At 70.7% G+C, this 113,859-nt stretch carries 103 protein-coding genes, 1 tRNA gene and 1 riboswitch (2 of these 105 only partly in view); of the genes, 44 read left to right on the top strand and 60 right to left on the bottom strand.

The window, feature by feature from the left end; translation table 11 throughout:
• The 3 genes from ACFY7C_RS26340 to ACFY7C_RS26330 all read left to right on the top strand — a co-directional run.
• Positions 1-547 carry the 3' portion of a hypothetical protein gene (locus tag ACFY7C_RS26340; RefSeq protein WP_389654911.1) on the top strand. 107 nt of this gene lie to the left of the window's left edge, so only the last 547 of its 654 coding nucleotides appear in the window; its start codon lies beyond the left edge, outside the window; its stop codon occupies positions 545-547.
• A gap of 5 nt (positions 548-552) precedes the next feature.
• Complete coding sequence (locus ACFY7C_RS26335) at positions 553-756, top strand: hypothetical protein (protein WP_389654909.1); 204 nt, start codon at positions 553-555, stop codon at positions 754-756.
• 116 nt (positions 757-872) lie between these two features.
• Entirely contained in the window at positions 873-1,994 is a 1,122-nt protein-coding gene (locus ACFY7C_RS26330; RefSeq protein ID WP_389654907.1) for a tyrosine-type recombinase/integrase, read from the top strand.
• A 55-nt stretch (positions 1,995-2,049) separates the two neighbouring features.
• On the opposite strand, the gene ACFY7C_RS26325 is transcribed toward ACFY7C_RS26330, so the two are convergent.
• From ACFY7C_RS26325 to dnaA, 9 genes are all read right to left on the bottom strand, one after another.
• Positions 2,050-2,126 (bottom strand) — tRNA-Ile (locus ACFY7C_RS26325).
• A gap of 109 nt (positions 2,127-2,235) precedes the next feature.
• Entirely contained in the window at positions 2,236-2,820 is a 585-nt protein-coding gene (locus tag ACFY7C_RS26320) for a DUF3566 domain-containing protein (RefSeq protein WP_389654905.1), read from the bottom strand.
• Between the two features lie 96 nt (positions 2,821-2,916).
• Positions 2,917-5,508 carry a DNA gyrase subunit A gene (gene gyrA, locus ACFY7C_RS26315; protein ID WP_389654903.1) on the bottom strand — a complete coding sequence of 864 codons (2,592 nt, stop codon included), beginning with the start codon at positions 5,506-5,508 and terminating at the stop codon, positions 2,917-2,919.
• A 41-nt stretch (positions 5,509-5,549) separates the two neighbouring features.
• Positions 5,550-7,580: a DNA topoisomerase (ATP-hydrolyzing) subunit B gene (gyrB, locus tag ACFY7C_RS26310; RefSeq protein WP_389654901.1), complete on the bottom strand. Its 2,031-nt coding sequence runs from the start codon at positions 7,578-7,580 to the stop codon at positions 5,550-5,552.
• A gap of 361 nt (positions 7,581-7,941) precedes the next feature.
• On the bottom strand, positions 7,942-8,502 hold the full coding sequence (locus tag ACFY7C_RS26305; protein ID WP_389655653.1) for a DUF721 domain-containing protein: 561 nt from the start codon (positions 8,500-8,502) through the stop codon (positions 7,942-7,944).
• Positions 8,503-8,507: 5 nt separating this feature from the next.
• Positions 8,508-9,638 carry a DNA replication/repair protein RecF gene (gene recF, locus ACFY7C_RS26300; protein ID WP_389654899.1) on the bottom strand — a complete coding sequence of 377 codons (1,131 nt, stop codon included), beginning with the start codon at positions 9,636-9,638 and terminating at the stop codon, positions 8,508-8,510.
• Positions 9,639-9,695: 57 nt separating this feature from the next.
• A complete protein-coding gene (gene gnd / locus ACFY7C_RS26295) occupies positions 9,696-10,574 on the bottom strand; it encodes a phosphogluconate dehydrogenase (NAD(+)-dependent, decarboxylating) (protein ID WP_389654897.1) in 879 nt (292 codons plus the stop codon).
• Positions 10,575-10,650: 76 nt separating this feature from the next.
• Entirely contained in the window at positions 10,651-11,781 is a 1,131-nt protein-coding gene (gene dnaN, locus ACFY7C_RS26290; protein WP_356694636.1) for a DNA polymerase III subunit beta, read from the bottom strand.
• A gap of 808 nt (positions 11,782-12,589) precedes the next feature.
• Positions 12,590-14,413, bottom strand: coding sequence for a chromosomal replication initiator protein DnaA (dnaA, locus tag ACFY7C_RS26285; RefSeq protein WP_389654894.1), 1,824 nt, complete (start codon positions 14,411-14,413; stop codon positions 12,590-12,592).
• A 381-nt stretch (positions 14,414-14,794) separates the two neighbouring features.
• Between dnaA and rpmH the strand changes: the two genes are divergently transcribed.
• The 9 genes from rpmH (at position 14,795) to ACFY7C_RS26240 (ending at position 21,595) form a co-directional block, all read left to right on the top strand.
• Complete coding sequence (gene rpmH, locus ACFY7C_RS26280; RefSeq protein WP_125638610.1) at positions 14,795-14,932, top strand: 50S ribosomal protein L34; 138 nt, start codon at positions 14,795-14,797, stop codon at positions 14,930-14,932.
• Positions 14,933-14,951: 19 nt separating this feature from the next.
• The gene (gene rnpA, locus ACFY7C_RS26275) at positions 14,952-15,323 is read left to right on the top strand and encodes a ribonuclease P protein component (RefSeq protein ID WP_389654892.1); all 372 of its coding nucleotides are present in this window, start codon (positions 14,952-14,954) and stop codon (positions 15,321-15,323) included.
• On the top strand, positions 15,320-15,646 hold the full coding sequence (yidD, locus tag ACFY7C_RS26270; RefSeq protein ID WP_352076788.1) for a membrane protein insertion efficiency factor YidD: 327 nt from the start codon (positions 15,320-15,322) through the stop codon (positions 15,644-15,646). The genes rnpA and yidD overlap by 4 nt, the downstream gene beginning before the upstream one ends.
• 3 nt (positions 15,647-15,649) lie before the next feature.
• Entirely contained in the window at positions 15,650-16,969 is a 1,320-nt protein-coding gene (gene yidC / locus ACFY7C_RS26265) for a membrane protein insertase YidC (protein ID WP_389654890.1), read from the top strand.
• Positions 16,970-16,998: 29 nt separating this feature from the next.
• Positions 16,999-17,508, top strand: coding sequence for a protein jag (locus ACFY7C_RS26260; RefSeq protein WP_389654888.1), 510 nt, complete (start codon positions 16,999-17,001; stop codon positions 17,506-17,508).
• Between the two features lie 118 nt (positions 17,509-17,626).
• Positions 17,627-18,343: a 16S rRNA (guanine(527)-N(7))-methyltransferase RsmG gene (gene rsmG / locus ACFY7C_RS26255; RefSeq protein WP_389654886.1), complete on the top strand. Its 717-nt coding sequence runs from the start codon at positions 17,627-17,629 to the stop codon at positions 18,341-18,343.
• Between the two features lie 270 nt (positions 18,344-18,613).
• On the top strand, positions 18,614-19,702 hold the full coding sequence (locus ACFY7C_RS26250) for a ParA family protein (RefSeq protein WP_389654884.1): 1,089 nt from the start codon (positions 18,614-18,616) through the stop codon (positions 19,700-19,702).
• Entirely contained in the window at positions 19,699-20,808 is a 1,110-nt protein-coding gene (locus ACFY7C_RS26245; protein WP_389654882.1) for a ParB/RepB/Spo0J family partition protein, read from the top strand. The genes ACFY7C_RS26250 and ACFY7C_RS26245 overlap by 4 nt, the downstream gene beginning before the upstream one ends.
• 169 nt (positions 20,809-20,977) lie before the next feature.
• Positions 20,978-21,595, top strand: coding sequence for a GNAT family N-acetyltransferase (locus ACFY7C_RS26240; RefSeq protein WP_389654880.1), 618 nt, complete (start codon positions 20,978-20,980; stop codon positions 21,593-21,595).
• A gap of 90 nt (positions 21,596-21,685) precedes the next feature.
• On the opposite strand, the gene trxA is transcribed toward ACFY7C_RS26240, so the two are convergent.
• The 7 genes from trxA to ACFY7C_RS26205 form a co-directional block, all read right to left on the bottom strand.
• Complete coding sequence (gene trxA / locus ACFY7C_RS26235; RefSeq protein ID WP_389654878.1) at positions 21,686-22,021, bottom strand: thioredoxin; 336 nt, start codon at positions 22,019-22,021, stop codon at positions 21,686-21,688.
• Between the two features lie 48 nt (positions 22,022-22,069).
• Positions 22,070-23,035 (bottom strand): thioredoxin-disulfide reductase, encoded by a 966-nt coding sequence (trxB, locus tag ACFY7C_RS26230; protein ID WP_389654875.1) that lies wholly within the window; start codon positions 23,033-23,035, stop codon positions 22,070-22,072.
• Positions 23,036-23,164: 129 nt separating this feature from the next.
• Positions 23,165-24,070, bottom strand: coding sequence for a hypothetical protein (locus tag ACFY7C_RS26225; protein WP_389654873.1), 906 nt, complete (start codon positions 24,068-24,070; stop codon positions 23,165-23,167).
• The gene (sigM, locus tag ACFY7C_RS26220; RefSeq protein ID WP_389654871.1) at positions 24,067-24,771 is read right to left on the bottom strand and encodes an RNA polymerase sigma factor SigM; all 705 of its coding nucleotides are present in this window, start codon (positions 24,769-24,771) and stop codon (positions 24,067-24,069) included. Before sigM ends, ACFY7C_RS26225 begins: the two co-directional genes overlap by 4 nt.
• Positions 24,772-24,799: 28 nt before the next feature.
• A complete protein-coding gene (locus tag ACFY7C_RS26215; protein ID WP_389654869.1) occupies positions 24,800-26,509 on the bottom strand; it encodes a serine/threonine protein kinase in 1,710 nt (569 codons plus the stop codon).
• Between the two features lie 129 nt (positions 26,510-26,638).
• On the bottom strand, positions 26,639-28,852 hold the full coding sequence (murJ, locus tag ACFY7C_RS26210; protein WP_389654867.1) for a murein biosynthesis integral membrane protein MurJ: 2,214 nt from the start codon (positions 28,850-28,852) through the stop codon (positions 26,639-26,641).
• Positions 28,853-28,897: 45 nt separating this feature from the next.
• Entirely contained in the window at positions 28,898-31,276 is a 2,379-nt protein-coding gene (locus ACFY7C_RS26205; RefSeq protein WP_389654865.1) for a DUF6049 family protein, read from the bottom strand.
• A gap of 172 nt (positions 31,277-31,448) precedes the next feature.
• On the opposite strand from ACFY7C_RS26205, the gene ACFY7C_RS26200 reads away from it, so the two are divergent.
• A complete protein-coding gene (locus ACFY7C_RS26200) occupies positions 31,449-32,918 on the top strand; it encodes a CCA tRNA nucleotidyltransferase (RefSeq protein ID WP_389654863.1) in 1,470 nt (489 codons plus the stop codon).
• Positions 32,919-32,999: 81 nt separating this feature from the next.
• Here the strand turns inward: ACFY7C_RS26200 and ACFY7C_RS26195 are convergent, their stop codons facing one another.
• The 3 genes from ACFY7C_RS26195 to ACFY7C_RS26185 form a co-directional block, all read right to left on the bottom strand.
• Positions 33,000-34,259: an MFS transporter gene (locus ACFY7C_RS26195; protein WP_389654861.1), complete on the bottom strand. Its 1,260-nt coding sequence runs from the start codon at positions 34,257-34,259 to the stop codon at positions 33,000-33,002.
• 81 nt (positions 34,260-34,340) lie between these two features.
• Positions 34,341-35,423, bottom strand: a complete 1,083-nt coding sequence (locus ACFY7C_RS26190) for an inositol-3-phosphate synthase (RefSeq protein WP_389654859.1) — start codon at positions 35,421-35,423, stop codon at positions 34,341-34,343.
• A gap of 49 nt (positions 35,424-35,472) precedes the next feature.
• Positions 35,473-36,162, bottom strand: a complete 690-nt coding sequence (locus tag ACFY7C_RS26185; RefSeq protein ID WP_389654857.1) for a helix-turn-helix transcriptional regulator — start codon at positions 36,160-36,162, stop codon at positions 35,473-35,475.
• 409 nt (positions 36,163-36,571) lie between these two features.
• Between ACFY7C_RS26185 and ACFY7C_RS26180 the strand changes: the two genes are divergently transcribed.
• Both ACFY7C_RS26180 and ACFY7C_RS26175 read left to right on the top strand, forming a co-directional pair.
• Positions 36,572-39,292, top strand: a complete 2,721-nt coding sequence (locus tag ACFY7C_RS26180) for a transglycosylase domain-containing protein (protein WP_389654855.1) — start codon at positions 36,572-36,574, stop codon at positions 39,290-39,292.
• 113 nt (positions 39,293-39,405) lie between these two features.
• On the top strand, positions 39,406-40,884 hold the full coding sequence (locus ACFY7C_RS26175; RefSeq protein WP_389654853.1) for a glycosyltransferase family 87 protein: 1,479 nt from the start codon (positions 39,406-39,408) through the stop codon (positions 40,882-40,884).
• 117 nt (positions 40,885-41,001) lie between these two features.
• Here ACFY7C_RS26175 and ACFY7C_RS26170 read toward each other — a convergent pair whose 3' ends face one another.
• The 3 genes from ACFY7C_RS26170 to ACFY7C_RS26160 form a co-directional block, all read right to left on the bottom strand.
• Positions 41,002-42,033 (bottom strand): alanine racemase, encoded by a 1,032-nt coding sequence (locus tag ACFY7C_RS26170; protein ID WP_389654851.1) that lies wholly within the window; start codon positions 42,031-42,033, stop codon positions 41,002-41,004.
• Positions 42,034-42,109: 76 nt separating this feature from the next.
• A complete protein-coding gene (locus ACFY7C_RS26165) occupies positions 42,110-43,228 on the bottom strand; it encodes a lipid II:glycine glycyltransferase FemX (protein ID WP_389654849.1) in 1,119 nt (372 codons plus the stop codon).
• A gap of 129 nt (positions 43,229-43,357) precedes the next feature.
• Positions 43,358-43,675, bottom strand: coding sequence for a hypothetical protein (locus ACFY7C_RS26160; protein WP_389654847.1), 318 nt, complete (start codon positions 43,673-43,675; stop codon positions 43,358-43,360).
• Positions 43,676-43,961: 286 nt separating this feature from the next.
• Here ACFY7C_RS26160 and rpsF point away from each other — a divergent pair, with 286 nt between their 5' ends.
• From rpsF to rplI, 4 genes are all read left to right on the top strand, one after another.
• On the top strand, positions 43,962-44,252 hold the full coding sequence (rpsF, locus tag ACFY7C_RS26155; protein ID WP_004950685.1) for a 30S ribosomal protein S6: 291 nt from the start codon (positions 43,962-43,964) through the stop codon (positions 44,250-44,252).
• Positions 44,253-44,325: 73 nt separating this feature from the next.
• A complete protein-coding gene (locus tag ACFY7C_RS26150; protein WP_389654845.1) occupies positions 44,326-44,904 on the top strand; it encodes a single-stranded DNA-binding protein in 579 nt (192 codons plus the stop codon).
• Between the two features lie 58 nt (positions 44,905-44,962).
• Positions 44,963-45,199 (top strand): 30S ribosomal protein S18, encoded by a 237-nt coding sequence (gene rpsR, locus ACFY7C_RS26145; RefSeq protein WP_128983236.1) that lies wholly within the window; start codon positions 44,963-44,965, stop codon positions 45,197-45,199.
• An 18-nt stretch (positions 45,200-45,217) separates the two neighbouring features.
• Positions 45,218-45,664 (top strand): 50S ribosomal protein L9, encoded by a 447-nt coding sequence (rplI, locus tag ACFY7C_RS26140; protein WP_345486874.1) that lies wholly within the window; start codon positions 45,218-45,220, stop codon positions 45,662-45,664.
• A 106-nt stretch (positions 45,665-45,770) separates the two neighbouring features.
• Here the strand turns inward: rplI and ACFY7C_RS26135 are convergent, their stop codons facing one another.
• Positions 45,771-47,108 (bottom strand): MATE family efflux transporter, encoded by a 1,338-nt coding sequence (locus ACFY7C_RS26135; RefSeq protein ID WP_389654842.1) that lies wholly within the window; start codon positions 47,106-47,108, stop codon positions 45,771-45,773.
• Between the two features lie 424 nt (positions 47,109-47,532).
• On the opposite strand from ACFY7C_RS26135, the gene dnaB reads away from it, so the two are divergent.
• Complete coding sequence (gene dnaB, locus ACFY7C_RS26130) at positions 47,533-49,014, top strand: replicative DNA helicase (RefSeq protein WP_389654840.1); 1,482 nt, start codon at positions 47,533-47,535, stop codon at positions 49,012-49,014.
• Between the two features lie 167 nt (positions 49,015-49,181).
• On the opposite strand, the gene ACFY7C_RS26125 is transcribed toward dnaB, so the two are convergent.
• On the bottom strand, positions 49,182-49,622 hold the full coding sequence (locus tag ACFY7C_RS26125; RefSeq protein WP_389654838.1) for a pyridoxamine 5'-phosphate oxidase family protein: 441 nt from the start codon (positions 49,620-49,622) through the stop codon (positions 49,182-49,184).
• A 233-nt stretch (positions 49,623-49,855) separates the two neighbouring features.
• On the opposite strand from ACFY7C_RS26125, the gene ACFY7C_RS26120 reads away from it, so the two are divergent.
• The 3 genes from ACFY7C_RS26120 (at position 49,856) to ACFY7C_RS26110 (ending at position 52,972) form a co-directional block, all read left to right on the top strand.
• A complete protein-coding gene (locus ACFY7C_RS26120) occupies positions 49,856-50,326 on the top strand; it encodes a DIP1984 family protein (RefSeq protein WP_389654836.1) in 471 nt (156 codons plus the stop codon).
• Positions 50,327-50,645: 319 nt separating this feature from the next.
• Positions 50,646-51,572 carry an RNA polymerase sigma-70 factor gene (locus ACFY7C_RS26115; RefSeq protein ID WP_389654834.1) on the top strand — a complete coding sequence of 309 codons (927 nt, stop codon included), beginning with the start codon at positions 50,646-50,648 and terminating at the stop codon, positions 51,570-51,572.
• Between the two features lie 17 nt (positions 51,573-51,589).
• Positions 51,590-52,972, top strand: coding sequence for a serine hydrolase domain-containing protein (locus tag ACFY7C_RS26110; protein ID WP_389654832.1), 1,383 nt, complete (start codon positions 51,590-51,592; stop codon positions 52,970-52,972).
• 113 nt (positions 52,973-53,085) lie between these two features.
• On the opposite strand, the gene ACFY7C_RS26105 is transcribed toward ACFY7C_RS26110, so the two are convergent.
• The 4 genes from ACFY7C_RS26105 to ACFY7C_RS26090 all read right to left on the bottom strand — a co-directional run bounded on the left by ACFY7C_RS26105 (position 53,086) and on the right by ACFY7C_RS26090 (position 55,581).
• The gene (locus ACFY7C_RS26105) at positions 53,086-53,538 is read right to left on the bottom strand and encodes a GNAT family N-acetyltransferase (RefSeq protein ID WP_389654830.1); all 453 of its coding nucleotides are present in this window, start codon (positions 53,536-53,538) and stop codon (positions 53,086-53,088) included.
• Between the two features lie 30 nt (positions 53,539-53,568).
• Positions 53,569-54,027 carry a MarR family winged helix-turn-helix transcriptional regulator gene (locus ACFY7C_RS26100; RefSeq protein ID WP_389654828.1) on the bottom strand — a complete coding sequence of 153 codons (459 nt, stop codon included), beginning with the start codon at positions 54,025-54,027 and terminating at the stop codon, positions 53,569-53,571.
• Between the two features lie 115 nt (positions 54,028-54,142).
• The gene (locus ACFY7C_RS26095) at positions 54,143-55,006 is read right to left on the bottom strand and encodes a GNAT family N-acetyltransferase (RefSeq protein WP_389654826.1); all 864 of its coding nucleotides are present in this window, start codon (positions 55,004-55,006) and stop codon (positions 54,143-54,145) included.
• Positions 55,007-55,011: 5 nt separating this feature from the next.
• Complete coding sequence (locus ACFY7C_RS26090) at positions 55,012-55,581, bottom strand: DUF2269 domain-containing protein (protein WP_389654824.1); 570 nt, start codon at positions 55,579-55,581, stop codon at positions 55,012-55,014.
• A gap of 77 nt (positions 55,582-55,658) precedes the next feature.
• Between ACFY7C_RS26090 and ACFY7C_RS26085 the strand changes: the two genes are divergently transcribed.
• Positions 55,659-56,312 carry an HAD family hydrolase gene (locus ACFY7C_RS26085; RefSeq protein ID WP_389654822.1) on the top strand — a complete coding sequence of 218 codons (654 nt, stop codon included), beginning with the start codon at positions 55,659-55,661 and terminating at the stop codon, positions 56,310-56,312.
• 103 nt (positions 56,313-56,415) lie between these two features.
• Positions 56,416-57,657, top strand: coding sequence for a globin domain-containing protein (locus tag ACFY7C_RS26080; RefSeq protein WP_389654820.1), 1,242 nt, complete (start codon positions 56,416-56,418; stop codon positions 57,655-57,657).
• An 18-nt stretch (positions 57,658-57,675) separates the two neighbouring features.
• Here ACFY7C_RS26080 and ACFY7C_RS26075 read toward each other — a convergent pair whose 3' ends face one another.
• The 5 genes from ACFY7C_RS26075 to ACFY7C_RS26055 form a co-directional block, all read right to left on the bottom strand.
• On the bottom strand, positions 57,676-58,155 hold the full coding sequence (locus tag ACFY7C_RS26075; protein WP_389654818.1) for an NUDIX domain-containing protein: 480 nt from the start codon (positions 58,153-58,155) through the stop codon (positions 57,676-57,678).
• A gap of 52 nt (positions 58,156-58,207) precedes the next feature.
• Positions 58,208-59,104 (bottom strand): LysR family transcriptional regulator, encoded by an 897-nt coding sequence (locus ACFY7C_RS26070; RefSeq protein WP_389654816.1) that lies wholly within the window; start codon positions 59,102-59,104, stop codon positions 58,208-58,210.
• Positions 59,105-59,331: 227 nt separating this feature from the next.
• Positions 59,332-60,513: a cystathionine gamma-lyase gene (locus tag ACFY7C_RS26065; RefSeq protein WP_389654814.1), complete on the bottom strand. Its 1,182-nt coding sequence runs from the start codon at positions 60,511-60,513 to the stop codon at positions 59,332-59,334.
• Positions 60,510-61,025 carry a low molecular weight protein-tyrosine-phosphatase gene (locus tag ACFY7C_RS26060; protein WP_389654812.1) on the bottom strand — a complete coding sequence of 172 codons (516 nt, stop codon included), beginning with the start codon at positions 61,023-61,025 and terminating at the stop codon, positions 60,510-60,512. The genes ACFY7C_RS26065 and ACFY7C_RS26060 overlap by 4 nt, the downstream gene beginning before the upstream one ends.
• A gap of 9 nt (positions 61,026-61,034) precedes the next feature.
• Positions 61,035-61,412 (bottom strand): phage holin family protein, encoded by a 378-nt coding sequence (locus ACFY7C_RS26055; RefSeq protein ID WP_389654810.1) that lies wholly within the window; start codon positions 61,410-61,412, stop codon positions 61,035-61,037.
• Between the two features lie 51 nt (positions 61,413-61,463).
• Here ACFY7C_RS26055 and ACFY7C_RS26050 point away from each other — a divergent pair, with 51 nt between their 5' ends.
• From ACFY7C_RS26050 to ACFY7C_RS26035, 4 genes are all read left to right on the top strand, one after another.
• Positions 61,464-61,781, top strand: coding sequence for a cupin domain-containing protein (locus ACFY7C_RS26050; RefSeq protein WP_389654808.1), 318 nt, complete (start codon positions 61,464-61,466; stop codon positions 61,779-61,781).
• A 168-nt stretch (positions 61,782-61,949) separates the two neighbouring features.
• Positions 61,950-62,168, top strand: a complete 219-nt coding sequence (locus ACFY7C_RS26045; RefSeq protein WP_389654806.1) for a DUF5326 family protein — start codon at positions 61,950-61,952, stop codon at positions 62,166-62,168.
• Positions 62,169-62,455: 287 nt separating this feature from the next.
• Positions 62,456-63,226, top strand: coding sequence for an IclR family transcriptional regulator (locus ACFY7C_RS26040; RefSeq protein WP_389654804.1), 771 nt, complete (start codon positions 62,456-62,458; stop codon positions 63,224-63,226).
• A 137-nt stretch (positions 63,227-63,363) separates the two neighbouring features.
• Positions 63,364-63,798, top strand: a complete 435-nt coding sequence (locus tag ACFY7C_RS26035; protein ID WP_389654802.1) for an SsgA family sporulation/cell division regulator — start codon at positions 63,364-63,366, stop codon at positions 63,796-63,798.
• A 76-nt stretch (positions 63,799-63,874) separates the two neighbouring features.
• Here ACFY7C_RS26035 and ACFY7C_RS26030 read toward each other — a convergent pair whose 3' ends face one another.
• The gene (locus ACFY7C_RS26030; protein ID WP_389654800.1) at positions 63,875-65,272 is read right to left on the bottom strand and encodes a YibE/F family protein; all 1,398 of its coding nucleotides are present in this window, start codon (positions 65,270-65,272) and stop codon (positions 63,875-63,877) included.
• A 72-nt stretch (positions 65,273-65,344) separates the two neighbouring features.
• Positions 65,345-65,460: riboswitch (TPP riboswitch) on the top strand.
• Between ACFY7C_RS26030 and thiC the strand changes: the two genes are divergently transcribed.
• Positions 65,454-67,253 (top strand): phosphomethylpyrimidine synthase ThiC, encoded by a 1,800-nt coding sequence (gene thiC, locus ACFY7C_RS26025; protein ID WP_389654798.1) that lies wholly within the window; start codon positions 65,454-65,456, stop codon positions 67,251-67,253. It overlaps the preceding riboswitch by 7 nt.
• A 106-nt stretch (positions 67,254-67,359) precedes the next feature.
• On the opposite strand, the gene ACFY7C_RS26020 is transcribed toward thiC, so the two are convergent.
• The 3 genes from ACFY7C_RS26020 to ACFY7C_RS26010 form a co-directional block, all read right to left on the bottom strand.
• On the bottom strand, positions 67,360-68,148 hold the full coding sequence (locus ACFY7C_RS26020) for a hypothetical protein (protein ID WP_389654796.1): 789 nt from the start codon (positions 68,146-68,148) through the stop codon (positions 67,360-67,362).
• 161 nt (positions 68,149-68,309) lie between these two features.
• Complete coding sequence (locus tag ACFY7C_RS26015) at positions 68,310-69,503, bottom strand: metallophosphoesterase (RefSeq protein ID WP_389654794.1); 1,194 nt, start codon at positions 69,501-69,503, stop codon at positions 68,310-68,312.
• 333 nt (positions 69,504-69,836) lie between these two features.
• Positions 69,837-70,943: a LacI family DNA-binding transcriptional regulator gene (locus ACFY7C_RS26010; RefSeq protein ID WP_046908646.1), complete on the bottom strand. Its 1,107-nt coding sequence runs from the start codon at positions 70,941-70,943 to the stop codon at positions 69,837-69,839.
• 379 nt (positions 70,944-71,322) lie between these two features.
• Between ACFY7C_RS26010 and hisC the strand changes: the two genes are divergently transcribed.
• Positions 71,323-72,420 (top strand): histidinol-phosphate transaminase, encoded by a 1,098-nt coding sequence (hisC, locus tag ACFY7C_RS26005; protein WP_389654792.1) that lies wholly within the window; start codon positions 71,323-71,325, stop codon positions 72,418-72,420.
• Between the two features lie 41 nt (positions 72,421-72,461).
• On the opposite strand, the gene ACFY7C_RS26000 is transcribed toward hisC, so the two are convergent.
• Positions 72,462-72,839: a cyclophilin-like fold protein gene (locus tag ACFY7C_RS26000; RefSeq protein ID WP_389654790.1), complete on the bottom strand. Its 378-nt coding sequence runs from the start codon at positions 72,837-72,839 to the stop codon at positions 72,462-72,464.
• A 200-nt stretch (positions 72,840-73,039) separates the two neighbouring features.
• Between ACFY7C_RS26000 and ACFY7C_RS25995 the strand changes: the two genes are divergently transcribed.
• From ACFY7C_RS25995 to ACFY7C_RS25980, 4 genes are read left to right on the top strand one after another with little or no spacing between them, the layout of a single operon-like run.
• Positions 73,040-74,554 (top strand): cytochrome ubiquinol oxidase subunit I, encoded by a 1,515-nt coding sequence (locus tag ACFY7C_RS25995; RefSeq protein WP_389654788.1) that lies wholly within the window; start codon positions 73,040-73,042, stop codon positions 74,552-74,554.
• A gap of 18 nt (positions 74,555-74,572) precedes the next feature.
• Entirely contained in the window at positions 74,573-75,574 is a 1,002-nt protein-coding gene (gene cydB / locus ACFY7C_RS25990) for a cytochrome d ubiquinol oxidase subunit II (protein ID WP_389654786.1), read from the top strand.
• A 38-nt stretch (positions 75,575-75,612) separates the two neighbouring features.
• The gene (cydD, locus tag ACFY7C_RS25985) at positions 75,613-79,356 is read left to right on the top strand and encodes a thiol reductant ABC exporter subunit CydD (protein ID WP_389654784.1); all 3,744 of its coding nucleotides are present in this window, start codon (positions 75,613-75,615) and stop codon (positions 79,354-79,356) included.
• Between the two features lie 20 nt (positions 79,357-79,376).
• Positions 79,377-81,107: a GAF domain-containing protein gene (locus ACFY7C_RS25980; RefSeq protein WP_389654782.1), complete on the top strand. Its 1,731-nt coding sequence runs from the start codon at positions 79,377-79,379 to the stop codon at positions 81,105-81,107.
• Between the two features lie 20 nt (positions 81,108-81,127).
• On the opposite strand, the gene ACFY7C_RS25975 is transcribed toward ACFY7C_RS25980, so the two are convergent.
• The 7 genes from ACFY7C_RS25975 to ACFY7C_RS25945 form a co-directional block, all read right to left on the bottom strand.
• On the bottom strand, positions 81,128-81,979 hold the full coding sequence (locus tag ACFY7C_RS25975) for a Cof-type HAD-IIB family hydrolase (protein ID WP_389654780.1): 852 nt from the start codon (positions 81,977-81,979) through the stop codon (positions 81,128-81,130).
• Between the two features lie 176 nt (positions 81,980-82,155).
• Positions 82,156-83,058 carry an LLM class flavin-dependent oxidoreductase gene (locus ACFY7C_RS25970; protein WP_389654778.1) on the bottom strand — a complete coding sequence of 301 codons (903 nt, stop codon included), beginning with the start codon at positions 83,056-83,058 and terminating at the stop codon, positions 82,156-82,158.
• A 22-nt stretch (positions 83,059-83,080) separates the two neighbouring features.
• Positions 83,081-83,539, bottom strand: a complete 459-nt coding sequence (locus tag ACFY7C_RS25965) for a hypothetical protein (protein WP_389654776.1) — start codon at positions 83,537-83,539, stop codon at positions 83,081-83,083.
• A 15-nt stretch (positions 83,540-83,554) separates the two neighbouring features.
• Positions 83,555-84,097 (bottom strand): RNA 2'-phosphotransferase, encoded by a 543-nt coding sequence (locus ACFY7C_RS25960; RefSeq protein ID WP_389654774.1) that lies wholly within the window; start codon positions 84,095-84,097, stop codon positions 83,555-83,557.
• Positions 84,098-84,186: 89 nt separating this feature from the next.
• Positions 84,187-85,134, bottom strand: coding sequence for a MerR family transcriptional regulator (locus tag ACFY7C_RS25955; protein ID WP_389654772.1), 948 nt, complete (start codon positions 85,132-85,134; stop codon positions 84,187-84,189).
• A 103-nt stretch (positions 85,135-85,237) separates the two neighbouring features.
• Positions 85,238-87,016 (bottom strand): SDR family oxidoreductase, encoded by a 1,779-nt coding sequence (locus tag ACFY7C_RS25950; protein WP_389655652.1) that lies wholly within the window; start codon positions 87,014-87,016, stop codon positions 85,238-85,240.
• A 2-nt stretch (positions 87,017-87,018) separates the two neighbouring features.
• Positions 87,019-87,867 (bottom strand): M24 family metallopeptidase, encoded by an 849-nt coding sequence (locus tag ACFY7C_RS25945; RefSeq protein WP_389654770.1) that lies wholly within the window; start codon positions 87,865-87,867, stop codon positions 87,019-87,021.
• Positions 87,868-88,092: 225 nt separating this feature from the next.
• On the opposite strand from ACFY7C_RS25945, the gene ACFY7C_RS25940 reads away from it, so the two are divergent.
• From ACFY7C_RS25940 to ACFY7C_RS25925, 4 genes are read left to right on the top strand one after another with little or no spacing between them, the layout of a single operon-like run.
• Positions 88,093-89,055 (top strand): ABC transporter ATP-binding protein, encoded by a 963-nt coding sequence (locus tag ACFY7C_RS25940; RefSeq protein ID WP_389655650.1) that lies wholly within the window; start codon positions 88,093-88,095, stop codon positions 89,053-89,055.
• A complete protein-coding gene (locus tag ACFY7C_RS25935; RefSeq protein WP_389654768.1) occupies positions 89,052-89,948 on the top strand; it encodes an ABC transporter permease in 897 nt (298 codons plus the stop codon). The genes ACFY7C_RS25940 and ACFY7C_RS25935 overlap by 4 nt, the downstream gene beginning before the upstream one ends.
• Positions 89,945-90,856 carry an ABC transporter ATP-binding protein gene (locus tag ACFY7C_RS25930; protein WP_389654766.1) on the top strand — a complete coding sequence of 304 codons (912 nt, stop codon included), beginning with the start codon at positions 89,945-89,947 and terminating at the stop codon, positions 90,854-90,856. The genes ACFY7C_RS25935 and ACFY7C_RS25930 overlap by 4 nt, the downstream gene beginning before the upstream one ends.
• Positions 90,857-90,870: 14 nt before the next feature.
• Positions 90,871-91,590 (top strand): ABC transporter permease, encoded by a 720-nt coding sequence (locus tag ACFY7C_RS25925; protein ID WP_389654764.1) that lies wholly within the window; start codon positions 90,871-90,873, stop codon positions 91,588-91,590.
• A 34-nt stretch (positions 91,591-91,624) separates the two neighbouring features.
• Here the strand turns inward: ACFY7C_RS25925 and ACFY7C_RS25920 are convergent, their stop codons facing one another.
• Entirely contained in the window at positions 91,625-92,875 is a 1,251-nt protein-coding gene (locus tag ACFY7C_RS25920) for a CynX/NimT family MFS transporter (RefSeq protein ID WP_389655648.1), read from the bottom strand.
• Between the two features lie 71 nt (positions 92,876-92,946).
• Positions 92,947-93,651: a FadR/GntR family transcriptional regulator gene (locus ACFY7C_RS25915; protein ID WP_389654762.1), complete on the bottom strand. Its 705-nt coding sequence runs from the start codon at positions 93,649-93,651 to the stop codon at positions 92,947-92,949.
• Positions 93,652-93,790: 139 nt separating this feature from the next.
• On the opposite strand from ACFY7C_RS25915, the gene lpdA reads away from it, so the two are divergent.
• Both lpdA and ACFY7C_RS25905 read left to right on the top strand, forming a co-directional pair.
• Positions 93,791-95,194 carry a dihydrolipoyl dehydrogenase gene (lpdA, locus tag ACFY7C_RS25910; RefSeq protein WP_389654760.1) on the top strand — a complete coding sequence of 468 codons (1,404 nt, stop codon included), beginning with the start codon at positions 93,791-93,793 and terminating at the stop codon, positions 95,192-95,194.
• 22 nt (positions 95,195-95,216) lie between these two features.
• Entirely contained in the window at positions 95,217-95,882 is a 666-nt protein-coding gene (locus ACFY7C_RS25905) for a rhomboid-like protein (RefSeq protein ID WP_389654758.1), read from the top strand.
• Between the two features lie 84 nt (positions 95,883-95,966).
• Here the strand turns inward: ACFY7C_RS25905 and ACFY7C_RS25900 are convergent, their stop codons facing one another.
• The 9 genes from ACFY7C_RS25900 to ACFY7C_RS25860 form a co-directional block, all read right to left on the bottom strand.
• Positions 95,967-96,773 carry an HAD family hydrolase gene (locus ACFY7C_RS25900; protein ID WP_389654756.1) on the bottom strand — a complete coding sequence of 269 codons (807 nt, stop codon included), beginning with the start codon at positions 96,771-96,773 and terminating at the stop codon, positions 95,967-95,969.
• A complete protein-coding gene (serS, locus tag ACFY7C_RS25895; RefSeq protein ID WP_389654754.1) occupies positions 96,770-98,059 on the bottom strand; it encodes a serine--tRNA ligase in 1,290 nt (429 codons plus the stop codon). Before serS ends, ACFY7C_RS25900 begins: the two co-directional genes overlap by 4 nt.
• 325 nt (positions 98,060-98,384) lie before the next feature.
• Positions 98,385-99,320, bottom strand: coding sequence for a prephenate dehydratase (pheA, locus tag ACFY7C_RS25890; RefSeq protein WP_389654752.1), 936 nt, complete (start codon positions 99,318-99,320; stop codon positions 98,385-98,387).
• A gap of 40 nt (positions 99,321-99,360) precedes the next feature.
• Positions 99,361-100,653 carry an iron uptake transporter deferrochelatase/peroxidase subunit gene (gene efeB, locus ACFY7C_RS25885; RefSeq protein WP_389654750.1) on the bottom strand — a complete coding sequence of 431 codons (1,293 nt, stop codon included), beginning with the start codon at positions 100,651-100,653 and terminating at the stop codon, positions 99,361-99,363.
• Positions 100,654-100,657: 4 nt separating this feature from the next.
• Positions 100,658-102,646 (bottom strand): copper resistance protein CopC, encoded by a 1,989-nt coding sequence (locus ACFY7C_RS25880; protein ID WP_389654748.1) that lies wholly within the window; start codon positions 102,644-102,646, stop codon positions 100,658-100,660.
• Positions 102,647-102,672: 26 nt separating this feature from the next.
• Positions 102,673-103,149, bottom strand: a complete 477-nt coding sequence (locus ACFY7C_RS25875; protein ID WP_389654746.1) for a copper chaperone PCu(A)C — start codon at positions 103,147-103,149, stop codon at positions 102,673-102,675.
• Positions 103,146-103,889, bottom strand: a complete 744-nt coding sequence (locus ACFY7C_RS25870) for an SCO family protein (protein ID WP_389654744.1) — start codon at positions 103,887-103,889, stop codon at positions 103,146-103,148. Before ACFY7C_RS25870 ends, ACFY7C_RS25875 begins: the two co-directional genes overlap by 4 nt.
• A 31-nt stretch (positions 103,890-103,920) precedes the next feature.
• The gene (locus ACFY7C_RS25865; protein WP_389654742.1) at positions 103,921-104,700 is read right to left on the bottom strand and encodes a YcnI family protein; all 780 of its coding nucleotides are present in this window, start codon (positions 104,698-104,700) and stop codon (positions 103,921-103,923) included.
• Between the two features lie 153 nt (positions 104,701-104,853).
• Positions 104,854-105,705, bottom strand: coding sequence for a hypothetical protein (locus ACFY7C_RS25860; protein ID WP_389654740.1), 852 nt, complete (start codon positions 105,703-105,705; stop codon positions 104,854-104,856).
• 218 nt (positions 105,706-105,923) lie between these two features.
• Here ACFY7C_RS25860 and ACFY7C_RS25855 point away from each other — a divergent pair, with 218 nt between their 5' ends.
• Complete coding sequence (locus ACFY7C_RS25855; RefSeq protein ID WP_389654738.1) at positions 105,924-106,379, top strand: ATP-binding protein; 456 nt, start codon at positions 105,924-105,926, stop codon at positions 106,377-106,379.
• A gap of 98 nt (positions 106,380-106,477) precedes the next feature.
• On the opposite strand, the gene ACFY7C_RS25850 is transcribed toward ACFY7C_RS25855, so the two are convergent.
• Together ACFY7C_RS25850 and ACFY7C_RS25845 are read right to left on the bottom strand one after the other, a co-directional pair.
• Complete coding sequence (locus tag ACFY7C_RS25850) at positions 106,478-107,950, bottom strand: aminopeptidase P family protein (RefSeq protein ID WP_389654736.1); 1,473 nt, start codon at positions 107,948-107,950, stop codon at positions 106,478-106,480.
• A gap of 263 nt (positions 107,951-108,213) precedes the next feature.
• Positions 108,214-109,620: a PP2C family protein-serine/threonine phosphatase gene (locus ACFY7C_RS25845; protein WP_389654734.1), complete on the bottom strand. Its 1,407-nt coding sequence runs from the start codon at positions 109,618-109,620 to the stop codon at positions 108,214-108,216.
• Positions 109,621-110,759: 1,139 nt separating this feature from the next.
• Between ACFY7C_RS25845 and ACFY7C_RS25840 the strand changes: the two genes are divergently transcribed.
• Both ACFY7C_RS25840 and ACFY7C_RS25835 read left to right on the top strand, forming a co-directional pair.
• Positions 110,760-111,326: a bifunctional DNA primase/polymerase gene (locus tag ACFY7C_RS25840; RefSeq protein WP_389655646.1), complete on the top strand. Its 567-nt coding sequence runs from the start codon at positions 110,760-110,762 to the stop codon at positions 111,324-111,326.
• A 549-nt stretch (positions 111,327-111,875) separates the two neighbouring features.
• A complete protein-coding gene (locus tag ACFY7C_RS25835; protein WP_389654732.1) occupies positions 111,876-112,247 on the top strand; it encodes a hypothetical protein in 372 nt (123 codons plus the stop codon).
• Positions 112,248-112,477: 230 nt separating this feature from the next.
• Here ACFY7C_RS25835 and ACFY7C_RS25830 read toward each other — a convergent pair whose 3' ends face one another.
• Positions 112,478-113,464, bottom strand: coding sequence for a DUF5926 family protein (locus tag ACFY7C_RS25830; protein ID WP_389654730.1), 987 nt, complete (start codon positions 113,462-113,464; stop codon positions 112,478-112,480).
• 162 nt (positions 113,465-113,626) lie between these two features.
• Positions 113,627-113,859, bottom strand: partial view of an ATP-binding protein gene (locus ACFY7C_RS25825; protein ID WP_389654728.1) — the end only. It continues 373 nt past the right edge of the window; 233 of the gene's 606 nt are visible here — the last part of the coding sequence; the start codon falls outside the window, past its right edge — the gene reads right to left on this strand; its stop codon occupies positions 113,627-113,629.

Below are 113,859 nucleotides of genomic sequence, written 5' to 3'. Positions count from 1 at the left end.
GACAGCGCTGGTGACCGCCGCGCCGCTGCTAATGCAGGACCACCCGAGGATCTGCGCGCGGACCTGCCTCGTCATCGGGCTGGGCCTGCTCGCCTGGGCGCTGATCGGCGCCGTCATCGGCATGTTCCTCTTCGTGCCGGCGGCTCTGCTGCTAGTGATCGCGCCCTTCGTGGACCCCGGCAACCGGCCGGATCCCTGGTTCTCGGCAATCACACCCGTCGTCGCCGCAGCGGCCTTCACCCTCATCGCCCTCCCGCCCGGCCAGGGCCACGACCCGGAGAACGAACCGCCGCCTTCCTTCCGCGCCGCCCTGGACTCCACGGACCGTTTCCGCGACCGGCAGTTCAACCAACGCAAGGAACGGCTGTGGGACTACGGCGCCACCCGGGTGGAGGTCTACGAGTACGCCGGACAGCTGATCCTCGATGTAGGCATGCCGGAGACCTTCACCGGCGGCCGGACCGAGGGTGACCTCAGGGACGAGATCGCCGATCTCCCCGGAGTCGTCGACGTCCGCCGCTGCACCTACCACACCTGCGCCGGGTGATACCGATGACCACGGACCACCGCGACTGGCACGACGACAGCGCCTACACGGACGCAGTGCAGCGCGCCGAACGGGCGACCCGCTTCGGGTGGACGGCGATCACCGCGACGACCGCTACGCTCGGCTGCGCGCTGATCGCCGCCATCGCCCTCTGCGCCGGCGCGGTTCTCGCGGGCATCTACCTGTGGATGACCGGGCTGACGGGCTAGGCCACAGCTCGCCCAGCTCCCATCCCGTCTGCCGTCGACCCACACGTACGTGGAGCGGGCGCGGGTCCTGGCGTCCAGGTGGAGCGCGCCACTGTACGAACGACCTGGACGCCAGGTTGGCCAAGCGTCGCCCCAACGGTGGGGGCGCCGCCTACGTCACCAACACGGACGGCCACCGCGTCCGCAAGTTCGTGTACGGGGCGACGTACGACGAAGCCGCCGAGAAGCTGGGCAAGCTCCAGGACCAGGAGCGCAACGGCGTCCCCGTGCCGTCCCGCTCCTGGACCCTTGGTGAGTGGCTGGCCTATTGGCTTGAGCACATCGTGGAGCCGGAGCGCGAGCACAATACGTACGCCAAGTACGAGTCCAAGGTTCGGCTCTACCTGGCGCCGCACTTGGGCAAGAAGCCGTTGGTCAAGCTCACGCCTGCCCAGATCCGGACCTTCATGGCCACGTTGAAGCGTGAGAAGGTCGGCGCCGCCACTCGCTTCGAGGTGCTGCGTATCCTCCGGAACGCGCTCAACCGCGCCATCCGTGAAGAACTGCTGACGCGGAACGTCGCGCTGCTCGTGGACATGCCCAAGGTCAGCAAGGCCAAGGCCAAGCCGTGGAACGCCCGGGAGGCAATCACCTTCCTGCGGTCGGCTCGGGCTCACCGCTTCTACGCGGCCTGCGTCCTGGTTCTTGCCCTCGGCCTCCGGCGGAGCGAGCTCCTGGGCCTGCGCTGGCAGGACATCGACTTCGAGAATCGGCAGTCCACCCCGGTCAAGCAGGTGCAGCGCGAGACGGGCAAGGGCCTGGTCCTCAAGGACCTCAAGACGGAGTCCTCACAGGCCGTCCTGCCGCTGCCCGAGTTCTGCGCTCGCGCTCTGGAGGAACGTCGGGAGCTGCAAGAGCTGGAGCGGAAGATCGTGGGTGACAACTGGCACCAGGAGCCGGATCACGACGTGATCTTCTCGTCGGAGCGTGGTGGCCTGACGGACCCCGTGGGCTTCTCCCGGACCTTCGATCGGCTCGTCTCCCGCGCCGGTGTCCGCCGGATCACGGTCCGCCTCGCCCGGCACACCTGCGGCACCCTGCTCGCGTTCCTGAAGGTGCACCCCAAGGTCGCTCAGGCGATCCTCCGCCACAGTCAGATCAGCATGACGATGGATGTCTATACACACATTGTGGGCGACGGTGAGCGGGAGGCCGTGGCCCTGCTCGCCGAGCTCTTGGAAGACCCGCTGATCGGCTGATGTCAGCCGTAGATGTCAAAGACCCCCAGTCGGTATCGACTGGGGGTCTTTTCGCTGGTGGGGCTAACAGGATTTGAACCTGTGGCCTCATCCTTATCAGGGATGCGCTCTAACCAACTGAGCTATAGCCCCGCCGCGCTTTGCGGTGTGTGTCCCGCGCGCTGACTCCTGAAGATTAGCGCACGTGGGGGCCAGTCCCAAAATCGGTTCCGGGACGGGCCCCGAGCCGGCACATCGCAGGTCACTCGTCCTCGGCGAGGGTGAGCTCCACACCGCCCACGAAACCGGCCGACAGGTTGTAGATGAACGCGCCCAGCGTGGCCAGGGCGGTCATCAGGACCACGTCGATCACCGCGATGACCGAGGTGAACATCAGCACCCGCGGCAGCGACAGGAAGGACTGCAGGTCGAAGCCGTTGGACTCGTTGGAGCCGGTGGCCTCGCTGATCGTGCCGCCGACGGTCGAGAAGACGCCCATGGCGTCCATGACCATCCACAGCACCGCCGCGGCCACCACCGTGCAGATGCCGAGCGCGATGGAGAGCAGGAAGCTCACCTTCATCACCGACCACGGATCGGCCTTGGCGACCCGCAGCCGCGCCTTGCGCGTACGCGGGGTGGTGCGCGCGCCGGTGCGCGGCTTGCGCGTGGCGGCGGCGCCCTGGCCGCCGGCGGGCACGCCCTGGGCGGGAGTGCCCTGCGCCGGGGCGCCGTAGGCCTGCGGCGGGTGGTAGGGCCCGCTCTGCGGCTGGGTCCCCCCGCGCTCGCCGGGCAGCGGCCCGTTGTACGTCTCGTACGAGGGCCTCTGCCCCCGAGTGTCCGTCACCGTAACCCCCTGGGAGTCCGTGGCGGAGCCACGGGCACCGCTCGATCCTTCGGACCGGCCGTCGGCCGAACCGGCGCCCGTGGCTCCACTCACGCTCTACTCCTCGTGCTCCCCGGTCGCGGGCTCCGTGCCCTCGACCGCCTCGGCCGTCTCCACAACCTCATCGGCGTCGACCGCGTCCTCGATCTCGTCCTCGCCGCCGGCCTCGGCGTTGCGGGCGATGCCGACGACGGCGTCGCGCTTGCCCAGGTTGATCAGCTGGACGCCCATGGTGTCACGGCCGGTCTCCCTGACTTCGTTGACTCGCGTACGAATCACACCACCGGACAGCGTGATGGCGAGGATCTCGTCGGTCTCCTCGACCACCAGCGCGCCCACGAGCGAGCCGCGGTCCTCCACGATCTTGGCGGCCTTGATGCCGAGGCCGCCACGACCCTGGACGCGGTACTCGTCGACCGCGGTGCGCTTGGCGTAGCCACCGTCGGTCGCGGTGAACACGAACGTACCGGGCCGGACGACATTCATCGAGAGCAGCTGGTCGTCCTCGCGGAAACTCATCCCCTTGACGCCGGAGGTCGCGCGTCCCATCGGGCGAAGCGCGTCGTCCGAGGCGGTGAAGCGGATCGACTGGGCCTTCCGGCTGATGAGCAGCAGGTCGTCCTCGGCCGACACCAGCTCCGCGCCGATCAGCTCGTCGTCGCTGCCGTCCTCCCGCTCCCGCAGGTTGATGGCGATGACACCGCCCGAGCGCGGGGAGTCGTAGTCCTTCAGCGCGGTCTTCTTCACCAGACCGGCCTTGGTGGCGAGCACCAGGTACGGCGCGGCCGCGTAGTCGCGGATCGCGAGGATCTGGGCGATCTGCTCGTCCGGCTGGAAGGCCAGCAGGTTGGCCACGTGCTGGCCGCGGGCGTCCCGGCCGGCGTCCGGCAGCTCGTACGCCTTGGCGCGGTAGACCCGGCCCTTGTTGGTGAAGAAGAGCAGCCAGTTGTGCGTGGTGGTGACGAAGAAGTGGTCGACGATGTCGTCCTGCTTCAGCTTCGTGCCGCGCACGCCCTTGCCGCCGCGCTTCTGCGAGCGGTAGTCCTCGGTCTTCGTACGCTTCACATAGCCGCCACGCGTGATCGTGACGACGATGTCCTCCTCGGCGATCAGGTCCTCGATGGACATGTCGCCGTCGAAGGGCACGAGCTGGCTGCGGCGGTCGTCACCGAACTTGTCGACCAGCGCCGCGAGCTCCTGGCTGACGATCGCCCGCTGCTTCTCGGGCGAGGCCAGGATCGCGTTGTACTCGTTGATCTTCGCCTGGAGCTCGTCGTGCTCGGCGACGATCTTCTGGCGCTCCAGGGCGGCGAGCCGGCGCAGCTGCATCTCGAGGATGGCGTTGGCCTGGATCTCGTCGATCTCGAGGAGGCCCATCAGGCCCTCGCGGGCGACGTCGACCGTGTCGCTGCGCCGGATGAGGGCGATGACCTCGTCGATCGCGTCGAGCGCCTTGAGCAGACCGCGCAGGATGTGGGCGCGCTCCTCGGCCTTGCGCAGCCGGAACTTCGTCCGGCGCACGATGACCTCGATCTGGTGCGTCACCCAGTGGCGGATGAACGCGTCGATCGACAGGGTGCGCGGCACGCCGTCGACCAGCGCCAGCATGTTGGCGCCGAAGTTCGTCTGGAGGTCGGTGTGCTTGTACAGGTTGTTGAGGACGACCTTGGCGACCGCGTCCCGCTTGAGCACGATGACCAGGCGCTGGCCGGTGCGCGAGGAGGTCTCGTCGCGGACGTCGGCGATGCCGCCGATCTTGCCGTCCTTCACCAGGTCGGCGATCTTCTGCGCGAGGTTGTCCGGGTTGACCTGGTAGGGCAGCTCGGTGACCACCAGGCACTGGCGGTTCTGGATCTCCTCGACCTCGACGACCGCGCGCATGGTGATGGAGCCGCGACCGGTGCGGTACGCCTCCTCGATGCCCTTGCGGCCGACGACGAGCGCGCCGGTGGGGAAGTCGGGGCCCTTGATGCGCTCGATGAGCGCGTCGAGCAGCTCCTCGTGGGTGGCCTGCGGGTGCTCCAGGTACCACTGGGCGCCGGCGGCGACCTCGCGCAGGTTGTGCGGCGGGATGTTGGTCGCCATGCCGACCGCGATGCCGGCGGATCCGTTGATCAGCAGGTTCGGGAAGCGGGACGGCAGGACGGTCGGCTCCTGGGAGCGGCCGTCGTAGTTGTCCGTGAAGTCGACGGTCTCCTCGTCGATGTCGCGGACCATCTCCATCGACAGCGGCGCCATCTTGCACTCGGTGTAGCGCATGGCCGCGGCCGGGTCGTTGCCCGGGGAGCCGAAGTTGCCGTTGGAGTCGACCAGCGGCATCCGCATCGCCCAGGGCTGGGCGAGGCGGACGAGTGCGTCGTAGATCGAGGTGTCGCCGTGCGGATGGTAGTTGCCCATCACGTCGCCGACGACGCGGGCGCACTTGTAGAAGCCCTTCTCGGGCCGGTAGCCGCCGTCGTACATCGCGTACAGCACGCGGCGGTGCACCGGCTTGAGGCCGTCACGGACGTCGGGCAGTGCGCGCGACACGATGACGGACATCGCGTAGTCGAGGTACGAGCGCTGCATCTCGGTCTCGAGCCCGACGGGCTCGATGCGCAGCTGCTGGTCCTCTTCTTCGGTCGTGGCGGGAGTGATTTCGTCGGCCATTGCTGGTCGTCAGTCCTTTCGTACGGTCAGCTGAGACCGACTCAGATGTCGAGGAAACGAACGTCCTTGGCGTTGCGCTGGATGAACGAGCGCCGCGCCTCGACGTCCTCGCCCATCAGCACCGAGAACAGGTCGTCGGCCTGCGCCGCGTCGTCCAGGGTGACCTGGCCGAGCACGCGGTGCTCGACGTCCATGGTGGTGACGCGCAGCTCCTCGGCGTTCATCTCGCCGAGACCCTTGAAGCGCTGGATCGAGTCTTCCCTGATCCGCTTGCCGTTCTGCTTGCCCAGCTCGACCAGCGCGTCGCGCTCACGGTCGGAGTAGGCGTACTCGAAGTCGTCCCGGCCCCACTTGATCTTGTAGAGCGGCGGGCGGGAGAGGTAGACGTGCCCGGCCTCGACCAGCGGCCGCATGAAGCGGAAGAGGAAGGTCAGCAGCAGGGTGTTGATGTGCTGGCCGTCGACGTCGGCGTCCGCCATCAGGATGATCTTGTGATAGCGGAGCTTCTCGATGTCGAAGTCCTCGTGCACACCGGTGCCGAAGGCGGAGATCAGCGCCTGGACCTCGGTGTTCTGGAGGATCTTGTCGATACGGGCCTTCTCGACGTTCAGGATCTTGCCGCGGATCGGCAGGATGGCCTGGTACATCGGGTTGCGGCCGGACTTGGCCGAGCCGCCGGCGGAGTCACCCTCGACGATGAAGATCTCGCACTTGGTGGGGTCGTTCGACTGGCAGTCGGAGAGCTTGCCCGGCAGGGACGCCGACTCCAGGAGACCCTTGCGGCGGGTCAGGTCACGGGCCTTGCGGGCGGCCACGCGCGCGGTGGCGGCGGTGATGCCCTTGCGGATGATGTCCGCGGCCTCGTTGGGGTTGCGGTCGAACCAGTCGGTCAGGTTCTCGAAGACGACCTTCTGGACGAAGGTCTTCGCCTCGGTGTTGCCGAGCTTGGTCTTGGTCTGGCCCTCGAACTGCGGCTCGCCGATCTTGACCGAGATGATCGCGGTCAGACCCTCGCGGATGTCGTCGCCCGTGAGGTTGTCGTCCTTCTCGCGGAGCAGCTTCTTCTCGCGCGCGTACTTGTTGACGAGCGTCGTCAGCGCGGCGCGGAAGCCCTCCTCGTGCGTACCGCCCTCATGGGTGTGGATCGTGTTCGCGAACGAGTACACGCCCTCGCTGTACGACGAGTTCCACTGCATCGCGATCTCGACCGAGAGCATGCGCTCCTTGTCCTCGGCCTCGACGTCGATGACGGTGGGGTGGATCAGGTCGCCCTTGCGCGAGTTGAGGTACTTCACGAAGTCGACGATGCCGCCCTCGTAGTGGTACTTCACCGTGCGCGCGGCCGGCTCGGCGGCGGCCTCGGCGTCCGGGTCGTCGGCGCCGACGGTGGCCTTCGCGGACTCGCGCTCGTCGGTGAGCGTGATCGTCAGGCCCTTGTTGAGGAAGGCCATCTCCTGGAAGCGGCGCGAGAGCGTCTCGAATGAGTACTCGGTCGTCTCGAAGATGTCCGGGTCGGACCAGAAGGTGACCGAGGTGCCGGTCTCGTCGGTCGCCTCGTGCTTCGCGAGGGGCGCGGTCGGGGCGCCCATCTTGTAGTCCTGCGTCCAGCGGTGGCCGTCGGTCTTGATCTCCACCGAGACCTTGGTGGAGAGGGCGTTGACGACGGAGACGCCGACGCCGTGCAGACCGCCGGAGACCGCGTAGCCGCCGCCGCCGAACTTGCCGCCCGCGTGGAGGACCGTCAGCACGACCTCGACGGCCGGCTTGCCCTCGGACTCGACGATGCCGACGGGGATGCCGCGGCCGTTGTCGACGACGCGGACGCCGCCGTCGGCCAGGATCGTCACGTCGATGGTGTCCGCGTGACCGGCCAGGGCTTCGTCGACCGAGTTGTCGACGACCTCCTGCACCATGTGGTGCAGGCCGCGCTCTCCGGTCGAGCCGATGTACATGCCGGGGCGCTTGCGCACGGCATCCAGACCCTCGAGTACCTGGATGTTGCTGGCGGTGTACTGGTTGTTCTCGTTGGGGTTGCCGGAATCGGCCACGAAGCGCCCTTTCTGGCACAGCACAAGCCGTTCTCCGGGCATACGGGAGCGGCTGCGTCGTTCGACATGTTCCGCAGGGTGGCGGGATTGTCTCCCAGTCTACCGGTACCACTGACACTCATGGGGGTTTGCCGGTACCTGAATGCTCATGTGCCGCCCTCGACGGGCGCGAGACGACTCCCCATATCCGGGGAGGGGCCCCAGAGGCCCCTGACGGCCACCTAGCGCTTCGAGCGGTGACGGCGAGTGGAGGCCGGCGGCGCGGACTCGAGCAGCCCGCGTTGTGGGCATACGTTCCGCGGGGGCGGAAGGGGTGGGCACAACGCCCACGCGCACGGCGCCCTCTGCCCGGACCCGCGCCACGACGGCGGCGTCCCGGCCCCGGCTACCCGTAGGTGTCGCCCGGCCCCGTCGACCCCGGCGCCCGCAGCGGCCCGTACCCCCGCCGGGGCCCGCCCGGCCCCAGGACCTTGATCATCCGGACCGTGCCCTGCCCCAGGTCCTCGTTCAGGCGCGCGACCAGGCGGGGCGCGAGCAGCCGCAGCTGCGTCGCCCACGCCGTGGAGTCGCACTGCACCGTGAGCACCCGCTCCTCCGGGTCCTCGTCGTACTTCAGCGGTACGCAGTGCTTGGCGAGGTCCTCGCCGACGATCTGCGGCCAGCGCCCCATGACCCCGCCGACCGCCGCCGGCGTCTCCCAGCCCCGCTCGGTGATCAGCCGGTTGATCGCGGCGCCGAGCGCCATCGGGTCGCGCCCGTCGGCGCGCGCGCCGGAGCGCAGTCCGCCACCGCGCCGGGCCTGCTTCTTCTGCTGGGCCGCCGCACCCCGCGCCTTGGCCTGCTCCTTGGCGGCGCGCAGGGCCACCCGGGCCAGGTCGACGCCGGAGGGCTCCGGTGCCGCCGCCGAAGTTTTGTCCACAGGCTGTGGGGAAGTTTCGCCGCTCATACCCGTCATGCCCGCGCCGGCCTCTCCACCGTGCCGCCGGCCACCACGTACCGCGTGCCCGCGAGCACCCCCGGTACGTCGTCGTCGACCGCCGCCGTGACGAGGACCTGCTCGCCCGGCGCCACCAGCTCCGCGAGCCGCTCGCGCCGGCGCGCGTCCAGCTCGGCGAAGACGTCGTCGAGGACGAGCACCGGCTCGTTCCCCTCGGCGCGCAGCAGGTCGTACGAGGCGAGCCGCAGCGCCAGGGCGTACGACCAGGACTCGCCGTGACTCGCGTAGCCCTTGGCCGGCAGGTCGCCGAGCTTGAGGAGCAGGTCGTCACGGTGCGGCCCGACCAGCGTGACGCCCCGCTCGATCTCCTGCTTGCGTACGTCGGCGAGCGCGGCGATCAGCTGTCCGTACAGCTCCTCGCGGCTGTGCCCGGAGCCGGGCGCGGACGGCTTGTACTCCAGCTGGACCGGCCCGCCGCCGGGGGCCAGCTGCTCGTACGCCTTGTCGGCGAGCGGCCGGAGCGTGCCGATGAGGTCCAGTCGCTGGGCCAGCAGCTCGGCGCCGGCCCGGGCCAGGTGCTGGTCCCAGACGTCGAGCGTGGACAGGTCCATGCCGCGGCCGCCGTGCCGCCGGGCCATGGCCGCGGACTTCAGGAGCGTGTTGCGCTGCTTGAGCACCCGCTCGTAGTCCGAGCGCACGCCCGCCATGCGCGGCGCGCGCGCCGTGATCAGTTCGTCGAGGAAGCGCCGGCGCTCGCCGGGGTCGCCCTTGATGAGCGCCAGGTCCTCCGGCGCGAACAGCACGGTCCGCACGATCCCCAGCACATCACGTGGCCTGACCTGCGAGGACCTGTTGATACGGGCGCGGTTGGCGCGGCCGGGGTTGAGTTCGAGCTCGACCAGCTGGGAGCGCTCGCCCTGGGTGACGGCCGCGCGGATGATCGCCCGCTCCGCGCCCATGCGCACCAGCGGGGCGTCGGAGGCGACGCGGTGGCTGCCGAGGGTGGCGAGATAGCCGACCGCCTCGACGAGATTCGTCTTGCCCTGGCCGTTCGCCCCCACGAACGCGGTGACGCCCGGATCGAGCGGGACCTCGACCCGGGCGTAGGAGCGGAAGTCGGCCAGCGACAGATGCGTGACATGCATGGTGGGCGCCGACCTTCCCCCGGCGGGCTGTGCACCGCCGGGTGCACAGCCTGTGGATTACTTCTTCGTCTCGACCGCGTGACCGCCGAACTGGTTGCGCAGCGCGGCGATCATCTTCATCTGCGGCGAGTCGTCCTGACGCGACGCGAACCGCGCGAACAGCGACGCGGTGATCGCCGGCAGCGGTACGGCGTTGTCGATGGCGGCCTCGACGGTCCACCGGCCCTCGCCGGAGTCCGACGCGTAGCCGCGCAGCCCGTCCAGGTGCTCGTCCTCGTCGAGGGCATTGACCGCGAGGTCGAGCAGCCACGAGCGGATGACGGTGCCCTCCTGCCAGGAGCGGAAGACCTCGCGGACGTCGGTGACGGAGTCGACCTTCTCCAGGAGCTCCCAGCCCTCGGCGTAGGCCTGCATCATCGCGTACTCGATGCCGTTGTGGACCATCTTCGCGAAGTGGCCGGCGCCGACCTTGCCCGCGTGTACGGCGCCGTGGGGGCCCTCGGGCTTGAGCGCGTCGAAGATCGGCTGGACGCGGGCCACGTTCTCGGCGTCGCCGCCGTACATCAGCGCGTAGCCGTTCTCCAGGCCCCAGACGCCGCCGGAGACACCGCAGTCGACGAAGCCGATGCCCTTGGCGGCGAGCTCCTCGGCGTGCTTCTCGTCGTCGGTCCAGCGGGAGTTTCCGCCGTCCACGACGATGTCGCCGGGGGAGAGCAGGTTCGCCAGCTCGTCGATGGTGGACTGGGTCGCGGCACCGGCCGGGACCATCACCCACACGACGCGCGGACCCTTGAGCTTGCCCACAAGCTCTTCGAGGCTGTGGACATCGGCGAGGTCCGGGTTGCGGTCGTATCCGATGACGGTGTGGCCTGCGCGGCGGATGCGCTCGCGCATGTTGCCGCCCATCTTGCCGAGACCGACGAGACCGAGCTCCATCAGAGATTCCTTAAGCGTCGTGTGCGGTTTACCCGGGTCCGAGCCTACGCCCGCACCCGGGTGCACACCTGTGGGGTCAGCCGCTCAGTCGTACCGGCATGATCAGGTACTTGTAGGCCTCGTCGGCCTCCGCGTCGACCGCCGGCCTGCCGCTCAGGAGCGCGGGCTTGGTGGAGGTCGTGAAGGACAGCTGGGCCACCGGGGAGTCGATCGCGCTCAGGCCGTCCAGGAGGAAGGTCGGGTTGAAGGCGATCGAGATGTCGTCGCCGTCCAGCTGCGCGTCGACCCGCTCCACAGCCTGTGCGTCGTCGCTGGAACCGGCCTCCAGGATGAGCACGCCCTGCTCGAAGCTGAGCCGGACCGGGGTGTTGCGCTCGGCCACCAGGGCCACGCGCTTGACGGCCTCGACGAAGGGCGCGGTCTCGATCACCGCGATCGAGTTGAACTCGGTGGGGAAGAGCGTCCGGTACTTCGGCAGGTCGCCCTCGAGCAGCCGGGTGGTGGTGCGGCGGCCCGCGCCCTCGAAACCGATCAGGCCCTCGCCCTTGCCGGAGCCGGACAGCGCCAGGGTGACGGTGTCGCCGCTGGTGAGCGCCTTGGCCGTGTCCAGGAGCGTCTTGGCGGGCACCAGGGCGACGGCGGAGGCGTCCGGGGACTCCGGCTTCCACAGGAACTCGCGGACGGCGAAGCGGTAGCGGTCGGTGGAGGCCAGGGTGACGGTGTCGCCCTCGATCTCGATGCGCACACCGGTGAGGACGGGCAGCGTGTCGTCACGGCCGGCGGCGATGGCCACCTGGGCGGCGGCGGCCGCGAAGACCTCGCCGGGGACGGTGCCGGTCGCGGTGGGCATCTCGGGCAGCGCCGGGTACTCCTCCACGGGCAGCGTGTGGAGGGTGAAGCGGGAGGAGCCGCAGACCACGGTCGCCCGCACACCGTCGGTGGAGATCTCCACCGGGCGGTTGGGGAGGGCGCGGCAGATGTCGGCGAGCAGGCGGCCGGAGACCAGGACCGTGCCGTCCTCCTCGACCTCGGCCTCGACCGAGACCCGGGCCGAGACCTCGTAGTCGAAGCTGGAGAAGCTCAGCGCGCCGTCCTCGGCCTTCAGCAGAAGGCCCGCGAGCACGGGCGCCGGCGGACGGGCCGGAAGGCTGCGGGCCACCCACGCCACCGCCTCCGCGAGTACATCGCGCTCCACCCGGATCTTCACCGGAACCGCCTCCTGCTTGTTGCTGGCTCTTCGTCGACTGCGGGAACCAGTCTGACGTACGCCACCCACACTCGGTGCGGCTCGGGGTCAAGTCGAGACAAGAGCTCGCCGACGCTCCGGCGTCGAGTTGTGCACAGGTCCCACTTCGAAGCGGATTCCGGGCTAACTATGAGTGGGAGTAGTAGTAGGGCCTGTGGAAACCGTGGATAACGTCATCCGCGCAGGTCAGACCCAGTTTTTTGTCCACCGCCCCTGTGCATGGCACCGGTGGACAACCGGGGTGTTCTGTGGACACACGAAAGTTCTACACACCCGATTCACAGGCCATGGGGAGTTCTCCCCAGTGCTGTCCCCAGCTTTCCCCACGTTCCCCACAGCCCAAACGTCTCCCTTGGTGTGACCGCTTTCACTCGGCCCAGTGAGCCCGGGCGTTTCGTTGCCGAACAGTGGACAGCGGTGTGGAGAAGCTGTGGGCAACCGCCGCTTGCCTGTGGGCGGCCAGTGGACAACCGAGCGGGGGCCCTGTGGACGGATCTTTTGTCCACAGGCTGTGGAGATCGTTTGCCAACAATTCCACACCCCTCTGACCTGCCGTGATGGCGTGTCACCAGGCCTGCCTGTGGATGCGATCCGGATAACTCGGCAGTCCCCACCCTGTGGACGGGAGATCATCCCCCAATCTGTGGAGAACCTGCCACCGGAACGGAGTAATCGAACAGCGGCTGCGGCGGCACCGGGGGCCGGGAACGCCGAAGGGCGCTCCAGGAGGTGTCCCGGAGCGCCCTCGGAGGGTCGCGGACGGCGTTCGTCAGCCGTTCTTGATGCGGTTGGTCAGCTCGGTGACCTGGTTGTAGATGGAGCGCCGCTCCGCCATCAGGGCCCGGATCTTGCGGTCCGCGTGCATGACGGTGGTGTGGTCGCGGCCGCCGAACTGCGCGCCGATCTTCGGCAGCGACAGGTCGGTGAGCTCCCGGCACAGGTACATGGCGATCTGCCGGGCGGTGACCAGGACGCGGCTGCGCGAGGAGCCGCACAGGTCCTCCACCGTCAGACCGAAGTAGTCGGCCGTCGACGCCATGATCGCGCCGGCGGTGATCTCCGGCGCCGAGTCCTCGCCGCCCGGGATCAGGTCCTTGAGGACGATCTCGGTCAGTCCGAGGTCCACCGGCTGCCGGTTGAGGCTCGCGAAGGCGGTCACCCGGATCAGCGCGCCCTCCAGCTCACGGATGTTCCGCGAGATCCGGGAGGCGATGAACTCCAGTACCTCCGGCGGGGCGTTCAGCTGCTCCTGTACGGCCTTCTTGCGGAGGATCGCGATGCGCGTCTCCAGCTCGGGAGGCTGCACATCGGTGGTCAGACCCCACTCGAAGCGGTTGCGGAGCCGGTCCTCCAGGGTCACCAGCTGCCGGGGCGGCCGGTCCGAGGAGAGCACGATCTGCTTGTTGGCGTTGTGGAGCGTGTTGAAGGTGTGGAAGAACTCCTCCTGCGTCGACTCCTTGCTCGCGAGGAACTGGATGTCGTCGACCAGGAGGATGTCCACATCGCGGTAGCGCTTGCGGAAGGCGTCGCCCTTGCCGTCGCGGATCGAGTTGATGAACTCGTTGGTGAACTCCTCCGAGCTCACGTACCGCACCCGGGTGCCCGGGTAGAGGCTCCGCGCGTAGTGCCCGATGGCGTGCAGCAGATGGGTCTTGCCGAGTCCCGACTCCCCATAGATGAAGAGCGGGTTGTACGCCTTCGCCGGCGCCTCGGCGACCGCGACGGCGGCCGCGTGGGCGAAGCGGTTCGAGGAACCGATGACGAAGGTGTCGAAGAGGTACCGCGGGTTCAGCCGGGCGTGCTGCTCGCCGGGCGCGCCGGAGCCGGCGCCCTGCCCGGAGGAGGAACCGCCCATGCCCGGTGCTCCGCCGACTCCGGGACGCGGCCCGTGGCCGACGCCATGGCCGCCGTGGCCCGGACCGCCGTGACCCTGGCCGCCGTGGCCGGAAGCGCCGGGGCCGCCGGAGCCCTCCGGCTCGGGAAGATCGGCACGCTCGGGTCGCTGCTGCTCGTACGGAGAGCGCTCGTCGTACCGCGGCTGCTGGGGCTGCTGCGGGCGGGCCGTCGCGTACGGATCACGCTCCTGGAAGCCGCCGAGCCGCTGCTGCTGCCAGGTGATCTCCTCCTGGGCGCGCGGCCAGACGCCCGGGTCGGGGCGCTGCTGCTGGTACTCGGGGTAGGCGGGGCGGGCGGTCGGCAGACCGTCGTCCGGCGTCGGACGCCCGTAGTCGTCGTACTTCTCGTACGGCTTCTCGTAGCCGTCGTACTTCCCGTACGGCTGCTGCGCGGGCCGGGCCTGGGGCGCGGGCGGGGACGGCTCGCCGACGGAGTCGTCCACGGTGATCGCGATCCGGATCGGCCGGCCGCAGGCCCGGCTGAGCGCCTCGCTGATCAGGGGGGCGAGCCGGCCTTCGAGGACCTGCTTGCCGTACTCGTTGGGGACCGCGAGCAGCGCGGTGTCGGCCACCAGTGCGAGTGGCTGGCAGCGCTCGATCCACTGCTTGTCCTTGGGCTCGATGCCCTGGCCTTCGCCGAGGAGCTGTTCCAGCACGCGCGGCCACACTGCGGCAAGATCGGCAGGTACGTCAGCCACGGGGCACGCTTCCTCGCAGGTCCCACGAATGTGTGGTTCTCGGGACGATGGGTCGAAGTCCGTAAGGACAGGTAAGGACAGAACGGAAAAGATTGCGGAGTCCAGCCACGGTAGTCGTGGCGGCTGACGTGGTTCAAGTTGTTGTCCACAGCCTGTGCACAATGGAGGGCGGCAACGGGCCGGTTTGACCGGATGGCGTAGCCGCGCGTACCGTAACCAGGTCGAGTTGTCGATGGCTGCTGCCGCCTGCCTCCGATGGGCAAAGATCACCATAGGTGATCACGAAGCGGTGCACTCGGGCGTATTGCGAGCTACTCGTGGGCGCACGGTGACAGCCAGGCGATGTCCCGCCACCACCCGAATCATTTCTGGAGCCCCCGAGTGAGCAAGCGCACCTTCCAGCCGAACAACCGTCGTCGCGCGAAGACCCACGGCTTCCGCCTGCGCATGCGTACCCGTGCCGGCCGTGCCATCCTGGCCGCCCGCCGTGGCAAGGGTCGCGCCCGCCTGTCCGCCTGATCCGCGTACAGGTCATGACGTGCTGCCTACCGAGAATCGGCTGAGGCGGCGCGAGGACTTCGCGACCGCGGTACGCAGAGGACGCCGGGCCGGACGCCCGCTCCTCGTCGTCCATCTACGCAGCGGTGCAACGGACCCGCACGCGCCTGGGGAGAGCGCTCCCCCGACGCGTGCGGGTTTCGTCGTGAGCAAGGCCGTAGGCGGCGCGGTCGTCCGCAACCAGGTGAAGCGTCGTCTGCGCCATCTTGTGCGCGAGCGGCTCACCGAGCTGCCCCCCGGTAGCCTGGTGGTCGTACGGGCGTTGCCCGGAGCCGGTGACGCCGACCACGCACAGCTGGCCCGAGACCTGGATGCCGCTCTCCAGCGGTTGCTGGGAGGGGGCACGCGATGAAGTACCCGCTGCTGGCTCTCATCAAGTTGTACCAGTGGACGATCAGCCCTCTTCTGGGCCCCGTCTGCCGGTACTACCCGTCGTGTTCCCACTACGGATTCACGGCCATCGACCGGCATGGCGCGATCAAGGGCACGGCCCTGACCGCCTGGCGCATCCTGCGGTGCAATCCGTGGTCGCCCGGCGGCGTGGACCACGTTCCCGCGCGCAAGCGGCCGCGCTGGCACGAGATGCTCAGGAACGCGCTGCGCGGTGACAAGGGCGGGATCTCCGCCGAGACGAGTCCGGCCGCAGAGACCTCGCCCAATGCTCAAGGAGCCTGATTAGTGGACACGATTGCCAGTCTGTTCGCGTTCATCACCACGCCCGTCTCATGGGTGATCGTCCAGTTCCACAAGCTGTACGGGGCGATCTTCGGCCCTGACACGGGCTGGGCCTGGGGCCTGTCGATCGTGTCCCTCGTGGTGCTGATCCGCATCTGCCTGATCCCGCTCTTCGTGAAGCAGATCAAGGCGACCCGGAACATGCAGGCGCTCCAGCCGAAGATGAAGGCGATCCAGGAGCGCTACAAGAGCGACAAGCAGCGTCAGTCCGAAGAGATGATGAAGCTGTACAAGGAGACGGGCACCAACCCGCTCTCCTCGTGCCTTCCCATCCTGGCGCAGTCGCCGTTCTTCTTCGCGCTGTACCACGTGCTGAGCAAGATCGCCGAGGGCGAGCGGATCGGCGCCCTGAACCAGCAGCTCGTCGACAGCGCGCGTGAGGCGCACATCTTCGGCGCCCCGATCGCGGCGAAGTTCATGGACTCGCCGGACAAGGTCGAGGCCCTCAACGCCTCGCTGACCGATGTCCGCATTGTCACCGCCGTCATGATCATCCTGATGTCGGCCTCGCAGTTCTTCACCCAGCGCCAGCTGATGATGAAGAACGTCGACCTCACCGTGAAGACCCCGTACATGCAGCAGCAGAAGATGCTCATGTACATCTTCCCGGTGATCTTCGCCGTCATGGGCATCAACTTCCCCGTCGGTGTCCTCGTCTACTGGCTGACCACCAACGTGTGGACCATGGGCCAGCAGATGTACGTGATCAACCAGAACCCGACGCCGGGCAGCAAGGCCCAGGACGCCTACCTGCAGCGCCTGCTCAAGAGCGTCACCCACCACGGTGAGGTCCGTGGCCGTGGCCGCAAGAGGGTCGTCAAGGCCATCGTCGCCAAGGGTTCGGACCGCAACGAGAACGAGCGCCGCTTCTTCGCGGGCCTGGCCAAGGCCGGCTTCGCCGCCCAGGCCGACGGCACCGTGATCAAGAGCGACACCCTCTCCGTCGAGGCGGAGGGCGGTGCCGGCACCCGGCGTCAGCAGCCCAAGCGTCAGACCAAGGCCCAGCGCCAGGCCGCGGCCGCCCAGCAGGCGAAGGAGGCCGACGACTCGGCTTCGACCGCCGAGGACCAGGCCGAGGGCAAGGCGGCTCCGTCGCTGGAGAAGGAGCCGAAGTCGTCGGCGAAGGGCACCAAGGCCGGTGCCCAGGACGCGGTGGACAAGCCGGCGCGGCCGAGCCGGGCCAACTCCGGTGGCGCCCGTCAGGGCAAGTCCGGCCAGCGCAAGGGCCAGCAGCGGCCCAAGCACCCCTCCTCCAAGAAGTAAGCCTCCACGAAGCAAGAAGGAGTCCATCCGTGACGGAAGGCACCACCTCCGCCGCCGAGGGTGGCGACACCCTGACCCGCCTGGAGCAGGAGGGTGAGATCGCGGCCGACTACCTCGAGGGCCTGCTCGACATCGCCGATCTCGACGGTGACATCGACATGGACGTCGAGGCGGACCGGGCGTCGGTCTCGATCATCAGCGACTCCGGCAGCCGCGACCTGCAGAAGCTCGTCGGCCGCGACGGAGAGGTGCTGGAGGCCCTTCAGGAGCTGACCCGGCTCGCCGTGCACCGCGAGACCGGCGACCGCAGCCGACTGATGCTCGACATCGCGGGCTTCCGGGCTCAGAAGCGGTCCGAGCTCGCCCAGCTGGGTGCCAAGGCCGCGGACGAGGTCAAGTCCTCCGGCCAGCCGGTCAAGCTGGACCCGATGACCCCGTTCGAGCGGAAGGTCGTGCACGACGCGGTCGCCGCCGCCGGTCTGCGCAGCGAGTCCGAGGGCGAGGAGCCGCAGCGCTTCGTCGTCGTGCTTCCTGCCTGAGCCCTCTCGTAGCGTCGGCCCCGTCTGTTCGCAGGCGGGGCCGAATTTTGTCAGCCTGATAGTCAGCGACCACAGTGCGCTCGCGCGGTACGCGTGCGGTACGGAAGGACGGTTCCCCGTGACGGAGGCAGCGGAGCTTCCCCAGGCGCCGGAGCAGGCGCGGACAGTGTTCGGCGAGTACTTCCCGGAGGCGGTCCGGTACGCGGAGCTCCTGGCGGACGCAGGGGTCAAGCGGGGCCTCATCGGCCCGCGAGAGGTCCCCCGGCTGTGGGAGCGCCATCTCCTGAACTGCGCCGTGCTCTCCGAGGTCGTCCCGGAGGGCGTCACCGTCTGCGATGTCGGCTCCGGCGCCGGCCTGCCCGGAATCCCGCTGGCCTTGGTCCGCCGTGATCTGAAGATCACGCTCCTGGAGCCCCTGCTCCGACGTACGACCTTCCTTCAGGAAGCCGTCGAGCTGCTCGGCCTCGACCATGTGACCGTGGTCCGCGGCCGGGCCGAGGAGATGATGGGCAAGCTTCCGTCGGTGCACGTCGTCACCGCGCGGGCCGTGGCGCCCCTCGACCGGCTGGCCGGCTGGGGCGTCCCGCTGCTCCGCCCCTATGGCGAGATGCTCGCGCTCAAGGGCGACGCGGCGGAGGAGGAGATCGTCGGCGCCCGTGCCGCGCTCTCCAAGCTCGGTGTGGTGGAGGCCTCCGTGCTGCACGTGGGTGAAGGAGTCGTCGACCCGCTGACCACCGTGGTCCGGGTCGAGGTCGGTGAGAGCCCCGGTGGTGTGAGGTTCGCCGCAAAGCGCGCCAAGGCGGCCCGGCCCAGCCGGCCCCGTCGGCGCCGCTGAGCCTTTTCCGTTCCGTACCCGCTGATCCGTACAAGCTGCGATACGTACATATTTCGGAGTGTCGAGCGGTCCCGGCCCTGCGGCGCGTGCATCGTGTTTCACGTGAAACGTCGCTCACTGCTGCAGGGGATCATCAGCCGCGGCCGCGCGGCCGCCACGCCCTGGGACCGCAAGCCTCTGGCGAAACCCCCCGTGAGGGTTAAGGGGTTGTCCACAGAGGTGGATTCATCCACAGAACCACGGGCCTCGCTGGTTCACGACCCCGAAAGCATGGCAGGCTCTGTGCATCGCGAGCCTGAAGCCGAGGAGAGTGAATCCTTGCGGTCCGACGCCAACATCGCGGGACCGATGACCGATCCGGTCCCCGGTCCCCGAACCGAATCGGTAGGGGCGGATGTTTCACGTGAAACACCGCCTCCGATGGACGACACCCCCATCGGTCGTGCAGCCCAGCTGGCCGCGGAAGCCCTGAGTCGCGCCGGTGAGGGGCTTCCCCGACCCGCGCAGACCCGGGTGATGGTGGTCGCCAACCAGAAGGGCGGCGTGGGCAAGACGACCACGACGGTCAACCTCGCCGCCTCGCTCGCGCTGCACGGCGCCCGGGTCCTGGTCGTCGACCTGGACCCGCAGGGCAACGCCTCCACGGCGCTGGGCATCGACCACCACGCCGAGGTCCCCTCGATCTACGACGTTCTCGTGGACAGCCGCCCGCTGTCCGAGGTCGTCCAGCCCGTCCGGGATGTCGAGGGCCTCTTCTGTGCCCCGGCCACGATCGATCTCGCCGGTGCGGAGATCGAGCTGGTGTCCCTGGTGGCGCGGGAGAGCCGACTGCAGCGAGCGATTCAGGCGTACGAGCAGCCGCTCGACTACATCCTGATCGACTGCCCGCCCTCCCTCGGACTGCTGACGGTCAACGCCCTCGTGGCCGGGGCCGAGGTGCTGATCCCCATCCAGTGCGAGTACTACGCGCTGGAGGGCCTCGGCCAGCTGCTGCGGAACGTCGACCTGGTGCGGGGGCACCTCAACCCCGCCCTGCACGTCTCGACGATCCTCCTCACCATGTACGACGGCCGTACGAGGCTCGCCTCGCAGGTTGCCGACGAGGTGCGCAGCCACTTCGGCGAGGAGGTCCTGAGGACCAGCATCCCCCGGTCGGTGCGTATCTCCGAGGCCCCGAGCTACGGACAGACCGTGCTCACCTACGATCCGGGCTCCAGCGGTGCCCTGTCGTATCTCGAAGCGGCGCGCGAGATCGCCCTGCGCGGTGTCGATGTGCACTATGACGCCACCCAGGCCCATGGGGGACACCCGTATCCGGGCCACCAGAACAGCCAGCGAATGTCGGAGGGGATCCAGTGAGCGAGCGACGTAGGGGTTTGGGGCGTGGGCTCGGTGCGCTGATCCCCGCTGCTCCCCAGGAGCGACAGGTGCCGGCCGTCGGGGTGGGCTCCGCCCCGGCCGCGACCTCCCCCGGTGCCATCCCCGCGCTGGGTTCGGACCGGGGTGTGGCCGCGGCCAAGCTGGCGACCCTTCCGGCCAGCCCGCAGTCCCCGGACTCGGTGGTGCCGGTGGCCGAGGCCGAACCGCTGCCCGAGTCTCCGGCCGGGGCGCATTTCGCCGAGCTGCCGCTGGACTCCATCACGCCGAACCCGCGTCAGCCGCGTGAGGTGTTCGACGAGGACGCCCTGGCCGAGCTGATCACCTCCATCAAGGAGGTCGGTCTGCTCCAGCCGGTCGTGGTCCGGCAGCTGGGTCCCGAGCGCTACGAGCTCATCATGGGCGAGCGCCGCTGGCGGGCGTGCCGTGAGGCCGGTCTGGAGCGGATCCCGGCGATCGTCCGGGCCACCGAGGACGAGAAGCTGCTGCTTGACGCCCTCCTGGAGAACCTCCACCGGGCCCAGCTGAACCCGCTGGAAGAGGCCGCCGCCTACGACCAGCTCCTCAAGGACTTCAACTGCACCCACGACCAGCTGGCGGACCGGATCGGACGCTCGCGTCCCCAGGTCTCCAACACGCTGCGTCTGCTGCGGCTCTCCCCGCCGGTGCAGCGCAGGGTCGCCGCCGGTGTCCTCTCGGCCGGTCACGCCCGTGCGCTGCTGTCCGTGGAGGACGCGGAGACACAGGACAAGCTGGCCTACCGGATCGTCGCCGAGGGCCTGTCGGTGCGGGCCGTCGAGGAGATCGTCGCGGTGATGGGCTCGGAGCCCTCGTCCCCGGTCAAGCCCAAGGGCCCGCGCGCGGGCACCCGGGTCTCCCCGGCTCTACGTGATCTGGCGACCCGGCTCTCGGACCGCTTCGAGACCCGGGTGAAGGTCGACCTGGGCCAGAAGAAGGGCAAGATCACCGTCGAGTTCGCCTCGATGGAGGATCTGGAGCGAATCCTGGCGACGCTGGCCCCGGGTGAGGGCCGTGTCCTGGACCAGGGGGCCTCCGAGCAGGATCCCGAGGAGAGTCCCGAGGGCTGAGCCCTCTGTTTCGGCTCCAGAGCTTCGGCTCCAGGGCGGGGCGTGTTCCGGCATCCACCGGGACACGCCCCGCCCTTTGCCTGTCCGCGGTATCGCCCTGTTCCGCTCGTCGTTACGATTCTGGGAGGCGTATTCGTACAGCGATGGCCGAGGGAAGCGAGGAACAGCTGTGGGGCGTCGGCTCGTACCGCTCACGCTGGACAACCTTCCGGATCTCCCCAAGCGATGTCGTTCCTGTGTCTTCTGGGAACTCGATCCGGTGAGTGGAGAGGCCGCTGTGAAGGCCGGCCGCCCGGAGCTGGAGAAGGAGGCCTGGATCTCCGCGGTGCTGCTCGAATGGGGGTCCTGCGGCCGGGTGGTCTATGTCGACGAGGTCCCCGTCGGGTACGTGCTCTACGCGCCGCCGGCGTATGTGCCCCGTTCCACCGCCTTTCCCACCAGCCCGGTCGCTGCGGATGCCGCGCAGCTGATGACGGCGTGGATCATGCCCGGTTACCAGGGACAGGGACTCGGCCGGACCATGGTGCAGACCGTGGCCAAGGATCTGCTGAGGCGGGGGTTCAGGGCGATCGAGGCCTTCGGCGATGCCCGCTGGAAGGAGCCGGCCTGTGTGCTCCCCGCCGACCATCTACTTGCCGTGGGCTTCAAGACGGTCCGACACCACCCGACCTTCCCGCGGCTCAGGCTGGAACTGAGGACGACGCTCTCCTGGAAGGAGGATGTCGAGATGGCCCTCGACCGGCTCCTCGGTGCGGTGCAGAAGGAGCCCGCTCTGCGGCCCCTCTGACGGATGCCGACGGCGCCCGGACGGACGACAGCGGCCCGCCCCCTCGGAAGGGGGCGGGCCGCCGATGTTTCACGTGAAACAGCGAGAGCGTCAGGCCTTCGTCTCGACGAAGTCCGCGAGGTCGCGCAGGATCGCGGCCTTCGGCTTGGCGCCGACGATCGTCTTCACGACCTCGCCGTCCTTGTAGACGTTCAGCGTCGGGATGGACATCACGCCGTACTTGGCGGCGGTGGCCGGGTTCTCGTCGATGTTGAGCTTCACGATCGTGATCTCGTCGTGCTCGGCGGCGATGGCCTCGAGCGACGGAGCGATCATGCGGCACGGGCCGCACCACTCGGCCCAGAAGTCCACCAGGACGGGCTTGCTGCTCTTGAGGACCTTCTCCTCGAAGTCAGCGTCGGTAACGGTGATAGTGGCGCCGGCCACGGCGGCCTCCTTCATTCGCGGGGTGTGGGGCGGGGGAGCTTAGGGGGGTCAGACCGCAGGGGTCTCGGCGAGCTTCTCGCTGTCGACGAGCGCGGCCAGGAAGCGCTCGGCGTCGAGCGCGGCCGAGCAGCCGGTGCCGGCGGCCGTGATCGCCTGACGGTAGGTGTGGTCGACGACGTCACCGGCGGCGAAGACGCCCGGGATGTTGGTGCGCGTCGAGGGGGCGTCGACCTTCAGGTAGCCCTCCTCGTCCAGCTCCAGCTGGCCCTTGAAGAGCTCGGTGCGCGGGTCGTGGCCCACGGCGATGAAGAGACCCGTCACCGGGAGCTCGCTGGTCTCGCCCGTCTTGGTGTTGCGCAGGGTCAGGCCCGCGAGCTTCTGCTCGCCGTGGATCTCGGCGACCTCGCTGTCCCAGGCGAACTTGATCTTCGGGTCGGCGAAGGCACGCTCCTGCATCGCCTTGGAGGCGCGCAGTGAGTCGCGGCGGTGGACGATCGTGACCGACTTGGCGAAGCGCGAGAGGAAGGTGGCCTCCTCCATCGCGGTGTCGCCGCCGCCGACGACGGCGATGTCGTGCTCCTTGAAGAAGAACCCGTCGCAGGTGGCGCACCAGGAGACACCGCGGCCGGAGAGGGCGTCCTCGTGCGGCAGGCCGAGCTTGCGGTGCTGGGAGCCCGTGGTGACGATGACGGCCTTGGCGCGGTGCACGGTGCCGGCGGTGTCCGTGACGGTCTTGATCTCACCCGTGAGGTCCACGGCGACGATGTCGTCCGGAACCAGCTCGGCGCCGAAGCGCTCCGCCTGGGCACGCATGTTGTCCATCAGGTCCGGGCCCATGATGCCGTCACGGAAGCCGGGGAAGTTCTCCACCTCGGTCGTGTTCATCAGGGCGCCACCGGCGGTGACCGCACCCTCGAACACGAGCGGCTTCAGCGACGCACGGGCCGTGTAGAGCGCCGCGGTGTAACCCGCGGGCCCGGAGCCGATGATGATCACGTTACGGACGTCGCTCACGGGTTTTTTCCTCGTCTCTGCAGACTGCCTACTGCCTACGGGGGCGGTCGGATCGGTCACTGTCACCCCACCCAACCGATCCTACGGGGCGGGCATTCCCGAACCCGCCGCCCGCCACGGGGCGAGACGTCAGGAGCGGGGAACGGATTCCTGCGTCAGCACCTCGGCCGTGCCGTTCCCGGCGCCCGAGGCACAGGAGGCGTCGAGCACGTACGCCTGGACCCGGGAGCTGTCCGTGGTGTCCGGCAGGACGACGAGATAGGCGGCCGTCCCCTGGTAGTCGCCCTGCTGGAAGGCGATGACGGCGTCGGTGCGCCCGGTCCCGGCCTTGACGCACTCGGGCAGGGTCGCGGGCAGGGTCCGCTTGTCGCCGGCTCCCCCGCCCTCGGCGGAGAGCGACGCGGGCGGCGCACTGCGGTCCTCGGGCGCCTTGAAGGTGCCGTTCTGCCGCAGGAGGTCCTGCACCGTGGACTCGACCGGCGCACCGTCGAACTGCGCCGCGTCCGCGGCGGCGACATCGGACTTCCGGTCGGCGGCCGAGTCGGCGCCGCCGAGGTTCAGGGCACCCGACTGGACGAAGAACAGACCCAGCCCGAGGGCGGCGGCGCCGAAGGCCGCGCCGACGGCGGCGACCCGGCGGCGCGACCTCCGGGAGCGGCCGGGGCCGGTGGCGGCCGCAGGACGCCCTGCGGGCCGGGCGGCGGTCGGCGTGGGTGCGGGAGTGCGGCTGCGGGATGTTTCACGTGAAACGTGGGGCTCGGCGGCCGGTGCCGGCGCCGTGGCGTTCAGGAGGGCTTCGGCGGCGAGGGCGGCATCGATGCGACCGGCGATCTCGGCGGGCATCCGGGGCGGCCCGGGGAGGGTGCCAAGGAGGCCCCGGATCTCCTCGAGCGAGGTCCGTACGTCCGCGCAGAGGAGGCAGCCGTCGAGGTGCCGGCGCACGGCCGCGCTGCGGGCGGGCGGGAGCAGCCCTTCGGTGAGGTCGGAGATCTCCGAGACGTCCGGGTGCTGAGTCGTGTCGGCCGTGGAAGTCACGCGCGCCCACCTCCGCCCTTCACAGCCGCTGGATTGCCCGGTCCGGTATCCGTCGGTCCCGGTACCGGTGGGACGGATGCCCCCGGCGTCCGGTTCCTTCCCCGGTCGAGCCCTTCGTTACCCACCGTGTCGCCGCGCAGATGAGTGAGCATCGGCAGCAGCTTGGCCCGTCCGCGCGCACAGCGACTCTTCACGGTCCCGGTGGGGACATCGAGGATACGAGCGGCCTCGGCCACCGGGTATCCCTGCATGTCGACGAGGACGAGGGCCGAGCGCTGCTCGGTGGGAAGCGTGGCGAGGGCGGCCAGGAGCTGGCGGTGGAGGTCCTGGCGTTCGGCCGGTGCCTCGGCGGACTCGTGCGGTTCGAGGAGCTGCTCGAACCGGGCGGTGTCGTCGACCGGCGAGGTCCGGCGCGAGGCGGTCTTGCGGGCCCGGTCGAGGCAGGCGTTCACCGTGATCCGGTGCAGCCAGGTCGTGACGGCCGACTGGCCGCGGAAGGTGTGGGCGGCCCGGAAGGCCGACACGAGGGCGTCCTGGACGGCGTCAGCGGCCTCCTCGCGGTCTCCGAGCGTCCGCAGGGCCACCGCCCACAGCCGGTCCCGGTGGCGGCGCACGAGCTCACCGAAGGCATGCGGATCGCCGGCCACATGGCAGGCCAGCAGTTCCTGGTCGCTGCGCTCGTCGCGTATGGCGTCGTCCAACGGTGAGCCCCTCCCCCCGGGTGTGGCGTCAGCTGGTGATCTTGATGTCCGAGATCTCGCCCCGGTAACCGCCACCGCCGTTCGGCAGGTCGGTCAGCCAGACGAGAACGTAGCGCGTCTTCACCGGTTTGGTGGGCTGGAGGGCCACCTGTGTGCCGTTCCCGCCGGCCTGGGTGGCGTAGCCGTCGGGCTGGTCGGGATGCGAGGAGGCGTTCTCGGGCGCCGTGCGCAGCTGGACCGAGGTCGGGCCCTGGAAGGTGACCTCCACCTTGGCGACCTGCTGGACCGTGCCGAGGTCGAGCACGATGCCCACGCCGGACTTGAGGTTGCCGAACTTCGAGTACCCGTCGTACCGCATGGTCTTCCATGTGGTGCTCGGGTCGCCGTCGTAGGCGTTCTTTATCTGATCCGGGTTCTCCGCGCCGTCGCCGAGCGGGTCGAAGTCGTGCGCGTCGACGATCGCGACCGGCTTCCCGATGGCCGCCGGCTCGTTCTGGTCGTCGTTCTTCGGCTCCGGGTTGGTCTGCTGCGGCTCGGCTCCCGTGCTCTGGTCCAGGAGCCGGTCCGCGATCTGCCAGCTGCCCAGGCCCAGGGCGGCGATCAGGAGGGCCGACACGGCCCACTTCAGCGCCTTGCCGGTACGGCTCTGCAGCGGCGGCGGCGGGACCGCCACGGGCTGCGTCACCGCCGGATGCGCCTGGGGACGGCCGTAGGTGCCCTGCTGGTAGGTGGTGCGCTGGTACTCGGGCGGGGCGGGGAGGGGGAACTCCGGCTCCGGCGGGCGGATGCGGGGCATCGCCGCGACGGCCTTGGCCAGCTCGTCCGGTGTGGTGCAGGGCGGCTCCTGGCGCGAGGCGGTGGCCCCGTCGTTCGCCAGGGCACGCATGGCGATCTCGGACAGACCGCGGTGGACGCCCGCCCGTACCTGGTCCGGGGGGAGCAGCCCGACACCCTTGGGGAGGCCGGAGAGGCCGTACGCGTCGTTCTCGTACGGCCAGCGCTGGGTGAGTGCCGCGTACAGCAGGGCGCCGATCGCCTCGGTGTCCGTGCGCTGCGGTCGCTCGACGCTGATGCCGCGCAGGGCGGCGTTCACGGCGAGGCCGCGGATGCGGTACTGGCCGGTGGAGCTGCGCAGTACGGCGCTCGGGGTGAGCCGGAGGTGGGAGAGGCCCTCGCGGTGGGCGGCGGCCATCGCCTGGGAGACCTGGCTGACGAGCTGGTAGGCGTCGTGCGGTTCCATCGGTCCGGCCGCGAGGAGCGCGGTCAGCTCGGTGGAGTCGGGCAGCCACTCGTGGACCACGTAGACGAGGTCGTTCTCCTCGACCGCGTCGAGGACCTGCACGAACCGGGGGTCGCCGAGGAGCGCCGCGGAGCGCGCGGCGGCGAGCACGGAGCGGGCCCGGCTGTGGTCGGCGGGCAGGATGTGCACGCCCACGGCCCGGCGCAGTTTCTCGTCGACGGCACGCCAGCTGCTGAATCCGTCCAGTCGGGTGACGCACTCCTCCAGCCGGTAGCGCCTCGCCAGCTTGTGGCCGCTGTGCAGCTCCGGTGCCGTGAGGGACGGCTGTTCGCCGCTCTGTCGTTCGACCGCCTTGTTCTCCGTGGCCTCGGCGGACGTGCCCGCCTTCTTCTGCGCTTTCGCCACCCCGTCGGTCGCGGCCTTGTCCGCCTTGGCGGTCAGCGGGTCTTCGCCGCTGTTGTCGGCCACGTCGACGGCAGCCGTGCTACGTTCCGCCACCGTCGTTCCTGCCTCCCCATCCGTTGCGCCACATCCAACAGCCATGCCAATTGTGCCCACAGTCCGGCGCTCTGCACGACACGCGTCGTCGGGCGATGGTTGTGCGAACCCCGCCCGCCCGTCCCGCGGCTAGCGTCCGAGCCGCCCGCGGACCATACCGACCATGGAGTTGAGCTCCGCGATCCGCATGCGCTTGGCCGCGACGAAGAAGACGCCGAGCAGCACCACGGAACCGGCGAACAGGGCGACGAGCGAGCCGAGGGCGTCCTCGCCGAGCACCTTCAGGAGGCCGAAGCCGGCGGCTCCGGCGACGATCGCGGCGGGCAGCGAGGCCAGGCACAGCCGGGCGTAGGTGCGCATCACGTGGGCGCCGTCCAGGTCGCCGCCGAGCCGGTTGCGCAGCCGGCGCCAGGCGACGCCGACACCGACCGCGTAGGCGAGACCGTAGGAGGCGGCCATGCCGACGACGGCCCACTGGGCGGGCAGCAGCACGTAACAGGCGGCCGAGGCGGCGGCGTTGACGGCGGCGACGATGACGGTGTTGTAGAAGGGCGTCCGGGTGTCCTCGTAGGCGTAGAAGCCGCGCAGGACGACGTACTGGACGGAGTAGGGGATCAGGCCGAGGCCGAAGGCCATGAGGATGAAGCCCATGCCCCGGGCGGCCTCGACGCCGCTGGAGGCGTAGAGCAGGGTGCACATCGGGACGCCGAGCGCCAGGAAGGCGAACGAGACCGGGACGATGGCCACGGCCGAGTTGCGCAGGCCCTGCGAGATGTCGTCGCGGACGGCGCCCGGGTCGTCGTCGTGAGCGGCACGGGAGATGCGCGGCAGCAGGGCGGCCATGACCGAGACGGTGATGATGGCCTGCGGCATGCCCCAGATCAACTGGGCGTTGGAGTACGCGAGGAAGCCGGCGCCGTTCTTGCCGGACTCCTCGCCGGCCGCGGTGGCCAGCTGGGTGACGACCAGGACGCCGGCCTGGTTGGCGAGGACGAAGAGCACGGTCCACTTCGCCAACTTGACCGTCCTGCCGAGACCGTGGCCCTTCCAGTCGAAACGGGGGCGGAAGCGGAAGCCGGCCTCGCGCAGGTACGGGATCATCGCCAGGGCCTGGACGACCAGACCGAGCAGGGTGCCGATGCCGAGCAGGCGGATGCCCTCGTCGGGGATGGTCTGGACGCCCATGTGGGACTCGGCGGAGGTGCCGTAGACCCAGATGAACAGACCGAACGTGGCGATCATGACGATGTTGTTGAGGACCGGGGTCCACATCATCGCGCCGAACCTGCCGCGGGCGTTGAGGATCTGACCCATCACCACGTGCACACCCATGAAGAAGATCGTGGGCAGGCAGTAGCGGGCGAAGGTGACGGCGACGCTGTTGGCCGCCGCGTCGTCGGCGATGGTGTTCGACATCAGCCGGATCAGCAGCGGGGCCGCGAACACGGCGATGGCGACGATGGCGCCGAGCGCGACCATGACGAGGGTGAGCAGGCGGTTGGCGTAGGCCTCGCCGCCGTCCTCGTCGTTCTTCATCGAGCGGACCAGCTGCGGCACGAAGACCGAGTTGAGGCCGCCGCCGACGGTGAGGATGTAGATCATCGTCGGCAGGGTGTAGGCGACGGTGAAGGTGTCACCGAGCAGTGCGGCGCCGAGGGCGCCGGTGATCACCAGGCTGCGGACGAAGCCGGTGAGGCGGGAGACGAGGGTGCCGGCCGCCATCACGGCGCTCGACTTGAGCAGCCCGGAGGCACGGCCGGCCTTCTTCGGGGCGGGCGCGGGCATGGGATTCGGCTCCGGTGACGGCGGAGGTACCTGTCCGGAGCCCTGCTGGTCCCGGTACAGGTGGGCGAAGGCGTCGGGCTCCGGCTCCTCCTCCCCCGCCCGGGTCACCAGGTCGTCGACGCCGGTGAACTGGACCGTGCGGGCGTCGTCGCCGTACGGCAGGTGGCGGGAGGGCCCGTCGGGCTCGGGGGCGGGAGTCTGGGCCCAGACGCGGGGGTCCGGCGCGTGCTGGGGCACGGCGGGCTGCTGGTAGAGCGGCTGCGGGTCGGCGTAGGTGCCGGGTGGGGGCGGCGGGTGCGCGGCGCGGTCGTAGAGCGCCTCGCCGACCGGGTCCTGGGCGGACAGGTCGCGTGCCTGGTAGGGGTCGTGGCTGTAGGCGTCCTGGACGTAGGGGTCCTGGGCGTACGGGTTCGGCTGGTCCGGTGCGTACGGGTCCGGGGCGCCCTGCTGAGGCGGCGGCACCGGCGTGTGGCCGGTTGCCGGGGCCGCGGGCGTTCCACCGGACGGCGCGGTGCCGCCCGCGCCTTCGCCGCGGTCACCGTCGTACGGCGCGTTCATGGTTACCCCACCTCATCGTCCCCGGCCGACCGGCCACGACATCGCTCAACGGTCCACTTTCTCACCCGGGCCCGACGGGTCGCCGCTTTCGGGCCCGGTGTCCGGTGTCGGGTCACTCGGCTGCTCGGGTTCGGCCCCGTCGGAGGACGCTTCATCCACCGCCTCGGGTTCCGCCTCTGTCTCCGGCCCGGTCTCCGCCTCGGTCTCCGTCTCCTCCTCGGCTTCCGCTTCGGCTTCCGCTTCCGTGTTCCGGGCGGCGGCGCGCTTGCGCTGGCTGTACATCCGGATGCCGGCGAGGACGAGCAACAGCACACCGCCGGCGATCACGAGCATCACCGTGGGGGTGATCTCCGAGACCTTCACGGTGAAGGTCATCGGCTTGCCGTAGGGCGTGCCGTCCGCCGTGTAGAGCTGGGCCGTCATCGGCACCTGTCCGTTTGCGTTGGCCGTGGCGGTGAACTTCACCGACTGGCTGTGCCCGCCGTCGATCTTCACCGGCAGTTCGGAGACGGCCTCGCCGCCGTTCAGCTTCAGACGGTTCTTGTTGCCGGAGACCAGCCGCAGCACCAGGCCGTCCACACCCTGGAGCAGCTTGTTCTGCACGGTCACGGGAATGGTCGCGCTGCGGCCGGAGAGCAGGAGGTCCGACTTGTCGATCAGCTGCACTTCCGCCGTGAGGCTCCGCAGATAGGTGAGGACCTCGTTGCGGTAGAGGGCGGCCGAGGGGGCCTGACCGCGCCACGAGGCCGACATCTCGCGGCTGATCGCGTTGGTGAAGGGCGGCACCACACGGTCCGGAGCGGTCAGGATCACCTTGAAGTCGTCCAGCTCGTCGCGGGTCGTCTTCATCTGGTCGAAGGCGTCGGTGCCCAGCTCCTGTGCGCGCAGCTTCTTCGGGTACGCGCGGCTGCTCGGCACTCGCTTCGACGCGTCCGGGTCCGCCTTGACGGTGGTGACGGCGGCCATCAGGTCCAGCGGTTCGGTCCAGCGCTGGGCGGACAGGCCGTGCAACGCCGCCGCCATGCTCTGGGCCTGCGAGGTGGTCGGCATGCGCTGCGGGGCGACCACGACACTGCGCTGGTCCTCGGGCAGCTCCAGGGTGATCGCCAGGGACTGGGCGAGGAACTCCTGCACTGCCAGGGTGGAGTCCTCGGCCCTGATCATGTCGCCCTGGAAGGTCTTCGACAGGGTGGCGTCGGTGACGACCGCCGTCGTGCCGCCGCCGATGGGGCGGGCCGAGGTCGGTGTGTACGACAGGTCGTCGCGGAAGCTGTCGCTGCGGGCGATCACGTTGCGCGCGCCCGCGGAGGTGGCGACGGCCATGATCGACGGGTCGACGGCGCCGTCGACGGGCCAGGAGAAGTCGGTGGACGGCTTCACATGGAGGATCGTCTCGACGGTGGTCGAGGCCAGCGCGGTCGCCTGCTGGAGGTGGCTGAGGGAGCCGGGCACCTCCTTGCCGTGGTGGGCGAGGGAGGCCAGGTCGGGGTCGGCGAAGGGCAGCGCGACGACCTTGCGGCCCTGCACGGCCTTCTCCAGGGCGTTCAGCCACTGCTCGGCGACGACCTGGTTCCTGCCGGGGACCTCGGTCGTGCCGCTCTTGACCGTGTAGGGCTCGGTCATGGCGTTGACACTGGCCAGCAGGTCGGGATCGATCACCCAGGTGACCGGCAGGTCCTTGCCGAGCGCGACCATCTCGTGGAGCCGGCCGCCCGGGGCGAGCTCGGCGGCGAGCTCGTCGTTCTCGAAGACCGGGGTCTGCTGCACGTTCGCGCCGGTCTCGGCGGAGACGTGGGCGGTGGAGATCAGCGGCCAGAGGTAGGTGAGCTGGGTCTTCTTCTCGGCGGCCTCGGGCTGGTACGGCAGGAAGGTCCGCTCGATGCCGAGCACCCGGTCGTAGGACCGGCTTCCGGTCCGGCCCGTGAGGGAGACGCCCAGCTGGTAGACGCCGGCGTCGTCCAGCTCCAGCTTGGACACCGGTACGGAGAGCGTGAAGTCCCGGCTGAGTCCGGCGCCCAGCGAGGGAATCTTGACGGTGTAGGAACCGCCGAGCGGAGCCGGGTCCCGGCCGTCCCGATAGCCACCGCGACCGGACACGTCGTCGATCTCACTGCGGCTGGTCATCCGGGGGCCGACCCGGAGGTCGACCGTGGCGTCGGTCACGGCCTGCTTGCTCTCGTTGGTGACCGTGCCCGTGATGGTGAGGGTGTCGCTCTCGACAGGGGCGCTCGGCGCCATGGTGTCGACCGACACATCGACGGGCCCGGCGCCGTCGGAGGGCTCGGCGGCCGCCGCCGTGGAGGCAGGCACGCCCTGGAGGAGTCCGGCCAGCAGCGGGGCCGCGACGGCGAGGGAGGCCGTGCGCCGCAGCCAGCGGCGGGCAGGTGAGGGCACGGTCCCCTGGATAGCTGCCGCCTCGGCCACGCGTCGCCCGTCCTCGTCGTTGTCTGTGATGTCAGTGGTGTCGGTGGTTCCCGGTTGCTGTGTCCACGCATGGTAACGAGGCACGCGGCGGCCAAGTGCCGGGGACTGCTCCAGCCGATGCCGCGGAAAACGAGGACGTCGCGGTGAGCCGGGGCACGTACCCTTTTCTGTTGTGCCGAACGCCAACGAAGACACCCCGACTGCACTGAGCCAGGTGCAACGCCGCGCGGTCAGCGAACTGCTGCGCGTGTCCCCCGTCGCCGACGATCTCGCCCGCCGTTTCAAGGAGGCCGGGTTCAGCCTCGCGCTGGTCGGCGGCTCGGTGCGGGACGCCCTCCTCGGCCGTCTCGGCAACGACCTGGACTTCACGACCGACGCCCGCCCCGAGGACGTGCTGAAGATCGTGCGTCCCTGGGCCGACGCGGTCTGGGAGGTCGGGATCGCCTTCGGCACCGTCGGCTGCCAGAAGGAAGCGCGCGTCGGAGACGCGGTTCAGCACTTCCAGGTCGAGGTCACCACCTACCGCTCCGAGGCGTACGACCGCACCTCCCGCAAGCCCGAGGTGTCCTACGGCGACTCCATCGAGGAGGACCTGGTCCGGCGCGACTTCACCGTCAACGCCATGGCCGTGGCGCTTCCGGAGAAGGAGTTCATCGACCCGCACGGTGGTCTCGAGGACCTCGCCGAGCGAGTGCTGCGCACCCCCGGCACCCCCGAGGAGTCCTTCTCGGACGACCCGCTGCGGATGATGCGCGCCGCGCGCTTCGCCGCGCAGCTGGACTTCGAGGTGGCCCCCGAGGTCGTCACCGCCATGCGGGAGATGTCCGGACGGCTGGAGATCGTCTCCGCCGAGCGCATCCGTGAGGAGTTCAACAAGCTGGTCCTCTCGGCGAACCCTCGCAAGGGCCTCGGCCTCCTCGTCGACACGGGCCTCGCCGACCATGTGCTCCCCGAGCTTCCGGCCCTGCGGCTGGAGAGCGACGAGCACCACCGGCACAAGGACGTCTACGAGCACTCGCTCACCGTGCTCGACCAGGCCATCGCCCTGGAGGAGGGCGGCCCGGACCTGGTGCTGCGTCTCGCGGCCCTGCTCCACGACATCGGCAAGCCGCGCACCCGCCGCTTCGAGAAGGACGGGCGGGTGTCCTTCCACCACCACGAGGTGGTCGGCGCGAAGATGACCAAGAAGCGCATGACCGCGCTCAAGTACTCCAACGAGATGATCAAGGACGTCTCTCGCCTCGTGGAGCTTCACCTCCGCTTCCACGGTTACGGCGCGGGCGAGTGGACCGACTCGGCCGTCCGTCGCTATGTGCGGGACGCGGGACCGCTGCTCACCCGGCTCCACAAGCTCACCCGCTCCGACTGCACCACGCGCAACAAGCGCAAGGCCGCGGCCCTCTCGCGGACGTACGACAGCCTGGAGGAGCGCATCGCGCAGCTCCAGGAGCAGGAGGAGCTGGACGCGATCCGTCCCGACCTGGACGGCAACCAGATCCAGGAGATCCTGGGGATCCGTCCCGGGCCGGACGTGGGCCGTGCGTACAAGTTCCTGCTGGAGCTGCGGCTGGAGAACGGGCCGATGGGGCACGATGCTGCGGTGGCAGCGCTCCAGGAGTGGTGGGCGACCCAGAGCGACTGACGCGGGCTGCTTCACGGTCGATGTTTCACGTGAAACATCGACCGTGGAACACCGGGCAGGGGTGATGTTTCACGTGAAACATCACCCCTTTCTGTTGGCGCTGACCAGGCCGAGGGCGACGACGGCATAGAGCCCTCCCACCAGTGCCACGATGGCCGGAGAACGGCCGTCCGGCGGGAGCATCAGGGCGGCGACCCCGGCCGCACCGACGAAGGCGACGTTGAACAGCACGTCGTAGAGAGAGAAGACCCGCCCGCGGTAGGAGTCGTCCACCGAGGTCTGGACGACGGTGTCCGCGGCGATCTTCGCGCCCTGGGTGGTCATGCCGAGCACGAAGGCGGCCACGAGGAAGGGGGTGCGGGCGAAGGTCAGGCCCAGGGCGGGGGCCAGCACGGCGGCGACACCCGCGCACACGGTCATCCAGCCGAAGGGCCCGAGCCTGCCGATCGTCCACGGGGAGATCACCGCCGAGGCGAAGAAACCGGCTCCGGATGCGGCGACGGCCATCCCGAGGACGGCAAGCCCCTCCGATTCCGTGGTGCTCCAGGCGTACCGGCTGAGCATCAGCACCGTGACGAACAGGGCGCCGTAGCAGAAGCGCATGGCCGACACCGCGGCCAGAGCGCGAGCGGCCGGGCGCCGCTCGGACAGGTGCCGCAGCCCGCCGGCCAGTCCTCGCGCGGTGGAGGACAGCGCGGTGAGGATGCCGGGCTGGATCACTTCCCGGTCCGGCCCGAGGAGCTCACGGGACATGCGGAGCGAGGCCAGACCGGAGCAGAGATAGAGGACGGCGCCCAGGAGGACGACGACGGCGTCGGAGTCGCCGACGGCGAGGCGTGCTCCGAAGGCGAGCCCGCCGCCGGCCGTCGCGGCGAGGGTGCCGGCGGTCGGCGAGAGGGAGTTGGCGACGACCAGCCGCTCGTCGTCGACCACGCGGGGCAGCGCGGCGGAAAGGCCGGCCAGGACGAAGCGGTTGACGGCCGTGACCGAGAGGGCGGAGGCGTAGAAGAGCCAGTCGGGTACGGCGGCCAGGATGAGCACCGCGGTGCCGGCTGCCAGGAGGGCGCGCAGCAGGTTGCCGTAGAAGAAGACCTGACGCCGCCGCCAGCGGTCGAGCAGGACACCGGCGAACGGGCCCACGAAGGAGTACGGGAGCAGCAGGACCGCCATGGCGGCGGCGATGGCTGCCGCGCTGGTCTCCTTCTCGGGGGAGAAGACGACGTACGTGGCGAGGGCGACCTGGTAGACGCCGTCGGCGCACTGGGAGAGCAGGCGCACGGCGAGCAGACGGCGGAAGTTGCGCAGGCGCAGGAGGACGCGCAGATCACGCACGACGGGCATGGCAGCAAGACTCACATATGACGAGGGTCCCCGGGCAGTGCCGCCCGGGGACCCTTCTCATCGATCCGCTCGACCTTCAGGTCAGCGCTCGACCTCGCCCTTGATGAACTTCTCCACGTTCTCGAAGGCCTCGTCGTCGAAGTACTGCACCGGCGGGGACTTCATGAAGTACGAGCTGGCGGAGAGGATGGGGCCGCCGATGCCGCGGTCCTTGGCGATCTTCGCGGCGCGCAGGGCGTCGATGATGACACCCGCGGAGTTCGGGGAGTCCCACACCTCGAGCTTGTACTCCAGGTTCAGCGGGACGTCACCGAAGGCGCGGCCCTCGAGGCGGACGTACGCCCACTTGCGGTCGTCCAGCCAGGCCACGTAGTCCGAGGGGCCGATGTGGACGTTCTTCTCGCCGAGGTCCCGGTCGGGGATCTGGGAGGTGACGGCCTGCGTCTTGGAGATCTTCTTGGACTCCAGGCGCTCGCGCTCGAGCATGTTCTTGAAGTCCATGTTGCCGCCGACGTTCAGCTGCATGGTGCGCTCCAGGCGGACACCGCGGTCCTCGAAGAGCTTGGCCATGACGCGGTGCGTGATGGTGGCACCCACCTGGGACTTGATGTCGTCGCCGACGATCGGGACACCGGCCTCGGTGAACTTGTCCGCCCACTCCTTGGTGCCGGCGATGAAGACCGGGAGGGCGTTGACGAAGGCGACCTTGGCGTCGATGGCGCACTGCGCGTAGAACTTCGCCGCGTCCTCGGAACCCACGGGCAGGTAGCAGACGAGAACGTCGACCTGCTTGTCCTTGAGGATCTGGACGACGTCGACCGGGGCCTCGGCGGACTCCTCGATGGTCTGGCGGTAGTACTTGCCCAGACCGTCGAAGGTGTGGCCGCGCTGGACCGTGACGCCCGTGTTCGGGACGTCGCAGATCTTGATGGTGTTGTTCTCGCTGGCGCCGATGGCGTCCGCGAGGTCGAGGCCCACCTTCTTCGCGTCCACGTCGAACGCGGCCACGAACTCGACGTCACCGACGTGGTAGTCGCCGAACTGCACGTGCATCAGGCCGGGCACCTTGGTCGCCGGGTCGGCGTCCTTGTAGTACTCGACGCCTTGCACCAGCGAGGCGGCGCAGTTGCCCACGCCGACGATGGCTACGCGAACCGAACCCATTTCCGGTTGCTCCCTGTGTGATCGTGGAAGCCCTGCGAGGAGCAGGGTTTCACTTGGCGGTGTCGTCGGACGGATCCGGCCGGGTACTGCCCCCGTGCCGGGGCAGGCCGCCCGTTTCTCCAGATTCTCTGTTCTGCTGAGCGGTGCCCTCGGGGGCGTCGGGGCCGGATCGCTGATCCCGCCCCGCCCGCTCGCTCTCGATGAGCTCGTTCAGCCAGCGCACTTCGCGCTCCACGGACTCCATTCCGTGGCGCTGCAGCTCAAGCGTGTAGTCGTCGAGGCGCTCGCGCGTACGGACCAGAGAGGCGCGCATCTTCTCCAGGCGCTCCTCCAGTCGGCTGCGACGGCCCTCCAGCACCCGCATCCGCACCTCGCGCTCGGTCTGGCCGAAGAAGGCGAAGCGGGCGGCGAAGTGCTCGTCCTCCCAGGCGTCCGGACCGGTGTGGGAGAGGAGCTCCTCGAAGTGCTCCTTACCTTCGGCCGTCAATCGGTAGACGATCTTGGCTCGGCGTCCCGCGAGTGAAGCCGCCACGGCCTCCTCGGGGGCGCTGCCCGGCTCCTCGATCAACCAGCCGTTGGCGACCAGCGTCTTGAGGCAGGGGTAGAGGGTCCCGTAGCTGAAGGCCCGGAAGATCCCCAGCGAGGTGTTGAGCCGCTTGCGCAGCTCGTACCCGTGCATCGGGGCCTCGCGGAGCAGGCCGAGTACGGCGAACTCGAGGATTCCTGAGCGCCTGCTCATCCGCCTCCTCCTCCGCTCTCGGGACTGGTCTCTCGGACCACACGCGAAAAACTCGATATGACGAGCCGATGTGCCGTACTGATGTATCGACTCGATACATCCTGACGATAGAACGGGCCCTCGGTTGCGACAAGTGGGACTCGGGTGACCGGCGTCACATCGTCAATTCACAGCAATCGACTTGCCGGATTTGGGGTGAAGTTCGGCCCTAGGCGGGTTTTGGCCGTGCGTAGTCTGTGCGGCATGCAGACCACCGGGAACCACGCGATGCCGCAGAGCGTCAGTGAAGCGGGTGACCGGCTGCGGCACGGTGGGGCTTTGTCCGAGGTCCGACCGTGTGCATTTCGGGGGGACCGGAACTCAACTGCCGCTTCCAGGCGTACGCGCCTGCCCGAGGAGTAGTCGTTCGATGAGCGAGCATCGTCGCAAAATGCCGCAGCAGCCGCCGAGTGGCGGTCGTGCTGCGGCACGGCGCGCCGCCCAGCAGCCGATGGGCCGCAGGTCGGCCCCGGGCCACGAGGTCCCCACGGGGTCCCCGTCGGCCTCGTACGGACCGCCCTCTTCCTATGGGGAGGAGCAGCGCCCCTATGGAGGGCGCGCCGAGGCGCGGCGTGCTGCCCAGCGGGGCGGGCGCAGGCGCGCCCCCGAGGCCGGCGGCCCGGGCGGGCCGGGCGGTGGACGGCGCGGCGGGGGCGGCGGTCACGGCGGCCCCGGGCGGGGTCGGGGCGGCGGTCGCCCGCCGGGCAAGAAGAAGATCATCGACTACCCGCGGCACGGCAAATACGGCTGGCGTCGCTGGGTGCCCTCGTGGAAGCTGACGACGGGCCTCTTCCTGGCGTTCTGCGGTGGCCTCATGGGCGCGGCGACGATCGCGTACGCCATGGTCGGCATTCCGAACGAGGCCCTCAGCGCCAAGCAGCAGAACAACGTCTTCTACTGGTCCGACAAGACCGTGATGGCCGCGACCGGCGGTGAGGTCAACCGCCAGATCGTCGGTTACGCGCAGATCCCGAAGTCCATGCAGAACGCGGTGATCTCGGCCGAGAACAAGACCTTCTGGGACGACTCCGGCATCGACCCCATGGGTATCGGCCGCGCCGTGTGGAACATGGCCAAGGGCGGCGAGACCCAGGGTGGCTCGACCATCACCCAGCAGTACGTGAAGAACAACCGCCTGGACGACCAGTCTCAGACGCTGACCCGCAAGGTGAAGGAACTCTTCATCTCCATGCGCGTCGGCAACGAGATGGACAAGCCCGACATCATGGCGGGCTACCTCAACACCGCGTACTACGGTCGCGGCGCCTACGGCATCCAGGCCGCGGCCCGCACGTACTTCAACAAGAACGCCCAAGAGCTCGATCCCAGCGAGTCCGCCTTCCTCGCCTCGCTGCTCAAGGGCGCGACGTACTACGACCCCGCCGGCAACACGGACATCGACCCCGATGCCACTCCGCAGGCGAACACCGAGCGCGTGCACAAGCGCTGGTCGTGGATCCTCGACGAGATGGTCAAGGACGGTCACCTGTCGTCCTCGGAGCGGGCGAAGTACACCACCTTCCCCAAGGTGAAGGCGCGCACCCAGGGCCCGCAGCTCGGCGGCCAGATCGGCTACCTGGTGCGGACCGCGCAGTCGAGCATCCTCAACAACGACGAGCTGGGCATCAGCGAGCAGGACCTGGCCCGCGGCGGCTACGAGATCTACACCACCTTCGACAAGAAGAAGGTGAAGGCGCTCGAGACCTCGATCAAGAAGATCTACGACGAGCACATCGACCCGGAGAAGCGCCCCAAGACCGACACCCACGTCCAGTTCGGCGGTGCCTCGGTGAACCCGGAGACGGGCGCGATCGTGGCGATCTACGGCGGCACCGACGCCACCAAGCACTTCACCAACAACGCGGACGAGACCGGTGCCCAGGTCGGTTCGACGTTCAAGCCCTTCGTGCTGGCCGCGGCGATGCGCGACGGCGTGCGCAACCCGAGGCTGGGGCCGGTGCAGAGCGCCTCGTCGCGGACGCTCGTCGACCCGGACAAGAGCTACTACAACGCCCAGAACAAGCTGAAGATCAAGAACTACGACGGCACGATCTGGCGCGACGAGACCGGCAAGGAATGGCTCCAGGTCAACGACGACGACGCGAGCTACAAGAACATCAACCTCCGCACGGCCATGATGAAGTCCGCGAACTCGCCGTACGTACAGCTCGGCATGGACGTCGGCATCGACCAGGTGCGCCAGGCGGCCGTCGACGCCGGTCTGCGCGAGGGCTCGCTCGTCAAGGCCAACGTGCCCTCCTTCTCCCTCGGCATCTCCAGCCCGAGCGCGATCCGCATGGCCGGCGCCTACGCGACCTTCGCCAACAACGGTGAGCGCAACGACGTCTACTCGGTGGAGCGGGTCCTGAAGCAGGGCCAGGAGAAGTACAAGCACGAGGCCAAGCCCAAGCGGGTCTTCTCCACGGCGGTCGCCAGCAACATCACCGACGTCCTGAAGGACGTCGTCAAGGGCGGCACCGGCAAGAAGGCCGCGCTCGACGACCGTGAGGCGGCCGGCAAGACGGGTACCACCGACGGCAACAACTCGGCCTGGTTCGTGGGCTACACCCCGCAGCTGTCCACCGCGATCGACATGTACCGCTTCGACGACGACGCCACCAACACGAAGCGCAAGTTCGAGTCCATGTTCGGCACCGGTGCCCAGCCGAAGATCCACGGTTCGTCGTTCCCGTCGCAGATCTGGCACGACTACATGACCGAGGCGCTCAAGGGCACCGACCCGAAGAGCTTCCCGGAGCCCGAGGAGCTGGACGCCGAGGGCGTCTACGGCGGTGGCATGGTCAGCCCCACCCCGACCCCCTCGGACACGCCGTCGCAGACGCCGTCCATGACGCCGTCGACGACGCCGCCCACGACGAAGCCGACCAAGTCGCCGGACCCGGACAAGAGCTGCAGCGTCTGGGACTGGCCGTGCAACACGGACGGCGGCGCCACCACCGGCAACGACAACGGCGGGTCCAACGGAGGACCCACCACGACACCGCCACCGGATCCCTCGGACAGCCCCAGCGCCGACAGTGGCGGCGGCGGAAGGCCGAACGGCGGCACCTGGGGCACCCTGGGCGGCTGACCGGCCTGCCCCGTGGCCTTCGAGGGCCGTCGCGCCCGGTCCGTACCTCGTGTACGGCGCCGGGCGCGGCGGCCCTCACCGTTTTCCCGGGGCCGTACGGCAGGATGTCCCCCATGCCGAGCCTCCAGAAGACGAGCCCTCCGCAGGACCCGGTGGTCTGCCCCACGCGCACGGACGACGTGGCCGCCTCGGGCAGCGAGCTGATCGGCGGGCCGATCGGACGCCGGGCGCTGCTCGGCGCCGGGCAGCTCACCCCGGTGCGCGTCATCGTCCTGGTGGCCATCGGGATGTTCGCGCTCGGCATGGTGCAGAAACTGCCCTGCTACAACTGGGCCTGGTTCCGCGGGACCACCTCGCAGTACACCCACGCCTGCTACTCCGACATCCCGCACCTCTTCTCCGGCCGGGGCTTCGCCGACGGTCTGGTCCCGTACTTCGACCGGATCGGTGGCGACATACCGTTCCTGGAGTACCCGGTGCTGACCGGGCTGTTCATGCAGGTCGCCGCCTGGCTGACTCCCGGCGGCACGGATCTGACGGGGCGCGAGCAGGCGTTCTGGATGGTCAACTCGGGCCTGCTCATGGTGTGCGCGGCCGTCCTCGCCGTGTGCGTGGCGCGGACGCATCGCCGGCGCCCCTGGGACGGCCTGCTGGTGGCCCTCGCGCCCGCCTTCGCGCTGACCGCCACCATCAACTGGGACCTGCTGGCCGTCGCCATAACGGCCGCGGCGCTGCTGATGTGGTCACGGGGCCGCCCGCTCGGCTTCGGCGTCCTGATCGGGCTCGCGACGGCCGCCAAGTTCTACCCCGTACTGCTGCTCGTACCCCTGTTCCTGCTGTGCTGGAGGGCCGGGAAGTGGCGCGAGTGCGGTACGGCGGTGCTCGGCGCGGCCGGGGCGTGGCTGGTGGTGAACCTGCCGGTGATGCTCCTCGCGCCCGAGGGCTGGAAGCAGTTCTACGTCTTCAGTTCGGAGCGCAACGTCGACTTCGGCTCGGTCTGGCTGCTCATCAGCCAGATCACCGGCGAGTCCATCCGCCCGGAGACGGCGAACTACTACGCGCTGTTCCTGATGATGCTCGCCGTCGCCGGACTCGCCTATCTGGCGTTCAACGCGCCCCGCAGGCCCCGCCTGGTCCAGCTGGCCTTCCTGATCGTGGCGGCGTTCGTCCTCACCAACAAGGTCTACTCGCCGCAGTACGTCCTGTGGCTCATCCCGCTCGCCGCGCTCGCCCGGCCGCGCTGGCGGGACTTCCTGGTCTGGCAGGCGTGCGAGGTCATGTACTTCCTGGGCATCTGGCTCTACCTCGCCTACACGACCAGCGGCAACAAGCAGGGCCTGCCGACCGACGGCTACCAGTTCGTGATCGTCCTGCATGTGCTGGGGACGCTTTATCTGTGCGCCCTGGTCGTGCGCGACATCCTGGTGCCCGACCGGGACGCGGTGCGGCGGGACGGCTCGGACGACCCCTCGGGCGGCGTCCTGGACGGCGCGGAGGACGTCTTCGTGCTCGGCAGGGCGGCGCATCCGGCGCGGCACGCGGCGGTGGCCGTGGAGGGGCCGCGGGTGGACTGGGGCGTGCCCCGCGAGTGACGCGGTGAGGGAGAACGACGAGCGGCCCCCGGGAATCTCCGGGGGCCGCTCGTCGTTCGGGGGCGCTGTCGGCGGACGCGTCCGACGTCAGGAGCGTGGCGTCGGGCGCCCGGTGCCTCAGCGCTCGACGAGCCGGTCGTACTGGGTCGTGGTGTGGCGCAGGTGGGCGACCAGCTCGTCGCCGACCCTCGGCTCCTGGGCGTCGGCCGGCACGAACAGGATCGAGACCTGCATGTGCGGCGGCTCGGCGAACCAGCGCTGTTTGCCGGCCCAGACGAACGGCGAAAGGTTCCGGTTGACGGTCGCCAGACCGGCGCGGGCCACTCCCTTGGCGCGCGGCATCACGCCGTGCATCGCCTTGGGGGCCTCCAGGCCCACCCCGTGCGAGGTGCCGCCGGCGACCACCACGAGCCAGCCGTCGGAGGCGGCCTTCTGCTGGCGGTAGCCGAAGCGGTCGCCCTTGGCGACCCGGGTGACGTCGAGGACCGCGCCGCGGTACTCGGTGGCCTCGTGGTCGCCCAGCCACAGCCGGGTGCCGATCCGGGCGCGGAAGCGGGTCTGCGGGAACTGCTGCTGGAGCCTCGCCTGCTCCTCGGCGCGCAGATGGCTGACGAACATGGTGTGCAGCGGCAGCCGGGCGGCCCGCAGCCGGTCCATCCAGCCGATGACCTCCTCGACCGCGTCCGTGCCGTCCGTGCGGTCGAGCGGCAGGTGCAGGGCGAAGCCCTCCAGCCGTACGTCCTCGATGGCGGCGTGCAGCTGCGGGAGCTCCTCCTCCTTGATGCCGTGGCGCTTCATCGAGCTCATGCACTCGATGACGACGCGGGCGCCCACCAGCGCGTGCACGCCGTCCACGGAGGAGACCGAGCGGATCACCCGGTCGGGCAGCGGCACCGGCTCCTCGCCCCGCCGGAACGGGGTGAGGACGAGCAGGTCGCCGCCGAACCAGTCCTTGATCCTGGCGGCCTCGTACGTGGTGCCCACCGCGAGCATGTCGGCGCCGAAGCGGGCGGCCTCGTCGGAGAGCCGTTCGTGGCCGAAGCCGTAGCCGTTGCCCTTGCAGACCGGGACGAGGCCGGGGAACTGGTCGATGACGGTCTTCTGGTGCGCCCGCCAGCGAGCGGTGTCGACGTAGAGGGAGAGCGCCATGGCCGGCCCGGAACCTTTCTGATGGCTGCGGTGTATCAAAGGTGTGTACGAGACTACGCAAGCCTCGGTCGCGTCGTCAGCGACGCGACATGTAGATGTCCAGGGCCTTGTGCAGGAGCTTGTTGAGCGGGAAGTCCCACTCGCCGACGTACTCCACGGCCTCGCCGCCCGTGCCGACCTTGAACTGGATCAGACCGAAGAGGTGGTCGGTCTCGTCCAGCGAGTCCGAGATGCCCCGCAGGTCGTAGACCGTCGCGCCCATCGCGTAGGCGTCGCGCAGCATCCGCCACTGCATCGCGTTCGAGGGCCGGACCTCGCGGCCGATGTTGTCGGAGGCGCCGTAGGAGTACCAGACGTGCCCGCCGACGACGAGCATGGTGGCGGCGGAGAGGTTCACGCCGTTGTGGCGGGCGAAGTAGAGGCGCATGCGGTTGGGGTCCTCGTTGTTGAGGACGGTCCACATGCGCTGGAAGTACGAGAGCGGGCGCGGGCGGAAGTGGTCGCGGACGGCCGTGATCTCGTAGAGGCGCTGCCACTCGGCGAGGTCCTCGTAGCCGCCCTGGACGACCTCGACGCCGGCCTTCTCGGCCTTCTTGATGTTGCGGCGCCACAGCTGGTTGAAGCCCTTGAGGACGTCGTCGAGCGAGCGGCCGGCCAGCGGGACCTGGAAGACGTAGCGGGGCTGGACGTCACCGAAGCCGGCGCCGCCGTCCTCGCCCTGCTGCCAGCCCATCTTGCGGAGCCGGTCGGCGACCTCGAAGGCGCGCGCCTCGATGTGGGTGGCCTCGACGTCCCGCAGACGCTTGACGTCCGGGTCCTGGATGCCGGACTTGATGGCGGCGGCGTCCCAGCGCCGGATGACGACCGGCGGGCCCATCTTCACGGAGAAGGCGCCCTGCTGCTTCAGATGCGCGAGCATCGGCTGCAGCCAGTCCTCGAGGTTCGGGGCGTACCAGTTGATGACCGGGCCCTCGGGCAGATAGGCCAGGTAGCGCTTGATCTTCGGCAGCTGGCGGTAGAGCACCAGGCCGGCGCCGACGAGCTCCCCGGCCTTGTCGAACCAGCCGAGGCTCTCCGAGCGCCACTCGGTCTTCACATCGGCCCACGCCGGAACCTGGCAGTGACTCGCCGCGGGCCGGCTCTGGATGAATGCCAGATGCTGCTCTCGGCTGATGGTCCTCAGGGTCAGGCTCATGCGGGGCGCTCCTCGGCAGGTGTGTCCCCATCGGTTCAGGGGCTCCGGCTCTCGCGCCGAAGCCTACTGCGACCGGGGAGCGCTCCGGATGGCCGTGGTGACCCGTCCGGGCCACGTGGCGGGACGGATCTAGTTGATCACGATGCCGCTGAAGAGCCCTCCGTGGGCCATGCCGAGGTAGAAGCCCACTCCGGCGGCGCCCAGCCCGATGATCAGCAGGAACCGTTCCCGGGTCGTCGCGGAGATGAACTGGCCGTAGCCCCCGGCGAGGATGCCGATCAGGCCGGTCCACGAGCTCAGCACGTGCAGATGGTGGAACTGCGCCGTGACGAAGGACAGGACGCCGAGGACGAGGGTCACGGCGACCAGGGTGTCCTGGAGCGGGTGGGGCTTGCCGTCCGTGGCGAAGAGGGAGTGTCCGGGGTCGGGTCGCATTGCCTGTGCCATGGGGCACCTCCTGGCGTGCCGTCCGAACGGCGGCGCCCTGTGACGCCGCCGACATCCGTTGTGTACAGATTGCGGCCCCTCACCACCGGATTTCAACCGGAGGCCGATGTGCAGGTACTCTGTACGGTCTGCACCGGTGTCTGCCCAGGTCCGTCCTGGATCCCGACGGCACCCCCTCGCTGGTCGAGGGGGACTGTCAGTGGCGGCCGATACCGTTGCTCACGCATCACGACCCTCCTGCCACGGAACGACCGTGGCCGCTGAGTCCAAAGGAGGTGGGTTCCACATGCGTCACTACGAGGTGATGGTCATCCTCGACCCCGATCTCGAGGAGCGCGCTGTCTCCCCGCTGATCGAGAACTTCCTCTCCGTCGTCCGTGAGGGCAACGGAAAGGTCGAGAAGGTCGACACCTGGGGCCGTCGTCGTCTCGCCTACGAGATCAAGAAGAAGCCCGAGGGCATCTACTCGGTCATCGACCTGCAGGCCGAGCCTGCGGTCGTCAAGGAGCTCGACCGCCAGATGAACCTGAACGAGTCGGTCCTCCGGACCAAGGTCCTCCGCCCCGAGACCCACTGAGCCTTCCGCTCACAGGTACTCGGTTCCGAGTAGCAGTAAGCAGCCAGAAGCAATCCCGCCGAGAGGTTCACCCATGGCAGGCGAGACCGTCATCACGGTCGTCGGCAATCTTGTCGAAGACCCCGAGCTGCGCTTCACCCCGTCCGGTGCGGCGGTCGCGAAGTTCCGTGTCGCGTCCACTCCCCGCACCTTCGACCGTCAGACCAACGAGTGGAAGGACGGCGAGAGCCTGTTCCTGACCTGCTCGGTCTGGCGTCAGGCGGCGGAGAACGTCGCCGAGTCGCTCCAGAAGGGCATGCGCGTCGTCGTGCAGGGCCGTCTGAAGCAGCGGTCCTACGACGACCGTGAGGGCGTCAAGCGCACGGTCTTCGAGCTGGATGTCGAGGAAGTCGGCCCCAGCCTGCGGAACGCCACGGCCAAGGTCACCCGCACCACCGGTCGCGGTGGCCAGGGCGGCTACGGCGGCGGTCAGCAGCAGGGTGGCGGCGGTGGCGGCTGGGGTGGCAACACCGGTGGCGGCCAGCAGGGCGGCGGAGCTCCCTCCGAAGACCCCTGGGCCTCCGGCGCCCCGTCCGGCGGCCAGCAGGCCGGCGGCGGTGGCGGCTGGGGTGGCAACTCCGGCGGCGGCTACTCGGACGAGCCTCCCTTCTAGGGCTCGCGCCCCGGAAGCAGCTCGTACCCAAACTTCTTGATCACACAGGAGAAACACCATGGCGAAGCCGCCTGTGCGCAAGCCTAAGAAGAAGGTCTGCGCGTTCTGCAAGGACAAGGTCGCGTACGTCGACTACAAGGACACGAACATGCTGCGGAAGTTCATTTCCGACCGCGGCAAGATCCGTGCCCGCCGCGTGACCGGCAACTGCACGCAGCACCAGCGTGACGTCGCCACGGCCGTCAAGAACAGCCGTGAGATGGCGCTGCTGCCCTACACGTCCACCGCGCGATAAGGGAAGGGTGACCGAAAAATGAAGATCATCCTCACCCACGAGGTCTCCGGCCTCGGTGCCGCTGGCGACGTCGTCGACGTCAAGGACGGCTACGCTCGCAACTACCTGGTCCCGCGCGGTTTCGCGATCCGCTGGACCAAGGGTGGCGAGAAGGACGTGGCGCAGATCCGCCGCGCCCGCAAGATCCACGAGATCGCGACCATCGAGCAGGCCAACGAGATCAAGGCCCAGCTCGAGGGCACGAAGGTCCGTCTGGCCGTTCGCTCCGGCGACGCCGGCCGTCTCTTCGGCTCCGTGACCCCGGCCGACATCGCCGCGGCGATCAAGTCCGCGGGTGGCCCCGACGTCGACAAGCGTCGCGTCGAGCTCGGTTCGCCGATCAAGACCCTGGGCTCGCACCAGGTGTCCGTGCGTCTGCACCCCGAGGTTGCCGCGAAGCTCGGCGTCGAGGTCGTCGCCGCGTAACGCTGCCCTTGTGCAGTCTGCGCTCAGCAGTAAGGAAGGGCCGCACCCCTCGGGGCGCGGCCCTTCCGCCGTTTCACGTGAAACATGCCGACGGGCGCTGCACCGGTCAGCGGGTGGCGCCGGTGACGATCCAGCGGCCGGAGCGGGTGCGGAACCAGAGGGTCGCCAGGCGAACGGTCATCATCAGCGTCATCGCTCCCCACAGCGCGGTCAGGCCGCCTCCGAGCGCGGGGACCAGCAGGGCCACCGGGGCGAAGACAGCCAGGGTGAGCAGCATGGCCCAGGCGAGGTAGGGGCCGTCGCCCGCGCCCATGAGGACGCCGTCGAGGACGAAGACCACCCCGGAGACCGGCTGGGAGAGCGCCACGACCAGCAGGGCCGGGAGCAGGGTGTCCTGGACGGCGGTGTCGCTGGTGAAGAGCGGGGTGAAGAGGGGCCGGGTGAGGACGAGCAGCAGTCCGAGGACCGCCCCGGAGACCACGCCCCACTGGATCATGCGTCGACAGACCTGCCGGGCGCCGTCCGCGTCGTCGGCGCCGAGATAGCGGCCGATGATGGCCTGTCCGGCGATGGCGATCGCGTCGAGGGCGAAGGCCATGAGGCTCCACAGGGACAGGATGATCTGATGGGCGGCCACATCGGCGTCGCCGAGCCGGGCGGCGACGGCGGTGGCGATCATCAGGACGGCCCGCAGCGAGAGCGTACGGACCAGGAGCGGAACGCCGGCCTGGGCGCCGGCCCTGATGCCGGCGATGTCGGGGCGCAGGGAGGCGCCGTGGCGTCGGGCGCCTCTGACGACCACGAACAGATAGGCGGCGGCCATGCCGATCTGGGCGATGACCGTTCCCCAGGCCGAGCCCGCGATGCCGAGCCCGGCCCCGTAGACCAGACCGACGTTGAGGGCGGCATTGGCGGCGAAGCCGGCGATGGCGACATAGAGCGGGGTCCGAGTGTCCTGGAGGCCGCGCAGGACGCCGGTGGCGGCCAGGACCACGAGCATGGCGGGGATGCCGAGGCTGGAGATCCGCAGATAGGTGATGGCGTAGGGCGCGGCAGTGTCGGAGGCGCCGAAGACGTCGACGAGCCAGGGCGCGGTCGGCAGGGTGAGGGCGACCACGGCGGAGCCCAGAAGAAGGGCGAGCCAGATGCCGTCGATGCCCTGGCGGATGGCGGACGGGAGGTCGCCCGCGCCGACGCGGCGCGCGACGGCGGCGGTGGTGGCGTAGGCCAGGAAGACGAAGACGCTCACCGCGGTGGAAAGGAGCGTCGAGGCGATGGCGAGGCCGGCGAGTTGGGGAGTGCCGAGGTGGCCGACAATGGCGCTGTCGACCATGAGGAAGAGGGGCTCGGCGACGAGAGCGCCGAAGGCCGGGACGGCGAGGGAGACGATCTCGCGGTCGTGTTGCCGTCGAACGGCCTTGGGGGTCGCGGGAGCCTGGTGCACAAGCTCAATCTAATCTTCCACAGGTAAGAGATGCAATGACCCTGTGACCATTACTCTCGGCGCGACAGGGCCTTCGGCTGTGCGCCGTTTGTTCTGATCTTGGCGCCGGGGGAAAAGTTTTTCTCCCCCACAGCCCGTGGACGGAAAAGTCGCAGGTCGGAGGCCTTTCATGGGTGCGTCTATGAGTTTGTCCACACGGCTGTCCCCCGGTCCGTGCACAGGTTCCGGGGAGTTCTCCACAGCTTCTGGGTCTTCATTCACAGGCCCTGTGGATAACCAGATTGGCTGACGGTGCCCGCGGGCCTACCGTGGACCGGCGCCCGACGCGCCAGAAGCGGAGTCAACGCCTCTCGTTTGTCCGAGCCGTGGCGTAAGAAAGAGTGGCACGGTGACGTCCGCGGAGCGGACGGGAGGAGGTGGCTTGGTGAGCATTGCCGAGCCCATGGACGATCCCTGGGCCGACAGCGGCCCCAGCGACCGGCTGCCCACCCGTACCCGCGGTGAGGCCCGCGGACGGGGACGTGGCAGGGAGGACCAGCACGAGCGCGGCAGCGAGGCCGGCTGGGACGCCGGGCTCTCCGGCTTCGAGCGCGTCCCTCCGCAGGACCTGGACGCCGAGCAGTCCGTCCTCGGCGGCATGCTGCTCTCCAAGGACGCCATCGCCGACGTCGTCGAGATCATCAAGGGCCACGACTTCTACAAGCCGGCCCACGAGACGATCTACGCGGCGGTCCTCGACCTGTACGCGAAGGGCGAGCCGGCCGACCCCATCACGGTCGGCGCCGAGCTCACCAAGCGCGGCGAGATCACCCGGGTCGGCGGCGCCTCCTATCTCCATACGCTCGTCCAGTCGGTGCCCACCGCCGCCAACGCCTCGTACTACGCGGAGATCGTCCACGAGCGGGCCGTGCTGCGCCGCCTCGTGGAGGCAGGCACCAAGATCACACAGATGGGATACGCGGCCGACGGCGACGTCGACGAGATCGTCAACCGCGCCCAGGCCGAGATCTACCAGGTCACCGAGCAGCGGACCACCGAGGACTACCTGCCGCTCGGCGACATCATGGAGGGCGCCCTCGACGAGATCGAGGCGATCGGCTCCCGCAGCGGCGAGATGACCGGTGTGCCCACCGGCTTCACCGACCTCGACGCGCTCACCAACGGTCTCCACCCCGGCCAGATGATCATCATCGCGGCCCGTCCCGCCATGGGTAAGTCCACGCTCGCGCTGGACTTCGCCCGGGCCGCCTCCATCAAGCACAACCTGCCCAGCGTCATCTTCTCCCTCGAGATGGGGCGCAACGAGATCGCGATGCGTCTGCTCTCGGCCGAGGCCCGGGTCGCGCTGCACCACATGCGCTCCGGCACCATGACCGACGAGGACTGGACCCGGCTCGCCCGCCGGATGCCCGATGTCTCGCAGGCCCCGCTCTACATCGACGACTCGCCGAACCTGTCGATGATGGAGATCCGCGCCAAGTGCCGCCGCCTCAAGCAGCGCAGCGGCCTCAAGCTCGTGATCATCGACTACCTCCAGCTGATGCAGTCCGGCGGTTCCAAGCGCGCCGAGAGCCGCCAGCAGGAGGTCTCCGACATGTCGCGAAACCTCAAGCTCCTCGCCAAGGAGCTGGAGCTCCCGGTGATCGCGCTCTCCCAGCTGAACCGTGGACCCGAGCAGCGCACCGACAAGAAGCCGATGGTCTCCGACCTCCGTGAGTCCGGCTCCATCGAGCAGGACGCGGACATGGTCATCCTGTTGCACCGCGAGGACGCCTACGAGAAGGAGTCCCCACGCGCGGGCGAGGCCGACATCATCGTCGGCAAGCACCGTAACGGTCCGACGGCGACCATCACCGTGGCCTTCCAGGGCCACTACTCCCGCTTCGTCGACATGGCGCAGACCTGACCGACGCTTGTGTGGGTGCTCGTCGCTCGTGGCACGGTCTCAGCCGCAATGGCACGTGTGCCGGCACGGTGAGACCCCCTGTCGCGCCGAAGGGTGTCGGTTTCTCACCGGGCTGCGCAGCGAGCGGCAATGTCCGCCCCGTACATGAGGTTTCCGGCGCGGATTCCTCAGCCCTGGGCGGGGACGTCCAGGGCGGTCCCATACAGGCGCGAGACCCGGATCAGGATGGTCACCCGCCGGTCAGGCAGCGGCTGCGCGCCGGGGGCCGCCCCGTCGGCCGGGTCCACGATTTCCGCCTCTCCCTCCGCCACGGCGAATGACCAGACGTCCGGGCCGCTGACATGCAGTGAGGCGTGCGGGTCGCGGCGCAACTGGCGGACCTTGAGGCGGTCGGCGGTGGAGGAGACCCGCAGTACGCGCTCCTCGGCGTTCCAGTCGTAGAGGACGGTCGACAGGTGCGGGTGACCGGTGCTCCTGATGCTCGCGAGTACGCCGAACTGCTGCCGGCTCAACAGCTGGGAGAGCTCCTGGGCGGTGAGCACTCGGGGGGCCGGGCCGTCGTTCTGGGTGGTGCCGGCGGTTGCCTCAGTGGCGGTCAGCTCGCTCATGGCGGTCAGCCTTTCGGTGGTCCGAGTGTCGCAGCAATGGAGACCGTAGCAGATAGTCTTGTTGCAGACCATTTGTTTCGGTCTCTTTCGGGATTCGCTTGCGGGCCTCCTGGACCGGATCGCTCGGCGGGCGGCGTGCGGCGTGCGGCGTGCGGCCGGGCGGCAATCCAGAGCGGACAGGCCGGTTGGCACTCGTATACTCGGGCGAGCTCAACGAGGGGGAGGTGGGGACAGTGAAGCTTGCCGAGGCACTGGCGGAACGCGCGGCGGCGACGCGCCGGGTGGAACAGCTGCGAGAGCGCGTCGTCAGCAGCGCGCGGTACCAGGAGGGCGAGACGCCCGCCGAGGACGCGGCTCAGCTGTTGGCCGAGGCCGGTGAGGTGCTGGACACGCTGGAATCGTTGATCCAGCGGATCAACCGCACCAACGCCAGCGTGGAGATGGAGCCGGACGGGACGCTCACCGAGGCCCTCGCCCGCCGGGACGTCCTGCGGCTGCGGCACGCCGTGGTCACCGCCGCTGCGGACGCGGCGGCGGGCAAGGGCGAGCGCGGATACGGCCGGCAGCTTCGGTCCGAGTTGCTGATGCTGGCCGCGCTCCCGGTCGCGGAACTGCGCGGCCAGGCGGATGCGCTCGCCCGGGAGATCCGCGAGATCGATGTGCGCATCCAGCGCACGAACTGGGAGGTCGACCTGCTGGACTGAGCAGTCCAGCAGATCGGGACGATGTGGAGCAGGTAGCTGCTTCGGAGGCGTGCACACACCGAGGGCCGGCGGTTTTCCGGCCCACACCTGGCGCGTGAAGAGCAACGCAGGGGTTCGACTCCCCATCAACAGTGCAGCTCAGCACGGTGTACAGGTAAAGGTGCACATCGCACGGCACATCACCACGTGCAGATCCGAGGCGGCGAGGGCGGGTTCGGGGCTTTCCACACCGCAACACCTTGAGGGGATGGCGCCGCGCCGTTCCCTGACCGCTTCTCTGAGAACGAGCGATCGCAGGTTCCCCGGAGGACCCTCGCCCATGAACGACGGCAGTCCTGTCAGCGACGATCCCACCGACCTGGCGACCGAGGCGTTCGTCGCCCATCGCAATCTGCTGTTCACGGTCGCCTACGAGATGCTCGGGTCGGCGGCCGACGCGGAGGACGTCCTCCAGGAGACCTGGCTGCGATGGATCACCGTCGATCTGGAGCAGGTCGGTGATCAACGGGCGTATCTGGTCAGGATGACGACCCGGCAGGCCCTCAACCGGATGCGCGCGATGAAGCGGCGCAAGGAGGCGTACGTCGGGCAGTGGCTGCCCGAGCCGCTGATCACCTCGCCGGACGTGGCCGAGCACGTCGAGCTCGCCGAGAGCGTGTCGATGGCGATGATGCTCGTCCTCGAAACGCTGTCACCGACCGAGCGGGCCGTCTTCGTGCTGCGTGAGGCCTTCGACGTCGACTACGACGAGATCGCCGCCGCCGTCGGCAAGAGCCCCGCGGCCGTCCGCCAGATCGCCCACCGCGCCCGTCGGCACGTCGACGCCCGCCGCCCCCGCCAGACGGTCGCCCGGAGCGTGGCCGACGCGGCCCTGGAGTCCTTCCGGCGGGCCATCGAGTCCGGCGACCCACAGGGGCTGCTCGACGTGCTCGCCCCGCACGTCGTTCTCGTGAGCGACGGCGGTGGCTTCAAGCAGGCCTCGCCGCGGCCGGTCGCCGGGGCCGACAAGGTGGCCCGCTTCATGCTCGGTGGCCTGAACAGGGCCAGGACCAGGACCATGATCCGGATCGATCTGACTCCCACCCTGGTCAACGGCAGCCCCGCGCTGCTCGTCCGCATGGACGGCGAGGTCGACGGCGTCCTGGCGATCGAGGTCGAGGACACCCGCATCACCGGCCTCTACTACGTCCGCAACCCCGAGAAGCTGAGCCGTGTCGGCTCCGAGACTCCGCTCAGCCGCGGATGAACGGCGATGATGACCGCATGACCTCATCCTTCGAAGCCCTGTTGCCCAGCACCGCACGGGCGCTGCTCCACCGGATCGCCGTCGCACAGACCGAGGGTCGCTCACCCTCCTTCGCCGCCGGTGTGGTGCGCGAGGGGCGGACGGTCTGGTTCGGGTCCCGCAGCTGTGTCGACGGGCACGACCCGGATGCCGAGACGCAGTTCCGGATCGGCTCGATCACCAAGGTCTTCACCGCCGTCCTGGTGATGCGACTGAGGGACGAGGGGCTCCTCGCGCTCGACGACCCGCTGGAGAAGCACCTCAAGGGGACCGGCGTCGGCGAGGTGACGATCGCTCAACTCCTCGGTCACAGTGCCGGTCTGGCCGCGGAGACGCCGTCACCGTGGTGGGAGCGCACTCCGGGTGCGACGCGGCCGGAGCTGGCCGACGTGCTGGGGGAGCGGCCGATGGTGCACCCGGCCGGGCGTCTCCACCACTACTCCAACCCCGGCTACACGCTGCTGGGTTCGCTCGTCGAGGCCGTTCGCGGGGTGTCCTGGGCGGACGCGCTGCGCACCGGGATCCTGGAGCCGCTGGGCCTGAACCGGACGACCGTCCAGCCGGTCGCGCCGCACGCCGGTGGCTGGGCGGTGCACCCGTGGGCCGATGTGATGATGCCCGAACCGGCGGAGGACCTGGGGCTCATGGCGCCGGCCGGACAGCTCTGGTCGACGGTCGGCGACCTCTGCCGCTTCGCCGCGTTCCTGGCGGAGGGGGACGAGCGGGTGCTCTGCAGGGCTTCGGTGGAGGAGATGCGGACGCCCGCGGTGCCGCCCGCGGCCGGTGACGGGCAGGGAGGCTACGGTCTCGGGATCCAACTGCTGCGCAGCGGGGACCGGACGCTCGTCGGACACACGGGGTCGCTGCCGGGCTTCGTCGCCTGCCTCTGGGTGAGCGTCGAGGACGGAGTGGCCGCGGTGGCACTCGCCAACGCCACCTCCGGCCCCCTCACGTCCGTCGTGGCCGCCGATCTCGTGCGGATCGTGGCGGAGGCCGAGCCGCGTATTCCGGAGCCGTGGAGGCCCCTTCCCGAGGCCGAGGTGGACGAGGAGCTGCTCGCGCTCACCGGCCCCTGGTACTGGGGCACCTACGCGTACGGGCTCCGGCTCGGCGCCGGGCGCGGGGTGACTCTGGAGCCGCTGCGGGGCGCCGGGCGGCGGGCGACCTTCCGGGCCTTGCCCGAGGGCGGCTGGATCGGCCTCGACGGCTACTACCAGGGGGAGACGCTGCGGGTGGTGCGGCGGCCGGACGGCACGGTGAGCCATCTGGACCTGGGTTCCTTCGTCTTCACCCGTGAGCCTTACGAGCAGGGGGACGCCGTGCCCGGTGGTGTGGACGAGGCGGGCTGGCGCGGCCTCTGACCGGCTCGCCCTCGGGTGACGGAGTGCGACGTTTCACGTGAAACATCGCGCTCCGTCACCAGGATCGACCGCGGTCGACGGGGACCGGCCCGAACCGACCGGGTCCGACGAGGTCAGAGGACCAGCTTGAATCCCACGTGCGAGGGCTCGAAGCCGAGCCGCTCGTAGAACCGGTGGGCGTCGGTGCGAGTCGCGTCCGAGGTCAGCTGTACCAGTCGGCAGCCCTGCGTACGGGATTCCTCGACGGCCCATTCGATGAGCCGGGTGCCGAGCCCGCTGCCGCGCTCGTCCGTGTGGACGCGGACGCCCTCGATGATCGAGCGGGTGGTGCCCCGGCGGGACAGCCCGGGGATCAGGGTCAGCTGAAGCGTGCCGACGACCTTGCCCGCGCGGTCGGCGACGACCAGATGCTGGTTCGGATCCGGGTCGAGCCGCTCGAAGGCGGCGATGTACGGCGTGAGGTCGTCGGGGGACTCCCGCTGTGCGCCCAGGGGGTCGTCGGCGAGCATCGCGACGATCGCGGGAAGGTCTGCCCGCTCGGCGGGCCGGATCTCAAGATCGCTCATGGTGGGGAGGGTACGCCCCGCCCCGGTTGCCTAGACGGGCGTGCCGAGACCTTCGACGACGCGGACGAGCGGAGCCAGCTCAGGGTTCATGGCCGCCTCGTCGAGCGCCTCGCGCAGGGCGGAGTCATTGGTGGGGCGGGCCTCGTCGAGCAGCTTCTGGCCGGCCTCGGTGACATCGGTGTAGATGCCGCGCCGGTCAGTGGCGCACAGATACCGGGTGAGCAGACCGCGGTCCTCGAGGCGAGTGACGAGGCGGGTGGTCGCACTCTGACTGAGTACGACGGCGTCGGCGACCTGCTTCATCTGGAGGTGCCCGCCGGGACCGTCGTGCTGGCGGCTGAGGACGTCGAGGAGGGAGAACTCACGGACGCTCAGACCGTGCCGGGACTCCAGGGCGCGCTCGATGTGTGCCTCGATCCTGCCGTGCAGCAGGGAGAGGGCGCACCAGCCCTGGGAGAGGGCGGTCAGGGCGGGGTCCGTCGCCGTCATGGTCATTCCTCGCTTCCTCGGTCTCGCCTCGGTCCGGAGCGGCTTCCCACCAGCGTAGACGATGAAGCGCAAAAGTCGGCGTGCGCAATTAATTCCGGCCTGACGGCAAGACCCTTCAGCCTGCGGCGACGGTCAGCGGCGCGAACCGGCGGCTCCAGTCGCCCGGGAGGTCCGGCAAGGAGCGGATCATGAGGGCGTTGGTGGCGATCCGGTCGAGGCCGTTCGCCTTGAGCCAGGTCACCAGCGAGGTGTGGCGGACGTCGACGTCCGTGCGCAGCGGTCGGTCGGTGGCAGCGGCGAGCGAGGCGACCAGTGCCTGCGCCGTGCCGGGGTCCGGGGCGATCAGCGGGCCGATGACATGGGTGTCCATGTTGGGCCAGAGGGCGGCGAAGCCGGTGATCACGCCGTCCTGTTCGGCGACCCGCAGATGGTCGGCGAAGGCGGGAAGGCGGGTGATGAGGTGGGTGCGGTCGGCCCCGAAGATCTCGTGGTCGAGGCGCAGGACGTGCTGGAGGTCCTCCGCGGTCGCGGGCCGAACCGTGCGGTCGGGAGCCGGCTCGTTCGGCGTGAAACGGCCCTTGAGCATCTCCGCCCGGCCGGCCGAGGTGAAGCCCAGCTGTTCGTAGAGCGGCCGGCCGTTGCTCGTGGCGTACAGGCTGAGCGGAGTGTCCCCGGCCTCCGCGAGCACATGCCGCATCAGCCGGCGTCCCACGCCCTGCCGGGCATACGCCTCGGCGACGAGCACCATGCCGATGGCCGCCATGTCGGGCCCGTACGACGTGACCACGCAGGCCGTGACCAGTCCCTTGCCCGAGGGATCGTCGATGCCGTAACCCACGCCCGCCGTGAGCAGCAGCCCCCACTTGTGCTCCTCGCGCAGCCATCCCCGGTTCTCGGAGAGATCGGCGCAGGCCAGGAGGTCGTCGGAGGTGAGGCGTCGGATCGGAAGCAGATCGAGCGGAGGGTGCGAGAGGGGCATGGTGATCAGGCTGTCCGACCGGGCGAGCGCGCGTCCAGCGCTTTACCGGAAGTCGCTTTGCGGGAGGTCGCCGAGCTCCTCGTTCCCCGGGGCGCGGGCGACTCCCGCCGACGGCGGCCGCGCTTGGTCGGTCCCCAGGGCTTGAGCACCGAGACCGCCGTCATGAAGAGGTAGGCGGTCGTCGACACCGCCGGAGCCCCGATCAGACTGCTGTCCGGGACCCCGGCCGCCGCCGCGTGCGCGATCTCGGGACGGAGCGCGAAGATCGTTGCGGTCGCTGTGGCCAGCGTGATCCAGAACTTGATCCAGACCCAGCGATGCCGGGCGAGACCCCAGGGAGTGCCCAGGGAGAGCACCAGGCCGCTGCCGAAGGTCACCAGCGCCACCGGGGCCAGGAGCCAGTCCGCGAACACCTTCATGGCGCGGTAGGACGCCTGCGTCAGGGAGAGGTCCTGGGTGGTGTAGGCGGCGATGCCGAGGGCCAGCAGGCCCAGACTGAGGCCCAGCCAGGCCACGGAGACCGCCACATGGACCACGAGAAGCGCCCGACGTACGGGCCGCTGGAAATGTTTCACGTGAAACACCGTGCCGAACACCCGTTGCCTTCCGCGTCTGACCGCGGGAGTAACCGGCCGTACTAGCCTCGGCGTACATGACGACCCTCGACAGCGGACGCAGACTGCACCTCTTCGATCTCGACGGCACCCTGATCCGTGGCTCGGCCGCCGCGGTGGAGATCTCCCGGCAGCTCGGACTGAGCCGGGAGATCCAGAAGCTGGAGCAGGACTTCCTGCTGCGCGGGCTCACCCCGGACGAGTTCGCGGTACGGGCCCATGAACTCTGGGCCGGGCTCACCGAGGAGCAGGTGACGGCGGCCTTCGAGGGGGCTCCCTGGCTCACCGGTATCCGGGAGGTGTGGGCGGAGATCCGGGCCGAGGGGGGTCACTGCGCGGTCATCTCCCTTTCGCCGGACTTCTTCGTCGAACGGCTCCTGGAATGGGGTGCGGACGCGGCCCACGGCTCCCGCTGGCCCGCCGTGCCCTTCACCGAGCCCATCCACCGGCCCGGCATCCTCAACGCCTCGGCCAAGGTGCGGATCGCCGGCGAGCTCTGCGCGCGCTTCGGAGTCGAGCCGGCCGACTGCGTGGCCTACGGCGACTCCATGTCCGACGCGGAGCTCTTCGCCATCGTTCCCGAGACCGTGGCCGTGAACGCGGACCACCATCTGGCCCATCTCGCGCGGCACCGCTACTCCGGAGCCGATCTGCGCGAGGCCTATGCGCTGGTCCGAAAGAGCGCAGCCTAGCCGTACGCGAGGGGCGAATGGCCGGGAATCCCGCTTTCTGCCCGTTCTCGCCACCGGACTGCCATCCTGCGAACACGGAGGCCGACTGCGGGGAGGCAAGGACATGAAGGATGCTCCGGCTGCGGCCATGGACGCGCTGCCTCGAATACCGGCCGCACTGCCGGTCGAGGAGGAAGCGCCGGTCGAGGAGGAACCGTCGATCGAAGAGGAACCGTCGATCGAAGAGGCCGAGCCCCGGCCCTCGGCCGACGCGGTCCTGATCCGCCGCACCCTGGCGGAGATCGCCCCCGTGGCCGACCGGGTGACCTCGTACTTCTACGCCCTGCTCTTCACCCACCGCCCCGAGCTGCGGGCGATGTTCCCCGCCGCCATGGACACCCAGCGCGACCGGCTCCTCAAGGCGCTGCTCACGGCGGCCGAGCACCTCGACAACACCCCGGTGCTCACCGAGTACCTCCAGAACCTCGGTCGCGGACACCGCAAGTACGGCACCCGGCCCGACCAGTACCCGGCGGTCGGCGAGGCCCTGATCGGCGCGCTCGAGCGGTACGCCGTCTCCACCTGGGCCGAGGACACCCAGGCGGCCTGGGTCCGGACGTACACGACGATCTCGCAGATCATGATCGACGCCGCCGCCGAGAACGAGCGCCACGCGCCGGCCTGGTGGCAGGCCGAGGTGGTCTCGCACGATCTGCGGACCTCCGACATCGCCGTGATCACGCTCCGGCCCGACCAGCCCTATCCGTTCCTCGCCGGGCAGTACACGACCCTGGAGACGCCGTGGTGGCCGCGGATATGGCGGCACTACTCCTTCGCCTCCGCGCCTCGGCCGGACGGACTGCTCTCCCTGCACGTCAAGGCCGTCCCGGCGGGCTGGGTCTCCAACGCCCTGGTCCATCGCGCCCGCCCCGGGGACGTACTGCGGCTCGGACCGCCCGCCGGTTCGATGACCGTGGACCATTCCACGGACAACGGCCTGCTCTGTCTCGGGGGTGGTACGGGCATCGCGCCGATCAAGGCGCTGGTCGAGGACGTCGCGGAGCACGGGGACCGGCGGCCCGTCGAGGTGTTCTACGGCGCCCGCAGCGGTCACGACCTCTATGACATCGACACGATGATGCGGCTCCAGCAGACCTTCCCGTGGCTCGCCGTCCGCCCGGTCACCGAGAAGGAGGGACGGCTCCCCGACGCCGTACGCCGGTACGGGCCGTGGGCCGAGTACGACGCCTATCTCTCGGGACCCCTCGGCATGATCCGCAGCGGGGTCGACGCCCTGAAGGGCGCCGGCATCCCCACCGACCGGATCCGCCACGACTATCTGGGCGAGCTGGCCGTCCCGGCCTGATCCGAAGACAGGCCGGCCCTAGCCCAGATCCGGGGCGTGCATCGCGCGGACGCCCTCGATGTTGCCGTCCAGGTAGTGGCGCAGCGAGAGCGGGACGAGGTGGACGGCGGCGATCCCGACCCGGCTGAAGGGCACCCGCACGATCTCGTACTCGCCCTGGGGCTCGTCGACCTCGGGGCCGTGCCGCTGCGCGGGATCCATCGATTCGAGGCGGCAGACGAAGAAGTGCTGCACCTTCACGCCGGAGACGCCGCCGTCGACGATGTGCTCGACGGTGTCGACGAAACAGGGCACCACGTCGACGATCTTGGCGCCGAGTTCCTCGTGGACCTCGCGGTGCAGCGCTTCGACGACGGTCGCGTCGGTGGGTTCGACCCCGCCGCCGGGGGTCACCCAGTAGGGGTCCATGCCGGGCTTGGTGCGCTTGATGAGGATCAGGTCGTCCCCGTCGAGCAGGATGGCGCGTGCGGTGCGCTTGACCACTGGTCGTTCGGTCATGGGAAGAAAATGGCCGCTCCCCGGTGTCCTGAAACGCGCGGTGTCCCGAAACTCACCAGTCCCCCGCGGACCGCAGGAGCCGATCGTGGGCCCGCGCGATGTGCGGGAGGGCGAGGGTGCCGGTGCGGACGACGAGGAAGTAGGTGCGCAGCGGCGGCACCGGCGGGTCGAGCAGCGCCACGAGCCGCCCCCGCTCCAGGTCGCCCTCGCACAGATAGCGGGGCAGCACGGCGAGACCCGCGCCGGAGGCGGCGGACTCCAGGACGGCCCGCAGGTCGGGAGCGATCACGGTCGCCGCGGCGGCCGGCTTGGTCTCGAAGACGGCGGCCCAGTAGCGGGCGACGAAGGGCAGGGACTCGTGCACCTCGACCACGGGCAGCTGCTCCAGGACGACCGCGCCCTTGCTCAGCAACACGCCGGGGGAGAGCCGGGCGGCCCAGCGCGGGGCCGCGACCAGGACGTGCTCCTCGTCGCAGAGCGGGGTGGCGGCGAACAGACCGCCGCGGGGGCGGGCGGTGGCGACGGCCAGGTCGTGGTGCCCCGCGGCGAGACCGTCGAGGGTGTCCTCCGCGTTGTCCAGGAGGGAGGCGCGGACCGCAAGACCCTGGGCGACCAACGGGGTCAGGGCGGGCAGCACCCGCGCGGAGGTGAACTCGGGCGGTCCGGCGATGTGCAGGGTGCGCACCCCGCTCTGCTCGTCCAGGCCGGTCTCGGCGATCTCGACGAGCGCGTCCAGGTGCGGGCCCGCGCGGTGGGCGAGTTCGTCGCCGATGGTGGTGGGCGTGACCCCGCGGGCCCTTCTGAGGAAGAGGGGCCGGCCGAGTTGGCGCTCCAGGGTGCGGATCTGGCTGGTGACAGCCGGCTGGGAGAGGCCGAGCAGCGCGGCGGCGCGGGTGAAGGAGCCGGCCCGGTGCACCGTGACGAACGTGCGCAGCAGGGTCAGATCCATGTCCGCCCCCTCCCGGCCGGTGCGGCCGGCCGTTCGACTCAGGCGGTCCGCTGACGTCGCCTCAGGACCGTCCAACTATAAATAAGTCGATAGGCCGCTGTCGCTACCGTGATTGGACACTGACGCAGAGTCAACTAGCCTAGTTCAGAGGGGTCTCCGCGTGTTGATCCGTGGTGGACCAGGGGCGTTCCGAGCCACGAGGGGGGAGGTTCGGAACGCCCCTTTCCTCAGCGCGCGGCCTTGTCGAGGGCGTTCAGGACGTCCGCGACCAAGTCGTCCGGATCCTCCGCGCCCACCGAGAAGCGGACGAAGCCTTCCGGCACCGCGTCCCCGCCCCAGCGTCCGCGCCGCTCGGCCGTGGACCGCACCCCGCCGAAGCTGGTCGCGTCGTCGACCAGTCGCAGCGCGTCCAGGAAGCGGTCGGCCCACTCCCGGTCCGGCAGGACGAAGGACACCACGGAACCGAACCGCCGCATCTGCCGGGCCGCCACCTCGTGCGAGGGGTCCCCGGGCAGCCCCGGATACCGCAGCCCGGTCACGTCCCGGTGTCCGGCGAGCGCCTCGGCGAGCGCGAGCGCGGTGGCGCACTGGCGGTCGATCCGCAACGCCAGGGTGGCGAGCGAGCGGTGGGCGAGCCAGGCCTCCATCGGACCGGGGATCGCGCCGACGATCTTGCGCCAGCGCCGCACCTCGGCGGCCCGCTCCGGATCACGGCAGCTGACGTGGCCGAGCAGGATGTCACCGTGCCCGGTCATTCCCTTGGTGTCGCTGGCCACGGAGAAGTCGGCGCCCAGGTGGAGGGGCCGCTGGCCGAGCGGTGTGGCCAGGGTGTTGTCGACGGCGACGAGGGCTCCGGCCTCGCGGGCCGCGGCCACCATGCGGCGCACGTCGCACACGTCGAGCCCCGGGTTGGACGGGGTCTCGAGCCACAGCAGCCTCGCCCCGTCCAGGACGGACAGCTGGGCGTCCCCTCCGGTCGGCGCGGTGCGGACCTCGATCCCGTACGCCCGCAGCTGCTCGTGCAGCAGTGGCAGCGCCTGGTAGCCGTCGTCGGGGAGCACGACGGCGTCGCCGCTCCTGAGCTGGGAGAACAGGACGGCCGAGATGGCGGCCATGCCGGAGGCGAAGACCAGCGTCTCGACACCGCTCTCCCCCGGCGCCTCCAGTTCGCCGATCGCGCGTTCCAGATGGGTCCAGGTGGGGTTCTCGTCACGGCCGTACGTGTACGGGCCGGTCGGCTCCCCGGGCAGGTGGAAGTGCGCCGCGAAGACCGGGCCCGGCAGGGTCGGCTCGTACTTCACGGGCTCGGGCAGTCCGGCCCTGACCGCCCGCGTGCCGTCCCCGAGCGCGCGCGGCTCCCCGGCGCTCGTGCCGCCGCCGGTACCGCTCCTCGTGTTCATGTCGCTCATGCCGTCTGCTCCTGGACCTCTTCCCGGGCCTCTTCCCGGATGTGTGCCCGGACCGCTGCGAGCAGTCCCTCGCTCGCCGACTCCACCATCTCCAGGCACTCCTCGAAGCCGTCGCGGCCGCCGTAGTAGGGGTCGGGGACGTCGAGGTCGGCGCCCGCCCCGGGGTCGTAGGAGCGCAGCAGCCGTATCTTCGCGGCGTCCTCGGGCGTGGGCGCGAGCCGCCGCAGTGCGCGCAGATGGCCCTCGTCGAGGGCGATCACCAGCTCGAGTCCGGAGAACCAGGAGGCGCGGAACTGCCGTGCGGTGTGCTCCGACTCGTATCCGTGGTCGCCCAGGACGGCGACCGTACGGGGATCCGCGCCGTCGCCCTCGTGCCAGCCGCCGGTGCCGGCGCTGTCCACCGCCACGGCGTCGGCCAGACCGGCCTCCGCCACGCGGGCGCGGAAGACGTGCTCGGCCATCGGCGAGCGGCAGATGTTGCCCGTACAGACGAAACAGACGCGGTACGTCATGGCCGGCCCTCAGTCGCCGTCGGGCAGGACGACGTTCAGCGCCCACGAGACGACGGAGATGATCAGGGCGCCGAGCACGGCGGTCCAGAAGCCCTCCACGTGGAAGCTGAGGTCGAGCTTGTCGGCCAGCCAGGAGGTCAGCAGCAGCATCAGCGCGTTGACGACCAGGGTGATCAGACCGAGGGTCAGGACGAAGAGCGGGAACGTGAGCAGCTTCACGACCGGCTTCACCAGGAAGTTCACCAGGCCGAAAACAAGGGCGACCAGGATCAGGGTCCAGGCCTTCTTGCCGGTGCTGTCACCGGTCAGTGTGATGTCCTGGAGCAGCCAGATGGCGACACCCAGGGCGCCCGCGTTCGCGAGCGTCTTGACGACGAAATTCTTCATGTGTCAGATCGTGGCAGACATGATCTGGCCAAGGGCAGGGGCGGACGAGCGATGAAGGCATTCCGACTGGACGAGCTGGAAGCGGAGCGGGCGGCCAATGACGGCGCCTACCTCCAGTTCCTGCGGGAGCGCAATATGTCGGTCGGCCTGTACGCGCTCGACGCGGGCCAGTTGGACCCGCAAGCGCCGCACGGGCAGGACGAGGTGTACTTCGTGGTGAGCGGCCGGGCCGCGATCACGGTGGGGACGGAGACGACCCAGGTGGCGCGGGGCAGCGTGGTCTATGTGCCGGCCGGGGTGCCGCACAAGTTCCACCACATCACGGAGGACCTGCGGGTGATGGTGGTGTTCTCGCCGCCGGAGGCCTGAGCCCGGAGGCCCGAGCTCTGAGGCCTGTCTTCCGCACCGGGACCCCTTAGGGGGCGGATCAGGGAAGAGCGGGGGCCGCGAGGCCCCCGCCGGCTTGGTCCGCGCCCCTAGCATCGAGGGTGTCCGGCGCACAGCGTGCCGGCGTCCATCGGAGATGAGGTACGCGCAATGGCGGTGAAGGAGATTCTCGCGGGGATGCCGTGGTGGGTGAAGTGGGTCGCCATACCCCTCATCGCCCTGGTCGTGTTCGGCGGTCTGATCACCAGCGTGCTGACCTTCGTGGTCGGCCTGCTCTTCAAGCTGCTGGTCTTCGTGGCCCTGGTCGGCGGTCTCGTCTACGTGGTCCGGAAGTTCACGTCCTCGTCGACCTCGCGGGGGGACTGGTAGCCCGTAGCACTGGTTACCCGTCGGTATGAAGTCCTCGCCGGGCATTAGCCCGGCCGAGCGAACGCTCAGGTTGAAACCGACAATGGCCCTCAGACCTGCCATTAGAGTGGAAAAGCTCTGCCGCCCCGGGAGCCACAGGCGAAGACCTTCGGTGTCGACCTGCGTGATCGTGTCTGTCCCCGGACGGGTCCGCCACCGGGCCCACCGGTCCCAGGTCGCGGTGGGCGCGCGGGGGCGGCCCCCGCGGGCGGGTGCGACGCACTCGTCGACACGCCTGGGGGTGACCTTTGGCCACTGCTTCGCAGTCCGCTGCTCCTACGCTGATCGGCTCGGTGCAGAGGGCGCTGAGACTGCTCGAGGCCGTGGGCTCCCACGAGGAGGGGGCACCCGCGAAACAGCTCGCGCGAGAGGCGGGGCTTCCGCTTCCCACCGCGTACCACCTGCTGCGCACCCTGACGCACGAGGGTTATCTGCGTCGCGAGAAGGGTGTGTTCGTCTTCGGGGACGCCGCCGGCCGTCTGATGGGCGGCGGCGTTCTGCAGAATCGTCGCACCAAGATCGAAGACTCTCTCGCCCACTGGCGGGACGCCATCGGTGTCCCCGTCTACTTCGCGATCTACCGCGAGGGCGAGATCGAGCTCGTCGCCGTCGCCGACACTCCTTCCGCCCCCGCCGTCGAGGAATGGGCGGACTTCCGGGAGACCGGGCACGCGCACGCCATCGGGCAGTGCCTGCTGAGTCAACTTGATCTGAAAAGTCGTCAAGACCACCTCGACCGGCATCCGGTGGAGGCCATCACCCCGTATACGGTGCGTAATCGCCGTGCCCTTTTGGACCGTTTGGGCGGTATGGGGCGAATGGAACCCCTGGTGGAGCGCCAGGAATATGCGCTCGGCACGGTCTGTGCCGCCATCCCCATCACCGCGGGGTCCACGGCGGCCGCGATGGCGATTTCCGTCCCCCTTCACCAGGAAGAACGGTTGCTGCCAGCGATCGAGCAGCTACAGAACGAGATCGGAAGACTCTTCAGTTCGCTCGCGTTCTCTATCAGTATCTGAAAAATCACTCCTTGTGATCTGATAGCGCGTGCAGCACGATGGCGTCAAGAGGGCCATGGGGGATCATTCCTGGCCGTTTCGACCACAGCTTTCAGCAGCGTGTTCACACAACTGCTCCATCTACTGCGGGGTACAAGATGCGAGAGACGGTTCAGGCCGAGGTCCTGATGAGCTTCCTCGTCTCCGAGGAGCTCTCCTTCAGGATCCCGGTGGAACTGCGATACGAGACCCGCGATCCCTATGCGGTGCGGATGACCTTCCACCTTCCCGGAGACGCGCCCGTCACCTGGGCATTCGGCAGGGAACTGCTGGTCGACGGGATCAACCGGCCCAGCGGGGACGGCGATGTGCACATCGCTCCGACCGATCCCGAAGGGCTGTCGGACGTGATGATCCGGCTCCAGGTCGGCAGCGACCGCGCCCTGTTCCGGGCGAGCGCGCCACCGTTGGTCGCCTTCCTCGACCGTACGGACAAGCTCGTTCCGCTCGGTCAGGAACGGACACTCGGCGACTTCGAGGACAACCTGGAGGCCGCACTCGGTCGCATCCTGGCGGAGGAGAACGCCGGCTGAGGCGACGCGGCCCGCACGGAGCGCCGACGGCCTCGAACCCGACGGCCTCCCACCCGACGGCGTCACAGGCGCCGGGTCACTTGGCCCGGCGCCGCCGTCCGCCCCGGCCCGACCGCTGGCCCCCGGCCCCCGGCCGCTGCTCGGCGGCGCCCGGCCGGTCGGCCGAGACGACCAGCGCCGCCAGGCCGGTGGTCACGGGGACGGAGGCGACCAGACCGATCGAGCCGATCAGGGTGCGCACGATCTCCTCCGCGACCAGTTCGCTGTTGGCCACCGTTCCCACGCTGCTCTGCGCGATCGAGAACAGCAGCAGCAGCGGCAGCGCCGCACCCGCGTACGCCAGGACCAGGGTGTTCACCACCGAGGCGATGTGGTCGCGGCCGATCCGGATCCCGGCCCGGTACAGCGCCCGCGGGCCCATCTTCGGATCGGCCTGGTGCAGTTCCCAGACCGCCGAGGTCTGGGTCACCGTCACGTCGTCCAGCACGCCGAGCGAACCGATGATCACGCCGGCGAGCAGCAGACCGGACATGTCGATGTCCGGGTAGAGCCCGTGGATGAGACCGGTGTTGTCGTCCGTGTTGCCGCTCAACGAAGCCCAGCCGATGAACAGCGAGCCGAGCAGGCCGATGAGCAGCAGCGAGACCAGCGTCCCGAGCACCGCGACCGAGGTGCGGGCGGAGAGCCCGTGACACATGTAGAGCGCGATCAGCATGATCGCGCTGGACCCGACGACGGCCACCACCAAGGGGTTCGAGCCCTGGAGGATCGCCGGCAGGATGAAGAGGGTCAGCACCAGGAAGCTCACTGCCAGCGCGATCAGCGCCATCACCCCGCGCAGCCGGCCGACGACCACGACGGCGAGCGCGAAGATGCCGGCCAGCAGGCCGATCGGCAGTTTCCGGTTCACGTCCGTGACGGAGTACTGCAGGTCGCGCGGCGCGTCCGGGGCGTACGCCACCACCACGCCCTGCCCCTCGTGGAGTTGCCGTGGAGCGTCCGGCTGGACGATCTCGGTGAACTTCCGGCCCTTGTCCGGCCCGGTGGTGACCTCGACGGTCGCCTTCTCGCACTGGCCCTGCTGGGCGTTGACCGCCTCGCGGCCCTGGGAGGTGGAGGTGTCCCCGGTCGGTGGGACCTGCGCGGCGTTCACGTCCTTGCAGTCGACCTGTTCGACGGCGACGACCTTGCCCTGTTCGGTCTGCCGGTCGAAGCCCACCCCGGTGCGCTCGTGCGCCGGGGTGCCGCCCGGCCACAACACCAGGAGCCCGACGACCACGGCGGTGGCGAAGGGGATCAGGACCGCGGCGATGACCTTGCGCAGATGCCGGGACACCGGCGCGGCGGGGCCGTGACTGTGCGCATGGGAATGCCCGTGGCCGGACCCATGAACAGGTCCATGGCCAGGTCCATGACCGGGCTCGTGCCCGTGCTCGTGGCCGTGCGGTTCGGGGGTCTGCTGCGAGGAGGTCACCGACCGATCATCGCAAGAACGTCAGGGCCCCCACTGTTCAGCACGCCAGTGATGACGCTAGCGTGGTGACACCTTTGCACACGCGGGAGCTCGGAGCACCGGGCTGAGAGGGCGCTGACGACCAGCTGCGCCGACCGCCGAACCTGTTACCGGGTAATGCCGGCGTAGGGAGATAGGTCTCATGACCATTCAGGACGCACGCACGCCTGCCTCCAGCCAGGACGAACAGAGCGGCAGCGGCCGACAGGAGCGCACGCCGGGCTGGCACAAGGGATACGTCGAGGGTTCCCGCCCCGACCTCCGGGTGCCGGTCCGTCAGGTGCACCTCACCAACGGCAAGGACGTGACGCTGTACGACACGTCCGGTCCGTACACCGACCCGACCATCGACACCGACGTACGGCGCGGACTGCCGCCGCTGCGCGAGAACTGGATCATCGCGCGCGGTGACACCGAGGAGTACCCGGGCCGCCCGGTCCGGCCCGAGGACGACGGCATCAAGCACACCTCGCCGCGCGGCGGCGGGCTGAAGAACCTCGACGCGGTCTTCCCGGGCCGTCCCCGGCTGCCCCGCCGGGGCCGCGACGGCCAGGCCGTCACGCAGCTCGCGTACGCCCGCCGCGGGGAGATCACCCCGGAGATGGAGTACGTCGCGATCCGCGAGAACGTCTCCCCCGAGGTCGTACGGGAGGAGATCGCGGCGGGCCGCGCGGTGCTGCCGGCGAACGTCAACCACCCGGAGATCGAGCCGATGATCATCGGCAAGCGGTTCCTGGTGAAGGTCAACGCCAACATCGGCAACTCCGCGGTCACCTCCTCCATCGAGGAGGAGGTGGAGAAGATGACCTGGGCCACCAAGTGGGGCGCCGACACGGTCATGGACCTCTCCACCGGCCGCAACATCCACACCACGCGCGAGTGGGTGCTGCGCAACTCCCCCGTGCCGATCGGCACCGTGCCGCTCTACCAGGCCTTGGAGAAGGTCGACGGCAAGGCCGAGGAGCTGACCTGGGAGATCTACAAGGACACGGTCATCGAGCAGGCCGAGCAGGGCGTGGACTACATGACCGTCCACGCCGGCGTGCTGCTGCCGTACGTGCCGCTGACCGCCCGCCGCAAGACCGGCATCGTCTCGCGCGGCGGCTCGATCATGGCCGCCTGGTGCCTCGCGCACCACAAGGAGAACTTCCTCTACACGAACTTCGAGGAGCTCTGCGAGATCCTGGCGGCGTACGACGTCACGTACTCGCTCGGCGACGGCCTGCGGCCCGGCTCGATCGCGGACGCCAACGACGAGGCGCAGTTCGCGGAGCTGCGCACGCTCGGCGAGCTGAACACGATCGCCAAGCGCCACAACGTGCAGACGATGATCGAGGGCCCGGGCCACGTCCCGATGCACAAGATCAAGGAGAACATCGACCTCCAGCAGGAGATCTGCGAGGAGGCGCCGTTCTACACGCTCGGCCCGCTCACCACGGACGTCGCTCCCGCGTACGACCACATCACCTCGGGCATCGGCGCGGCGATGATCGCCTGGTGGGGCACGGCGATGCTCTGCTACGTGACGCCCAAGGAGCACCTGGGCCTGCCGAACAAGGACGACGTGAAGACGGGCGTCATCACCTACAAGATCGCGGCCCACGCGGCGGACCTGGCCAAGGGCCACCCGGGGGCGCAGGAGTGGGACGACGCCCTCTCGGACGCGCGGTTCGAGTTCCGCTGGGAGGACCAGTTCAACCTGGCCCTCGACCCGGACACGGCCCGTGAGTTCCACGACGAGACGCTGCCGGCGGAGCCCGCGAAGACGGCGCACTTCTGCTCGATGTGCGGCCCGAAGTTCTGCTCGATGAAGATCTCCCAGGACATCCGCCGCGAGCACGGCGGCGACCTGAAGGCGGACGAGATCGAGCAGGGCATGGCCGAGAAGTCGGCCGAGTTCGCGGCGGCCGGCAACCGGGTCTACCTGCCGATGGCGGAGTAGCCCGAGACCGCCGCTCCGTACGGCGCCGGCCCGCGACCCCGGGGGAGTCGCGGGCCGGTCCGCCGTCTCCGGCCGAAAGACCGTGGGGGAGGGCGGTGCCCGGTGGTCACTGCGAACGGGTCTCGGGTGGGCCGAAGTCCGGGCCGGTGAAGTCCGGGCTCGTGTAGGTGGGGCGGGGGGCCGGGGCGCCCTCGTTGGGGCTGGTGAAGTCGGGACCGCTGTAGCCGACCTTGGGGATGCGGCCGGACGGGGGCGGGGACTGCTTCGGAATCGGCGGGGCGGCGGACGCCGAGGCCAGCGCGTCGCGGAGGAAGGGGAGGATGCCGCGGTCCAGGAGCGCCCGGCACCAGGCCTCCTTCGCGCGCGACAGCTCGTCGTCGGGGGTCGGGGCGGGGACCTGGGTGGCGCTGTTGCGCAGCGCGGTCATGAGCAGGCCGACGGCGGCGAAGAGGAGACCGGCCGCGCCGACGGCGCCGAAGAAGAGGCCCGCGGTGAGCAGGGTGTCGGCGAACGCGGGCGGCGGGTCCAGCATCTTCAGGACCGCCCCGACCAGCAGGAAGATGACCGCCGCCGCGCCCGCGAGGATCGGGGCGAGAACGGTGACGACGGCGACCGCGCCCGCGCCGGCCGAGTCGCCCAGCATCGCGCCCGTACCGGGAGCCGTCGAGCGGACCTGCTCGCGGACCTTCACGAAGTGGTCGTACTCGACCGCGGCGGGAGCCGTGATCAGCGCCGTCGCGTTCAGCGCCATGGAGCGCAGCTGGGCGGTGGTGAGCCGCTGCCCGACGCCGGCCAGATCCGGATGGTCGGGCGCGTTGCGCAGTGCGTCGTCGAGGACCCGCTCGAACTCGGCGCGGTCCTCGGTCAGCAGGTGCGGAGCCACGTTCATGTGCATCCCCCGATGCTCCGTAGGGGCCGGAACCGGCCGTCGGGAACGGCGGGTCGGGCGGAAACGGAGGAGAGCCTGCTACGGATGAGCCGATGGTATTGCGCCGACGGCACGCGGAGACAGGGTGTTTCGGGAAATCGACTTCCCCGGATGCGGAGTGTTATGCGTCAGGCGGGCAGCGGGAGTTGGACGACCAGCAGCTTTCCGGCCATGGTCACTCCCCCGTCCATCGCGATGGCCAAGCCGTCCGCGTAGACGTGCGGCCCGTCGACGACCGGGCGTTCGCCCTCTTCGCCGTCCTCCGTGCCGACCTGGCCGAGGAGGTACGGGATGGGGCTGTGGCCGTGGACGATCCGGCGCCCGCCGTAGGTGCCGAGCAGCTCCTGCACCGCCTGCGGTCCGGCGGCCTCGTCGCGGAAGGCGAAGCGCTTGGTGAACTTCCGGAAGAGGTCCCAGACCTGATCGGCGTCGTTGCGGGTGAGGATCTCGTGGACCTTGTCGTTGACGTCCTCGATGGTGCTTCCGTACTCCAGGTACGCGGTGGTGTCGGAGTGCAGGAGGAGGTGACCGTCCTCCTCCACCACGGCGTCGAGCCGGGACATCCACTGGAGGTGGACGTCCTGGAGGCGGTCCATGTCGTGCTTCTGGCCGCCGTTGAGCAGCCAGGCGGCCTGGAAGGTGGCGGTCCCGGCGCCGGAGCTCACCGGGGTGTCGCCGAAGCGCTTGGCTCCGATGAGGAGCAGCTCGTGGTTGCCCATGAGGGCCTTGCAGTAGCCGCCGGCCGCGGCGGCCTCGGCGGACAGGCGCATCACGAGGTCGATCACGCCGATGCCGTCGGGGCCGCGGTCGGTGAAGTCGCCGAGGAACCACAGACGGGCGTTGCCGGCCGACCAGACGCCCTTCTCGTCGATGAGGCCCTGGGCGTGCAGCGCCTGGAGGAGCTCGTCGAGATAGCCGTGGACGTCGCCCACGACGTAGAGCGGGCCGCGGCCGTCGGCCGGGGCGGGGGCGGCGGCCGGCTGGGTCACGGGGGTGACCTGGACCTGGACCGTGTCGCCCCGGTTGATGACCGGGAGGTCGCGCTCGGTCGGGGTGTAGCCCTCGGGCGGCTCGTCGTCGGGGAAGGCGTTGCCGGGGTGTCCGCCGGCGCCGAACGGCTCGGTCCGTCCGCCGAGCCGGAGCGTGGCGTCGGCGGGCACCGGCGCGGGCGCCGGCGCAGGGGCGGCCGCGGGCGCCGGCGTGGGCGCGGGCAGTGGCTCGACCGCGTGCCCCTGGACGGGCACGCGGGCGTAGGGAGGTACACGGAAGTCGCGCAACGTCGCTGTGCGGACCACGGGTTCCTGCCCGTCCCCCTGTGTCATCGACCCCTCCACCACCGTCGCGATGCCCTGCACATCGCGGACCGGCCTGGTCGTGGTGGTCCGCGGTGTCGTCCGCCCATCATAGGAATGAGGGTCCTCCTGTGTGACGCACCAGGGGTGGTGAATCCGGGTCCACTCCGGGTTCACCGGTTGTTTCGCCCGAATTGGGAAGGTCCAGGCCAGGGGAGGGACCGGGCCACCCCGAGGTTTGCGCCCGTCCCCTCCCCTGAAGGAACCCGATGAAGGACCTGGGTCAGGTCCCGATCCGGTCCCGCCGGACCCGATCCCTCCCCCTCCGTGGGATCGGACTCCGTGGCATCGGCCTCTGGGGGATCAGTCCTTCGAGGGAGAGCGGGGCGGGCTCACCGTGGTGCGCGGCGACCGCCGCTGTGAGGAGGTGCGGACGATCAGCTCCGTCGGTATCACCTGCTCGACCGGGCCGTCCGTCTCGATGCCCTCGATGGCGTCGATGAGGAGCTGGACGACGGCGGTGCCGATCCGGCGGGGCTTGAGCGAGAGCGTCGTGATGGGCGGTTCGGTGTTGGCGTAGACGGTGGACTCGCTGCAGCAGACGAGCAGCAGGTCGTCCGGCACCCGCAGCCCGTAGCGGCGGGCGGCCGCGAGCAGGTCGGTGCCGTTGGGGTCGAAGAGGCCGTAGACGGCGTCGGGGCGGTCCGGGCGGGCGAGCAGCCGGTCGGCCGCGACGGCGCCCGCGCACGGGTCGTGCGCCGGATAGGCCTCGTAGACGGGGTCCTGGCCGACCCGCTCGCACCAGTTGAGGTACGCGGTGGTGGAGAGCCGGGTGTAGGTGTCGGTGGTGGTGCCGGTGAGCAGGCCGATCCTGCGGGCGCCGGCGGCGGCGAGGTGGTCGAGCAGGTCGAGGACGGCGGCCTCGTGGTCGTTGTCGACCCACGCGGTGACCGGCAGGGTGCCGGCCGGGCGGCCGTCGGAGACGACGGGAAGCCCTTGGCGGACGAGTTCGGTGACGACGGGGTCGTGGTCGGAGGGGTCGATGACGACGGTGCCGTCGAGGGCGACGTTCGACCAGACGTCGTGACGGGAGGTGGCGGGGAGGATGACCAGGGCGTAGCCGCGCGCGAGCGCGGCCGATGTGGCGGCTCTGGCCATCTCCGCGAAGTACGCGAATTCGGTGAAGGTGAAAGGTTCATCCCCGTACGTGGTCACGGTCAGGCCGATGAGGCCCGACTTGCCGGTACGGAGGGTGCGGGCCGCCGCGGAAGGACGGTAGCCCAGTCGGTCTGCGACCTCGCGGACGTGACGGCGGGTGGCGTCCGGGAGCCGGCCCTTGCCGTTGAGCGCGTCGGAGACAGTCGTGATGGAGACTCCGGCGGCGGCGGCCACGTCCCGGATGCCCGCTCGGCCCTGCCGGCTTCCCCGGGTCTGTGCCCGGCTCACCTGGTGCTTCCCTGCTGCTGTCATGGCGAGCCGATAGTAGGGCGACGGAGGTGGGTCGGGCCGGTCGCATATGCAGGCATTGACAGGCACGTTTCTGCATGATCATCAAGGTCCAAGAGACTTGTAACCCAAGGTGGTTGGGGCCTTCGACATGGGACCTGCGGATGTCGATGCCCGTGCACCTGGTGTGAGGGCGAGGTCTCGAAGAGGTCTCAACTCACCTCTACGGGGGATGCGCGCCACGGCGCTCGCCACCAGCGCGCGCCACCCCTGTACGCGCTCCCCGGGTTGTCCACAGCCTCCCGGCCGTTGCCGCTCCGTTGTCCACAGGCCATTCGCAGCGGAGGCGAATCCTCATAAGGTGAGGAGTATTGGTGGTACGGACGGTCGAGGAGGACCCACAGTGAGCGAGACCAGCGGGACGAGCGGGACCAGCCCGAGGCTGCGCGCCGTGCTGGACGGCATTCCCACCTACAAGCCGGGCAAGCCGGCCGCCGCGGGCGGCCCGGTCGCCTTCAAGCTGTCCTCCAACGAGAACCCGTATCCGCCGCTGCCGGGCGTGATGGAGAGCGCGCTGGCCGCCGCCGGCAGCTTCAACCGCTACCCGGACATGGCCTGCACGGGGCTGATGGCGGAGCTCGCCGACCGCTTCGGCGTGCCCGTCTCCCACCTGGCCACCGGCACCGGTTCGGTGGGCGTGGCGCAGTCCCTGCTCCAGTCCACCTCGGGCCCGGGCGACGAGGTCATCTACGCCTGGCGCTCCTTCGAGGCGTACCCGATCATCACGCAGATCAGCGGGGCCACCTCGGTGCAGGTGCCGTTGACCGACGGCGAGGTGCACGACCTCGACGCGATGGCGGCGGCGATCACCGACCGGACCCGGCTGATCTTCGTCTGCAACCCCAACAACCCCACGGGCACCGCGGTGCGCCGTGCGGAGCTGGAGCGCTTCCTCGACCGGGTGCCCTCCGACGTCCTGGTCGTGATCGACGAGGCGTACCGCGAGTTCGTCCGCGACGCCGACATCCCCGACGGCATCGAGCTCTACCGCGACCGGCCGAACGTGGCGGTGCTGCGGACCTTCTCGAAGGCGTACGGCCTCGCCGGCCTGCGGGTGGGCTTCGCGGTCGCCCATGAGCCGGTGGCGGCGGCGCTCCGCAAGACGGCGGTGCCGTTCGGGGTGAGCCAGCTCGCGCAGGACGCGGCGGTGGCCTCGCTGCGGGCGGAGGACGAGCTGCTCGGGCGGGTCGGCTCGCTGGTGGCGGAGCGCGATCGGGTCCATGCGGGGCTCGTGGCCCAGGGCTGGACGGTGCCGGACACGCAGGCGAACTTCGTGTGGCTGCGGCTCGGCGAGCGGACGATGGACTTCGCGGCGGAGTGCGAGCGGCACGGCGTCGTGGTGCGGCCGTTCGCGGGTGAGGGCGTCCGCGTCACGATCGGTGAGTGCGAGGCGAACGACCTGTTCCTGAAGGCGGCGGAAGGCTTCCGCAAGGAGGCGTAGTCCGTCAGGTCGGCCGGGTGGCCGGCCCTTGGTGGTGTCGTCTAGTCGACGAGTTCCACGCGGATCGGGTCGCCGTCCCTGACGGTGGCCAGGATCCGCGGGTCCCCGTCCAGCGTGCCCAGGATGTTGCAGGGGCTCGCGAGCCGCGGTTCGTCACCGCGGGAGATGGGAGTGGGGCCGTAGGGGAGGGCGAGAGCGTCCCCCTCGGTCCAGAAGGCCACCGTGCCCGGTGCGACCACCTGGCGGGCGTCGTCCTCGACGGCGACGGAGACCGGAGTGTCGAAGTAGACCTCCTCGCCCCAGGTCCGGGCGGTGGAGGAGATCGGGAGAGCCCCCGCGAGCGCCTTGCTCGTGGGGGTTTCGTCGATGGTGGCGGTGGTGTGGCCGGCGGGCCAGGAGATGCGTATCCGAAGGTCCATGCCGGGATTCAACAATATGTTGAAGGTCTTGGGAAGGGGTGACCTTCGACATAGGGACCCCGCCTGTACGTACGGATTTCGTATAAGCCATAATGCTTGTGAATGTGAACGCGTTCACAAGCGCGTCCTAGTTCCTCCCGAGATGGGCGGAATTTAAGGGGCAGACCGCCGTGTGACCACGCGATGTAAGGAGAAACGTCGTGGACCTAGCTCTTGCGCCAGAGACTCTGGCGCGCTGGCAGTTCGGCATCACCACCGTCTACCACTTTCTCTTCGTCCCGCTGACGATCTCCCTCGCGGCCCTCACCGCCGGGCTCCAGACGGCCTGGGTGCGCACCGGGAAGGAGAAGTACCTCAGGGCCACCAAGTTCTGGGGCAAGCTCTTCCTGATCAACATCGCGATGGGTGTGGTCACCGGCATCGTGCAGGAGTTCCAGTTCGGCATGAACTGGTCCGACTACTCCCGCTTCGTCGGCGACGTGTTCGGCGCTCCGCTGGCCTTCGAGGCCCTGATCGCCTTCTTCTTCGAGTCGACCTTCATCGGCCTGTGGATCTTCGGCTGGGACAAGTTGCCGAAGAAGATCCACCTGGCCTGCATCTGGATGGTGTCGATCGGCACCGTCCTGTCCGCCTACTTCATCCTCGCGGCCAACTCCTGGATGCAGCACCCGGTCGGCTACCGGATGGTGGAGAAGGGCGGCCGGATGCGGGCGGAGCTGACCGACTTCTGGCTGGTGCTCACCCAGAACACCGCGCTGACCCAGTTCTTCCACACCATGACCGCGGCCTTCCTGGTCGGCGGCGCCTTCATGGTCGGCATCGCCGCCTTCCACCTGGCGCGCAAGAAGCACGTCCCGGTCATGCGGACCTCGCTGCGGCTCGGTCTGGTCACCCTGATCATCGCCGGTCTCGGCACCGCCATCAGCGGTGACCTGCTGGGCAAGGTCATGTTCCAGCAGCAGCCGATGAAGATGGCCGCTGCCGAGGCCCTGTGGGACGGCGAGGCGCCGGCGCCCTTCTCCGTCTTCGCCTACGGCGACGTCGACAAGGGCCACAACAAGGTCGCCATCGAGATCCCGGGCGTGCTGTCCTTCCTCGCGAACGGCGACTTCACCTCGCACGTCCCCGGCATCAACGACATCAACAAGGCGGAGCAGGAGAAGTTCGGGCCCGGCGACTACCGGCCCAACATCCCCGTCGCCTACTGGGGCTTCCGCTGGATGATCGGCTTCGGCATGGCCTCGCTGGCCATCGGTGTCGTCGGTCTCTGGCTGACCCGCAAGAAGTTCATGCTCGCCCCCGGTCTGCGGACCGGTGAGGACGAGGTGCCGCATCTGGTCCTGTTCAAGCGGAAGGCGCTCAGTCCCCGCCTGGGCAGGTGGTACTGGATCGTCGCCCTGTGGACCATGGCCTTCCCGCTGATCGCCAGCTCCTGGGGCTGGATCTTCACCGAGATGGGCCGCCAGCCGTGGGTCGTCTACGGAGTGCTGCGCACCCGCGACGCCGTCTCCCCCGGTGTCTCCACGGCCGAGGTGCTCACCTCGATGATCGTCTTCACCCTGCTCTACGCCGTCCTCGCCGTCATCGAGGTGAGGCTGCTCGTCAAGTACGTGAAGGCAGGACCGCCCGAGCTCACCGAGGACGACCTCAACCCGCCCACCAAGATCGGCGGGGACACCCGTGATCCCGACCGGCCCATGGCCTTCTCGTACTGAGGCTCAGGAGATCGAGACATGGAACTCCACGACGTCTGGTTCGTGCTCATCGCCGTCCTCTGGATCGGCTACTTCTTCCTGGAGGGCTTCGACTTCGGAGTCGGCGTCCTGACCAAGCTGCTCGCCCGCGACCGTGCGGAGAAGCGAGTGCTGATCAACACCATCGGTCCCGTCTGGGACGGTAACGAGGTGTGGCTGCTCAGCGCCGGCGGCGCCACCTTCGCCGCCTTCCCCGAGTGGTACGCGACCCTCTTCTCCGGCTTCTACCTGCCGCTGCTGCTCATCCTGGTCTGTCTGATCATCCGGGGTGTCGCCTTCGAGTACCGCGTGAAGCGGCCCGAGGAGAACTGGCAGCGCAACTGGGAGCGGGCCATCTTCTGGACCTCCCTCCTCCCGGCCTTCCTGTGGGGCGTGGCCTTCGGCAACATCGTGCGCGGGGTGAAGATCGACGCGCGGATGGAGTACGTCGGCACCTTCGGGGACCTGCTCAACCCGTACGCCCTCCTCGGCGGACTGGTCACGCTCACCCTCTTCACCTTCCACGGTGCGGTGTTCGCGGCGCTCAAGACGGTCGGCGACATCCGGACCCGGGCCCGTGCGCTGGCGCTCCGGCTGGGCCTGGTCACCGCGGTGCTCGCGCTGGCCTTCCTGCTCTGGACCCAGATGGACAAGGGCGACGGCAAGAGCCTGGTCGCGATGCTGATCGCCGTGGCGGCCCTGGTCGGGGCGGTCGGGGCGATCAAGGTCGGCCGCGAGGGCTGGTCGTTCGCGCTGTCGGGTGTCGCGATCGCCGCCGCGGTGGCCATGCTGTTCCTGACGCTCTTCCCGAACGTCATGCCGTCCTCGCTCGACCCCGCGTGGAGCCTCACGGTGACCAACGCGTCGTCGAGTCCGTACACGCTCAAGATCATGACGTGGTGTGCGGGCATCGCGACCCCGCTGGTGCTGCTCTACCAGAGCTGGACCTACTGGGTGTTCCGCAAGCGGATCGGCACGCAGCACATCGCCGAGGCTCACTAGCCGACCCCGGTCGGCCGTCTCAGGGGAGCATGTTTCACGTGAAACCGATCGATCCGCGACTGCTGCGCTACGCGAGGGCCACCCGCTTCTTCCTCGGGGCGGTGATCGCGCTCGGCCTCGTCGGGGCCGCGCTGATCGTCGCCCAGGCGATGCTCATCGCCGAGATCGTGGTGGGGGCCTTCCAGAAGGGCCTGTCGGTTTCCGGACTCACCACGCCCCTGCTGCTGCTCGCCGGAGTGGCGGCGGGGCGGGGGCTCGTCTCCTGGCTCACCGAACTCGCCGCCCACCGGGCGAGCGCGGCGGTCAAGTCCGAACTGCGCGGCCGGCTGCTCCAGCGGGCCGCGCGGCTCGGACCGGGATGGCTCAGCGGGCAGAAGGCCGGTTCGCTGGCCGCGCTCGCGACGCGGGGCGTGGACGCGCTCGACGACTACTTCGCCCGCTATCTGCCTCAGCTGGGGCTCGCGGTCGTGGTCCCGGTCGCGGTGCTGGCCCGGATCGTGACCGAGGACTGGGTCTCGGCCGCGGTGATCGTGGTGACGCTGCCGCTCATCCCGATCTTCATGATCCTGATCGGCTGGTACACCCAGGCCCGGATGGACCGGCAGTGGAAGCTGCTCTCCCGGCTCTCCGGGCACTTCCTCGACGTGGTCGCCGGGCTGCCGACGCTCAAGGTCTTCGGCCGGGCCAAGGCCCAGGCCGAGAACATCCGGTCGATCACCACCGAGTACCGGCGGGCGACCATGCGGACGCTGCGGATCGCGTTCCTCTCCTCCTTCGCGCTGGAACTCCTCTCGACCCTGTCGGTCGCTCTGGTCGCGGTCGGCATCGGCATGCGGCTGGTCCACGGCGGCCTGGACCTCACCACCGGGCTCGTCATCCTGATCCTCGCGCCCGAGGCCTATCTGCCGCTGCGGCAGGTGGGAACGCAGTACCACGCGGCCGCCGAAGGGCTGGCGGCCGCCGAGGAGATCTTCGAGGTCCTGGAGAACCCGCTGCCGGGCGGCGGTACGGGAGCGGTCCCCGCCTCCGTACGGCTGGAGCTGGACCGGGTGACCGTGCGCCACGCCGGGCGCGCCGAACCCTCGCTGGACGCGGCCACGCTGACCGTGGAGCCCGGCGAGACGGTGGCCTTGGTCGGACCGAGCGGCGTCGGCAAGTCGACCCTGCTCGACGTGGTGCTCGGCTTCGCCACGCCCGAGGAGGGCGGCACGGTCCGGGTCGGCGGCGCCGACCTGGCCTCGCTCGACCTGGAGGAGTGGCGGTCCCGGATCGCCTGGGTGCCGCAGCGCCCCTACCTCTTCGCCGGGACCATCGCCGAGAACGTACGGCTGGCCCGGCCGGAAGCCTCCGACGAGGCGGTACGGCAGGCGCTGGCCGACGCCGGTGCGGACGGGTTCGTCGCCGAGCTGCCGGAGGGCGCGGACACCGTCCTCGGTGAGGACGGCGCCGGACTCTCGGCCGGTCAGCGCCAGCGTCTCGCCCTGGCCCGGGCGTTCCTGGCGGACCGCCCGCTGCTGCTCCTGGACGAGCCGACGGCCGCGCTCGACGGCGAGACCGAGGCGGCCGTCGTCACGGCCGTCCGCCGCCTCGCCGCCGGCCGTACCGTCCTCCTGGTCGTCCACCGCCCCGCCCTGCTCGCCGTCGCGGACCGCGTCGTCCGTCTGACGCGCCGTGCGGAAGGCGATTCCGCCGGCGGCCGCCCGGGCGACGGTGTGGGTGAGTCCGCCGGCGAGGCGACGGCGCCCGCCGCTGCCGCCGCGGCCGGTCCGCGCGTGGCCGGGCTGCTGCCCGACGGTTCGCCGGTCTCCCCGGTGCTGGGGGCGCCGGCGGGCGAGCGGGCCGGCTCGGACGCCGCCACCGCATCGGTCGACGAGGACCTCGGGGCTCCGGAAGGGGACGGGAGCGTCGGCGCGGCGCCGGTCGGTGAGGGCCGGGTGTCGCCGGAGGGCGGCGCGGGCTCCGTGGCCGACGAGCGGACCGAGGGCGAAGCCGCCGCCGCTCGCAGCGCGCGAACGGTCTTCGGGCGGGTGCGGGGGATGGCCGGGGAGCTGCGGGGGCGGATGGGGCTCGCGCTGCTGCTCGCCAGTCTGGCACTGGGGTCCGCCGTGGGGCTCATGGCCGTGTCCGGGTGGCTCATCTCCCGGGCGTCCGAGCAGCCTCCCGTGCTCCATCTGATGGTCGCCGTCACCGCCACCCGTGCCTTCGGCATCGGGCGGGCCGTCTTCCGCTACGCCGAACGGCTGGTCTCGCACGACGCCGTGCTGCGGATGCTCGCCGACCTGCGGGTCGCCGTCTACCGGCGCCTCGAGCGGATCGCCCCGGCCGGGCTGCGCCGCACCCGTCGCGGGGACCTGCTCGCCCGGCTCGTCCAGGACGTCGACGCCCTCCAGGACTACTGGCTGCGCTGGCTGCTGCCCGCGGGCGCCGCGCTCGTCGTCGGTGCCGGCTCCGTCGGGTTCACCGCCTGGCTGCTGCCCGAGGCGGGCGCCGTGCTCGCGGTGGGTCTGGTGCTCGCCGGCGTCGCCGTGCCCCTGGCCGGAGCGGCGCTCGCCCGGCGGGCCGAGCGGCAGCTGGCCCCCGCGCGGGGCGCGCTGACCACGGCCGTCGTCGACCTGCTGCGCGGCTGCGCCGAACTCACCGTGGCCGGCGCCCTGAAGGACCGCGTGGCACGGGCCGCCGCGGCCGACCGCACCCTCACCGCCATCGCCGCCCGGCAGTCCGCCGCCACCGCGCTCGGTGCCGGGCTCTCGACCCTGGTCTGCGGCCTCACCGTCGTCGGAGCCGCGCTCGTGGGTGTGCAGGCCGTGCGGGACGGGCGCCTGGACGGCGTGGCGCTCGCGGTCGTCGTGCTCATCCCGCTCGCCGCCTTCGAGGCCGTCACCGGACTGCCCCTCGCCGTCCAGTACCGCCAGCGCGTCCGGCGCAGCGCGGAGCGGGTCCTCGACGTGCTCGACGCGCCCGTCCCCGTACACGAGCCGGTCACGCCCGCCGCCGCCCCCGCCGGTCCGTTCCCGCTGGAGCTGGCCGGACTCTCGGCGCGGCACGCCGGGCAGGAGCGGCCGGCCCTGGTGGACTTCGGGCTCACTCTGGAGGCGGGGCACCGGGTCGCCGTGGTCGGCGCGTCCGGCTCCGGCAAGACGACGCTCGCGCAGGTGCTGCTGCGCTTCCTGGACGCGGAGCACGGCACGTACCGGCTCGGCGGGGAGCTCGCGCGGGAGCTCGCCGGGGACGACGTACGCCGCCTCGTCGGCCTGTGCGCGCAGGACGCCCATCTCTTCGACAGCACGCTCCGCGAGAACCTGCGGCTGGCCCGTACCGGCGCGAGCGACGAGGAACTGCGCGAGGCGCTGCGCCGGGCCCGCCTCCTGGACTGGGTGGACGGGCTGCCCGACGGGCTCGACACCCTCGTGGGCGAGCACGGCTCCCGGCTCTCCGGGGGTCAGCGCCAGCGCCTCGCGCTCGCCCGGGCCCTCCTCGCCGACTTCCCGGTCCTCGTCCTCGACGAGCCGGCCGAGCACTTGGACCTGACCACCGCCGACGCGCTCACGGACGACCTGTTGCGGGCCACCGAGGGCCGTACGACCGTGCTGATCACCCACCGGCTGCACGGCCTCGACGCCGTCGACGAGGTGGTCGTCCTCGACCGGGGCCGGACCGTGCAGCGCGGGACGTACGCGGAGCTGGCGGCGGCCGAGGGGCCGCTGCGGCGGATGCTGGACCAGGAACGGACCGGCGATCTGCTGCTGACGGCGGGCACCACCCCGACTTTTCTCTCCAAATAGGACTTACTAGGCTCGGGGCCATGACCGCCGCCGTGCCCGACGCCTCGGACCCGCTCGCCTCCCCGGACCCGCTCGAAGCCGCGACGCAGGCCACGCGCAGCCTCCACGGCCTGTCCACCGAGCTGACCGCCCGCGTGCCCCAGCTCCTGGAGGCGATGCGCTCCGTCGGCACCGGCCTCGAACTGCACTCCACGCTCGACCGGATCTGCGAGACCGCCGCCGAGCTGGCGGACGCCCGGTACGCCGCCATCGGTGTGGTCGACGACGAGGGCGACGGCCTGTCCGACTTCGTCACGTACGGCGTCGGGGAGGACGTCGCCCGCCGCATCGGGCGCCGGCCCGACGGACACGCGGGACTCCTGGGCGCGCTCATCCGCGAGCCCGAGACGATCCGGCTCGCCGATCTGAGGGCCGACCCGCGCGCGGCCGGGTTCCCTCCCGGACATCCTCCGATGCGGACCTTCCTCGGTGTCCCGATCCGGGTCCAGGGCGAGAACTTCGGCAACCTCTACCTCGCCGAGAAGAACGGCGGCGGCGACTTCAGCGACTACGACGTCCACATGGTCCGGGTGCTCGCCACTGAGGCGGGGATCGCCATCGGCAACGCCCGCCTGTACGAGGCGGCCCGGCAGCGGGAGCGGTGGATCGACGGCTCCGTCGCCGTCACCACCGCGCTGCTCTCCGGCGGGGACGCCGACGACGCGCTCACGGTCGTCGCCGAGCAGGCGCGCCGGCTCGCCGACGCCGCCGCGGGCATCGTGCTGCTGCCGGCCGAGGACGGCGGCCTGGAGATCGTCGCGGTCTCCTCGCCCCGACCCACCAAGACGCTCGGCGTGGTGATCGGGCCCGAGAGCGCCGTGGTGGAGCGGCTGATGGAGGGCGAGGCGGTGTTCATCGCCGACGCCTCCAGCGATCCGCGGATGGTCCACCGGCTGTCCGCCGCGTACGGGCCGGCGATGTTGCTGCCGCTGCAGAGCGGCGGCCGGGTCCTCGGCGCGCTCGCCACTCCGCGCGGCCGCGGGGCGCGACAGTTCACCGAGGCGGAGCGGACCCTGGCCACCCAGTTCGCCTCGCAGGCGGCGCTGGCCCTGATGATGGCCGAGGCACAGCGGGACCGGGAGCGGCTCGCCGTCTACGAGGACCGCGACCGGATCGCCCGCGATCTGCACGACCTGGTCATCCAGCGGCTGTTCGCCACCGGGATGATGCTGGAGAGCGCCCAGCGCAAGTCGATCGTGCCGGCCGTGCAGGAGGGCGTGGGCAAGGCCGTGGACGAGCTGGACGTGACGATCCAGGAGATCCGCACCGCGATCTTCGCGCTCCAGCAGGGGCCGGCGGAGGCCCCTTCGGGGCTGCGGACCAGGGTCCTGCGGGAGATCAACATGGCGGCGGTGCCGCTGGGCTTCAAGCCCGCGCACCGCTTCGTCGGCGTGATCGACGCGGCGGTCGGCGATCTCACCGGCAAGAACCTCATCGCCGCGCTGCGCGAGGCGCTGTCCAACGCCTTCCGGCACGCGGAGGCCACCCGCATCGAGGTGGTCGTGGACGCGACCGTCACCCTGCCGGACGGCAGCCAGGGCGTGCGGCTGTCCGTCGGGGACGACGGCATCGGCCTTCCCGAGGGCGGCCGCCGCAGCGGTCTGCGCAACCTGGCCCGCCGCGCCGAGTCCCTCGGCGGGGCGAGCTGGTGCGGCCCCGGCATCGGCGAGGCCGGCGGCGGTACGACGGTGATCTGGGAGGCCCCGCTCTAGCCGTGGCCCCCACGCCGGCGCTACAGGCGCAGGTCCTCGACGGCTTCGGCGACCAGCTGCTCGATGATGACGGCCACGCCGTCCTCGTTGTTGCCCGCGGTGCGGCCGGAGGCGGCGGCGACGACGTCGGGGTGGGCGTTGCCCATGGCGTAGGAGCGGCCGGCCCAGCTGAGCATCTCGATGTCGTTGGGCATGTCGCCGAAGGCCACGACCTGCTCCGGGGCGATGCCGCGCTCGGCGCAGCAGTGGGCGAGGGTGGAGGCCTTGGAGACGCCGAGGCCGCTGATCTCGATGAGGGCGGTGGGGCTGGATCGGGTGAAGGAGGCCAGATCACCGGCGGCCTCGCGGGCGGTGGCGAGGAAGACGTCCGGGTCGAGCTCCGGGTGCTGGGCGAGCAGCTTGAGGACGGGGGCGGCGGCTCCCGGGGTCTCCTCGTACAGGAGCTTCTCGGCGGTGGCGACGGTGGCGCCGGGGTCGAGGAAGAACGGCGGGTACTGCGGCTCGTAGTGGATGCCGGTGGTGAGCTCGACGGCGAAGCTGGTGCCGGGGGCGGCGGCGCGCAGGACGCGGACGACGTCCAGGGCGACGGACCGCCGCAGCGGACGGACCTCCATGAACGTTCCGCCGGAGTGGAGGTCGACCACCGCGGCGCCGTTGGCGCAGATCGCGAGGCCGTGGCCGTGGACGTGTGCGCTGACGACGTCCATCCAGCGGGCCGGGCGGCCGGTGACGAAGAAGACCTCGATGCCGGCCCGCTCGGCTGCGGCGAGGGCGGCGACCGTGCGCTCCGAGACGGATTTGTCGTCCCGCAGCAGGGTGCCGTCGAGGTCGGTGGCGATCAGGCGCGTGCGCGCGGTTCGGGTTGAGGTCACCGATCCATTCTTCCGTACGAAGTGCACGGGCGTGCGAGGGTGCGCACATCTGAGTGGCCGGTTACGGCCTCTCGGGGCCCCCCGCACGCCCCTGACCCACCTCGCACGCCCCCGGATCGGCTCGCACGCCCGGCGGGCGCCGGGACCGGCCGAGCCGGGTGCCGCGGGTCAGCGGGTCAGCCGAGCTGGGCGACCGCCTCGGTGGCGATCTTCTCGAAGACCGCCTCGTCGGCGGCGAAGTCGGAGTCCGGGATCGGCCAGTGGATCACGATCTCGGTGAAACCGAGCTCCTGGTGGCGGCCGGCGAAGTCGACGAAGCCGTCCAGGGAGTCCAGGACCGTGTTCCGCTCCGGGGTGAAGCCGGTGAGGAGGATCTTGTCCAGTTCCGTCACGTCCCGGCCGGTCTCCGCGCAGGCCGTGCCGAGCTTCTCGATCTGGCCGCGGAGCGCCGCCACCGACTGCTCCGGGGTCCCGTCCTCGTACAGCTTGGGGTCGCCGGTCGTCACCCAGGCCTGTCCGTGGCGCGCCGCGAGCCGCAGGCCGCGCGGGCCGGTCGCCGCGACCGCGAAGGGCAGCCGGGGCCGCTGCACGCAGCCGGGGATGTTCCGGGCCTCGTCGGCCGAGTAGAAGGTGCCGCGCTGGGTGACGGCCTCCTCGGTGAGCAGCCGGTCGAGCAGGGGGACGAACTCGGCGAGCCGGTCGGCGCGCTCGCGCGGGGTCCAGGCCTCCTGGCCCAGGGCGGTGGCGTCGAAGCCGTTGCCGCCCGCGCCGATGCCGAGGGTGACCCGGCCGCCGGAGATGTCGTCCAGCGACATGAGCTCCTTGGCGAGGGTCACCGGGTGCCGGAAGTTGGGCGAGGTCACGAGCGTGCCCAGGCGCAGCCGCTCGGTCGCCGTCGCGGCGGCGGTGAGCGTGGGCAGGGCGCCGAACCAGGTGCGGTCCCGGAAGGAGCGCCAGGACAGGTGGTCATAGGTGTAGCCGGCGTGGAAGCCGAGCTCCTCGGCCCGCTGCCATGCGGCACGGCCGCCCTCGTGCCAGCGGTCGACGGGAAGGATCACGGTGCTCAGGCGCAGGGTCATACGGACGAGCGTACGTCGGGGGTCAGCGGACGTTCCGGGACAGCCAGGGGGTGACCATGGCGGGGGTGACGAGTTCCTTGTACGTCTCGTCGCCGGGCAGCGGGACGATCAGCCACCAGGCGGGCGGGAAGAGCCGGCTCCGCACGTGGGCGAGGCCGTCGTGGACGGCGCGGAGGAAGGCGGGGACCGTGTCGCGGGGGACGTCCTCGAAGTCGACGCCCTCGACGGTGACCTTGGCGTCGTCCTCGGGGTAGAGGCGGACGGAGACCGCCGGCGTGCCGCCGAGCTCGACGAAGGCCTCGTGGGGGAGGGAGCCGTCGGGGTCGAGGACGGTGAAGGCGCCCGCGGAGGTGCGGCGGGAGGTCTGGTCCGCGCCGATGTCGTCGGTCACGGTCATCTCCAGGCCGTATTCCCGGGCGATCTCGCGGAGGGCGGCGACGGCGGACTCGGTCGTGGGCAGGTGCGGATACGAGGCTCCCATGGAGACGATCCTGCCTCAGGGGAAGCGGATGAACTCCGGGGGTACGGCGTCGGTGAGCCAGACGCCGTTGGCGCTGACGTGGAAGACGTGCCCGGCCCGGTGCATCGCGCCGGCGTCGATGCTCAGCACCACGGGCCGGCCCCGGCGGGCTCCCACGCGGGTGGCGGTCTCCCGGTCGGGCGAGAGGTGCACGTGGTGGCGGGCCATGGGGCGCAGGCCCTCGGTCCGGATGGCGGGGATCCGGGCGGCGACCGTACCGTGGTAGAGGTACGCGGGCGGTTCGGCGGCCGGCAGGTCGAGGTCGACCGGGACGGTGTGGCCCTGGCTGGCCCGGATGCGGGTGCCCTCGATGGCGAAGCGCTTCTTGTCGTTGGCGGCGACGACGTGGTCGAGCTCGGCGCGGGTGATCGGGAAGCCGTGTGCGGCGGCGGCCCGCAGCAGGGCGTCGATCTCGGTCCAGCCGTGCGGGTCGAGCACGAGCCCGATGCGTTCGGGCTGGTGGCGCAGGTGCTTCGAGAGGTACTTCGACACCTTCACGGTGCGTTTCTCGTCATTCATGAAAACATTGAAGCCGTAGGTTTGTTCCACAGCCAAGTGCATTTATCCACAGGGAAGTTGGCGATTCTGTGGACAACAGACCTGTGAACTCACGGCGCTTGGACGATTTGCTCGCTGTTCGCGGCATTTGAGGCAAGGGTGTCCAATGTCCTTGTCTGCACCTCTCGTTCCGCCGCCGCCGCGACGAACGCCGCCACGTTCTCGGCGCCAACGAGCCGCTCCACGGCCCGGATCGTGGCCGGAGGCAGCGCCACGGAACGGGGCTCGCGGTCCTCCGGGAGGGGGGCGTCGGGAGACAGATGGAGTTGCAGGTGCCGGGTGGCGAACAGGCGCATCGCGCGGGCGAGTTCCGCGTCGACGGTCTGCTGCGCGAGCGGCCGGAGCCGCCGCACCATCGTCGCCGCCTCCGCCGCGTCCGCGTCCGTCGGCGGCCGGTGCTCCAGATAACGGGCGAAGACGTGCTCGGTCGTGAACTCCAGGAAGCGGGCGGCGATGTGCTCGACCTGTCCGCGAAGTTCCCTCAGGTGGCCGGTGATCGCCGACAGCGGCACGCCCGCGGCGTACAACTCAGCGGCCACCGCGAGCTCTTGGGGGCTGGGGACCAGATACTCCTCGGTCTCGCGGTCGGGGACGCGCTCCAGGACCCCGAGCTCGATCGCCTCCCGCACCGCCTCCTCGTCGGGCGTGCCGCCGAAGCGCGCGTCGAGCTCGGCGCGGGAGATGCGGTCGGCCTCCTCGTCCGTCCACGGCCCCTCCACCTCGGCGACCAGACCGAGCACCCCGCCGAGCCCGCGCCCGGCGTCCCAGGCCTCCAGGAGCTCCTTGATGGAGGCCAGGGTGTAGCCGCGGTCCAGCAGGTCTGCGATCTGCCGCAGCCGGGCGAGATGCGTGTCCCCGTACACGTTCGACCGGCCGCGCCGCTCAGGGCGGGGCAGCAGACCGCGGTCCTGGTAGGCGCGGATCGTCCGGACGGTGGCCCCGCTGTGATGGGCCAGATCCTCGATCCGGTACTCCGGCTGTGCTGACTGCTCGGACAAACCCGCTCCCACCGACCGCTCCTCCGCCCCGCCGCCGCGGCGCCCTCCTGCGAGGGGATCGTACGACCGCCTTCGCCCGGCCGCCCTACGCCGCCGGGCCGCCCTACGCCGGCGGCTGCCAGCGGGCCAGCGCCCGCAGCACGCCGGGTGACAGCCGGGACAACAGGTGGGCGCCGCGTGCCTCCGGGGTCACCGGGACGACGGCCTGGTCGTGCAGCACGGCGCGCAGGATCGCGTCCGCGACCTTCTCCGGCGGATAGTTGCGCAGCCCGTACAGCCGGGAGGCCTTCTTCTGGCGCCGCTTCTCCTCGGCCTCGTCCGTCACGCCGGCGAACCGCGCGGTCGCCGTGATGTTGGTGTTCACGATGCCCGGGCAGATCGCCGAGACTCCGATGCCCTGGTCGGCGAGCTCGGCCCGCAGGCACTCGCTGAGCATCAGCACCGCCGCCTTGGAGGTGCCGTAGGCCGGCAGGGCGCGGGAGGGCTGGAAGGCCGCGGCGGAGGCCGTGTTGACGATGTGGCCGCCCTGTCCGCGCTCCGCCATCTGGGCGCCGAAGACCCGGCAGCCGTGGATGACGCCCCACAGATTGACGTCGAGGACCCGCTTCCACTCCTCGGTGGTGGTCTCGAAGAACGAGCCGCTCAGTCCGATCCCCGCGTTGTTGACCAGCACGTCGACGACGCCGTACTCGCTCGCCACCTTCGCGGCCAGCTTCTCCATCGCCTGCTCGTCGGCGACGTCGACGGTCTCGCCCCAGGCTCCCGGAGCGCCGATGAGCCGGGCCATCTCCGCCGTACGGGCCGCCCCCTCGCCGTCCCGGTCCACCGCCACGACCCGGGCACCGGCCTCGGCGAACGCGAAGGCGGTGGCCCGGCCGATGCCGCTGGCCGCGCCGGTCACCAGGACCAGCTGCCCGCCGAAGCGCTCCGCGTACTCCGGCCGCACGCCGCTCTTCGCGGCCGTCCTGGGCGCCTTCGTCGCCGGGTCCTCGTTCGCCTCGACGAAATCGGTGATCCACGCGGCCAGTTGGTCGGGGCGGGTGCGCGGCACCCAGTGCTTGGCCGGCAGGGTGCGCCGGGTCAGGTCCGGCACCCAGGCCGCCAGGTCGTCGTAGAGCCGCTCGGACAGGAAGGCGTCGCCGGTCGGCGTGATCAGCTGCACCGGCGCGTGCGCGTAGGCGTCGGCCCGGGGGCGGGAGAGCCGGGCCCGCACGTTGTCCCGGTAGAGCCAGGCGCCGTGCGCCGCGTCGTTCGGCAGGGAGGGCGTCGGGTAGTCACCGGCGGGGACCCGCTCGACCCGCTCCAGGATCCTGGGCCACCGCTTGCCGAGCGGCCCGCGCCAGGCGAGCTCCGGCAGCACCGGGGTGTGCAGCATGTACACGTACCAGGACTTGGCGCCCTGGCCGAGGAGCTGGCCGACCCGGCGGGGGGTCGGCCGGGTCATCCGGCTCTTGATCCAGTGCCCGAAGTGGTCGAGCGACGGCCCCGACATGGAGGTGAAGGAGGCGATCCGGCCCTCGGTGCGCGGGACGGTCACGAACTCCCAGGACTGCACCGATCCCCAGTCGTGGCCGACGAGGTGGACGGGACGGTCCGGGCTGACCGCGTCCACCACGGCCAGGAAGTCGTCCGTCAGCTTCTCCAGGGTGAACCCGCCGCGCAGCGGGGTCGGCGCCGTCGACCGGCCGTGGCCCCGGACGTCGTACAGGACCACGTGGAACCGCTCCGCCAGCCGGGTCGCGACCTCCGACCAGACCTCCTTGGAGTCCGGATAGCCGTGGACGAGCACCACCGTCGGCCGGTCCGCGTCCCCCAGCTCGGCCACGCACAGCTCTATCCCGCCCGTGCGGATCCGGCGCTCCCGCGCCCTGTCGAGACTCACGCTCACGCTGCCTTCTCCTCGTTCCAGCGCCGCACGTGCGGCAGGTCGTCGTCCAGCCAGAACGCGCTCTGCTCGGGGTCCTTCGAGTCGGTGACGACGAGGATCTCCTCGAACTTCGCGCCCGTGCCCCGGAATCCGAGGTGCGGCTCGACCGCCCACAGGCCCGGCCTGGGCGGGTGGTCGGAGAACCGGTACGGCGACCACAGCGGCGACCAGCCGTCCCGGTGGCCGTGCAGGGCGTCGCTCGCCAGGCCCTTGAGGGACTGGGTGCCGAAGCCGAACAGCGTCGGCGACCAGCGGCGCTCCTTCACCCGGTCGATCTTGTGGGCGATGACGCCGAAGGGATACGCCCGGTGCCGGTTGGCGTACCCCTGGCGGACCATGAGGCGGTCCACGTCCTCGTAGATCTCCCGTAGGGTGCGGCGCTCGCGCACCTCGCGGAGGATGAGCTCGCGGTGTTCCCTCAGGTCCGCGAGCAGCTTGTCGTGGACCGGGTTGAGGCCCAGCGAGCCCGAATAGCCGATGTCCGCCGTGTAGCCCTTGTAGACGGGTGCCATGTCCAGGATGAACGGCATCCCGGCCTCCAGACGCCGGTTCGTCGGGAAGAACTGGAGCGGGATCTTGAAGTCGACGAAGGCGGTGCGGTCCCCGAACCAGGCGAACGGCCGGTGGAACCAGTCCCTCACCCCCCGCTCGTACAGCCACTCGCGCTGCATCCGCGCCGCCTCGCGCTCGGTCACACCCGGCTTGAGCTGCGCCGCGACGGCCTCCGCGCAGGCGTAGGAGAGGCGCTGCACTTCTCTGAACCCGCGCAGCTCCGCGGTCAGTTCGCCTGTCACTGCTGGGGTCATGCCACCCGTCCGTCCCGTGTGAGCACCCGTAGCGCTACGTGTCCGTAACTTGCCACTGATGAATGTGACAATGCCCGGCGGCGGCGTCAAGGGGCGTGCACGAGCCTGTGGAAAACGACTTAGGTATCGGCTCCCCTACGGGTCCGTACACCTGAGGTCGGACATGGATCGAGCCGTTGGGCTGACGACCGCCGTGACGCACGCCACTACCGTCGAAGCGTGACTGTGATCGCCACCGAAAGCCTCAGCAAGCGGTTCCCCCGGGTGACCGCCCTCGACCGGCTCTCCCTGGACATCGGGCCCGGTGTGACCGGACTGGTGGGTGCCAACGGAGCCGGCAAGTCCACGATGATCAAGATTCTTCTCGGTCTGTCCCCGGCCACGGAGGGCCGGGCCGAAGTCCTCGGACTCGACGTCGCGACCTCCGGTGCCCAGATCCGCGAGCGCGTCGGCTACATGCCGGAGCACGACTGCCTGCCGCCCGACGTCTCGGCGACCGAGTTCGTCGTCCACATGGCGCGCATGTCGGGGCTGCCCCCGACGGCCGCGCGCGAGCGGACCGCGGACACCCTGCGCCACGTCGGCCTGTACGAGGAGCGCTACCGCCCGATGGGCGGCTACTCGACCGGCATGAAGCAGCGGGTGAAGCTCGCCCAGGCCCTGGTCCACGACCCGCAGCTGGTGCTGCTCGACGAGCCGACCAACGGTCTCGACCCCGTCGGCCGCGACGACATGCTCGGCCTGATCCGGCGGGTGTGGACGGACTTCGGCATCTCGGTCCTGGTCACCTCCCATCTGCTCGGCGAGCTGGAGCGCACCTGCGACCACGTCGTCGTCATCGACGGCGGACGGCTCCTGCGGTCCAGCTCCACCAGCGACTTCACCCGGTCCACCACGACCCTCGCGGTCGAGGTCACCGACTCCGACACCCACCCCGACGGCACGGAGGCGCTCCGCGCCGCCCTGAGCGCCGCCGGTGTCACCCTCCACGCGGGCGTGGAGGACGGGCTGCCCGGCGCCGGGCACATCCTGCTCCTGGAGGCCTCCGGCGAGGAGACCTACGACCTCGTCCGCGACACCGTCGCCGGGCTCGGCCTCGGACTCGTGCGCATGGAGCAGCGCCGCCACCACATCGCCGAGGTCTTCAAGGCCGACGACCAGCAGCAGGAGGAGGTGCCGGCCCGATGAGCTCCCCGGCTCCCGACACCACCCGAATCCACAACATCGGCTACCGCAAGTACGACGGCCCGCGCCTGGGCCGTGCCTACGCCCGCCGGTCGCTGTTCTCCCAGTCCCTGCGGGGCGCCTACGGACTCGGCCGCAGCGCCAAGTCCAAGGTGCTGCCGATGATCCTCTTCGCGGTGATGTGCGTGCCCGCGCTGATCATCGTCGCGGTCGCGGTCGTCGGAAAGCAGAGCAAGCTGTCGATCGAGTACACCCAGTACGCGATCTACCTCCAGCTCGTGATCTCCATCTACGTGGCGGCGCAGGCCCCGCAGTCGGTCTCCCGCGACCTCCGCTTCCGCACGGTGCCGCTGTACTTCTCCCGCCCGATCGAGCGCGTGGACTATGTCCTCGCGAAGTACGGCGCGATGGCGTCGGCGCTGTTCGTCCTGACCGCCGCCCCGCTGCTGATCCTCTGGGTCGGCGCGCTGCTCGCCAAGCTCGACTTCGCCGAGCAGACCAAGCTGTTCGGCCAGGGGCTGGTCTCCGTGGCGCTGCTCTCGCTGCTCTTCGGCGGCATCGGCCTGGTCATGGCGGCCCTCACCCCGCGCCGCGGCTTCGGCGTCGCCGCGGTCATCGCCGCACTCGTGATCTCCTACGGAGCGGTCTCCACCCTCCAGGGCATCGCCTACGGCACCGACAACGTCGGCGCCGTCAAGTGGATCGGGCTCTTCTCGCCGCTCACCCTCATCGGCGGCGTGCAGTCGGCCTTCCTCGGCGCGCCCACCCCCTTCCCCGGCGGGGAGGCCGCGGCGCCCGGCGCCGGCGTCGGCGCGGTCTATCTGCTGGCCGTCCTCGCCCTGATCGCCGGCTCGTACGGCGTCCTGATGCGCCGCTACCGAAAGGTCGGGCTGTGACAACCCTGAACATCGACCACGTCTCGCGCTGGTTCGGCAACGTCGTGGCCGTCAACGACGTCACCATGACCATCGGCCCGGGCGTCACCGGTCTCCTCGGCCCCAACGGCGCCGGGAAGTCCACCCTCATCAACATGATGGGCGGCTTCCTCGCCCCTTCCACCGGCACCGTCACCCTCGACGGGACGACGATCTGGCGCAACGAGTCGGTCTATCGGCAGATCGGCGTCGTGCCCGAGCGCGAGGCCATGTACGACTTCCTCACCGGCCGCGAGTTCGTCGTCGCCAACGCCGAGTTGCAGGGCCTCGGTGACGCCGAGGCCCGGCGGGCCCTCGCCACGGTGGAGATGGAGTACGCCCAGGACCGCAAGATCGCCACGTACAGCAAGGGCATGCGGCAGCGCGTGAAGATGGCCTCGGCCCTCGTCCACGAGCCGTCCGTGCTGCTGCTCGACGAGCCCTTCAACGGCATGGACCCGCGTCAGCGCATGCAGTTGATGGACCTGCTGCGCCGGATGGGCGCCGAGGGCCGCACGGTGCTGTTCTCCTCGCACATCCTGGAGGAGGTCGAGCAGCTCGCCTCGCACATCGAGGTGATCGTGGCCGGACGGCACGCGGCCTCCGGCGACTTCCGCCGCATCCGCCGGCTGATGACCGACCGGCCGCACCGCTATCTCGTCCGCTCCAGCGACGACCGTGCCCTGGCGGCGGCGCTGATCGCCGACCCGTCGACGGCCGGCATCGAGGTCGACCTCGTGGACGGCGGACTGCGCGTCCAGGCCGTGGACTTCGGCCGGTTCACCGCACTGCTGCCGAAGGTCGCCCGGGAGCGCGGCATCCGGCTCCTGACGGTCTCGCCCTCGGACGAGTCCCTCGAATCCGTCTTCTCGTATCTCGTAGCGGCCTGAAAGGAGCCTGACAGATGTACAACCCCACCGTCGCACGGCTCACCTACCGGGCCCTGCTCGGCCGCCGCCGGGCACTGATCCTCTTCGCGCTGCCCGCCCTGCTGCTCGTGATCGCGGCGGCGATCCGTGCCTTTAACGGCGCCGACGACCAGGTCGCCGCCGACGTCCTCGGCGGATTCGCGCTCGCCACGATGGTGCCGTTGATCGGCGTGATCGCCGGCACCGGCGCGATCGGACCGGAGATCGACGACGGCTCGATCGTCTATCTCCTCTCCAAGCCGGTGAAGCGGCCGACGATCATCTTCACCAAGCTGATCGTCGCGGTCGCGGTGACCATGGTGTTCTCCGCGCTGCCCACCTTCCTCGCCGGGCTGATCCTCAACGGCAACGGGCAGCAGGTGGCGGTCGCCTACACCGTGGCGGCCCTGGTGGCCTCCATCGCCTACAGCGCCCTCTTCCTCCTCCTCGGCACGGTCAGCCGGCACGCCGTCGTCATCGGCCTGGTCTACGCCCTGGTCTGGGAGGCCCTGTTCGGCTCGCTGATCTCGGGCGCCAAGACGCTGAGCGTGCAGCAGTGGGCGCTGGCCCTCGCCGAGAAGGTCACCGGAGACGGACTGATCTCCTCCGAGGTCGGCCTGTCCACGGCGGTGGTGCTGCTCGCGGCCGTGACGGTCGCGGCCACCTGGTTCGCGGGCCACAAGCTGCGCACGCTCACCCTGGCGGGCGAGGAGTAGCGGGCGGCCTCGCGGCCCGGGATCGTCCGCGTCCTCAGACCGTACGGTTCCGGGCCGCCAGCAGGCCCACCGCCAGCGCCGCGGCGCAGACGCCGAGGACGGCGGTGATCGGCAAGGTCCAGGAGCCGGTGGCCTGGTGGAGGGCGCCGGCGGCCAAGGGCCCCACCGCGGCGAGCAGATAGCCGACGGTCTGGGCCATCCCGGAGAGCCGGGCCGCCGTCACCGCGTCGCCCGAGCGCAGCACGATCAGGGTGAGCGCGAGGCCCACCGCCCCGCCCTGGCCCACCCCGAGGACCGCCGCCCAGAGCCAGGCGCCCTGCACCGGCGCGATCATCAGTCCCGCGTACCCGGCCGCGACCAGCGTCGTGACCAGCACGATCAGCGGGCGCTGGCTGCGCATCCGCCCGGCGAGCAGCGGGACGGCGAAGGCGCCCGCGACCTGGATCAGGTTGTTGAAGGCGAAGACGACACCGGCCGTGGAGCGGCTCATCCCGTGGTCCGTGAAGATCGTCGGCATCCAGGCGATCAGGACGTACGACCACAGCGACTGCAGGCCCATGAACAGGGTCACCTGCCATGCCAGCGCCGACCGCCACACCGACCGGGCCGGCACCGCGCCGGGGCCCGTGGCCGCCCGCGCTCCGTGCCCCGAACGGCCCCGGGCGACCAGCACCTGCGGCAGCCAGGCGACGGCCGCGACCACCGCGAGCAGCGACCAGAAGCCGAGCGAGGCCCGCCAGCCGCCCAGCGCCCGCTCCAGCGGCACCGAGGAGGCGGCGACGACCGTGGCGCCCGCGATCATCGCGCCCGTGTAGACGGAGGTCATCGACGCGGCCCGGTCGGGGAAGTCCCGCTTGATCAGGCCCGGCATCAGCACGTTCAGCAGGGCGATGGCCGTGCCGACCAGCACCCCGCCGTAAGTGAGCGCCGCCGCCGACGGCAGGACCCGCACCAGGATGCCGCCGCCCAGCAGCAACAGGGCGGCGAACAGCACCCGTTCGGCGCCGAGGCGCCGGCCGAGCCAGGGCGCCACCAGCGCGCCGAGACCCAGGAAGAGCACCGGCACCGAGGTCACCAGGGAACTCGCGGCCGAGGACAGCCCGTACGCCTCCGCCAGCTCCCCCACCAGCGGCGACACGCTCGCCAGCGCGGCCCGCATGTTCAGCGAGGCGAGCACGATGCCGACGAGCAGCAGGACCGGGTGGGCGAGCGGCGCGCGCCGCCCGGCCGTCGCGACGGAGGAGAGCCGGCCTCCTGCCTCGACGGCACGGGCCCCGACCCCCACGGGCCTGACCCCCGCCTGGGCGGCCCGGCCCCCGGCCTCCGTGTCGAGCAGCGGCTCGGTGTCCGAGGGCGTCACCGCGACCCCGCCTTCGCCGCTTCCGCCGCTTCCGCCGCCAGCGCCGCCACCGTCTCCATCGGCACCCGCAGCAGCTCGCGCGCCCCCGCCTCGGCCGCGTCCGCGTCCCCCGCCTCGATGGCCGCGACGAGGGCCTCGTGCGCGTCGATGTCGACCGGCGGCATCGCGCGGTCGCCGAGCGCGTGCACCAGGACCTCGTGCACCTGGGCGGAGAAGAAGCGGTAGACCTCGCGGAAGGCCGTGTTGTGGGTGGCCTCGACGACCGCGAGGTGGAAGGCGAGGTCGGCGTCCGCGTCACGGTCGCCCTCCTCACGCAGGCCCGTGAGCGCCGCCCGCAGCCGCAGCAGGTCGTGGGTGTCCCGGCGGACCGCGGCGAGCCGGGCCGCCTCCGCCTCCAGGGCGACCCGCAGCTCCAGCACGTCCCGGGCGCCCGCGTGCCGTACGCCGTGCAGCACGGCCGCCGGGTCGGCGGTCGACCTGACGAAGGTGCCGTTGCCCTGCCGGGACTCCAGGAGCCCGGAGTGGACCAGCACCCGGACGGCCTCGCGGACGGTGTTGCGGCCCACGCCGAGCGTCTGGGCCAGCTCGTGCTCGGTGGGGATGCGGTCGCCGACCGCCCACGCGCCCTCGGCGAGCTGGGCCCGCAGCTGCTCCACGACCGAGTCCACCAGCGAGGTGCGTCCCGCCGCCTTCAGTGCCATGTCCGTACACCCTCATTCATCCGCTTGCCCAGTCATCCTACAACTGACGCTCCGGCGCTCCGGGACTACTGTTGCCTCGTACGTGGACTCGCTGGACTCGTACGCGACCGAACACCCTCACCACCCTCGGGAGTCAGTCATGTCAGACCGCTTCGACGTCGTCGTACTCGGAGCTGGCCCCGGCGGCTACGTCGCCGCCATCCGCGCCGCCCAGCTGGGCAAGCGGGTCGCGGTCGTCGAGGAGAAGTACTGGGGCGGTGTCTGCCTGAACGTCGGCTGCATCCCCACCAAGGCGCTGCTGCGCAACGCCGAGCTGGCCCACATCTTCAACCACGAGGCCAAGACGTTCGGCATCAAGGTCGACGGCACCGTCTCCTTCGACTACGGCGAGGCGTTCCGCCGCAGCCGCACGGTCGCGGACGGCCGCGTCAAGGGCGTCCACTTCCTCATGAAGAAGAACGGGATCACCGAGTTCGACGGCCGGGGCACCTTCCTCGACGCGAACACCCTGCAGGTGGCGAAGTCCGACGGCACCACGCAGACGATCACGTTCGACAACTGCATCATCGCCACCGGCGCCACCCCGCGGCTGCTGCCCGGCACCTCGCTGAGCGACCGCGTCGTCTCCTACGAGCAGCAGATCCTCGCCGAGGACGCCCCGAAGTCGATCGTCATCGCCGGCGCCGGCGCGATCGGCATCGAGTTCGCGTACGTGCTGAACAACTACGGCACCAAGGTCACCATCGTCGAGTTCCTCGACCGGATGGCCCCGCTGGAGGACGAGGAGGTGTCCAAGGAGCTGGCGAAGCAGTACCGCAAGCTCGGCATCGACGTCCTCACCTCCACCCGCGTCGACGCCATCGACGAGTCCGGCCCGCAGGTCCGCGTCACCGTCACCGCCAAGGACGGCACGAGCAAGGTCCTGGAGGCCGACAAGGTCCTGCAGGCCATCGGCTTCGCGCCGAACGTCTCCGGCTACGGCCTCGAGAACACCGGTGTCGCCCTCACCGAGCGCGGCGCCATCGACGTCGACGGCCGCTCCCGCACCTCCGTGCCGCACATCTACGCCATCGGTGACGTCACCGCGAAGCTGATGCTCGCGCACACCGCCGAGGCCATGGGCGTGATCGCCGCCGAGACGATCGCGGACGCCGAGACCATGGAGCTCGACTACGCCATGATCCCGCGCGCGACCTACTGCCAGCCGCAGATCGCCAGCTTCGGCTACACCGAGGCGCAGGCCCGCGAGAAGGGCTACGACGTCAAGGTCGCCAAGTTCCCGTTCATGGCGAACGGCAAGGCGCACGGCCTCGGCGACTCGACCGGCTTCGTCAAGATCGTCGCCGACGCCAAGTACGGCGAGATCATCGGTGCCCACCTGATCGGCCCGGACGTCACCGAACTGCTGCCCGAGCTCACCCTGGCGCAGCAGTGGGACCTCACCGTCCACGAGGTCGCCCGCAACGTCCACGCCCACCCGACGCTGGGCGAGGCCGTGAAGGAAGCGATCCACGGCATCGCCGGACACATGATCAACTTCTGAGGTTTCCCGAGGTCTCCCCCTCATGTCCCGCGCCCCGGGTGGCGAACCGTCCCGGCCGATCAGGTCGTGGGTGCGTTCGTCACCCGGTACGCATGTGTGGCTCGCCGTCATCGCGCTCACCAGCCTGGTCATCGCGCTCTCCTCGGACGGCCTCGAGCACGCCCTGCTGCACCGCCACAGCAGCAATCTGTACGAGCTCTCCCGCCACCCGCTGCGCGCGCTGCTGGGCAGCGCCTTCTGGATCGAGGACCCGCGGAGCCTGCTGCTCTACGTGGTGCTGTTCGAGGTCTTCCACGCGCCGGTGGAGCGGTGGCTCGGCACCCTCGGATGGCTGGCCGTCGTCGCCACCGCGCACATCGCGGCCACCCTCATCAGCCAGAAGGTGGTCCTGGAGGCGATCCAGGACCACGACGTGCCGCGCAGCATGGCCCATGTCGTCGACATCGGGGTGAGCTACGGCCTCGCCGCCTCGGTCGGCGTCCTCACCTACCGCCTCGCCCGGCCCTGGCGCTGGTTCTACCTCGCGGGTGCGGTCGCCTTCTTCGCCGTCCCGCTGGTCACCCAGCACACGTACACCGACCTGGGCCACGCGATCTCGCTGGTCGTCGGGCTCGCGTTCTGGCCGCTGACCCGGACGGGGCCCGGACGAAAACCGCTGGTGGGGCCGGGGCGGCCGGGCGCACACTGAGGGGGTACGGGAACGGGGCGGCCGCTTCGAGCGCGCGGAGGCGAACCGCGCGGGCCGCCCCGCTCCACGTACCTCCGGTGCGTTCTACGCCTGGAGCAGACGCTCCAGGACGACGGCGATGCCGTCCTCCTCGTTCGAGGCCGTGACCTCGTCGGCCACCGCCTTCAGCTCCTCGTGGGCGTTGGCCATGGCCACGCCGTGGGCCGCCCAGCCGAACATCGGGATGTCGTTGGGCATGTCGCCGAACGCGATCGTCTCCGCGGCCTTCACCCCGAGCCGGCGGGCGGCGAGCGACAGACCGGTGGCCTTGCTCAGGCCGAGCGGAAGGATCTCCACGATGCCCGCGCCCGCCATGACGACGTCGACGAGGGCGCCGACGGTCGCGCGGGCGATCCGGGTCAGCTCGTCGTCGCCGAGCGTCGGGTGCTGGACGTACAGCTTGGTCAGCGGCGCCGACCACAGCTCCATGGGGTCCTCGTACGGCAGGTAGGGCAGCGGGCCCTCCTGGACCCGGTAGCCGGGGCCGATCAGGACCTCGCCCTCCAGCCCGTCGCGGCTGGCGGCCACGGCCAGCGGCCCGACCTCCGCCTCGATCTTGGAGAGGGCGAGCCCGGCGAGCTGCCGGTCGAGGGTGAGCGAGGTCAGCAGCCGGTGCTCGCCGGCGTGGTAGACCTGTGCGCCCTGTCCGCACACCGCGAGCCCCTCGTAGCCGAGGTCGTCGAGGATGTGCCGGGTCCAGGGCACCGCCCGGCCGGTGACCACGATGTGCGCGGCGCCCGCCGCCGTCGCGGCGGCGAGCGCGTCCCGCGTACGGTCCGAAACGGACTCGTCGGCCCGCAGCAGCGTGCCGTCGAGGTCCGTCGCGACCAGGCGGTAGGGGAAGGAACTCACTTGGAGATCGGCTCCAGGACCTCACGGCCGCCGAGGTAGGGGCGCAGCACCTCGGGCACCCGCACCGAGCCGTCGGCCAGCTGGTGGTTCTCCAGGATCGCCACGATGGTGCGCGGGACGGCGCACAGCGTGCCGTTCAGGGTGGCCAGCGGCTGCACGACCTTCTTGCCGTCCTTGTCGTCGCGCAGGCGGACGGACAGACGGCGTGCCTGGAAGCTGTCGCAGTTGGACGCCGAGGTCAGCTCGCGGTACTTGCCCTGGGTCGGGATCCAGGCCTCGCAGTCGAACTTGCGCGAGGCGGAGGCGCCCAGGTCGCCGGTGGCGACGTCGATCACCTGGAACGGCAGCTCCAGGGAGGTCAGCCACTGCTTCTCCCAGTCCAGGAGGCGCTTGTGCTCGGCCTCGGCGTCCTCCGGAGCGACGTACGAGAACATCTCGACCTTGTCGAACTGGTGGACGCGGAAGATGCCGCGGGTGTCCTTGCCGTACGTGCCGGCCTCGCGGCGGAAGCACGGCGAGAAGCCGGCGTACCGCAGCGGCAGCTTGTCGGCCTCGATGATCTCGTCCATGTGGTACGCGGCGAGCGGGACCTCGGAGGTGCCGACCAGGTAGTAGTCGTCCTTCTCCAGGTGGTACACGTTCTCCGCGGCCTGGCCGAGGAAGCCGGTGCCCTCCATGGCGCGCGGGCGGACCAGCGCGGGGGTGAGCATCGGGATGAAGCCGGCCTCGGTGGCCTGGGCGATCGCCGCGTTGACGAGGGCGAGCTCCAGGAGCGCGCCGACGCCGGTCAGGTAGTAGAAGCGCGAGCCGGAGACCTTGGCTCCGCGCTCGACGTCGATGGCGCCGAGCGCCTCGCCGAGCTCCAGGTGGTCCCTGGGCTCGAAGCCCTCGGCCGCGAAGTCGCGGATGGTGCCGTGCGTCTCGAGGACGACGAAGTCCTCCTCGCCGCCGACGGGCACGTCCGGGTGGACGAGGTTGCCGAGCTGGAGCAGCAGCGCGCGGGCCGTCTCGTCGGCCTCGTTCTGCTCGGCCTCGGCGGCCTTGACGTCGGTCTTGAGCTGCTCGGCCTTCTGGAGGAGCTCGGCGCGCTCCTCGGGGGAGGCCTTGGGGATCAGCTTGCCGAGCGCCTTCTGCTCGGAACGGAGCTCGTCGAAGCGGACGCCGGACGACCTGCGCCGCTCGTCGGCCAAGAGCAGGGCGTCGACGAGCGCGACGTCCTCTCCACGGGCGCGCTGGGAGGCGCGAACACGGTCGGGGTCCTCACGGAGCAGGCGAAGGTCAATCACCCCACCAGGCTACCGGTGCGGCTGGTACGGGCCCTACCCGATATAGCAATGCGTGTCGCTTTGCCCGAATTGCTTTGTTTTTCGAGGATTTCGCTCGGAGGTAAGGCGAAGAGTGGGCGAAGAGTTATCCACAGGGTGTGCGAAAGATCTGTGGACGATGATGATCGTCGATCTTCGCGGTCATTTTCCCACCCCTTCGAGTGGGAATTGCTCTCCCCAAGAGTGGCCTTTCGGACCAGGGGTGACAGCGATTTGTCGACCCGGTTCCGCGCGCTTGTCGACTTGTCCTCAGGCCGGGCGGCGCCCCTGTGGATAACTCTGTGGATCAGGCCCGGCCGTCCTGGACCCGGGCCAGCCAGTCGGACGCCTCGGTGAACTCCGCGTCCGAGGTGCCGCGCCGCAGCGCCCGTACGTCCTCGACCGCGACGCCCGCCCGCGGATACGAACCGAGGAACCGCACCTTGGGACAGATCCGCTTCAGACCCATCAGCGCCTCGCCGACCCGCCGGTCCGCGATATGCCCCTCGGCGTCGACGGCGAAGCAGTAGTTTCCGATACCCGCACCGGTCGGCCGCGACTGGATCAGCATCAGGTTGACCCCGCGCACCGCGAATTCCTGGAGGAGTTCCAGCAGGGCGCCGGGATGGTCGTCGCCCAGCCACAGCACCACGGAGGTCTTGTCCGCCCCCGTCGGCGCCGCGGGGCGGGCCGGCCGGCCCACGAGCACGAACCGCGTCTCCGCGTTCTCGGCGTCGTGGATCTCGGTGACCAGGGCCTCCAGACCGTAGGTCGCCGCCGCGAACTCGCCCGCGAAGGCCGCGTCGAAGCGGCCCTCCTGCACCAGCCGGGCCCCGTCCGCGTTCGAGGCGGCCGACTCCCACACCGCCTCCGGCAGATGGGCCCGCAGCCAGTTCCGCACCTGCGGCTGGGCCACCGGATGCCCGGTGACCGTCTTGATCTCCGAGAGCGTGGTCGCGGGCCGTACGAGCAGCGCGAAGGCGATCGGCAGGACCACCTCGCGGTAGATCATCAGCGGCTCGCCCGAGGCCAGCTCGTCGATCGTCGCGGTCACGCCGCCCTCGACCGAGTTCTCGATCGGCACCAGCGCGGCGGCCGCCTCGCCGTTGCGCACGGCGTCCAGCGCGGCCGGCACCGAGACCATCGGCACGAGCTCCCGCGTCGCGGCCTCGGGCAGCGTACGCAGCGCGGCCTCCGTGAAGGTGCCTTCGGGACCGAGATACGTATACCGGGTGGCTGACATACGGTCACCCTAATGGCAGCCGGTCCGCCACGGCCTCCGGTCAGGACTCGAGCAGCCGCTGCCCCACGTACTCGCCCTTCGCGGCCCCGCCCGGCACCGCGAACAGACCGCTCGACTCGTGCCGGATGAACGGGGACAGGGCGTCGCCCCGGTCGAGCTTGCGCTGCACCGGGACGAAGCCCCGCAGCGGGTCCGCCTGCCAGCAGACGAAGAGCAGCCCGGCGTCCGGCGTCCCGTCCGGCCCGATGCCGTCGTGGAAGGAGAACGGCCGGCGCAGCATCGCCGCCCCGCCGTTCTGTTCGGGGGCGGAGATCCGGGAGTGGGCGTTGTCGGGGATGACGGCCTTGCCGTCCGGGCCGATCCGGTCCAGATCCAGCTCGGTGGTCTCCGTTCCGCCGGTCAGCGGCGCACCGTCCGCCTTCCGCCGGCCGATCACCTTCTCCTGCTTGTCCAGCGGCAGCCGCTCCCAGTCGTCCAGGAGCATCCGGATCCGCCGGACGACCGCGTACGAACCGCCCGCCATCCAGTCCTGTGCGCCGGGCGCGCCCTGCTGCACGAAGATCCGCCGGTCGAAGTCGGGGTCGGACGGCTTGGGGTTGCCGGTGCCGTCGACCTGGCCCATCAGGTTCCGCGCCGTCATCGGCCGGGCCGTGGCACCGGCCGAGCGGTTGAAGCCGTTCATCTGCCAGCGCACCCGGGCCGCCCCGGCCGCGTCCTTCTGGAGCGCGCGCAGCGCGTGGAAGGCGACGAGCGCGTCATCGGCGCCGATCTGTACCCACAGATCGCCCTCCGAACGCTTCGGGTCGAGGGCGTCGGAGGAGAAGGCGGGCAGCGGGTCGAGCTGCGTCGGACGGCGGGCGGTCAGCCCGGTGCGGTCGAAGAAGGTGCGGCCGAAGCCGAAGGTGACCGTCAGGGACGACGGGCCGGCGTCCAGGGCGATGCCGGTGTCGTCGGTCGACGGCTCGCCCGCCATCAGTGCCCCGGCCGTGGCCGACCAGCGGCGCAGCAGCGCGGCGGCCTCCTTGCGGCCCGCGCCCGGGACGAGGTCGAAGGCGACCAGATGGCCACGGGACTGAAGCGGAGTGGTGATCCCCGCTTGATGTTTCCCGTGAAACATCACCTCGGTCGAACCGACCGTGGTGAGGGCGGGCGAGCCGGAGGAGGAGGCGCCGTCGGACGTCGCCGCGGAGATGCCGACGCCGCCGGCCGCGCCGATCACCAGTCCGGCCGCGCCGGCCGCCCCGACGGTGCCGAGCACACGACGCCGGGAGATCTCCAGCCTGTCCTCGTTCTCCGGGTCCTCGGACCGGGTCTCTGTCTCTGTCTTGCTCACGGGATCAGCCGATCTTCACGTTCTTCTCGATGGTGGTCTGGTCGATGTCGGAGGTGCGGATGGTCACCTGCATCAGCCACTCGCCCGACATCGGCAGCTGGACGCCGCTCGCCGTCCAGTGTCCGGTCTGGATCCGGTCCGGCAGCACCGGCAGTGGGCCGACGTCCTTCTCCGCGAGGGTGAAGGCCAGCTTCACCTCGGGGACGTCCAACGCCCGGCCGTTGGGCCGCAGCACATAGAGGTGCAGCGCGTTGGCGCCGGTCCGGCCCGGGTCGAGGGTGATCTGCACGGTGCCCTTGCCGTCGACACCGCCGGTGTCGAAGGGCAGCCGGACGTCGATCGGGCGGTCGGGGACGGCGGCCGCGCCGGCCGTGGAACCGCCCTTGCCCGCCTCCACCTCGGTGCGGGCGGGCTCGGTGGAGGTCAGTACGGTCGTCACCGCGAGCAGGACGACGGCGACGGCCGCCTCCGTGAGCACGGAACGGCGTAGTCCGGCCCGCTCCGGGTCGGCGTCCCGCTCCTTCTTCCGCCGCGCGACGGCGACGGCGGCACGCTGCCGCGCGAGCTGCTCGGCCCGCTCGGGGTCGACCGCGCCCGAGGGCTCCTCAGGGGCCCCCTCCGAAGCCTCGTCGGCGGCCTCGTCCGAAGGCTCCTCGTCCGGGCCGGTCTTCTCCTCCGAGGGCTTTTCCTCCGGACCCGCCTCCGGACCCGCCTCCGGACCCGCTTCCGGACCCGCCTCCGCCTCCGCCGTCGGCTCGCCGAGCCGCCGCACCCAGCGCCGCGACACCCAGCCGATGCCCACCAGGACCGCGACCAGACCGATCTTGACCAGGAGCAGCTGCCCGTAGCGGGTGTCGGTCAGCGCCGACCAGGTGCCGACCTGCCGCCAGGACTGGTAGATCCCGGTGACGGCCAGGACGACGACGGAGCCGAACGCCATCGTCGAGTAGCGCTCGACCGCCGAACGCTCCATCGGCGGGCCCCACTGGAGGGCGACGAGCAGGGCGGTCAGACCGCCGAGCCAGGCCGCGACCGCCAGCAGGTGCAGGATGTCGACCGGCATGGCGATGCCCGGCTGCAGCCCGGTCGAGGCGTGCTCGGCGAGCGCCCACGTACCGGCGATGCCGGCCGCGACGACGGTGCCGCCGATGGCGAGCCCGAACGTGAGGTCCCGGTGCTCCTTCTCGTCCGACCGCCGGGCGTACGCGCCGAACAGCACGGCCACGAAGAGCGCCGCCGCGCCGAGCAGCAGCAGCCGCGAGGAGAGCGCGGCCCCGGTCTTGGTCTCCAGGACGGCCCGCAGCCCGTCCAGGTCGAAGACGTCCCCGAGCCGGCCCGTGCGGGTGTACGGGTGACGGAGCAGCAGCAGCGCGAGGGTGGCCCCGGTCAGTGCGAGCCAGCCCCGGACCACCAGCCGCTGCACCGGGCGCACGGCGGCCCCGCGCGGCCAGCAGACCAGGACGAAGGCGCCGCCGCCGACGAGGACGACGAAGGCGCCGTACGCGAGGTAGCGCGCGATCCCGTACAGCGCGCCGACCAAGCCGCCGCCCACGTCCGTGTCGGGCAGGGCGACGGAGGTCTTGGAGGGCGCCCCGACGGAGAAGGTGAAGGCGCCGGCGATGGGATGGCTGTCGGCGGAGACGGTCTGCCAGGCCACGGTGTAGGTGCCGTCGGGCAGTCCGGGCCGCAGGGCGACCCCGTAGCGGACGATCGAGCCGCTGCACAGGTCGCGCATCTCGCCGGTGTCGACCCGCTTCCCCGCCGGGTCGAGGACCCGGATGGAGTCGTCGCTCATGGCGACCTGCTCGGAGAAGGTGAGGTTGACCTCCTTGGGGGCGGTGGCGACCACCGCCCCGTCCTGCGGGTCGCTGCCGGTCAGCGCCGCGTGCGCGGACGCGGGGCCCGCCGTGGCGAGCAGCGTGCCCAGGAGCGCGGCGGCGACGAGCAGCAGCCGGGCGAGGGCCGGCCCGAGGCGCGGGGCGGTGGTCGTCATGGGTTCTGTCACTTCCTTGGGCGAGCTCAGTGCTGCTTCGGGTTGTGGTTCGGCGCCTCGACGGGAAGCTCGACCTTGATGGGGGCGGACTTCTCGAAGTGCAGCTCGACGGCGACCTTCTCGCCCTGCCTGGGCTTCTGCTTGAGGCCCATGAACATGATGTGGTTCCCGCCGCGTTCGAGCCTCAGCTCGCCGTTCGCCGGGATGTCGAAGGACTTCACCTGCCGCATCTTCTGGTTCTTCGTCTCGTGGATCTGGACGTCGTCCGAGAGGGCGCTGGTGACGGAGGTGAGCTTGTCGGCGGTGTCGCCGCTGTTGGTGATGGTGAGGAAGCCGCCGGCCATGTCCATCACCGGCTGGGGCATGAACGCGCCGCTCACCTCGAGTTCGGGCTTGCCGGCCGACGAGCCGCCCGAGGAGCCGTCCTCGGACGAGCAGCCGGTCAGGGCGAGCGCGGCGGCGAGGGCGACGGCGGCGGACAGGGCGGTGGTGCGGCGGGTCACGGGTTCTCCCCCTTGATGAGCTTCGGCAGGTCCTTGGCGTACTGCTCGGCGGTGGTGTCCTCGCCGTACAGGACATAGCCCTGGTCGGTCGTCGGCGAGAAGGCGATCACCTGGGCGCCGTGCATGGAGACGACGGAGCCGTCCTTCTCCTTCTTCGGCGGGTCGATGCCGATGCCGATCGAGCGGGCGCCGGCCTGGATCGCCGAGAAGTCGCCGGTGAGCCCGACGAAGGACGGGTCGCCGGCGGCCGGCAGCCACTTGCCGAGCTCGGCGGCCGTGTCCCGCTCCGGGTCGGTGGTGACGAAGACGACCTGGAGCTTGTCCTGGTCCGCCTTGGGGAGCTGCTTGCGCGCGATGGCGATGTTGCTCATGGTCAGCGGGCAGACGTCCGGGCAGTGGGTGTAGCCGAAGTAGATCAGCGTCGGCTTGCCCTTGGTGCGCTCGCGCAGGTCGAACTTCTGGCCCTTGGTGTCCGTCAGGACGAGCTCGGGCTTGGCGAAGGGACGGTCGAGGACGGTGGCCGCCCTGGTGGTGTCCGTGCCGCCGGAGACCTCGGCGACCGGCGCGTTGCCGGTGCCGGAGGACCGGTCGCCGCCGCCGAGGCCGACGGCGGCCGTGATGCCGATCGCCGCGACGATCGCCACGGCGGCGACGATCAGCGGGGCACGGCGGCCGGGGCGGCCGCCGTCCCTTCCGTCCTCGGCACCGTTCTTCTGAACAGCTGTCTTGTTGTCGGGCATGGTGTTTCTTTCGGGTGAGGAGCGGAGGCCGTCAGGCCGAGCGGCGGCGCCCGGCGAGGACACCGAAGGCCACGCCGGCGAGACCCACGAGGATGCCGACGACACCGAGCACCCGGGCCGCGGTATCGGTCGAGCCGGAGTCCGCGGCCTCCTCGTGCCCGCCGTTCTCGCCCTTGTCGGCGCCCTTGTCGTGCTTGTCGCCCTTGTCGTCGTCGGCGGGCTTGGCGGCGCCGTGGTGGTCGCCGGCCGCGGCGGACAGCTTCAGGACCGGAGCCGGGTTCTCGGGCTCGGCGGCGCCTTCCTTGGGCTCCTCGATCCAGCGGACGACCTCGTTGTTGTCGTATGTCTGGATCGCCTTGAGCACGAGCCGGTCGGCGTCCTCCGGCAGCCGGCCGAGGGACAGCGGGAACTGCTGGAACTGGCCCGGGCCGATCTTCGAACCGTCCGCGGTCCAGGTGACCTTGGCGACGGCCTCGTTGATCTTCTTGCCGTGGATCTCCAGCGGCTTGGCGAGCTTCGCCTTGGTGACCTCGACCTTCCAGCCGGGCACCGGCTGCGGCATCACGGAGGCCAGCGGGTGGTCGGTCGGGAAGTTGACCTCGACCTTCACGGTCGAGGCGTTGTCACGCTCGTTCGGCACCTTGACGTTGACGGTCGCGTAGCCGCCCTTGGCGGCCTCGCCCTGCGGCTGCACGCTCACGTGCGCGAAGGCGGTGCCGGACAGCAGCAGCACGGAGGAGGCGGCGACACCGCCGGCGACGGCGGCGCGGGCGAGGAACGTACGGGACGGGTGCGTACGGAGAACGCTCATGGCAGAAGACACTCCAGCTCCAAGGAGAGGTGCGGAAGACATCCGCCGGACAGAGATCCCTGAACGGGCGTCCGGAAGACGTCGAAAGGCGGGTGGGCGTTCCGCGCGCGGGCGCGGACGACCGCGGACCCACCCCCTGTGGAGCGGTCCGCGTCAGGCTGCGAGGACGCAGGAGGCGGCCGGCGGGCCGCGCCTGATCACCGTGTCCTCGAGCACCTCGGCCACCGGCGGCGGCGCGGAGTCGAAGGCGGTACGGGCCGGGCCGCCCGGTCCGTTCGCCGGAACGCCGGGAAGGCCGGCGAGCAGGGCCCGTACGAGACGGAGCGCGGCGCGCAGGGACCGTACGAGCGCGGACTCGGCGAACTCGGCGGCGCCCTGCGCGGACAGCGCGACGAGCCGGCCGAGGGCGAGGTCGCCGCGCCGCAGCAGCCAGCCGGTGGCGAGCGCGGCCAGGAGGTGGCCGAGCAGCATCGGCAGGCTGGGCACCAGTTCGGCGGTCCGCGCGGTCGCGCCCGCCGCACCCGGCAGGCCGGTCATCCCGGCCATGTGGTCATGGACCCCGGCCACGGCGGTGGCTCCGGCCCCGGTGGTCCCGATCCCGCCGGCGCCGGTCCCGATGGGGGCGAGGCCCGCGTCGGCGACGATCCGGGCCGCGTCGGCCGGGCTCAACGCCGTGGCGCCGCGCCCGCACACCAGCTTGGCGGCGAGCCGGATCAGGGTCTCGTCCGCCTGCGGGCCGACGGAGAGCCGGCGCTGACCGAGCCCGAACAGGGCGTGCAGGGCGAGTTGACCGCCGACCAGCGCGCCGACGACGGCGGGCAGCGAACGCTCACGCCCGGCGAACAGCACCGTGAGTCCGAAGACGCCGAGGAAGCCGGCGACCAGCGACCACGCGGCGATCCCCGCGCACGAGGCCAGCGCGTGGCCGAGCCCGGACAGCGCGACACAGACCGCGGTGAACACCGCGGCCCTCAGCAGGCGTGGCGCGAGCGCGGGGGCAGACATGGCGGGCCCATCATCGCACCAGGCTCCTCCCCCGTACGCGGCAGGTCCGGAAGGTCACGCTTGGGCGCCTTCGGGGCGACATACACCGCGCACGGGGCGAGTGCATCCGCCGAACGAGCGCACTTGCCGTGCCCGGGGGCTTATGGACCACCGGGCACGGCAATACGTATCGGTATGTCGTGCCGCAGCATGTCGAGCCGCAGCCTGGAGGCTGGAGCATGAGCATCTGGTGGTCCCTGCATCTGCGGCGCGAGGCCGCGAGCGTCCCGCTCGCCCGGCGACTGCTGCTCGGCACGATGGAGACCGCCGGTGTCGATCCCGACGTGTCCTACGAGCTGTCGGTGGCCCTGACCGAGGCCTGCGCGAACGCCGTCGAGCACGGCGGCCGGGACGCCCAGGGCCGCGGCGCGGCCTCGGAGGCGTACCGCGTCACCGCCTACCTCGACGGCGAGACCTGCCGCATCGAGGTGGCCGACTCGGGGCCGGGCTTCTCCGGCACGGTGGTGGAGCGCCGTACGGCCGCCGCCGACGACGCCGAGCACGGCCGCGGCCTGCGGCTGATCGAGGAGCTGGCCGACCACGTCCACTTCGGACGCACGGGCCGGGGCGGGGCGCTGGTCAGCTTCGACAAGATCATCAAGTGGCGGGCGGACGCCCCGCTCGCGCTGACCTGAACGCGCTGACGTGAACGCGCTGACGTGAACGCGCTGACCCGAACGCGCGAGGCCCCCGCCGACGGACGGTCGGCGGGGGCCTCGTACAGCTGGGAAGGTCAGCCCTTCAGGCCGGCCATCCACGCCTCGACCTCGTCGGAGCGGCGCGGCAGCGCCTCCGAGAGGTTCCGGTTGCCGTCCTCCGTGACGAGGATGTCGTCCTCGATCCGGACGCCGATGCCGCGGTACTCCTCCGGCACGGTCAGGTCGTCGGCCTGGAAGTAGAGCCCGGGCTCCACGGTCAGGCACATGCCCGGCTCCAGGGTGGTGTCGACGTAGGCCTCGGTGCGCGCGGCGGCGCAGTCGTGGACGTCCATGCCGAGCATGTGGCCGGTGCCGTGCAGGGTCCAGCGGCGCTGCAGGCCGAGCTCCAGGACACGGTCGACCGGGCCCTCGACCAGGCCCCACTCCACGAGCTTCTCGGCGAGCACGCGCTGGGCGGCGTCGTGGAAGTCGCGGTAGGCCGCACCGGGCTTCACCGCGGCGATGCCGGCCTCCTGCGCCTCGTACACGGCGTCGTAGATCTTGCGCTGGACGTCCGTGAACCGGCCGTTGATCGGCAGGGTGCGGGTGACGTCGGCGGTGTAGAGCTCGGTGGTCTCCACGCCGGCGTCGAGCAGCAGCAGGTCGCCGGAGCGGACCGGGCCGTCGTTGCGGACCCAGTGGAGGGTGCAGGCGTGCGGGCCGGCCGCGGCGATGGTGCCGTAGCCGACGTCGTTGCCCTCGACCCGGGCGCGCAGGAAGAAGGTGCCCTCGATGTAGCGCTCGCTGGTCGCCTCGGCCTTGTCGAGGACCTTGACGACGTCCTCGAAGCCGCGGGCGGTGGAGTCGCAGGCCTTCTGCAGCTCGGCGACCTCGAACGCGTCCTTCACGAGGCGGGCCTCGGAGAGGTAGACGCGCAGCTCCTCGTCGCGCTCGGCGGTGACCTTGTCGGTGAGCGCGGCCTCGATGCCGGCGTCGTGGCCGCGGACGTTGCGGACCGGGCCGGTGGCCTCCTTCAGCCACGCGGGCAGCTCGCGGACGTCCTTCGCCGGGATGCCGAGCAGCTGCTCCGCCTCGGCGAGGGAGTGACGGCGGCCGACCCACAGCTCGCCCATGCCGTCGAGCCAGAACTCGCCGTTCTCACGGTCCGAGCGCGGCAGCAGGTAGACCGTGGCCTGGTGACCGCCGCCCTTGACCGGCTCGAGCACGAGCACGCCGTCGTGCGTCTGGTCACCGGTGAGGTAGGCGTACTCGGTGGAGGCGCGGAAGCTGTACTCCGTGTCGTTCGACCTGGTCTTCAGGTTGCCGGCCGGGATCACCAGGCGCTCGCCCGGGAAGCGGGCGGACAGCGCGGCGCGCCGGGCGGCGGTGTGGGCGGCCTGGGCGATCGGCTCCAGGCCGTGCAGCTCGGTGTCGGCCCAGCCGGACTTCATGTTCTCGGCGAGCTCGTCGGAGACGCCCTGGTACAGGCCGTTCTTGCGCTGCTTGATCGGCTGCTCTTCGGATTCCTCCGGGGTCTCCGGGTTCTCCGGCGTGAGCTCCTCGGCCACGGGTCTGCCTCCTTGTGGGTACGACAGTGGTACGACACTGAACCTTCACCATCGTACGGTCGTGCGGAAGGGGCCCAGAGGTGGAAGACCCATTACCGGAGGGTCACCGAGGGGTCACCGGAGCCCTCGGTGCGGCGGGGCGAGGCGGAGGGGCCGTGTCCGTGGTCACTCGAAGCGCGCCGCTCGCTTGAAGCGCGCCGCTCGCTTGAAGCGCGCCGCTCGCTTGAAGCGCGCCGCTCACTCGAAACGGGCCGGCGCGGCGCTCATTCGAAGCGCGCCGCGAGCAGGACCACGTCCTCGCCGTCGGCCCCGGGCGCGTCCAGGCCCTCCGGGAGCACGGTCCGCAGGACGTGGTCGGCGACGGCGCCCGGGTCGGCCCGGTCCGCCTGCGGCACGCTCGCCGCGGCGGCGTGCAGCCGTGCGAAGGCCCGGTCCATGGGATCGCCGGTGCGCCGGAGCAGTCCGTCGGTGTAGAGCAGCACCGTTTCTCCGGGCGCGGGTGACAGCTCGACGCTGGGTGCCTCCCAGCAGGCCAGCATGCCCAGCGGGGCGGAGAGCGAGGTCTCCACGTACTCGGTGCGGTGCTCGCCGACGACCAGCGGAGGGGTGTGCCCGGCCCCGGCCAGGACGATCCGGCGCGCCTGCGGCTCGCAGTAGGCGAAGAGCGCGGTCGCCGAGCGGGCCGGTTCGGTGAGGCGGAGCAGCAGTTCCAGGTCGGAGAGGACGGCGACCGGGTCCTCGCCCTCCATCACGGCGTACGCGCGCAGGGACGCCCGCAGCCGGCCCATGGCGGCCAGCGCGCTCGGTCCGCTTCCGCTGACCGAGCCGACGGCCAGACCGAGGGCGCCCTCGGGCAGCGGCAGGGCGTCGTACCAGTCGCCGCCGCCACGCGGGCCGGTGCGGTGCCGGGCGGCGAGCTGCACGCCCGCGACCCGGGGCAGCCGGCTGGGCAGCAGCTCCTCGGCGACGGTGGCGACCTGGGCGCGGGCCCGCTCGACCTCCAGGAGGCGGGCCAGGTGTTCGGTGGCGAACCTGCCGTAGAGGCCGACGAGGTGGCGTTGGCGTTCGGCGGGTTCGGCGGGCTCGTCGTACAGCCAGACGACGGCTCCGAGCCTCCCGGCCTTCTCGGTGGCGAGCGGCAGGGCGTAGCTGGCCGCGTAGCCGAGCCGGGCGGCGACCTCGCGGTGGCGCGGGTCGAGGTCCTCCGCGCCGCGCAGGTCGGGGATGGCGACCGGGCGGGGCAGGGCGCCTTCGGGCAGCGGGTCGAGCCCGTCGAGGATCCGGCCGTACGAGGTGACGCTGCGGGGCACGGTCTCGATGGTGCCGAGCTCGGCGTGGGCGAGGCCGAGGCCGACGGTGGTGGCGGGACCGAGGCCGTCGGCGGGTTCGAGGACGGCCATGCCACGGCGGGCCCCGACGAGCGAGGCACCGGCGCGCAGCACCTCGTGCAGGGCGTCGTCGAGGGACGCGGTCCTGATCAGGGACTCGGTGTGTTCCTGGAGGAGGGTGAGGTCGGAGACCCAGCCGGCGAGGCGGTCCTGGAGCAGCCCGCCCGGGGCCGGCTCTCCGGACGGCAGTGACGGGATGGGGGCGGCGGGCGCCGCAGTGTGCGGGGGAGAAGGAACAGTGGAATCGATTCCGGCCACTTTCGGCGCACGAGGTGTAGTCATGGCACCCGGCTTTCCGACCTGCGCGTTTCATGCAATAGCATCGCAAACCCCCAAGTCATTCTGCGCCGCTATCCATCGATCCACATCTACACGCACATGTGGAGTGATGTCCAGCATTGTCACCATGGGACTTCTGGTGTCCGTGAGATACGACGAGAGGGTTGAAGAGTAGGGGAAGTTGGCCGAAAATTGCCCCCAGTGTGCACCATTTGCGGTCGACTGGCGTCGTTTGAAAGAGCGTCATTCCGAGCGTGACGGGTACGTAATCGGTGACGGGCAGGGGCAGTTGGAGACGCCCCTGGAATACGGACGCGGAACCCGAGCGTCCTCATCACCGCAGGCCGCACCCCTACCCCGAGTGGCGGGGAACGTGTTCCGGCAGGACCACCGCCTGGAACGACCGCCTGGAAAGACCGCCCGAAAAGACCGCCCGGAAAGATCGCTCCGAAAGATCGCTCGGGAAGATCGCTTGAAGGTCGCTCGGAAGATCGCCGGGAGCGCAGTCCGGCTCGGGCGCAGCTCGTACGCGCTGACGCGCGGTGATACGCACGGTGAAGAGACGTGCACGTGGTGTGATTCGACACGTGGTGCACGTGTGTGAGGTGGATTCGGCGTTCAACGGAAAGGAACGAGCGCTCATGCGCGAGATCCTCGGAAGGCGACGCAGGCTCCGGTTCGGGCGCGCGCAGCGCAAGGCGGGCACGGAGAACATGGAGAGCGCGGAGCACACGCAGGGCGCACAGCCGAGAGGCCGGGCGCGGGCCACCCCCGGCCCCGCCGACGCCGCGCTCCTGTACGCCACCGCGTGGGACTGGCCGGTTCTGCCCGGCGTGGGCCTGCGGACGACCGGACGGCGGACGGCCGGATCGGTGACGACGGAGGCCGAGGGCGAGGGCGCGGACCCGGTGTTCGGTTCGGTGTTCGGTGCGGCGGGCGGCCCGTCGGTGGCTTCCCGGGGGGAGCGGCTGCGGGCGGTCCTGGCGCGGGGCGCCGACTCATGGGTGGCCGGGTGGCTGAGGGCGGGCGCGTCGGCGGCCGGATGGACGGGCGCCCGGGCGCCGGGCGCCGGGGGCGCGGCCTCGGGTGCCACGGGCTCCGGCGTGACGGCCTCCGGTGCCACGGGCTCCGGCCCGGCGGAGGTGCCCGCGGGCGCCCCCCGCGCGGCCGGCGCTGCCGCCGCGAGCTGCGCCTGTCCCGACCCCGAATGCGTCGTGCCCGGCGCCCACCCCTTCGACCCGGGCCTCCTCGCGGCCACCACCGACGCCCGCATGATCCGCTGGTGGTGGAGCAGCCGCCCCGAGGCGCCGGTCCTGCTCGCCACCGGTGGCCGCGCGCCCTGCGCGGTGAGCCTGCCGGCCGTCGCCGGCGCCCGGGCGCTCGCCGCGCTCGACGCGCAGGGCATGCGGCTCGGCCCGGTCGTGGCCACGCCCACCCGCTGGGCGATCCTCGTCGCCCCGTACGACCTCGAACGGCTCGGCGAGCTCCTCTACGCGAAGGACAGCGTGCCCAGCTCGCTGCGCTTCCACGGCGACGGCGGCTATCTGCCACTGCCGCCCTCGACCACCGGGACCGGTCAGGTCCGCTGGGAGCGGGCACCGCTGGAGGGTTCCGCGCGGCCGTGGCTGCCGGACGTGGAGGCCGTGGTGGACGCGCTGGTCGAGGCGAGCTCCAGCACGCCGGGCGGCGGCAGCAGACTCGCGTACTGACCGGCCCGCCCGGCCCGTCCGGCCCGCCGAAGCCGCCCGGCCCGCTTCACTCGAACGGGTGTGGAACACCCCGGCATCCAGGGGAAACGGGCGCGCGGCCGGCCGGGAGACCGCCGGCCGCCGTTATCTTCGCCGGGAGGATCCGTTCCGAGGGTCCGAGGATCCGTTCCGGAGAAGCGGGTGGACCGACGTATGGGGCGCATGAGTCCGGCGAAGCTTCGTGGTCTGGGGCTCGGCGCCGCCGTGGTGATCGCCGTGCTGGTGCCGATCGCCGCGTCGGCCGGCCCCACCGCGCACCGGACGGGGGAATCGTCCGGTGCTGCGCCTGCTGCCGCTGCTGCCCGCGAGGCAGGGGCTTCCGGCGAGGCAGGGGCTTCGGGCGCGGCAGGGGCTTCCGGCCGGTCGGGCGCGTCCGGCGCCTCCCGGGGGTCCGGGACGTCCGCCGCGTCCGGCACCGCCGACTCGTCCGATGACGCGAAGCCGAAGGAACTGCTCTCGGATCTGGGGCTCGACCCTTCTCGTGCGGGTTCCTCGGCTTCCGCGGGCTCCTTGGCCTCCGATCCCCTGCCCGCCGCCACGCGATGTGGGCCGGAACTCGCCTCACCCGACGGCGTCGAGGCGCAGACCTGCGTGGTGACCGAGGGCGCCGACACCTGGGCGCGTACGTACTACCGCAACACGACGGGCCAGGAGCTCGATGCGGTCCTCACTCTGATGGCCCCCGGCGGGCGGACCGTACAGGTGCGGTGCGCGGTCGAGGCGCGGGACGAGCCGGGAACGTGCGAGACGCCGAGGGAGCGCAGTCGCCCAGCCGCCGACGGATATTCGGCCGTGTCGGAATTCGCCGGGGCCGGAGAGGACGGCGAGGCGCCGCTGCTGCTGCGCTCGGGAAGCAACGCCCCGGAGGGGGACGGGAGTTGAGCCGCGCGCCGAGCGCCGCGGTCTTCCGGGAGGATCCCCGGGCATGAGAAGACCCGGTCGCTGGCGACGGGGGATGCACCAGCGACCGGGCTTCAAGAACGGTAACAAGAGATCTGCCGTTCGCAAATTCGATCTCGGTTATTCGGACAGGGATTTAGCCCCCCGGACGAGGGGTTGTGGCGGACATCACCGACTGGTCGGTCTGTCAGTCACGGATACCGTGCGGGGTATCAGCTGAGCGTCACCTGACGGTTGGTGAGGCCGCCGCGCGCCCGGCGCTCCTCGGTGCTCAGCGGGGCGTCCGAGGCGAGGGCCTCGGCGAGCCGCTCGGCGAACTCGGCGGCGGGCTTCTCGCAGTCCTCCGCCGTCATGGAGGTCGGCAGGTCCCACACCGGAACCATGAGGCCGTGCGCCCGGAACGAGCCCACGAGGCGGGTGTCGGGGCCGAGCGAGGACGTGCCCGCGGCCTGCAGCCGGGCCAGCGCGTCGAGCAGCTTCTCCTCCGGGTGCGGCATGACCCAGCGCAGGTGGTTCTTGTCCGGGGTCTCGCACCAGTACGCCGAGTCGACGCCGGCCAGCTTCACGGTGGGGATGGCGGCGGCGTTGGCGCGCTCCAGGGAGGCGGCGACCTCGGGGTTGGAATTGTCCGCCGACTCCGGAATCCAGAATTCGAAACCGGAGTGCACGTCCGGCGCAAAATCGCTGTCCAGGTCGAGCACATCCTGGAGCCGCGGCCCTTCCGCCGGTACGCGACGGGGGGCGACCGGCGTCCCGGGCTCGGCCACGAGCGCGCGCTCCAGGGTGTCGGCGAGGTCGCGGGACAGGTCGCCGGAGGAAGTGTCGTTCTGCAGCGCGAGCAGCACGGAGCCGTCGTCGCGGCGCAGCGCGGGCCAGGCCATCGGCAGCACGGTCGCCAGCGTCACGGACGGCACGCCCTCGGGCAGCCCGCCCTTGAGCGTGAGCGGCGCGGTCGCGGCGGGGACCAGCTCGCGCAGGGCGACCCAGTCGCACTCGCCCGGCAGCCCCTCGAAGGGACGCTGGACGAGCTCGGTCACGGCGTGCGCGGCGGCCCGGCCGTGGCACGCCTTGTAGCGGCGGCCCGAACCGCAGGGGCAGGGCTCGCGCGCGCCGACGACCGGGATCTCCCCGTTCGTGACCTGTGCCTGGCCGGTCGTGCCGGCCTTGCCGGGCTTCGTCTGGGGGCGCTTCTTGGCCATGGTGTGGCTTTCTCCCGATCGCGGCGGTGCTGTGTCGGGCGCGAGCCTAGCCGTACGCGGTGCCGCATGCCGGGAGGCCGGTACGGCTTCCACCGTGCGGGGCCGAGCGGGCGGACCGAGTGGGCGGTCCGCCCGTCCGGACGTACTCCGTACCCCCGCCTCTTATTCCAGATCGTCGTACGCGTCCAGGAAGTCGAGTCCGGAGCCGCCGCCGACCCGCGCCGCGAAGTCCTCGCGGCGATGTCCCTCGGTGACCACCACCCACACGGTGACCTCGCCCGTCGCGCTGTCCCGTACGCCCCAGTCCTGGGCGAGCGCGCTGATGATGTTCAGCCCGCGGCCGCCGCGCGCGGTGACCGACGGGGTGGCCGGAACGGGCCGGGTCGGACCACCGC

The sequence above is a fragment of the Streptomyces sp. NPDC012769 genome (genome assembly GCF_042901205.1).
Taxonomy (GTDB): Bacteria; Actinomycetota; Actinomycetes; order Streptomycetales; family Streptomycetaceae; genus Streptomyces.
Note: the sequence above shows the minus strand (reverse complement) of the source record. Positions and strands in the feature narration are given on the sequence as shown.

Bases quoted from the DNA above. Each gene is read 5' to 3' on its own strand.
- ACFY7C_RS26335 (WP_389654909.1), top strand. From the start codon at position 553: ATGACCACGGACCACCGCGACTGGCACGACGACAGCGCCTACACGGAC.
- gyrA (WP_389654903.1), bottom strand. From the start codon at position 5,508: ATGGCCGACGAAATCACTCCCGCCACGACCGAAGAAGAGGACCAGCAG.
- ACFY7C_RS26305 (WP_389655653.1), bottom strand. From the start codon at position 8,502: ATGAGCGGCGAAACTTCCCCACAGCCTGTGGACAAAACTTCGGCGGCG.
- recF (WP_389654899.1), bottom strand. From the start codon at position 9,638: ATGCATGTCACGCATCTGTCGCTGGCCGACTTCCGCTCCTACGCCCGG.
- gnd (WP_389654897.1), bottom strand. From the start codon at position 10,574: ATGGAGCTCGGTCTCGTCGGTCTCGGCAAGATGGGCGGCAACATGCGC.
- yidD (WP_352076788.1), top strand. From the start codon at position 15,320: ATGAAGTACCCGCTGCTGGCTCTCATCAAGTTGTACCAGTGGACGATC.
- ACFY7C_RS26250 (WP_389654884.1), top strand. From the start codon at position 18,614: ATGGCAGGCTCTGTGCATCGCGAGCCTGAAGCCGAGGAGAGTGAATCC.
- murJ (WP_389654867.1), bottom strand. From the start codon at position 28,852: ATGAACGCGCCGTACGACGGTGACCGCGGCGAAGGCGCGGGCGGCACC.
- ACFY7C_RS26195 (WP_389654861.1), bottom strand. From the start codon at position 34,259: ATGCCCGTCGTGCGTGATCTGCGCGTCCTCCTGCGCCTGCGCAACTTC.
- ACFY7C_RS26190 (WP_389654859.1), bottom strand. From the start codon at position 35,423: ATGGGTTCGGTTCGCGTAGCCATCGTCGGCGTGGGCAACTGCGCCGCC.
- ACFY7C_RS26185 (WP_389654857.1), bottom strand. From the start codon at position 36,162: ATGAGCAGGCGCTCAGGAATCCTCGAGTTCGCCGTACTCGGCCTGCTC.
- ACFY7C_RS26180 (WP_389654855.1), top strand. From the start codon at position 36,572: ATGAGCGAGCATCGTCGCAAAATGCCGCAGCAGCCGCCGAGTGGCGGT.
- ACFY7C_RS26175 (WP_389654853.1), top strand. From the start codon at position 39,406: ATGCCGAGCCTCCAGAAGACGAGCCCTCCGCAGGACCCGGTGGTCTGC.
- ACFY7C_RS26170 (WP_389654851.1), bottom strand. From the start codon at position 42,033: ATGGCGCTCTCCCTCTACGTCGACACCGCTCGCTGGCGGGCGCACCAG.
- ACFY7C_RS26165 (WP_389654849.1), bottom strand. From the start codon at position 43,228: ATGAGCCTGACCCTGAGGACCATCAGCCGAGAGCAGCATCTGGCATTC.
- ACFY7C_RS26160 (WP_389654847.1), bottom strand. From the start codon at position 43,675: ATGGCACAGGCAATGCGACCCGACCCCGGACACTCCCTCTTCGCCACG.
- rpsF (WP_004950685.1), top strand. From the start codon at position 43,962: ATGCGTCACTACGAGGTGATGGTCATCCTCGACCCCGATCTCGAGGAG.
- ACFY7C_RS26150 (WP_389654845.1), top strand. From the start codon at position 44,326: ATGGCAGGCGAGACCGTCATCACGGTCGTCGGCAATCTTGTCGAAGAC.
- rpsR (WP_128983236.1), top strand. From the start codon at position 44,963: ATGGCGAAGCCGCCTGTGCGCAAGCCTAAGAAGAAGGTCTGCGCGTTC.
- rplI (WP_345486874.1), top strand. From the start codon at position 45,218: ATGAAGATCATCCTCACCCACGAGGTCTCCGGCCTCGGTGCCGCTGGC.
- ACFY7C_RS26125 (WP_389654838.1), bottom strand. From the start codon at position 49,622: ATGAGCGAGCTGACCGCCACTGAGGCAACCGCCGGCACCACCCAGAAC.
- ACFY7C_RS26115 (WP_389654834.1), top strand. From the start codon at position 50,646: ATGAACGACGGCAGTCCTGTCAGCGACGATCCCACCGACCTGGCGACC.
- ACFY7C_RS26110 (WP_389654832.1), top strand. From the start codon at position 51,590: ATGACCTCATCCTTCGAAGCCCTGTTGCCCAGCACCGCACGGGCGCTG.
- ACFY7C_RS26105 (WP_389654830.1), bottom strand. From the start codon at position 53,538: ATGAGCGATCTTGAGATCCGGCCCGCCGAGCGGGCAGACCTTCCCGCG.
- ACFY7C_RS26100 (WP_389654828.1), bottom strand. From the start codon at position 54,027: ATGACGGCGACGGACCCCGCCCTGACCGCCCTCTCCCAGGGCTGGTGC.
- ACFY7C_RS26095 (WP_389654826.1), bottom strand. From the start codon at position 55,006: ATGCCCCTCTCGCACCCTCCGCTCGATCTGCTTCCGATCCGACGCCTC.
- ACFY7C_RS26085 (WP_389654822.1), top strand. From the start codon at position 55,659: ATGACGACCCTCGACAGCGGACGCAGACTGCACCTCTTCGATCTCGAC.
- ACFY7C_RS26080 (WP_389654820.1), top strand. From the start codon at position 56,416: ATGAAGGATGCTCCGGCTGCGGCCATGGACGCGCTGCCTCGAATACCG.
- ACFY7C_RS26075 (WP_389654818.1), bottom strand. From the start codon at position 58,155: ATGACCGAACGACCAGTGGTCAAGCGCACCGCACGCGCCATCCTGCTC.
- ACFY7C_RS26070 (WP_389654816.1), bottom strand. From the start codon at position 59,104: ATGGATCTGACCCTGCTGCGCACGTTCGTCACGGTGCACCGGGCCGGC.
- ACFY7C_RS26065 (WP_389654814.1), bottom strand. From the start codon at position 60,513: ATGAGCGACATGAACACGAGGAGCGGTACCGGCGGCGGCACGAGCGCC.
- ACFY7C_RS26060 (WP_389654812.1), bottom strand. From the start codon at position 61,025: ATGACGTACCGCGTCTGTTTCGTCTGTACGGGCAACATCTGCCGCTCG.
- ACFY7C_RS26055 (WP_389654810.1), bottom strand. From the start codon at position 61,412: ATGAAGAATTTCGTCGTCAAGACGCTCGCGAACGCGGGCGCCCTGGGT.
- ACFY7C_RS26050 (WP_389654808.1), top strand. From the start codon at position 61,464: ATGAAGGCATTCCGACTGGACGAGCTGGAAGCGGAGCGGGCGGCCAAT.
- ACFY7C_RS26045 (WP_389654806.1), top strand. From the start codon at position 61,950: ATGGCGGTGAAGGAGATTCTCGCGGGGATGCCGTGGTGGGTGAAGTGG.
- ACFY7C_RS26035 (WP_389654802.1), top strand. From the start codon at position 63,364: ATGCGAGAGACGGTTCAGGCCGAGGTCCTGATGAGCTTCCTCGTCTCC.
- thiC (WP_389654798.1), top strand. From the start codon at position 65,454: ATGACCATTCAGGACGCACGCACGCCTGCCTCCAGCCAGGACGAACAG.
- ACFY7C_RS26020 (WP_389654796.1), bottom strand. From the start codon at position 68,148: ATGCACATGAACGTGGCTCCGCACCTGCTGACCGAGGACCGCGCCGAG.
- ACFY7C_RS26015 (WP_389654794.1), bottom strand. From the start codon at position 69,503: ATGACACAGGGGGACGGGCAGGAACCCGTGGTCCGCACAGCGACGTTG.
- ACFY7C_RS26010 (WP_046908646.1), bottom strand. From the start codon at position 70,943: ATGACAGCAGCAGGGAAGCACCAGGTGAGCCGGGCACAGACCCGGGGA.
- ACFY7C_RS26000 (WP_389654790.1), bottom strand. From the start codon at position 72,839: ATGGACCTTCGGATACGCATCTCCTGGCCCGCCGGCCACACCACCGCC.
- cydB (WP_389654786.1), top strand. From the start codon at position 74,573: ATGGAACTCCACGACGTCTGGTTCGTGCTCATCGCCGTCCTCTGGATC.
- ACFY7C_RS25980 (WP_389654782.1), top strand. From the start codon at position 79,377: ATGACCGCCGCCGTGCCCGACGCCTCGGACCCGCTCGCCTCCCCGGAC.
- ACFY7C_RS25970 (WP_389654778.1), bottom strand. From the start codon at position 83,058: ATGACCCTGCGCCTGAGCACCGTGATCCTTCCCGTCGACCGCTGGCAC.
- ACFY7C_RS25965 (WP_389654776.1), bottom strand. From the start codon at position 83,539: ATGGGAGCCTCGTATCCGCACCTGCCCACGACCGAGTCCGCCGTCGCC.
- ACFY7C_RS25960 (WP_389654774.1), bottom strand. From the start codon at position 84,097: ATGAATGACGAGAAACGCACCGTGAAGGTGTCGAAGTACCTCTCGAAG.
- ACFY7C_RS25945 (WP_389654770.1), bottom strand. From the start codon at position 87,867: ATGACCCCAGCAGTGACAGGCGAACTGACCGCGGAGCTGCGCGGGTTC.
- ACFY7C_RS25935 (WP_389654768.1), top strand. From the start codon at position 89,052: ATGAGCTCCCCGGCTCCCGACACCACCCGAATCCACAACATCGGCTAC.
- ACFY7C_RS25925 (WP_389654764.1), top strand. From the start codon at position 90,871: ATGTACAACCCCACCGTCGCACGGCTCACCTACCGGGCCCTGCTCGGC.
- ACFY7C_RS25915 (WP_389654762.1), bottom strand. From the start codon at position 93,651: ATGGCACTGAAGGCGGCGGGACGCACCTCGCTGGTGGACTCGGTCGTG.
- lpdA (WP_389654760.1), top strand. From the start codon at position 93,791: ATGTCAGACCGCTTCGACGTCGTCGTACTCGGAGCTGGCCCCGGCGGC.
- ACFY7C_RS25905 (WP_389654758.1), top strand. From the start codon at position 95,217: ATGTCCCGCGCCCCGGGTGGCGAACCGTCCCGGCCGATCAGGTCGTGG.
- pheA (WP_389654752.1), bottom strand. From the start codon at position 99,320: ATGTCAGCCACCCGGTATACGTATCTCGGTCCCGAAGGCACCTTCACG.
- ACFY7C_RS25880 (WP_389654748.1), bottom strand. From the start codon at position 102,646: ATGACGACCACCGCCCCGCGCCTCGGGCCGGCCCTCGCCCGGCTGCTG.
- ACFY7C_RS25870 (WP_389654744.1), bottom strand. From the start codon at position 103,889: ATGCCCGACAACAAGACAGCTGTTCAGAAGAACGGTGCCGAGGACGGA.
- ACFY7C_RS25865 (WP_389654742.1), bottom strand. From the start codon at position 104,700: ATGAGCGTTCTCCGTACGCACCCGTCCCGTACGTTCCTCGCCCGCGCC.
- ACFY7C_RS25860 (WP_389654740.1), bottom strand. From the start codon at position 105,705: ATGTCTGCCCCCGCGCTCGCGCCACGCCTGCTGAGGGCCGCGGTGTTC.
- ACFY7C_RS25855 (WP_389654738.1), top strand. From the start codon at position 105,924: ATGAGCATCTGGTGGTCCCTGCATCTGCGGCGCGAGGCCGCGAGCGTC.
- ACFY7C_RS25845 (WP_389654734.1), bottom strand. From the start codon at position 109,620: ATGACTACACCTCGTGCGCCGAAAGTGGCCGGAATCGATTCCACTGTT.
- ACFY7C_RS25830 (WP_389654730.1), bottom strand. From the start codon at position 113,464: ATGGCCAAGAAGCGCCCCCAGACGAAGCCCGGCAAGGCCGGCACGACC.